The organism is Sulfitobacter sp. SH22, from assembly GCF_965641905.1.
Classification (GTDB): domain Bacteria; phylum Pseudomonadota; class Alphaproteobacteria; order Rhodobacterales; family Rhodobacteraceae; genus Sulfitobacter.
In genome coordinates this window covers 1-98013 of the sequence record NZ_CBFFKI010000001.1, presented here as the reverse complement: position 1 = coordinate 98013, position 98013 = coordinate 1, and the positions used below count along the sequence as shown (strand labels likewise).

60 protein-coding genes and 2 pseudogenes are annotated in these 98013 nt (G+C 56.7%); 35 read left to right on the top strand and 27 right to left on the bottom strand.

The genetic code is table 11. The annotated features are described in order from the left end of the window. On the top strand, positions 1-287 hold a 287-nt coding region (locus ACSQ13_RS00310), incomplete at its 5' end, for a hypothetical protein (protein WP_435988050.1). Further along, entirely contained in the window at positions 284-1834 is a 1551-nt protein-coding gene (locus tag ACSQ13_RS00305; RefSeq protein ID WP_295510093.1) for a PAS domain S-box protein, read from the top strand. The genes ACSQ13_RS00310 and ACSQ13_RS00305, both read left to right, overlap by 4 nt. Here the strand turns inward: ACSQ13_RS00305 and ACSQ13_RS00300 are convergent. After that, on the bottom strand, positions 1801-2667 hold the full coding sequence (locus tag ACSQ13_RS00300) for a response regulator (RefSeq protein WP_435988049.1): 867 nt from the start codon (positions 2665-2667) through the stop codon (positions 1801-1803). The genes ACSQ13_RS00305 and ACSQ13_RS00300 overlap by 34 nt on opposite strands. An 87-nt stretch (positions 2668-2754) precedes the next feature. Here ACSQ13_RS00300 and ACSQ13_RS00295 point away from each other — a divergent pair, with 87 nt between their 5' ends. Beyond that, entirely contained in the window at positions 2755-3429 is a 675-nt protein-coding gene (locus ACSQ13_RS00295; protein WP_295510088.1) for a helix-turn-helix domain-containing protein, read from the top strand. 72 nt (positions 3430-3501) lie between these two features. Here ACSQ13_RS00295 and ACSQ13_RS00290 read toward each other — a convergent pair whose 3' ends face one another. Both ACSQ13_RS00290 and ACSQ13_RS00285 read right to left on the bottom strand, forming a co-directional pair. After that, positions 3502-3933 carry a DUF2267 domain-containing protein gene (locus ACSQ13_RS00290; RefSeq protein ID WP_295510085.1) on the bottom strand — a complete coding sequence of 144 codons (432 nt, stop codon included), beginning with the start codon at positions 3931-3933 and terminating at the stop codon, positions 3502-3504. Positions 3934-3953: 20 nt separating this feature from the next. Beyond that, on the bottom strand, positions 3954-5135 hold the full coding sequence (locus tag ACSQ13_RS00285) for a hypothetical protein (protein ID WP_295510083.1): 1182 nt from the start codon (positions 5133-5135) through the stop codon (positions 3954-3956). Positions 5136-5279: 144 nt separating this feature from the next. Here ACSQ13_RS00285 and ACSQ13_RS00280 point away from each other — a divergent pair, with 144 nt between their 5' ends. The 5 genes from ACSQ13_RS00280 to arcC all read left to right on the top strand — a co-directional run bounded on the left by ACSQ13_RS00280 (position 5280) and on the right by arcC (position 10750). Beyond that, the gene (locus ACSQ13_RS00280) at positions 5280-6119 is read left to right on the top strand and encodes a universal stress protein (RefSeq protein WP_295510081.1); all 840 of its coding nucleotides are present in this window, start codon (positions 5280-5282) and stop codon (positions 6117-6119) included. A 72-nt stretch (positions 6120-6191) separates the two neighbouring features. Then, the gene (locus ACSQ13_RS00275) at positions 6192-7637 is read left to right on the top strand and encodes a YfcC family protein (RefSeq protein WP_295510078.1); all 1446 of its coding nucleotides are present in this window, start codon (positions 6192-6194) and stop codon (positions 7635-7637) included. Beyond that, a complete protein-coding gene (gene arcA, locus ACSQ13_RS00270) occupies positions 7634-8857 on the top strand; it encodes an arginine deiminase (protein ID WP_295510076.1) in 1224 nt (407 codons plus the stop codon). Before ACSQ13_RS00275 ends, arcA begins: the two co-directional genes overlap by 4 nt. A 3-nt stretch (positions 8858-8860) precedes the next feature. After that, positions 8861-9862 (top strand): ornithine carbamoyltransferase, encoded by a 1002-nt coding sequence (gene argF, locus ACSQ13_RS00265; protein WP_295510073.1) that lies wholly within the window; start codon positions 8861-8863, stop codon positions 9860-9862. Next, positions 9863-10750: a carbamate kinase gene (gene arcC, locus ACSQ13_RS00260; protein WP_295510071.1), complete on the top strand. Its 888-nt coding sequence runs from the start codon at positions 9863-9865 to the stop codon at positions 10748-10750. It abuts the gene before it with no gap. A gap of 46 nt (positions 10751-10796) precedes the next feature. Here arcC and ACSQ13_RS00255 read toward each other — a convergent pair whose 3' ends face one another. Together ACSQ13_RS00255 and ACSQ13_RS00250 are read right to left on the bottom strand one after the other, a co-directional pair. After that, the gene (locus ACSQ13_RS00255; protein WP_295510069.1) at positions 10797-11096 is read right to left on the bottom strand and encodes a chaperone modulator CbpM; all 300 of its coding nucleotides are present in this window, start codon (positions 11094-11096) and stop codon (positions 10797-10799) included. Then, entirely contained in the window at positions 11093-12040 is a 948-nt protein-coding gene (locus tag ACSQ13_RS00250; RefSeq protein ID WP_295510065.1) for a DnaJ C-terminal domain-containing protein, read from the bottom strand. The genes ACSQ13_RS00255 and ACSQ13_RS00250 overlap by 4 nt, the downstream gene beginning before the upstream one ends. A gap of 155 nt (positions 12041-12195) precedes the next feature. Here ACSQ13_RS00250 and ACSQ13_RS00245 point away from each other — a divergent pair, with 155 nt between their 5' ends. Beyond that, positions 12196-13041 (top strand): universal stress protein, encoded by an 846-nt coding sequence (locus tag ACSQ13_RS00245; protein WP_295510063.1) that lies wholly within the window; start codon positions 12196-12198, stop codon positions 13039-13041. Positions 13042-13201: 160 nt separating this feature from the next. Here the strand turns inward: ACSQ13_RS00245 and ACSQ13_RS00240 are convergent, their stop codons facing one another. From ACSQ13_RS00240 to ACSQ13_RS00230, 3 genes are all read right to left on the bottom strand, one after another. Beyond that, positions 13202-14086: an MBL fold metallo-hydrolase gene (locus ACSQ13_RS00240; RefSeq protein ID WP_295510061.1), complete on the bottom strand. Its 885-nt coding sequence runs from the start codon at positions 14084-14086 to the stop codon at positions 13202-13204. A 94-nt stretch (positions 14087-14180) separates the two neighbouring features. After that, on the bottom strand, positions 14181-14378 hold the full coding sequence (locus ACSQ13_RS00235; protein WP_295510059.1) for a hypothetical protein: 198 nt from the start codon (positions 14376-14378) through the stop codon (positions 14181-14183). Between the two features lie 115 nt (positions 14379-14493). After that, positions 14494-14928, bottom strand: coding sequence for a thioredoxin domain-containing protein (locus tag ACSQ13_RS00230; RefSeq protein ID WP_295510057.1), 435 nt, complete (start codon positions 14926-14928; stop codon positions 14494-14496). A 333-nt stretch (positions 14929-15261) separates the two neighbouring features. On the opposite strand from ACSQ13_RS00230, the gene ACSQ13_RS00225 reads away from it, so the two are divergent. The 7 genes from ACSQ13_RS00225 to ACSQ13_RS00195 all read left to right on the top strand — a co-directional run bounded on the left by ACSQ13_RS00225 (position 15262) and on the right by ACSQ13_RS00195 (position 23628). Beyond that, positions 15262-17724, top strand: coding sequence for a Lon protease family protein (locus ACSQ13_RS00225; RefSeq protein WP_295510054.1), 2463 nt, complete (start codon positions 15262-15264; stop codon positions 17722-17724). Beyond that, positions 17721-18515, top strand: a complete 795-nt coding sequence (locus ACSQ13_RS00220; protein ID WP_295510052.1) for a hypothetical protein — start codon at positions 17721-17723, stop codon at positions 18513-18515. The genes ACSQ13_RS00225 and ACSQ13_RS00220 overlap by 4 nt, the downstream gene beginning before the upstream one ends. Then, positions 18505-19755: an APC family permease gene (locus tag ACSQ13_RS00215; RefSeq protein WP_295510049.1), complete on the top strand. Its 1251-nt coding sequence runs from the start codon at positions 18505-18507 to the stop codon at positions 19753-19755. The genes ACSQ13_RS00220 and ACSQ13_RS00215 overlap by 11 nt, the downstream gene beginning before the upstream one ends. 103 nt (positions 19756-19858) lie before the next feature. Continuing rightward, a complete protein-coding gene (locus ACSQ13_RS00210) occupies positions 19859-20725 on the top strand; it encodes a helix-hairpin-helix domain-containing protein (protein WP_295510047.1) in 867 nt (288 codons plus the stop codon). A 16-nt stretch (positions 20726-20741) separates the two neighbouring features. Then, positions 20742-21452 (top strand): L,D-transpeptidase family protein, encoded by a 711-nt coding sequence (locus ACSQ13_RS00205; protein WP_295510044.1) that lies wholly within the window; start codon positions 20742-20744, stop codon positions 21450-21452. 76 nt (positions 21453-21528) lie between these two features. Further along, positions 21529-22926 carry an MBL fold metallo-hydrolase RNA specificity domain-containing protein gene (locus tag ACSQ13_RS00200; protein WP_295510040.1) on the top strand — a complete coding sequence of 466 codons (1398 nt, stop codon included), beginning with the start codon at positions 21529-21531 and terminating at the stop codon, positions 22924-22926. 219 nt (positions 22927-23145) lie between these two features. Continuing rightward, on the top strand, positions 23146-23628 hold the full coding sequence (locus ACSQ13_RS00195; RefSeq protein WP_295510037.1) for an Hsp20/alpha crystallin family protein: 483 nt from the start codon (positions 23146-23148) through the stop codon (positions 23626-23628). An 84-nt stretch (positions 23629-23712) separates the two neighbouring features. Here ACSQ13_RS00195 and ACSQ13_RS00190 read toward each other — a convergent pair whose 3' ends face one another. Continuing rightward, positions 23713-24285, bottom strand: a complete 573-nt coding sequence (locus tag ACSQ13_RS00190; protein ID WP_295510036.1) for an HdeD family acid-resistance protein — start codon at positions 24283-24285, stop codon at positions 23713-23715. A 406-nt stretch (positions 24286-24691) separates the two neighbouring features. Here ACSQ13_RS00190 and ACSQ13_RS00185 point away from each other — a divergent pair, with 406 nt between their 5' ends. Continuing rightward, the gene (locus tag ACSQ13_RS00185; protein ID WP_295510034.1) at positions 24692-25105 is read left to right on the top strand and encodes an antitoxin Xre-like helix-turn-helix domain-containing protein; all 414 of its coding nucleotides are present in this window, start codon (positions 24692-24694) and stop codon (positions 25103-25105) included. Next, positions 25099-25806 carry an RES family NAD+ phosphorylase gene (locus tag ACSQ13_RS00180; RefSeq protein WP_295510031.1) on the top strand — a complete coding sequence of 236 codons (708 nt, stop codon included), beginning with the start codon at positions 25099-25101 and terminating at the stop codon, positions 25804-25806. Before ACSQ13_RS00185 ends, ACSQ13_RS00180 begins: the two co-directional genes overlap by 7 nt. A 63-nt stretch (positions 25807-25869) precedes the next feature. Here the strand turns inward: ACSQ13_RS00180 and ACSQ13_RS00175 are convergent, their stop codons facing one another. The 3 genes from ACSQ13_RS00175 to ACSQ13_RS00165 all read right to left on the bottom strand — a co-directional run bounded on the left by ACSQ13_RS00175 (position 25870) and on the right by ACSQ13_RS00165 (position 28789). Beyond that, positions 25870-26931 (bottom strand): replication initiator protein A, encoded by a 1062-nt coding sequence (locus ACSQ13_RS00175; protein ID WP_295510029.1) that lies wholly within the window; start codon positions 26929-26931, stop codon positions 25870-25872. A 495-nt stretch (positions 26932-27426) separates the two neighbouring features. Then, positions 27427-28014 (bottom strand): hypothetical protein, encoded by a 588-nt coding sequence (locus ACSQ13_RS00170; RefSeq protein ID WP_435988048.1) that lies wholly within the window; start codon positions 28012-28014, stop codon positions 27427-27429. A gap of 10 nt (positions 28015-28024) precedes the next feature. Continuing rightward, the gene (locus ACSQ13_RS00165) at positions 28025-28789 is read right to left on the bottom strand and encodes a ParA family protein (protein ID WP_295510024.1); all 765 of its coding nucleotides are present in this window, start codon (positions 28787-28789) and stop codon (positions 28025-28027) included. Between the two features lie 1202 nt (positions 28790-29991). On the opposite strand from ACSQ13_RS00165, the gene ACSQ13_RS00160 reads away from it, so the two are divergent. From ACSQ13_RS00160 to ACSQ13_RS00130, 7 genes are all read left to right on the top strand, one after another. Continuing rightward, the gene (locus tag ACSQ13_RS00160) at positions 29992-65538 is read left to right on the top strand and encodes an LEPR-XLL domain-containing protein (RefSeq protein WP_295510023.1); all 35547 of its coding nucleotides are present in this window, start codon (positions 29992-29994) and stop codon (positions 65536-65538) included. A 184-nt stretch (positions 65539-65722) separates the two neighbouring features. Continuing rightward, on the top strand, positions 65723-67513 hold the full coding sequence (locus tag ACSQ13_RS00155; protein WP_295510020.1) for an HlyD family efflux transporter periplasmic adaptor subunit: 1791 nt from the start codon (positions 65723-65725) through the stop codon (positions 67511-67513). 73 nt (positions 67514-67586) lie between these two features. Next, a complete protein-coding gene (locus ACSQ13_RS00150; RefSeq protein WP_295510018.1) occupies positions 67587-69668 on the top strand; it encodes a peptidase M50 in 2082 nt (693 codons plus the stop codon). Next, entirely contained in the window at positions 69661-71655 is a 1995-nt protein-coding gene (locus tag ACSQ13_RS00145; RefSeq protein WP_295510015.1) for a preprotein translocase subunit SecA, read from the top strand. The genes ACSQ13_RS00150 and ACSQ13_RS00145 overlap by 8 nt, the downstream gene beginning before the upstream one ends. Positions 71656-71663: 8 nt before the next feature. Beyond that, entirely contained in the window at positions 71664-72467 is an 804-nt protein-coding gene (locus ACSQ13_RS00140) for an efflux RND transporter periplasmic adaptor subunit (protein WP_435988047.1), read from the top strand. Between the two features lie 141 nt (positions 72468-72608). Further along, entirely contained in the window at positions 72609-73601 is a 993-nt protein-coding gene (locus tag ACSQ13_RS00135) for an IS30 family transposase (protein ID WP_295510153.1), read from the top strand. Positions 73602-73766: 165 nt separating this feature from the next. After that, positions 73767-74153: a DUF302 domain-containing protein gene (locus tag ACSQ13_RS00130; protein WP_295510151.1), complete on the top strand. Its 387-nt coding sequence runs from the start codon at positions 73767-73769 to the stop codon at positions 74151-74153. A gap of 4 nt (positions 74154-74157) precedes the next feature. Here the strand turns inward: ACSQ13_RS00130 and corA are convergent, their stop codons facing one another. Beyond that, the gene (gene corA, locus ACSQ13_RS00125) at positions 74158-75144 is read right to left on the bottom strand and encodes a magnesium/cobalt transporter CorA (RefSeq protein WP_295510148.1); all 987 of its coding nucleotides are present in this window, start codon (positions 75142-75144) and stop codon (positions 74158-74160) included. Between the two features lie 479 nt (positions 75145-75623). Here corA and ACSQ13_RS00120 point away from each other — a divergent pair, with 479 nt between their 5' ends. Then, positions 75624-77021 (top strand): bifunctional enoyl-CoA hydratase/phosphate acetyltransferase, encoded by a 1398-nt coding sequence (locus ACSQ13_RS00120; protein ID WP_295510145.1) that lies wholly within the window; start codon positions 75624-75626, stop codon positions 77019-77021. A 27-nt stretch (positions 77022-77048) separates the two neighbouring features. Here ACSQ13_RS00120 and ACSQ13_RS00115 read toward each other — a convergent pair. From ACSQ13_RS00115 to ACSQ13_RS00095, 5 genes and pseudogenes are all read right to left on the bottom strand, one after another. Continuing rightward, positions 77049-77309: pseudogene (locus tag ACSQ13_RS00115) on the bottom strand (Tn3 family transposase); the annotation flags it as partial. Beyond that, a complete protein-coding gene (locus ACSQ13_RS00110) occupies positions 77282-77422 on the bottom strand; it encodes a DUF4158 domain-containing protein (protein WP_295510143.1) in 141 nt (46 codons plus the stop codon). The gene ACSQ13_RS00110 and the pseudogene ACSQ13_RS00115, both read right to left, overlap by 28 nt. Before the next feature lie 37 nt (positions 77423-77459). Beyond that, positions 77460-77558, bottom strand: a pseudogene (locus tag ACSQ13_RS00105) (LysE family translocator); the annotation flags it as partial. Positions 77559-77611: 53 nt separating this feature from the next. After that, positions 77612-77974, bottom strand: a complete 363-nt coding sequence (locus tag ACSQ13_RS00100) for an antibiotic biosynthesis monooxygenase family protein (RefSeq protein ID WP_295510140.1) — start codon at positions 77972-77974, stop codon at positions 77612-77614. Then, positions 77971-78294: an NIPSNAP family protein gene (locus ACSQ13_RS00095; RefSeq protein ID WP_295510138.1), complete on the bottom strand. Its 324-nt coding sequence runs from the start codon at positions 78292-78294 to the stop codon at positions 77971-77973. Before ACSQ13_RS00095 ends, ACSQ13_RS00100 begins: the two co-directional genes overlap by 4 nt. 73 nt (positions 78295-78367) lie before the next feature. Here ACSQ13_RS00095 and ACSQ13_RS00090 point away from each other — a divergent pair, with 73 nt between their 5' ends. Both ACSQ13_RS00090 and ACSQ13_RS00085 read left to right on the top strand, forming a co-directional pair. Next, the gene (locus ACSQ13_RS00090) at positions 78368-79048 is read left to right on the top strand and encodes an ArsR/SmtB family transcription factor (RefSeq protein WP_295510137.1); all 681 of its coding nucleotides are present in this window, start codon (positions 78368-78370) and stop codon (positions 79046-79048) included. A 230-nt stretch (positions 79049-79278) separates the two neighbouring features. After that, complete coding sequence (locus ACSQ13_RS00085) at positions 79279-79611, top strand: phasin family protein (protein ID WP_295510135.1); 333 nt, start codon at positions 79279-79281, stop codon at positions 79609-79611. Positions 79612-79710: 99 nt separating this feature from the next. On the opposite strand, the gene ACSQ13_RS00080 is transcribed toward ACSQ13_RS00085, so the two are convergent. Genes ACSQ13_RS00080 through ACSQ13_RS00065 form a run of 4 tightly spaced genes read right to left on the bottom strand, consistent with a single transcriptional unit; the run spans position 79711 to position 83966 of the window. After that, the gene (locus ACSQ13_RS00080; RefSeq protein ID WP_295510133.1) at positions 79711-80322 is read right to left on the bottom strand and encodes an ABC-type transport auxiliary lipoprotein family protein; all 612 of its coding nucleotides are present in this window, start codon (positions 80320-80322) and stop codon (positions 79711-79713) included. Positions 80323-80326: 4 nt separating this feature from the next. Further along, positions 80327-82042, bottom strand: a complete 1716-nt coding sequence (locus tag ACSQ13_RS00075; RefSeq protein WP_295510130.1) for an MlaD family protein — start codon at positions 82040-82042, stop codon at positions 80327-80329. Further along, the gene (locus ACSQ13_RS00070) at positions 82042-82833 is read right to left on the bottom strand and encodes an ABC transporter ATP-binding protein (protein WP_295510128.1); all 792 of its coding nucleotides are present in this window, start codon (positions 82831-82833) and stop codon (positions 82042-82044) included. Before ACSQ13_RS00070 ends, ACSQ13_RS00075 begins: the two co-directional genes overlap by 1 nt. Further along, entirely contained in the window at positions 82833-83966 is a 1134-nt protein-coding gene (locus tag ACSQ13_RS00065) for an ABC transporter permease (RefSeq protein WP_373028116.1), read from the bottom strand. Before ACSQ13_RS00065 ends, ACSQ13_RS00070 begins: the two co-directional genes overlap by 1 nt. A gap of 200 nt (positions 83967-84166) precedes the next feature. On the opposite strand from ACSQ13_RS00065, the gene ACSQ13_RS00060 reads away from it, so the two are divergent. Next, positions 84167-84580 (top strand): c-type cytochrome, encoded by a 414-nt coding sequence (locus ACSQ13_RS00060; protein WP_295510126.1) that lies wholly within the window; start codon positions 84167-84169, stop codon positions 84578-84580. Between the two features lie 41 nt (positions 84581-84621). On the opposite strand, the gene ACSQ13_RS00055 is transcribed toward ACSQ13_RS00060, so the two are convergent. The 4 genes from ACSQ13_RS00055 to ACSQ13_RS00040 form a co-directional block, all read right to left on the bottom strand. Then, positions 84622-84945: a TraR/DksA family transcriptional regulator gene (locus tag ACSQ13_RS00055; protein ID WP_295510124.1), complete on the bottom strand. Its 324-nt coding sequence runs from the start codon at positions 84943-84945 to the stop codon at positions 84622-84624. Between the two features lie 157 nt (positions 84946-85102). After that, positions 85103-85318 (bottom strand): YgaP family membrane protein, encoded by a 216-nt coding sequence (locus tag ACSQ13_RS00050; RefSeq protein ID WP_295510121.1) that lies wholly within the window; start codon positions 85316-85318, stop codon positions 85103-85105. A gap of 22 nt (positions 85319-85340) precedes the next feature. Beyond that, complete coding sequence (locus tag ACSQ13_RS00045) at positions 85341-86042, bottom strand: Crp/Fnr family transcriptional regulator (RefSeq protein ID WP_295510118.1); 702 nt, start codon at positions 86040-86042, stop codon at positions 85341-85343. Between the two features lie 88 nt (positions 86043-86130). Further along, the gene (locus ACSQ13_RS00040) at positions 86131-86982 is read right to left on the bottom strand and encodes an NAD(P)H-hydrate dehydratase (protein ID WP_295510115.1); all 852 of its coding nucleotides are present in this window, start codon (positions 86980-86982) and stop codon (positions 86131-86133) included. A gap of 93 nt (positions 86983-87075) precedes the next feature. Between ACSQ13_RS00040 and ACSQ13_RS00035 the strand changes: the two genes are divergently transcribed. The 5 genes from ACSQ13_RS00035 (at position 87076) to ACSQ13_RS00015 (ending at position 95747) form a co-directional block, all read left to right on the top strand. Beyond that, complete coding sequence (locus ACSQ13_RS00035; RefSeq protein WP_373028114.1) at positions 87076-87822, top strand: ABC transporter ATP-binding protein; 747 nt, start codon at positions 87076-87078, stop codon at positions 87820-87822. A 5-nt stretch (positions 87823-87827) separates the two neighbouring features. After that, complete coding sequence (locus ACSQ13_RS00030; RefSeq protein ID WP_295510110.1) at positions 87828-90191, top strand: ABC transporter permease; 2364 nt, start codon at positions 87828-87830, stop codon at positions 90189-90191. Between the two features lie 4 nt (positions 90192-90195). Continuing rightward, positions 90196-91407 (top strand): efflux RND transporter periplasmic adaptor subunit, encoded by a 1212-nt coding sequence (locus tag ACSQ13_RS00025; protein WP_295510107.1) that lies wholly within the window; start codon positions 90196-90198, stop codon positions 91405-91407. Then, entirely contained in the window at positions 91404-93056 is a 1653-nt protein-coding gene (locus tag ACSQ13_RS00020; RefSeq protein ID WP_295510105.1) for a PHA/PHB synthase family protein, read from the top strand. The genes ACSQ13_RS00025 and ACSQ13_RS00020 overlap by 4 nt, the downstream gene beginning before the upstream one ends. Positions 93057-93170: 114 nt before the next feature. Next, positions 93171-95747 (top strand): cation-translocating P-type ATPase, encoded by a 2577-nt coding sequence (locus tag ACSQ13_RS00015; protein ID WP_295510102.1) that lies wholly within the window; start codon positions 93171-93173, stop codon positions 95745-95747. Here ACSQ13_RS00015 and ACSQ13_RS00010 read toward each other — a convergent pair. Beyond that, positions 95735-96772 (bottom strand): sodium:calcium antiporter, encoded by a 1038-nt coding sequence (locus tag ACSQ13_RS00010; protein ID WP_295510098.1) that lies wholly within the window; start codon positions 96770-96772, stop codon positions 95735-95737. The two genes, ACSQ13_RS00015 and ACSQ13_RS00010, sit on opposite strands and share 13 nt — an antisense overlap. A 149-nt stretch (positions 96773-96921) precedes the next feature. On the opposite strand from ACSQ13_RS00010, the gene ACSQ13_RS00005 reads away from it, so the two are divergent. Then, a partial coding sequence (locus ACSQ13_RS00005; RefSeq protein ID WP_435988046.1) for a site-2 protease family protein occupies positions 96922-98013 on the top strand: 1092 nt, incomplete at its 3' end.

Sequence of the window (98013 nt, the reverse complement as noted above, 5' to 3'; positions counted from 1 at the left end):
TTGTTCCTGGGTCGCACCGAAATGGCCCACAACAACCGATGATCAAAGAAACAAGGCCGCGTATTTCGTCGGGCAGTTGGGGCACGGTGCCCTTGCCAGACAGAACCCTAATGGTTCTCGCATTCGCCAAAACAACCCATGTGATAATTGGTTTCATTCGTGCCTCTGCAATTGCATTCGACACGGGTTTCACAGATCGCGGGCACGTAAAGGTGATAAAGGTCAATTGTGCCTTGCTCATGCCTGACTGTATTTGGCAGGGTAGCCAAAAGGAACATCATTCATGAACAATTCCGACGAAGACAGCGCCGTATTACACGCGATCCTTGAGGCTGCGGTGGATGCTATCATCGTGGCGGACCAGAAAGGCAGGATCCTGCGGGCCAATCCGGCGGCGGCCAAAATGTTCAAATATGAAGCTTCCGAAATGGTCGGGCAAAGTCTGAACATGCTGATGCCAGAGGCGGTGGCTGATCTTCATGACGGTTATATGTCCCACCATATCGAGACTGGCGAAAAGCGGATCATCGGAATCGGCCGTGATGTCGAGGGGCTGCGCAAAGACAAATCTGTATTTCCGCTGCATCTGTCGGTCGGTCATTCAAAGGTTGGCAACAAACCTATATTCATCGGTATCCTGCACGATCTGACACGCCGCAAGGCGACCGAAGACGCGCTTGCGCGGTCACAGCGGCTGGATGCGATCGGCCAGATGACAGGCGGTATTTCCCACGATTTCAACAACCTTCTGACGGTCATTATTGGCAATCTTGAACTGCTTGGAATGCGTGGCGCAAATGCGCGGCAGCTCCCCTTAATCACGGACGCGCTTGAGGCGGCGGAATTGGGCTCGGATTTGACGTCGCGGTTGATGATCTTTGCGCGCAAAAGCAATTTGCAGCCACAAAGGGCGGACCTGCGCGAAATCTGCTCGGACACGCTCGCGCTGCTTCAGCGGACAGTGGGAGCGACCATTGATATCAAAACCGACTTTGCCGAACATCTGGATGCGGTCATGGTTGACGCCGCGCAACTGCAATCCGCGCTGGTGAACCTTGCCCTGAACGCACGCGACGCGATGGGCACAGGTGGTAAATTGCTTGTCTCCATCCGGAACGTGACGATTGACGACGCCTATATGGCACAAGAAGCCGATATGGAGCCCGGTGATTATGTACGTTTGAGTGTCAGCGATGATGGCACCGGTATGAGCATGGAAGCGCAGCGCCGCGCGTTCGAGCCGTTCTATACGACCAAATCGGATAATGGCGGCACAGGTCTGGGTCTGGCGATGGTGTACGGGTTTGTACGGCAATCGGGCGGTCATGTGACGCTATATAGCGAATTGGATCTGGGAACCAGTTTCGGTCTCTACTTTCCTGCCGTGAAACAGCCCGATGTGCATCATACGTTCGGCGCATCTGCCTATCACAAGCCAAAGCCAAAAAACGGCACCGGGCAGACCATTCTTATCGTCGAGGACAACCCCAAAGTGCGCAAGCTGTCGATCGAGCGCATTCGCGACCTTGGGTACATGGTACGAGAGGCAGATTGCGGCGATCAGGCCTATGAGATGCTGAAAACGGATGCCCGGGTTGATCTTGTGTTCTCGGATATCGTGATGCCGGGCACCTTGAACGGGTTTGATCTTGCGGCCAAGATTTCAGTCGAATTCCCAAAGCTCAAGGTGCTGTTAACCTCTGGCTATGCCAGTGATGTGATCAGTGCCGGTTTGGCACATCAAACAATCTTTGAAATCCTTCAAAAGCCATACCGGCAATCTGCATTGGCGCAAAGGCTTCAGGCGCTTCTGACAGATGTATCAGCCGCCTGAATGACTTTCACTTCGCACGCGAATGTATAACCAAATCCGCGCACCGTTTTGATCAGTTTCGGATCTGCAGGGTCGCGCTCGATTTTCTTGCGCAGCCGTGCAATCTGGTTGTCGATGGCGCGGTCCATCGGGTTCCACTCTGTGCCCCCGGTCAGGTCCATCAATAGATCGCGCGACAATACACGCTTGGGTCTGTTCAGAAAAACATCAAGCAGTTTGAAATCACCGCTGGTCAAGCCGCACTCGACGCCGGAGCGGTCCAACAATTTCATCTGGTCCGGGACAGCGACCATGCCATCAAAGGAAAAACAGACGCTATCAGGAATTTGCGGCTTCGCATTTTTCGGCACGTCAGCGGCTTCAGTAGAAGCGGCCATGCCCCTCTCGGCGCGGCGCAACACGCTTCTGATCCGCGCCAGCACTTCGCGGACATGGAACGGTTTGGTGATGTAATCATCTGCACCGACCTCAAGGCCAACAACACGGTCGATCACATCCTCTTTGCCCGTCACCATAATAATCGGAACCTGAGATGTCCGTCTGATCTGACGGGCCACATCAACGCCGTTTTCCGAGCCAAGGTTAATATCCAATGTAATGAGGCTGATAGGTTGGGTCTCAAGAGCCTGTATTACTTCGGCTCCGGTCTCAGCCTCGGACACACTAAAGCCGTCATCCTCCAGCACATTACGTAAAAGGGATCTGATCTTAGGATCGTCATCAACGATAAGGATAGTTTGATCCGTCACAAGGACACCACACTTTCTATCTTGCTGGCGATATAAAAATCTATTTATCAAAAAACAACCGGAACATCGACGGGTCTGATACAAAATGTTACAAAATCCCGCTTCAATAGAATAAATCAGATTACATACACTTGGCAAGGTCCCCTCAATTCACATTAGAGGTCCACTGCCATGTACGTCACGATCCCAAATATTAACGCTACCAAATCCGCATTTTTACCACTTGAAACAACCTTGCCGCAGATTTCGGAAACGCGCCTGAAATCCGGAGCCTATCTGTATTATGAAGGGGACAATGCGGAACGCGTTTACCAGGTCATCAGCGGCGTATTGCGCCTGACACGCCTTCTGGCCGATGGTCGCCGTCAAGTTATCGCTTTCGGTTACCCCGGTGATATCGTTGGCTTTTCTCCGTCAGATATTCACCTTACCGATTGTGAAGCTTTAAACGAGGTCCGTTTGCAGCCTTACCGGCGCTCCGCACTGGAGAACGGCGACAGCGACCCCAAGCTGCACCATGCCCTGTTGCAAGCCGCCTTGCGTGAAATCAGCGGGATGCAGGACCACTTCATGATGCTGGGGCGTAAATCGGCCAGCGAGAAGCTGGCGTCGTTCCTGTGCGTGCTGGCCGAACGGGTCGGGACCGATCTAGGGGCCTACCGCAGTGTAACACTGCCGATGAGTCGGTCTGACATCGCGGATTTTCTGGGTCTGACCACTGAAACCGTTAGCCGGACGTTTACGCAACTGCGCAAAAGCAAGATCATCGCCATCGACAACATTCACACGATCATTATCGAGCGGCCAACCGCATTGTTGGGGCTGTCACTGGGTGATCGCGACTAAGATCACCCCACAGACATCGCAGTGATATTCAAACGCCACGAGGATTTTACCCTCGTGGCGTTTTCTTTGATCTTATGGTTGCGGCCACAGGTCGCGGATTTTTACGGACAGCGTGGCGCGAATATCTTCGACTTCACCAATGCTAAGACGGTTGTTCAACACGTCAAAGACGCATTTGATATCCTCGCGGCCCCAGAACTCGGCTGTTTCGCTCATCTCGGCTGCGATGAAAGCAACGAATTCTTCGGCACTGCGTTCTTTGATCGGGGTTTTCTTTGGTATCCAGCCTTCAAAAAAGAACCCGCGGATCAGCACCGGCAATTGCGCAGACATCTGTGCCATCTCGTCCACCACGAGATGATCGCGCAAGTGGTGCAGTGTGACCCGCAAAAGCCGCAGCACACTGCGTTTCGAATGCCAGTCCAGGCGATCCGCCAGTTCATTGATCCATTCGTGTGTCACATGGACACTGTTGTCGATTACTTCCAAACCTTGGGCCGTCATTTGTTTTCTCCTAATTTAGGTCAGTCATTGATAGGTTTCTGATCGACATCCAGTGCAGCGCCGGATTTGCCGAGCAATGAGTGCAAAGCCGGGCGCGCCATTGCCCCGATGCCGAGGAGAACCAGCGTGAAATTTGCCACCCAGCCGATGAAGGGAATGAAGTTCAGCAGGCCAACAAAGAGCAGCGCAGCCGCAAAAACCAGCAGGCGCGCAATATTACTGGGGTCGGTTGCACCACCCAAACCCATCCAAAGCCGCATTGCGACGCTATAGGTGCCCAACGCATAGCCCAGCGTCCAGACGACGATGATCGCCAAAATCACGACCGGAACAAAGGGAATGCCGACGATGGTCATGGCCGTGATCGGCACCATGCCGAACAGCACCGACAAGCCGACCACCCCCAGAAGAAAGATTTTGCCGGGGGACTCGGTCACGCTGCGGCGCATTTTCGACAGCCGTTTGGGCATAAAGCCCAATGCCAAGGCACCAAGCACCAGAAAGAACAGGATCGAGACCACGAAGGCAAAAATGACGGACATGAAGGTGGGGAAAGCGGGCATGTCTTTGCCCATGTCCTGCCATTCCTCCCAGACACGTCCGTTCAAGATCTTTTCATATGTCACGCGCTCAGCAGCGGCGACCCGATCGGGAATGGTGATCTTTTCCTTGGTGCTATAGGTCAGCGTGCCAGAGATCACTGCATCAGGTCCGAACGACAGCGTTTGCGCCAGAATTCGGGCATCGCCATTGATCGCAGCGTTCAAGATGACGTCGCTCCCTATCACGGATAACGCACCCTCCACCGGTCCCTCGATCGTAACCGTATTGCCCAAAAGCCGGGCATTCCCCTTGGTCAAAGAGCTGCTTTCGGTGCGCAAGGAAAACCCGGCCGCTGTCAGATCTTCGGCGATGGTACTGCGGATCACCACGGCACCGCCCAAGGCATAAAGATCCTCAAACACTTCTGTGCCTACCGAAACATCAAACCCCGCGATATGCAGGTCACCCTGCGAGGCCCCGTTCACATTGACCGCACGTGCCGCCATGAAGGTGTCGCCCACCGTATCCACCGCTTGGCTTAGCTGGGACCCGGCAAAGAATGTATCGTCACCGTTTCTGGTAGAAACCGTTTCCGCCAAACAGGCAGAAGAAAGGCCAAGTGCGGTAATCGCGGCCAATGCATTTGTGAAAGTGAACATGAAAAAGTTCCTTCAAAGGGTTCTAATTACCCCTTTGGATAATCGGAAACCCGAACAGCCGATTGACTGGGATCAATTCAACCTGTCGAAGCCCCGCTAAACTTTATTCAAGGATAGATTTTTCAGATAAAAAGGAGCGAACGCATGGGACTGAAGACAATATTGGTCTGTCTGACCACCCTGGAAAACACCGAAACACTGTTGAAGGTCGCTGTCCCTTTGGCGCGCAAACACAACGCCCATCTGATCGGATTGCACACGGTCGAAGCGTTGTTGGTGTACCCAGGCATCGCCATGCATATCCCCGAACCTGCATTTGCCGCCTTCAACGCAAGTCAGAAAAAAGAATCCGAAGCGATAAAAAAGGTCTTTACCAAATACACCGCGCCAGAGGATTTCGTGAGCGAGTTCCGGTTGGTCCGCGCTGAATCCGTGTCTGCCGGCGAACGGATGGTTGAATGTGCCCGTGCGGCTGATCTGGTGATCATGGCGCATGAAGACAAGGACCATGATCGATATGACCAGCGACATGTCCAGACCCAGGTGATCCGCGAAAGCGGCCGCCCCGTTGTGATTGTTCCGTTGAATTACGATGGCCCCGAGATCGGGAAAAACCTGCTGTTGGGCTGGAGCGACACCAGAGAAGCGGCCCGCGCCGCCCATGATTTGCTGGGGCTAGCGGAACCCGGTGCGCAGCTGACCGTGCTGCGCGTGGGCAAAGCCCCCAAAGACCCTTTGAAGGATGCAGACGCCATCGACATCGTCGAAATGTTCGCCCGTCATGGCCTGAAACCCACGCTGGAGCATCGCGAACCATCGGGCAGCAGCGTTGCCGATGTCCTGAGCAAGGCCGCTTTTGAAAGCGGTGCAGACCTTATTGTGACCGGTGCGTTTGGCCACTCCCGAACCTATGATTTTGTGATTGGGGCAACCACCTATGCGCTGCTGCGTGATCAAAAAGTGCCGATCATGTTCAGCAAGTAGCCGCGAGAGAACCTTTTGTCGGGCCACGTTGATACTTGGCCCGATGCCACCACTCCAAGCGAGGACTTTTCGATGGTTATGACACCCCATTACGGCAAAACGTCGGAAGCACCGCCCAAGGGCTGGTTCCCGACCGCTTACACGATCCTGTTTGTCCTTATTATCGCAATGGCAGCCCTGACGTGGATCGTACCAGCAGGGGAATATGAACGCGTGGCCAATAGCGCAATTGGCAAGGACGTTCCTGTTCCGGGCACCTATGCAACGGTCGATCCTGCCCCACAGGGCTTGTTCGACATCCTGATGGCCCCGATCGCGGGCTTTTACGATCCGTCGTCCTATACGGCCAATGCCATTGATGTGTCGCTGTTCGTTCTTGTGGTCGGTGGTTTTCTGGGCGTTGTCACCGCCACAGGTGCGATCAATACTGGCGTGGCCCAGGCGATGCGGCGGCTGAAGGGGCGGGAAAAATGGATGATCCCGATCATGATGGCGCTTTTTGCCGCCGGGGGAACAACCTATGGCATGGCCGAGGAAACGCTGGCGTTCTACGTTTTACTGATCCCGATCATGATCGCGGCGGGGTATGATGCGCTGACCGGGGTCGCGATTATCATGCTGGGCGCTGGCGTTGGTGTTATCGGATCAACCATCAATCCGTTTTCCACCGCGATAGCCTCGAATGCGGCGGGAATCGCCTTTACCCAAGGGATGACGCTGCGGTTTGTGATCCTTGGCCTGTCATGGTTTGCAGCCGTTGCCTTTGTGATGCGCTATGCTGAACGGGTGCGCCGCGACCCGAGCCAATCGCTCGTTGCGCATCTCAAAGAGTCAAACGAAGCGCATTTCCTGCAAAAACATGCACCAGAGGAAAGCGCCCGACTGACCGGCCTGCAAGTCGTGATCCTGATCCTGTTTGCCACAACTTTCGTCGTCATGGTCTGGGGCGTATCCAGTCAGGGATGGTGGATGGCCGAGATGTCGGCGCTGTTTTTGGGCGCTGCCATCGTCATCGGCACATTGGGCTGGCTGGGGGAAAAGGTATTCACCACCGCCTTTGTCGAAGGAGCCCGCGATCTGCTGGGCGTCGCCCTTGTGATCGGTCTGGCGCGTGGCATCGTCATCATCATGGATCAAGGCCGGATCACCGACACCTTCCTGCATACGTTTGAGGGTTGGATTGCCGGCATGTCCCAAGTCGCCTTTGTGAACGCGCTTTTTGGCATCGAGGCATTGATGAGCTTTCTTGTGCCCTCCACCTCGGGCCTTGCGGTTTTGTCGATGCCTATCATGGCACCGCTGTCAGACTTTGCAGGTGTAAGCCGTGATCTGGCGGTTACCGCGTTTCAAACCGCCATCGGTATCACCAACCTTGTTGCACCTACCTATGCGGTGGTCGTCGGCGGCTTGGCCATCGGGCGGGTTCCCTACAACACATGGCTGCGCTTTGTCTGGCCTTTGCTGCTGGTCCTTTCGGTGATCGCGATGGCCCTGCTCAGTGCGGCGGTGATGCTATGACCGCCCCGCTTGGTGTCCATTCAGAGGTTGGGAAACTGCGCACCGTCATGGTGTCGCGCCCCGGTCTTGCCCACGAACGACTGACCCCTGGCAACTGCGATGCGTTGTTGTTTGATGATGTGTTCTGGGTCGACGAGGCCCGCAAAGACCATTTTGCATTCTGCGACAAGATGCGGGATCGGGGGATCGAAGTGCTGGAACAGCATGACCTTCTGACCGATATCCTTGACCAGCCCCAGGCCCGTCAATGGCTGTTGGACCGTAAGATCACCGAAGACCATGTCGGTGTCGGCATGATGGACGAACTGCTTGATTGGCTGAACACCATGCCCTCTGCCGCACTGACGCGGTTTTTGACCGGCGGGATCACCGTCAGGGACCTGCCCTTTAAGCCGCACAGCATGTTTGGCCGTTTTCTGGGGCCGGACGGTTTTGTTTTGCCGCCGCTGCCCAATCTGCTCTTTACCCGCGACACAAGTTGCTGGATTTACGGCGGTGTCACGCTGAACCCCATGCATTGGCCCGCACGTCAACAAGAGACCCTGATCACTGCCGCCATCTACCGTTTTCACCCGCGCTTTGCCGGCAAGGTGAATATCTGGTGGGGCAACCCAGACCAGGATTTCGGCCCCGCAACGCTGGAGGGCGGCGATGTGATGCCCATTGGCAACGGCTGCGTTCTGGTGGGGATGGGAGAACGGACCACACCACAAGCTGTCGGGCAATTGGCCGTCGCCCTGTTTGAACAGGGTGCTGCCGAACAGGTGATCGCGTGCCAGATGCCCGCCTCTCGTGCTGCGATGCATCTGGATACGGTGTTTTCGTTTTGCGACCGTGATGTCGTGACCAGCTTTACCCAGGTTGCGGATAAAATCAGGTGCTATTCCCTGTACCCCGACGACAAACATGCCTTGCGGGTCGTCGAAGACCCCGGCCACATCTTTGACGTTGTCCAGCAGGCACTGAACATCCCGCGCTTGCGGATCATCGGCACGGGGGGCGACCATTTTGAACAGGAACGCGAACAATGGGACGATGGCAATAATGTCATCGCCTTAGAGCCGGGCGTGGTGCTGGCCTATGACCGCAACGTCCACACCAACACGCAACTGCGCAAGGCAGGGATCGAGGTGATCACCATCCGCGGGGCCGAATTGGGTCGCGGGCGCGGTGGTGGCCACTGCATGACCTGCCCCATTTCGCGCGATCCGGTGGAGTAATTTATGGCGTTCAATCTCAAAAACCGCTCGTTCCTGAGCCTGCGCGACTTTGCCGCCGCAGAAATCAGGTTCTTGCTGAAACTCGCTGCCGACCTGAAGTCTGCGAAATATGCAGGCACGGAACAGCAAACCCTGAAGGGCCGCGAAATCGCGTTGATCTTTGAAAAGGATTCAACCCGCACCCGGGTCGGATTCGAAGTGGCCGCCCATGATCAGGGTGCACATGTCACCTATCTGGGCCCCTCAGGCAGTCACATCGGCAAAAAGGAAAGCATCAAGGACACCGCGCGCGTGCTGGGGCGGGTTTACGACGCCATCGAATATCGCGGCTTTGGTCAGGACGTGGTCAAGACGCTGGCAAAATGGTCAGGCGTGCCTGTCTATAACGGGTTGACCGATGAATTTCACCCGACGCAAATTCTGGCGGACATGCTGACCATGACGGAGCATGTGAACAAACCGCTGGGCCAGATCGCGTTCTGCTTTCTGGGCGATGTCGGCAACAACATGGGCGACAGCCTGCTGATAGGTGCCGCCAAACTGGGCATGGATGTGCGGCTGTGCGGGCCCCAATCGCTTTGGCCGGACAAGACGATCGTGAACGCCGCCCAGGCAGAAGCCAAAACCACAGGCGCGCGTATCTTGCTGACCGAAGACGTACAGCAAGCGGTGTCAGGCTGTGATGTCGTCTATACCGATGTCTGGGTTTCCATGGGCGAACCCGACAGCGTGTGGGCCGAACGGATCAAGCTGTTGATGCCCTATCAAGTCAACAGCGAGGTCATGGCGATGACGGGCAATCCGAATGTCAAATTCATGCATTGCCTGCCCGCATTTCATAACACCGAAACCGAAGTCGGCAGACATATCCACAACAGTTTTGGACTGGACGCGATGGAGGTGACCGAAGAGGTGTTCGAGGGGCCCAATTCCATCGTCTTTGATCAGGCGGAAAACCGGATGCACACCATCAAGGCCATATTGGTCGCGACCTTGGGGTCCTGAATGCGCATCGTTATCGCCTTGGGCGGAAACGCAATTTCAAAACGGGGTGAAACCTTTAGCGCAGCGGGTCAACGTGCCAGCATCCGTGTTGCTGCCCAATCGCTGGCTGCCGTGCTGGCGGCCGGTCACGAGGTGGTCATCACCCACGGCAACGGGCCGCAGGTCGGATACCTTGCCTTGCAGGGCGGTGCCTTTCCATTGGATGTATTGGGTGCTGAAACAGACGGCATGATCGGCTATGTGCTGCAACAAGAGCTGGACAATGCCTATGCCCCGCAGGTGAATTTTGCGACGTTGCTGACCCAGATCGAAGTTGACCCCAAAGACCCCGCATTTAAAAACCCGACCAAGTTTATCGGCCCTGTCTATACCCAGGCAGAGGCCGCAAAGCTGAGCGCCGACAGAGGGTGGAGCATCGGGCAAGACGGTGCCCATTTGCGAAGGACAGTGCCCAGCCCGCGCCCAAAACGCATTCTTGAGCTTGAGGTGATAAAACTGCTGCTGGATCAAAAGGTGATTGTCATCTGTGCTGGGGGCGGTGGTATTCCTGTCGTCCAGAAACCGGATGGCACCATGATCGGGGTCGAGGCCGTGATCGACAAGGACCACGCCAGCGGCCTTCTGGCCCAAGAGATCAAGGCAGATGCCTTTTTGATGTTAACGGATGTCGAAGGTGTCTTTGCACATTGGGGAACATCCGACGAAACACTGATCGGGCAAACCACCCCCGACATCATCGAACTGATGTCGTTTCCAGCCGGGTCCATGGGACCAAAGGTCGAGGCCGCCTGTGATTTTGTGCGTGCGACCGGCGGCTATGCCGCGATCGGACGGCTTGCCGATTGCATGGGGCTGATCGCCGGAACAACCGGCACGCGGATTCAATAGCGGCTATCAAAAACCCGAGCATTGGCAGAGGGCTCTCAAACCCGCTTCAGTGTATCTCGTTCTGAGCCAGACGGCGCAACAGGGCATCACGTTCTTCCAACAGGTCCAGAACAAGCGCGACGCCGGCGGTGTTGATGCCCAGATCACGGTTCAGCCTGCGGGCTTTCTTGGCCCGCACGATGCTGGTGCCGACAAATTTCCAATTCCCGCTCTTGCTGCCAATGGGTTCCAGCACACCATGCTCTACCAGCTCGATCACCCAAGTCTCATCCGCCTGACAGAACCGGCACAAATCCGGCAATGACAGCGCCTCGACGATATCGCTTTGCAATGTGGCAACTTTCATCTTTTAGTTCCTCCAAGATTGGCGCGCGGATCGAATGGCATTTCCTTTGCCATCTTTTCAAACAACGCACGTGCTTCGTCTGTTTCGACCTTCGGGTTTACGATCTTTAGGGTCGCTATGATATCGCCGGCAGGGGTGCCGGGCAGACCTTTGCCTTTCAGGCGCATTTTCTGACCGGTGCGGGCATTTTTGGGGATGCGCAGATCCACTTTGCCATCCGGCGTTGGCATAATGATATGCCCCCCCAAGGCGGCTTCCCAAGGGGTGATTGGCAGATCCATGTGCAAATTCTTTCCCTCGGGCCGGTAAACCGGATGGGCGGCAAAAGCGACCTCAAGAAACAGGTCCCCCGCCTTGCCACCGCCAAGACCGGGGCTGCCTTTGCCTGCCAGCCGGATATGCTGACCCTCGGCGATGCCTTTGGGTACCCGAACCGCAATCGTGCGGTCCTGCATGGTGACACCACCGTTGGGGCTGACCACCGGCGACCGGATGCTCAGCTTGCGCTCTGCACCGCGATACGCGTCTTCAATTGTAATCTCTATGCGCCCGTGAACATCCGACCCCTGCCCCGTACCCGCGCCCATGCCTCTTGTAGGCCCGGCACCGCGACGGAAAAGGGTTTCGAAGAAATCACTAAAGGCTTCGTCGTGTTCTGCGCCGCCCGACGAAAATTCATATCCGCTGTCCCAGCCGGGCGGTGGCTGATAGCGCCCCTGGGCCTGCGGTGGCTCTTGGCCCAACTGATCATAGGCAGCGCGGCGTTCGGGGTCCTTGAGAACCTCATATGCTTCGTTCACGTCCTTGAATTTTGCTTCGGCGTCTGCGCCTGTGTTGATGTCGGGATGGTATTTTCGCGCCGCTTTCCGGAACGCTTTCTTTATCTCGTCGGCACTTGCATCACTGCTGACGCCCAACGTCTTGTAGTAGTCTTTGAAATCCATCTGGTGATCATCCGTACATCTATTTGATTTTAAATTTACCACGGGATTCTCAGCGAAACTTGATCTTTGTCATTTGGGTACTCACGGTGCCGTGTCAGGTTGTTGCCAGCCGCCCCTGCACAACAAGCGGGCGCATCCTCAGAATGGAGAATACGATGAACCGCCAGACGATACTTTTTGTGATGAATGCGGCCACCACCGACGCAGAGATCAACGAAGTTGCCGAAGCCGCAGCTGTGGCCGACAATCACCTCATTTGTCTTGTGCTGGGGCCCGCGCCGGCCTTGCCGATCTACGCTTACGGCGTTTCCCCCTATGGCGGCATGAACATCCCCGACAATTGGGCCGAACTGGTTGCCGAGGCACAGCAGCAGCAACAAGAACGTGTGCAAGAAGTCGAGGCCTTGTTGGTCAAGCACAATACATCCGGCGATGTTCAATCTGCGCTCTGCGTCACTGCCGATATCAAACATAATGTCGCCCAGGTCGCGCGCGTCAGCGACGAGGCGTATTTTTCTGCAAGCTTGCGGGACAGCCCTGAAATGCTGCGCGAGGCAGCATCGGGTATCTTGTTCCATTCACCGATCGGTTTCCGGATAAACGGTGCCATGTCAAAAGGTGCAAAAAAGGTCTTTTTGGCGTGGGACAGCAGCGAGGCGGCATCAAGTGCTGCACATACTGCCCTGCCCTATTTGAAGGAAGCCGACGAAGTCGTGATCGGGTGCATTGATCCGGTCATGACCCCCGAACGGGACGGCCAGGACCCCGGCACCGATGTCGCGGCATGGCTCAGCCATCACGGCTGCAAGGTAACCCTATCGCAATTCCCAAGCGGCGGGCGCGAAGTCGGCCAGTGCATTCAGGACCGTGCCCGCGAAGTTGGTGCCGATCTTGTCGTCATGGGGGCTTACGGCCATGCGCGGATGGTTCAAACCGTGCTGGGTGGCACAACGCGTTCGATGATGAAACAGTCTGACCTGCCGCTGTTTTTGGCACATTAACCTATAAAGACTGCGGGAAGGGCAGCGTTCCTTCCCGCAAATTTCTGGACTGTTGGTGTCTTAGTATCTCTCCAGAAAAACACGCCTTAAACTGAGGACCGCGCAAAGCGATCCCCAGTTATGTTCACATTTGACTGTAGTTTGTGCAGGTACCCTGCGATCAGATCACGTTGATCGGCACCTTGAGCATTGGCTTGCCATCGTTTGTCTTGGGCACCTCACCCGCGCGCATGTTCACTTGTAGCGACGGCAAAATCAACTTGGGAACATCAAGCGTTGCATCGCGGGCCTCGCGGAATTTGATGAACTCTTCGCGGGTTTTGCCCTGGCCGACATGGATGTTGCTTTCCTTTTCCTCGGCGACTGTGGTTTCCCACATGAATTCGCGCCCGTCAGGGCCGTAATCATGGCACATGAACAGCCGCATATCGTCAGGCAGGGACAGCACTTTTTGAATGGAATCGTACAGTTGCCCCGCATCCCCACCGGGGAAATCTGCCCGGGCCGATCCGCCATCCGGCATGAAAAGAGTATCCCCCACAAAGGCAGCATCGCCAATCACATGCACCATGCACGCGGGTGTGTGTCCCGGCGTGTGAATTGCAAATGCGGCCATGCCGCCGATCTCGTAGGTGTCGCCATCCTTGAACAGGTGATCAAACTGCGACCCGTCACGCTGGAATTCGGTGCCTTCGTTAAACACCTTGCCAAATGTATCCTGAACCACGGTGATCTTTTCCCCGATCCCGATCTTTCCGCCCAGTTTGGATTGAATATAGGGTGCCGCCGACAAGTGATCCGCATGTACATGCGTTTCAATCAACCATTCCAGCTTTAGCTTGTGCTTTTCGATATAGGCGATGATTTCATCGGCATGTTCATAGGTGATCCGGCCCGCAGGATAGTCGATGTCCATCACGGAATCGATCACGGCACAGGACGTCGACCCGGGATCCATCACGATATAGCTGATCGTGTTCGTCTGGGGGTCGAAGAACGATTCGACCTCTGGATGAACATGCATGTTTGTTGGAAACCGTGACATCTTTTTCTCCATTCTGTGCTTTGGTCAAAAGCGGGGGGATATCTGGATTATGATAGGCTGAAACTGCCCGCGCATGTTGCGATTTATCATCCCGCTAGACCGGGAAGTTCCCGTCATCAAACGGGTCATACGGCGGGTCTTCGGGGGTATTGGCAGGCTCTGGGACTTCCGGCGAAACAGGGGGCGTTTCCGGGTCCTCAGGCTGCGGGTTTTCCGGCATGTCGGGGTCCCGTTTTGGATCGACTGGCATCGGGGCTTCTTTTGGCGGATCGTCTGGTGCTGAATGAGCCATGGCTTGTCCTTTGCTTGGGGTCACGCCTGTGTACCCTAACTGGCAGGAAACCGAATTGATCGGCGTCAATGGCAGCGGCCTTTGACACCGAAACATGCAGGCACCAAAGATCGGCCTAAAGATGTTGGCGCACAAATCCTTCGATATCTGCGGCCGGACGTGCGCCGGACAGCCGCGCGATTTCCTTGCCCTTGGCATACAGGATCAAAAGCGGAATACCTCTGATCTGCAACCGTTGCGAAATTGCCGGAAATTGCTCGGTGTCGATTTTGGCAAAGCGGGTCTTGAACCGTAGCGCCTTTGCCGCTTTGGCAAATTCGGGGGCCATAGTCCGGCAAGGGCCGCACCACGGTGCCCAATAATCGACAATTAGGGGCAGATCATCGGTCTGCGTCGCCTTGTCATGCTGCTTGATACCGATCTCGGCCACGTCGCCACCAGCCAGCACCGCGCCACATTTCGCGCATTTTGGGCCGGCCTCAAGCTTTGCTTTGGGAAAGCGGTTGGCCTGCCCACAGGACAGGCAGTTGAGTTTCAGTGCGTCTTCCATCTTTGCGCTTCCTTTTTCAGCTTCTCGCAAGGTGACCAAGCCGTGCGGGCATTGCTATCACAATTAGCACCGGAGCCCAGACTCGCGCCTCGTGGCTCCGCGTACTCCGGCGCATTTTTCCATCTGAATTCACAACCTAATTGATACGCATCAATCAACGACGGTTCCAAAGCTGCAAAAATAAAGGAAGAAGAGCGACAGGAGTACCGCCATGATACATATTTTTCCCATGATCCTGCTCTTACTGCTGCCTTTGGCCTTGGGCAGCGCGGTTTCACAAAGCGCCTGCTGCGCTCGCCTTCCCCGTCATGCAGCGACCTAAGGGCATTTAACGTGACAGCAAAAACACCTAAGAACTCAGCCATTCCACGCGGCCTGTCCTACGACCGCTTGCGCGTGGAGTGCGACCCCAAAACGCTTGGGTTTACCACCACTGCATCTTTGAAACCGGCGCGCGGGCTTGTTGGCCAGAACCGCGCAATCGACGCGATCAAGCTGTCAGCGGGCATCGACCATAGGGATTTCAATCTGTACGTTCTGGGTCTTGAAGGGACAGGGCGACACACGGCAGTTGCACAATTGCTGTCCAAAGCGGCGGCGGCGCGGCCGCTCCCTTGCGACTGGGTGTACGTCAACAACTTTGGCGCGCCCCACAAACCCCATGCGATGAAGCTGGCCGCCGGAACGGCGGCAACCTTGAAACTGGCGATGCAACGTCTTGTCGATGATCTGGCCAATGACATACCCGCGTTGTTTGAATCCGAAGAATACCAAACCCAACGCCGCGCAATCGAAGAAGAGCTTGGCCAGAAACACGAAGAACCGATCGCTGAATTTTCAGAACGTGCGCATGCGCAAAATGTTGCCCTGCTCAGAACCCCGATGGGCTTCATGCTGTCGGCCCTGGTGGATGGCAAACCAATCAAGCCAGAGGTCTATGAGGCCTTGCCGCCAGACCAACGCCAAGAGGTCGACGCCAAAATTGATGACTTGCAAGAGCAGTTGGCAGAAATTCTCAAGCAGGGTCCGCAGCTGGAAAAGGAACATCGGGAGAAAGTCGAAGACCTGCATGCCTCGATGGCGGAACAGGCCGTGTCGATGCGGATCAAGGAAGTCGAAACGCAGTTTTCCGAGGCTGAAAACGTGCTTGCCTATCTTGAGACTGTGCGCGTCGACATGATTTCGAACGCAGAGCTTTTCTTGATGTCTGCGACTGAAGACAATGATGGTCCGTTCCCCGATGTCATACGCAAGTATCATCAGGACCCGCAATTTGACAGATACGCGGTCAATATCATGGTTTCACACGATGCAGGCCCCCCCGCCGCGCCGATTGTGACAGAAGATATGCCGTCGCTTGGGCATCTGACCGGACGCATCGAACATATTTCGGAAATGGGCACACTTTCGACCAACTTTACGCTGATTAAACCCGGTGCCCTGCACCGCGCAAACGGCGGATATCTGGTTATGGATGCCACCCGGATTCTGTCCGAACCCTATGCGTGGGATACGCTCAAGCGGTGTTTGCAAAGCCAGTCCATATCCATAACATCGCTTGCAGAACGCATGAGCCTGTCCTCGACAGTCACGCTCGAGCCCGACCCCATTCCACTGGACATCCGGATCATTCTGGTGGGTGACAGGCGGCTTCATATGTTGCTGCTGAAACTGGACCCTGAATTTGGCAAACTGTTCAAATTGCAGGCCGATTTCGAAGACGAACTGCCCCGCACCGTCAAAAACACCCGTGCGCTGGCGCGGATTGTGGCGGGCTATGCCACCAAGGAAAACCTGAAACCGCTGACCGCCGCTGCTGTGGCCGCCTTGCTTGACCAAGCTGTGCGTCTTGCCGGCGACAACACGAAACTTACCCTCGAGCTGGCCAAGCTGACTGACGTCATGCGCGAGGCGGATTATTACGCCGCTGGCCATAAACGCGACCAGATTTCCGAGGATGACATCGAACAGGCTATCCAGGAGTCCATCCGCCGCGGGTCGCGCATCAAGGAACTTATGCAAGAGGCTGTTGCGCGCAAAACCATCCTGATTGACACAAAAGGCGAGACGATAGGCCAGATAAACGGGCTGGCTGTTGCCGAGGTCGGCAATGATTATTTCGGACGTCCATCGCGGATTACAGCCCGCGTGCGCATGGGGTCTGGCGAACTGGTCGATATCGAACGCGAAGTCGAACTCGGGGGGCCGCTCCATTCAAAGGGTGTGCTTATTCTGGGCAGCTATCTTGCCTCGCATTACGCGCTGGATGTCCCCATGTCATTGCATGCAAATCTGGTGTTCGAACAAAGCTATGGTGGCATCGAAGGGGACAGCGCGTCGTCAGCCGAGCTTTACGCCCTGCTGTCGGCGATATCCGGCGTACCAATTCGGCAGAGCATTGCGGTGACCGGATCGGTGAACCAAAACGGCGAAGTCCAGGCGATCGGCGGTGTGAACGAAAAAATCGAAGGGTTCTTTGACACCTGCATGGCGCAAGGGCTGACGGGCGATCAGGGCGTTCTTATTCCAGCGTCAAATGTTGAACATCTGATGTTGCGGCGGGACGTTGTCGAGGCCGCCAAATCGGGGGCCTTCCGCGTCATTCCGGTTAAAACAATAAACCAGGGCATTGAGGTGCTGACGGGGGTATCTGCGGGGCGTCGTGGCCGGAGCGGGCGGTTTCCGGCAAACAGCATCAACGGGAAGGTCGAAGCCCAGCTGCGCGCCTATGCCGAAACCCTCCGCAAGTTCGGGGCACCAATCAGCGAAGGCCCAGACAAAGGCACAAAACAATGAACAGCCGCTCTCCCCCCGGCCTGCGCATTCTTATCGGTGCCGGTTCTTTTGCCGATGCCGCGGCGGGTTTCGGTATCATCAAGCAATTGCCAATCGGTTTTTGTGCAGGGCTTGGGGGGATTTTGGTCGAAGAGCTGGATTTGCTTGCAACCACTGGAATCCCTGACCGCCGCGTTATTCTATCCAGCGGCAAGACAACAACAGCACCCACCCAGTCGCAGCTTCGTATGCTCTGGAAGGCCGATGCGCGGGCCTTTCGGGAGCTTCTGGCGCATGTGTCCGGCCCCTACGGCACCCAGTCGGTTTTCATGCAGGACAAAGGTGACCTTGTCAGAACCGCACTGCGCGCCGCTGTGGGCTGGGATGTTCTGGTTCTGGGGTACCGGCAAATCCACCGGATTCCGGGCAAGGTTATTCACCTTAAAATGTCCGGCACCGTAGGCGATCAACAAGGCGCATCCGACCGCTTTTCCCATCTGCTGTCCCCCGAACCCGTCGTATTTTCGATCAACGAAAGCCCCGATGAACCTCTTGGGGCGGACCCCTCAACACCCTTCAAGTTCAGATCGCTTGATGACGCGCTTGCCGCCCTTGCGCGCATGAATGCAAAAGCCGTGCTGGTGGATTTCGGGCGCGGACCCATTCGGGGGCAGGATGATCTGTTGCGCCTTCTTGAAGCCGCCCGATGCCCTGTCATTGTGTTTGATGCGTCACGGCCACCCGCGTTGCTAGAACATAGCACGCAGTTTCCGCCCGCCCCTGCAAATGGAGGCCCGCAGAATGCAGGCTGAAGGCACGCCTTTGCAAAACACTGCGCAACCGGTCCTGCGGCGCGCGATTACGCTGCCGCTTTTGATATTCTACGGATTGGGCGTCACGATCGGTGCCGGTATCTATGTGCTGGTTGGCGCGACGGCAGCGCAGGCAGGCATCTATGCGCCCGCATCATTTCTGGTGGCCGCAGTGGTCATGCTCTTTAGCGCAGGCAGTTTCAGCGAACTTTCAGGGCGCTTTCCCCTCAGCGCCGGAGAAGCCGCCTATGTCGAAGCTGCGTTCAAAAGACCATCGCTGACCATTATGACTGGGGCCTTGTTACTTCTTGCGGGAACGGTTTCGGCGGCGGCCATTGCGATTGGCTGCGCCGGATATATTGCGACGCTCCTGCCGCTGCCACTGTGGATGATCATCGCGCTGTCCGTCGCCATTTCAGGGATGCTGGCCGCATGGGGGATTCTTGAATCAGTGAGATTTGCCGCCGTTCTGACCTTGGTCGAAATCCTGGGGCTGGTCATTGTCGTAGCCGCGGGCATCTGGCACCAACCAACGATCATCTTTGCCCTGCCTTCTGTGTTTCCCGAACCGTCAGATACTGCGGCACTGGGTGCAATCGCCCTGACCAGCCTCATTGCATTTTTTGCCTTCATCGGGTTCGACGGGATGGTAAACATCGTCGAAGAAACCGAGAATCCTGCCCGCAATATGCCACTGGGCATCTTCATCACCTTGATGATTTCGACCTTGCTCTACTTTTCCGTTGCGGCAGTCGCTGTCTTGCTTCTCCCTCTGGAAGACCTTGGCACGTCAACAGCGCCGATCAGCCTCCTGTTCGAAAGGCTCACAGGCATTTCGCCTTTGGGCATCACCTTTATCGCTATTGCCGCCACGTTTAACGGCATCGTCATCCAGACCATTCTTTCCGCCCGTATCATATACGGCATGGCAAGGGTCGGCCGCTTGCCCAAAGGTCTGGCACAGCTGCATGTCCGGACACGCACGCCTTTGATTGCAACGGCGCTGGTGACCGCTTCCATCCTGATTTTCGCCTTGTTTTTCCCGATCGGCATTCTGGCAGAACGCACTTCTCAGCTGGTGCTTGTGGTGTTCATCCTGATCAACCTGTCGCTGCTGCGGATCAAATGGCGCGGCGATCCTGCACCCGACGGAATATTCATCGTACCTGTTGTTGTTCCTATTGTCGGTTTGATCACCTGTATCGCCATGTTTGCAGGCCCCTTCATCGCCATCTTTTGAAATTTTCGGTTGACCTGTTTTGACAAGGATCAAATCGGGGGTGCCCTGACGCACCTATGGTGTCGGTAACATGTTGACATGCCATGCAGATAAGGACGCCCCCATGACAGAGCTGAAAAACCCCGAGGTCCGGTTGTACGAGAACCTGTTTATCGCGGAAAAGCTGAGCGAGGTTGCAGATTTTCTTGAACGGCAAGGTGCAACACAATTTCGCGTTTCGGCCTATCGCGATGCCGCCACTTATGTTGCAGGCCTGTCCGAACCGATCCGCTTTATCTACCGCAACAGCGGCAAGCGCGGGCTGGAAGCCCTGCCGACGATCGGTGTGTCCATAGCTGCAGCTATCGCCGAACTGCTGGACACTGATGCCTTGGCCATTCTGGACCGCCTGCGCGGGTCGTCCGACCCTGAAAAAATTTTTCAGACCGTACCGATGATTGGCCCGTCTTTGGCACATGAAATCCATGAAGCCCTGCATATCGAAACCCTTGAGGCGCTTGAGCAAGCAGCAATTGACGGCCGGCTTGCTCAGGTCAAAGGGATCGGCAAACGTCGCATCGAAAGCATCAGCCATTCGTTGAACGATATGCTCGCGCGGCGCAGGCCATCGCCTGTGCGCAGTCCGGTGCCCGAACCGCCCGTCTCCGATATTCTGGCGGTCGATAAGTTATATCGCGACAGTGCTGACAGCCTGCCCACCGTCAAACCACGCCGTTTTAACGAGACCGGAGAGCGCCGCATTCCCATTTTGCATACAGAACGTGGACCCTGGCAGTTTACCGCGCTTTATTCAAACTCGGCTGCGGCAAATAAATACGGCAGAACCCACGACTGGGTGGTGATATATTATGAAAAGGAAGGGCAGCCTGACGGGCAGTCCACGGTCGTGACACAACATGGCGGGCCGCTTGACGGCTATCGCATTATTCGCGGGCAGGAAAGCGCCTGTGCCCAGCATTATGGGCTTTAGGAAAGGACCAAAATCAATGCTGACACCCCTTTTCCCCAAGAGTCTGAGGTTCTTGTTTATTGTTTTGGTCCTGCTGTCCGGTCACGCAGCAAGCGCCTGGCCCTGGGATTTTCAGGCGCGTCTGGATCGGGCCGGAATTGCCTATCAGGTGCCAAAGTCAGGCAAGGCGATACTGGTAAACATTCCCGCTTTCGAACTGATCGCGTTTCAAGACGGAACCCCGGTCTTGCGCAGCCGCATTATCGTTGGTGCCCCGTGGCACCGGACCCCGCGCAAACAAACATATGTAACAACGGTTCGGTTTCGCCCGACATGGCGGCCTACGCCCTCGATGATTGCCAGCGGCGAATACAGCGACAGGGTCAGACCGCCGGGAATTAACAACCCCCTAGGGCTGGCCGCTGTCCGGTTGGCCCCGGGCATGTTGGTCTATTTACACGATACCAACCGGCGCGAGCTGTTCGCAAACGAGAACCGCGCACTGTCGCATGGCTGTGTGCGCGTGCAACGCTGGGACGAACTGGTGGCTTTTGTGCTGGATATGGACATCGCCCGCGTTCACGAACTCGCAAATGGCCGCCGCACATTTGATGCCCCTGCCCCACCTATTCCCGTCACATTGGGGTATTTCACACGGTTCCCCGACGCGAAGGGGCAAATCATGACCCATCCCGACATCTATAATCTCGTTGCTTCCTCCGCTTTGTCAGGCAAAGCCGGCAATTGACCGGTGTCAAACTCGGAAAACCACAAGACGGTAGCATCAGCAGTGAAGCGTCACTTTCGATTGAGGAACCAACCCTATGAAACTTTCATTCCACGGTGCTGCCCAAGGTGTCACCGGCTCGTGCCATCTGCTCGAGGCGGGTGGCTTGCGGATACTCATTGATTGCGGGATGTTCCAAGGGGCACGGCATGCCGACGAAGAGAACGCGGGCGATTTCGGATTTGAGCCCTCGGAAATCGATTTCCTGCTTTTGACCCATGCGCATCTTGATCATTGCGGGCGCATCCCCTTGTTGGTCAAGCGCGGATTCGCCGGAACGATCATCACAACAGCCGCGACGCGCGAACTGTCAAAGCTGATTATGATGGATTCAGCCCATATTCAGGAAGAAGACGCCGCGCGCGCCTCGCGTCATAAACGGCGCGGCGGCAAGGACGATATCCGCCCACTTTATGACCAGATCGACGTGCTGTTCGCCCTGGATTTCTTTGGCCGCAATGTCAGCTATGACAAAGACGTTGCATTGAACGAAGCTGTCAAAATCCGCTTTATCAACGCGGGTCATATCCTAGGTTCTGCTTCCGTGATTATCGAAGCAACCGAAAACGAAACCACCCGGCGGATTGTCTTTTCGGGTGATCTGGGCAGCCCCGGTCATGCGATCTTGTCGAATTCGACCCCGCCGCCGGAATGCGATTATGTTGTCATGGAAACGACCTATGGCGGCAGGATGCACAAGGATCGTGAAACCTCGAACGCCGAACTGAACGAGGTGATTGCAAATACCCTGGCCCGGGGTGGCAATGTCGTGATCCCGACCTTTGCGATGGAACGCACACAAGAGATCCTGTTTCACCTCAAGAACGCGATCAACAGCAAAGACCTTCCGGGATCACTGACGATTTTTCTGGACAGCCCAATGGCGATTTCTGCGACAGAGATTTTCAAACGTCACGCGAACGGTTTCAGCCCAGAGGTCCGCGACGCCATGTTGTCGGGCAAAGATCCTTTTCATCCGCGGGGCTTGCGTTTTACCCGTCAGGTCGAAGAATCCAAGGCGATCAACCGCATAAGGGGCGGCGCTGTGATCATGGCCGGATCAGGCATGTGTACAGGCGGGCGCGTGCGCCAACATTTAAAGCATAATATCTGGCGGCCGGATTGCAGTATCGTTTTCGTGGGCTTTGCTGCCGAAGGAACGCTGGCGCGTCAGATCGTTGACGGGGCAAAGCACATCAAGATTGCTGGTGAAGACATTCAGGTCAAAGCCAGTATTCACACGATCAACGGGTTTTCCGCCCACGCAGACCAAAGAGAGCTGCTGTATTGGGTGTCTCACACAGGGCGGCCCAAAACCGTCTTCCTTGTTCATGGTGACTTTGACAGGGGGATGTCTGACATGAAAGCCGAGTTGGAGAAAAAGGGCTTAAACGTCGAATGCCCGACGCTGCATTCTGCCGTCGAACTTGACTGATTGAGGCCCCTATCGCGCCAGTTCTTCAGCGCCAAAATTGCGTTGCGAAGGATGACTTTGGCGGGGCTTTGTGGGGATGTAGTTAATGCCGTCATTCGCGGTGTCCGGGTGCCGCTTTCCGATAATCGTATCGTGATCGCAAAAATTGATCTGCCTCAGTCGCGTCTCGCATCGGCATTTTAAGCTGATCTTGGGAATCATAGACATAAGGAGATGAAAATGGCTTACCAAGATTGGCTTCCAACGGCATGGAAACGGCCTGCGGACGAGGCAACACCCTTTGGAGCACTGCGTAAACAGATCGACAGCATGTTCGAAGAATTTGACGGCAATTTGTTTGACCGCGAAAACGCCTTTAAACTGCGTTCGAACCTGAGCGAAACGGATAGCGAGATACGGGTGACTGCTGAGCTCCCCGGATTGACAGACAAGGATGTCGATGTGTCCGTCAGCGGCGACCAAATCACGATCAAAGGTGAAAAGAAGTCGGAGAAAGAAGAGAAGAAGGAAGAAAAAGGCCGCGAGTTCCACCGTGTGGAACGCATGTCCGGTTCTTTCCATCGTTCGATGCGGCTGCCGTTTGAGATCGACGCAGACAAGGTCAACGCGGAGGTGAAGAATGGTGTGCTGACCGTAACCATTCCAAAGCCGGCAGAAAATGTCACAAAGACCAAAAAGATCGAAGTGAAACATTCCAGTTAAGAACAAGCCATGGCGCGGGCCCGCTTGTCTGCGCCACGGCCCTCATGGCAGGCGATCACGCAAACATGCCGCCGCGATAGCCTGTCACCAGTCTGAAATATCCGGCATCGCGGTGGAAATCAGTAAGACCGCCAGACCCGTTGAGACAAGATCAATTCCCAGGAAAATTCCCAGCAGGACACGTGACGCTTGCGGCAAGGCCACAAGGATGAAGACGCCAAGCACAGTGCTGATCAGCGCAGATACCAGCGCCCATTCCCACTTTCGGCTTTTGCGCATCTCAAGGGCGAACAGCGCCTGTGACACGCCCATGACCAGCAGTACGATCGCGACAAATGCTGTCAACGCAACCAGTCCGGCGGCAGGAAAGAACAGCAGATAAAGCCCGATACAAAGCGGGAAAAGACCGCTGATCATCGCCCAGATAAACAGCCCTGTGCTACGCAGTGATAGGGCAAAAAAGAAGCCCACCAACCCCGCAAGGGTCAGAATGCCGCCGATCATAAAATTCACCGCCAATGAACTGGCCACCGGCAGAATGATCGCGAGCACCCCTAACAGAATCATCAGCATCGCGGCTTTTGAGAGCCCGTCGCGATACTGCCGCAGCGCGCTGGTTACTGGGATTTCGGGCATGGGGGGATGGTGATTGCTCATCTGTTTTCCAATACAAACTTGGCGCTATTCGCTTTGGCCATGGAACGGGGTTTCATGCCCAGAATGGCTTTTCATGATCTTTACGGCGCGATCTTCATCTGCCTTATTACGGGTGCGGACCGACATCAGAATGCCGCCTGCTGTGCCTGAAGCGGGTCGTTAACGCCCAAGGGTTCTGGGAAATCAGGAAACGTTACTCTGCTCGTTTTCGTAGTCGGAACTGGCTCAGGCATTCCACGCTCCCAAAAATGTGAATCGATGCCTTAAATATGCACAGGTTTAACGTTCTCCGATTGAGGTACATCAGTCGGACAGGATTACCTTGATTTTGAGGCAAAGGCATAGGGCCAGATTGCCAAACGGCATTTAATGCTATATATAAGCCATACGCCAAAAGGATTCCAACATGCTTGCAGAAGTCAAAATCACCCCGTCCTCACCAAACGGCCCAGACCTGACGGTTGACGAAGCTTTGGCATCCGCCAGAGCGATCGTGAATTTGTTCAACAAATGGGATATCTCGGACGAGCAAGCGCGCCAGATCCTTGGCGGGATGACGCAACGGACTTGGGCGCGCTGGAAACAGGGTGATATTGGCCGTATCGACCGGGATTTGGCGACCAGACTTTCGCTGCTTTTGGGTATTCATAAAGGCAGCCGCTATCTTTTTGGCCGGGACATTCAAAGGGCTTACAAATGGATCAAGGCCCCGAATGAGGTTTTTGGGGGCCGTTCTGCTTTGGATGTGTTGCTGGGCGGTCAGATTATCGACCTTTACGGTGTTCGCCGTTATCTGGATGCGGAGCGGTCTGGATGGTAGGCAATCCAAGCGGCGCAATCGCGAAGCTTGAGAGGGTTCAGTGGCCAAAAAGTTACCGCATAATCCGGTCGATCTATCCGGCTGTCGATCTTTTCGAAGACATCTCTGACCCTGCCGACTGGGAAGCGCTTGCGTCAGCAGAATCGAAAACGAACCCCAGAGTATGGGACCAGATCGGAAACATGGCGCTGGTTCCACCGGAACGCCGTGTTGGCGGTGAAGGGGCGTCCCTGCTCATGGCACCGTTCTTCCATTGCTCCATCCACCGACCAGGACGGTTTTCGGATGGGAGTTTTGGTGTTTACTATGCGGCGAATGATGAAGAGGCCGCGATCCGTGAAGTTGCGTATCATCATGGAACCGCGATGGCTGCGACGTCTGAGCCCGAGGGATGGACATCGCAATTCAGGGTGCTTGTAGGATCGGTTGATGCAGAGCTTCATAATGTATCACATGTGCCGGATGTCCTTGACCCAGCGGATTACGCCGCTGCGCAAAAGATCGGGCACGCGCTACGCGCGCAAGGATCGAACGGCGTTCTATACCCAAGTGTCAGGGCATCCTCGGGGCTGTGCGTCGGGGTGTTCTGGCCGGATGTCCTGCCTATTCCGGTCCAAGGCGATCACTATGATTTCCATTGGGACGGCACGGCAGTTGACCGGGTCCGCAACATAACTTCAAAGAAGATTTTCGCGCTCTAGGTTTGTGCGGGCACCTTTACCCTCCCGATTGATACCTAAGGCCCTCACGGCGGCACGGGTTTTCTAGGGACGCCCACGCTTTTCAAACCATTTACGGCTGAAGCCGACAAAGGCCTTGTCCGGAATCTTTGGCGCATCCAGGCCACCGTCTTCCATCCACGTCCGCCATTCCTGCTCCAGATGATAGACATCCCATCCGGGGGCCGCCTCGCGCGCGGCTTCATATGCTTGGGACGACAGCTTGATGCTGCTAATCTCGTCGTTGACGGGAGCTTCCTTGACCATTGTCCCGCGGTTTTGGAAAACCATGAAGTTCCCGTCCAGACGCACCGAATAGTCCGGCATGTGGTCGTGGCTTTCGTCTTGGGCGACAATGCTGCCGACCAGACGCTTGAATTCGCGACTGGTGGAGGTAGACCCACATTTGCGCTGGAGCACTTCCAAGGACACACGCCAAGATTTCTGACGCCCGCAATGCTTTCGCGCAATTTCATATATGCGCCGCTCGAGCGGTTTTCTCAGGCGGAAGTAGTTCCGGTGGAGCGTCAGGACTTCTTGGGCCTGGATCGCGTTGAAAACCCAATCGGACAGTTGGACTTCGATCTCTTGCATGCGACCATCGCGTGTCTGGCGCACGATACGTGCGCGGTCGATGATACTGAAAAGGTCCATCTGTTCGGTACCGCCGGTGACGATATTCGTCTCAATCTGGGTACCCTGCAACCTTGTGAGCGCGCTTTTCAACGCATCATACCCACGGCCATCGGTGACACGGTTGGTGGCTTTCAGAAGGTCAAAGGCCCGCAGACGCACGGTGCGTGACACCTGCCTGCCCTCGTTAAGCGCTGCCATGATCTGGCTGATACAATAGATCAAAACGTCCCGGTCATGGATGGTTGCCACACCTTCGCTGGAGGGCTTTACCTCAAGATAGTTCTTGCCGGTTTCATCTTCGTAGCGGCGCACGCGGTGATCAGGTTTTGTAGAGAGCGAAAAAATAGGATGCGCCATCGACGCCATGTCACCCTTCGGAGCAGCATCAAAAATATCGCAAACGAAAAAGTCACCTTGTTCCTGCCGGTCAGGCAACAACGGCGATCTGATGTCTTTCGTGATTTCACCCACACTATGTCCCTTTTCGTGTTTTTACACACAGACCCCTACCTGTTCGTGATTTCACACACACCCTTTTAAGAATCGTGTTATCCACAGATCGAGACGAATCGAGTGTCAGAATTCGTGATTTCACACACAGCGTCAAGTCGTTTCGTGATTTCACCCACACAACATGTACCTCGTGACTCCGCACACAAAGTTTTGTGAGTTCACACACATATGATTGTGAGTTCACACACGGGGCCCTTGGAAGAGCGAAGTAAGATCAGTGGCTTACAGATCTTTTGAGACCTCTAACACCATTTATAACACAAATATAACACTCTAAACATTACGGGTACTGACCCAGAAAAATGCTGCTTTCACCATTGAATGGATAGGCAGGTTTTATTGCCAGACAGTTCCAAATCGACGTTCACCCGAACATCCAGGCCGGTTTCCTTAGAATAAAGGCTAAGAAACAACTGCCCATTGGACGTTTCAAGCAAGTGAACAAAGGCTGACCTACTCAGCCTCCGCTGCATCACAGATCGCTTTAACTTCAGCGCGCAAAGATGCTGTCATCAGGGGCGACACAACCTTGGTTGCCAACCCGATATCAAGCGGATCATACCAGCCGCGCAGCCTATCCATCTCTTCCAGAGAAAGGGATACGGCGACACGCAAGGTTTCGCCGCCTTTTTCGAATTCAGGCACAATCGGTTTCTTTGTGGTCCCGATGCGATGGCGAAAATTCGTGATCGTCTTTTTCCGGGCGGCATAAAGCAGGTCATCGACGGGCACGCCAAATTTCTCCGCGGTATCGTGCAACCGCTTTGTCAGCGGCACCCCGAGGTGAATGATCCGACTGACCACTTCCCCTTTCGAGGTTTCCTCATCCGCTTCTACTTTGAAGCTCGGCTTTTTTTTGGGGGTCTTGGCTGGGCTGGACCGCTTTACAGGCGGCGCTTTTACGGTTGGCTCGGGTTTTACCGGCTCCACCGTTTCGACAGGCCGTTCGGCCACGGACTCCCTGCCCTTTTCAACATCCTCGGGCTGGCCGGTAATCTCTTTAGTGCGAAAATATTGCTCGTCGGTGCCCTTGAGCTGCAAGGGAACGCGTTTACGCTTTACCATTTTTCTCCTCCGCGACTGTCAGACAAAGATCGAGAAATTCTCTCATCTCATCCAAGGCATCCTGCAGATGTTTGGGGTTCTTGAAGTATCTCTCCTTGCGGTTCTTTTCGGAGGCGATCATGCGGTCCAGCAACCCTTCTTCATCCATCCGGCGATAGGCGTCGCGCTGTTGAACGTAGCGTGGGATAAACCTCAACTTCTCAACCGGGCTGGATTTACCATCCCCGACCAGCTTGTTGGCGCGTGCATGCAACATCACCCCTGATTCAGTCTTTGTAGGTTTTGAGCCAACCCGGTTAATCGCTGTGCGGAATGCGGGCAGATCCGAGGGGTCTTCGACACGGGCGCGCATCCGGTACATCCAGTTGGCGGTTCCTATCGCTGTCGAAAGATCGCTGGTCGACGGCTGTATCGGGCACAGAATCAGATCGGATACCGTCGCGAGTTGATCGTGCAGTTCGGTGGCATCGCCGGGGGTGTCGACGATAAACAGGTCCAGCTCGCCCTCTTCCTCCAGATCCAGAACCATTTCGCGGGCTTCTTGAGGGTTCAGGGTTTTGAAAGCCTGCACCTTATCGCTCCAGTTGCCGGCCGCTGTCCCGCGTCCTGCCCATTGCACCAGATTTTCAGTTTTATCCGTGTCCAGAAATCCGCAGGAAATATCGGCCGCGCTTGCGGCGCTGAGCAGACCACGCGCGATGGTCGATTTTCCTGCGCCGCCTTTTTGATTGATCAGGGTGATGACCAGCATTTTTTTGATGCCTCATGTAAAAATGTAAAACTGCTAGAATGCCTTTCTGTAGATAAGAAGGCTTGTAACCATGCATACTTGCAGGACTGTAAAAAATCAATAGTCAAATATGTCGAAATGTAAGCATGTACAAAAGTTGATATGTATTTTGTCGGGCTGTAAACCCAGTGAAATGTAGAAACGTATCATGCCAATTTGTAGGGATGCATTTGTGAAATATGTAATAGTGTAATAATGTTGAACTGTAAAAATGTGTATATGCAATAAAATATTTGATCAGATTTCGCCATTCCCACCCAGGCCGTGTGTGCCTGTTGATATGGCTGGCTCGCCATTTAGATCGCGCCTTAGGGCCTCCTGTGGTGCCCTGTATGGCGATCATGCGGCGACGCTTTGAGGAATCTGGCGATCTAAGGGGCTTGCGGCCGTCGTAGGCGCAACAAGGTATATGATCGGTAATCCCAAGGGCAGTCTAGCCTGAAATACCCTAAGGAGCCAGTGCTGCGTTTATCCCGACACAGATAATTTGCCCGAAATGGCTTGCCGATTTCAGACGCCCTTGGCGGCGATGGAGAGAATTGACGTCATTCGAATGGTGCTTCTGACGTCACAAGCAGGTTTCAGAAGCGGCCCGTTTGGAGGGCCCTAATGTGGAAACCACCGTTCATCACGCGGCGTGGTCAAGAGGGTAGGGTGCTTTCTATCACGCAAGCTGTCCCGCCTGGCTCTCAAGGAAATGCAAAAAAAACCGCCGTACTATATATAATGTACGCCCTTGGCTGGGCGCACATCGGTAGGAGCCGGAAGGCAGGGGGCGCGCGCGCAAGGTCCTTACCTCCGCATGAGCTTCGGGTTTGCGGATTGACGCTTTGTTCGAGGGTTGGAAACAATGGCCTCATCTGCGCAAAGATTGCTGAAAATTACACAACGCCAGCCCCTGGGGGGTGCTCAGAATAGTAAGAAGACCCTGAGAAAGAGCTATGAATCATCACTAAAATTATGCATGATCATAAGGTCTAGCTACTTTGATCTATTATTTTTACGCGCCAATTATTTCAAGGCGCACGCTGTTTCTAATTGCGCCGCTGCGCCGCTGCCACGGTATTCGGGAATTATTAATGTTTGGTCTATCGCTGCTAAAGAGAATGTTCCGGGGGGAAGGCGCACGCGCTAACCCTTCGCGATTCCATTCTCAAGGCATCATGCGTGACCCCACTGATGATAGCCTCAACCGCGAGGAATCCTTTCGCGTAGAAGCGCTCGAGCCCCGTATCCTTTTGTCTGCTGATCCCGTCTTGGGAGAGATGGCCCGCATCGCCGACAAAGCGGGGTGGGATGATCCGATGGCCAACACGGCCGCGATCGTTGAAGTGATCGACGCTGTTGCCGGTCAAGATGCCAGAGTTGCAGAGATCGAAACGCTTGATCCTGTGGATGTCGAAGTCGAGTGGCCAGAGGCTTGGGCAGTCCAGCCTGCACTGGATGTGTCCGAAAGTGATGCGCCGGTCATCGAGGCACCCACGATCACATCCTCGCTCGATTTTGTCGCAACCCCGGTCACGCTGGAAAGCAACCCGTCCACGGGGCCACCTGCACAGCTGCATGGTTCGATTGAAGTTCTTTCCGCAGATGATGCACATGCAACATTTGCTTTGGGCGTTTCTGACGTCCACAACCTGACACTTGATGGCCCTATTACTGGTGTCGCAACACCCATCACCTTGAATGCTCAGGCGCAAGCAACTTTCGATAGCGCAGTTGCCCTTTGGACTGCGGCCGGAAGCACAGTGCCAGCCGGTCTTGATTTTGTTATCGGCGATCTGGCAGCCGGAACTTTGGCCAGCTATTCCGCAGCGACAAACACCATTACACTTGATGGCGATGCAGCCGGGGCAGGGTGGTTCATTGATACCACGCCAACCGCGAATACCGAATTCACAACTCTTAACGGTTATCGTCTGGAAGCGGCCGGTAACGATGCCGCCGTAGGCGTCGATCTGCTGACCGTGATCCTGCACGAGATCGGCCATGCATCCGGTCTGGATCATACGAGCGGGCTGGCCTTGATGGGCGAAGCACTGGCCGAGGGCGAGCGCCTGCTTTTGCCGGGTGACATCTCAATCATTCCTGCCGCGCTGAGTGGGCAATTATACTATCAGGTTTCGGCGACCGGCGGGATCACGGCATATAGCGATGCTGGTCTGACCGAGCAGGTTCTCACGACTGGAAGTGAGATAACCGCTTTGATCGGTCTGGATGGCGGTGCTGACGCGTTGGTTGGTGCCGATGATCTGTTTGGCGGCTTGTCCCCGGAAGGCACCTTTACCATTGCAGGCCTCGACAGCGGCACGCTGAGTTTTGCAACAGATGCCACAACAACATTTACGCTGGCCTATTCCAATATCGGGTTGCTGCGCGGCGGCAACAATACCGACACCGCGCTGTACGTGATCGAAGGCCAGGACGTCGACAGTGTTTGGGATATCGTTTCGGTTAACGCGGGCACGCTGACTTCCGAAAACGGGATCACCCAGTTTGAGAATATCGGCAAGCTGGTGGGCGGCACCCAGGATGACGCGATCATCTATGCCACGGGCGGTTTGCTGACCCACGGATTTGACAACAGCAAGCAAGACACCGCAGCTGATGCCTCCAATGTCTATGAAATGACCGTGGGTGATTTTGTGACCCTGTCGCTGGGCGCGGGCACAACCACTGTTAACACCACCATTCTTCAAAACCAGACCGTCAACGGGTTTGCGATTGGAGGCGGTGCGGTTGAGCTGGCAAACGTTGATATCGTCACCCTATCCGTTACCGCCGCCACTCTGTTTGCGGGTTCCGACGTCGAATTGTATTTCTCGAATAAAGCGAACGACCTTGAAAACCTCGCAACCGGTGTTGAGGGCGAGAACTTCAATTTCGACCTCCGGTTCTACCGTCAGGCCTATACCGTCGCGGATGTCTCGGGCTATCATGTATGGACGTCGCTTTCTGCGTCCATCGACCAGCTGACGCTGATCAATGCGGACGCAATCAAAGGGTCCATCGGTCAGGCGGAAATTCTGCTGAACGTTGCCTCTGAAGGGGCGGTCGTTTCAGGGGTCGACATCCCCGACGCGGTGGTGCTGCGCGAAGCACCGGCCTTTGCAGCGGCCACGGCCGAATTTGCATCGGTCACCGGTACCGCCGCGCTGATCTTCCAAGAAAAGTCCGAGCGTATCGCAGGGTCGGGCGTCTTTACCTACACGGATGTTGCTTATTTTGCGGGTGGGCTGACGCTGACCAAAACCACCGCCGATGTTACGCTGCCGTCGACCGATACGGTGTTTGGCGATCTGCTGGTATTCGAACTGCAAAACGCGTCTGCCTTTATCGGCGTCGGGGTTGAACTGCCGAGTGTTCTGATCGCGCCGGCGGACATAGAGTTTGACATTACGAACGCCGAAGGTGTGCTTGCTACCGATTTCAACTTCACCTTGGGCCTGTTCAAAACACAGGCCACTGCAACCGATGCATCCGTGGTTTACGGTGGGGTCAGCTTTACCACGGCGGCGCAGGCATTTGGTCTGCCGCAGACCGAACTGATCGCGCGCGAATTGTCGGTGAAACTGAATGCCGCTTCCGATCTCAGCACCGCCTTGGACTGGACCCAGGTCGCGCTTCAGAACCCTGCGGGTGCATCCTATCTTGACCTCAGCTTTGACGGTATCGAGCTGCTGGCGAACGTCGAGATCGCGATTGCCGACACCGTATCGATTGCCGGCACGATGGAACTGTCGGTCAAGACGCAGACCATTGATGACGGCGCGATCACGGCAGTGGATGCAACCGTCGTGACCTTCAAGCTGAGCGACGGGTTCTTTGCCGCCGGTACCACCGCCTATGTCTTTGACGTTGATGGCACCCTGATTTCAGAACCGTTTACACGTGACACAGTTGATGGTCCGCCAACGGGCGTGACCGCCGCTTTCCAGGGCTTCTATGCATCAGGTGTCGGATATGAACTTGCGATCATCGCGCGCAACAGCGCGGATCTGGCAGGGCCGGAAACATGGCTGGGGTTCCGAGCGACGGTTGGGGCGATCGACGTGGTTGGTCTTGGCGCGCCGGGTAGCATCAATATTGACGGGCGCGACTTTCTGGTCACCGGAAACTTTGCATCGACCGCGTTGACGCCGACGATCATGAACTGGAAGAACCTTGCGGATGATCTGACAGGGCCACAGCTGGACCTGACCGATGCAACGCTTGGCCTGAACGGGCTAGAACAGTTCAAGATCGGCGGCACATTGACGCTGGAAGTTCCTGGCGCTGCCTATCTGACCTCAACGTTTACAATGGCCGTGGTCGCAGATGCCGAGGCAACCGCCGTAGGGGCAGTAACCGGCGACCTGCTGTTGCTGACGTTAAGTGAAACCACGTTCTTTGGCGGGTCCGGCGCGCAATTTGGCGACGATGCATTCGGGAACCGCGTGATTGAACGGGGCAATGCTGCCGGCGTCTATGTTGAGAACGCAGGTTTGGCCTTTGGGGTCTTGATTGATCAAGGCAGCGACCCTGCCGTGGTCGATGACGATATAACCTATATCGGTCTGACCGGCGGCTTTGATCTGGCGCAGATCTTGGGCCTCGATAATGTCGAAGCGCAGGCAAATGATGTCAGCCTGAAAGTCAATATTGCATTGGATGCGCTCGGTAACGAAGTTGCAAAGCTGGATTGGAGCACGATCAATTATCTGGATGCTTCTACGGCGCTCGGTGATCTAGATAGCGGCATTGATTTCGCCCTTGGCGGATCGCTCTATTACGGTGACGGTTTTGTCTATCTCGGTGGTGGGTTCACCATCGCGACGGGTGGGTACACTGTTTCGGGTGGTGGAACCACGGCTGACTTTATCGCGAATGTCACAACATTCACCGTTTCGGATGCCGCACTGTTTGCCGGTGTGGGCGGCGGGTTCACCTATGATGCGGCCAACCCGACAGTCATTACCGGCCTGATCGCTTTGGCTGATCTGGAAGGTGCGACAGGGTTTGATGCCAGCGGTGTTTCCGCCGAGCTTGCCTTTGTGATCGAAGAAGCGGGCAGCTTGCGCAGCTGGTCAGCGGTTGATGTCAGTGTGGCGACCGCCGATCTGGCGGGCCTGCCAGATGGCTTTGTGGCCAGTGCCTCCAACCTGAGCTTCCGCACCAATGTGACGGATGTGGTATCCGGGACCAAGCTGGATTGGACCACCCTGACGCTGGACGCCACCGCGTTTGATGTTGTGACCGGACTGACCCAAGTGGGCGCAATCGACACTACATTGAATGTCGCCTTTGGCGGGTCTTTCCGAGGCGAGATTGACAATTCGGTTCTACTGGCCGGAACCCTGTCGGGCGAGATCGTCACGCTCGATACACTTGATGCCTTGCCCGGCGATGTCGCTGCTGGCGAGAACGTCAATGTCATGCGCTTCTCTGTGAATTCGGGCTATATCTTTGCCGGGGTCGGCGGCAGCTTTACCGAAACCGACGGGGTTGTTGACGGTATTGCGGCGGGCGGTACCGGGTTCGCTGGCCAAAATCTGTACCTCGACCTGTTGTCGATCAGTCAGGGCCAGTCAGATCCGACCATTCAGGCGACAACGCAAAACTGGACCGCGCTTAGGGCCGGGGCCGCACAACTGGATGTTCGCGGGATCAACGGCATTAACCTCAAGGCCTACGATCTGGAAATCCTCTTGAATTCTGCCGTCACGAGTGATGCGGCTGGCACTGCGGTCAAGCTGGACTGGACAACCCTTGATGCCACGGATGCACCCATCTTTGATGCAAATCCGATCACGGATGCGACCGATGGCATTACATCCGATCTGGACTTTAGTGTGAAAGGTGCCGTTGAGGTCCGTATCGAAGACAATGTGCTTTTGTTCGGTGCCTTCGGGGTCAGCGCCAAGACCAAAACGATCAATGATGGCAATGGCACCGAAGTGGCGGATGCGTCTGTTCTGTCGCTGACGATCAGCGGTGCCACGCTGTTTGCCGGGGCCGGGGGCGCGTTTATCTATGACGGCACGGGCCGTGCGACAGGTCTGGAAGACACAGGCACGGGCATTGCGGTCCAAGACGCGAACCTTGAGCTTGGGATTATCAGCCAGCCGTCGACAGAAACAACGCCGCTTAGCTGGGTGGCCGTTGCGGGCCGGATCGGGCAGGCGGATCTGCGCGGCATCGATGGTATCGTGGCCATCGCGCGTGATGTCACCTTCCGCTTTAACGGGGCCGCAACCGACACCACCAAACTGGACTGGACCGGTATCGCTGATTTCGACGGCACGCGCATCGGCACGATCGATCAGACGCTTGATCTGTCCTTTGGTGGCGAGATCGAGCTGAATATCCAAAACAACGTGATCGTTGCGGCAGGTTTCTCGGGCTCTGTTCAAACGGTCGCAGGTGTCACCGACGGGGCCATCACGATTGCAAATGCGCAGCTCGTCCAGTTCAACCTTTCCAGCGCCTATATGTTTATTGGCGACGGTGGCGCGTTTACGCGGGTTGACGGTCTTGCCGATGGCACTGTTACCGGTGTGGCCCAGCAGGGTACCGGCTTTGCCGTCACCAATGCGGCGCTTGACCTTTATGTTGTCAATGAAACCCCGGCGACTGTTGGTGGGGCTGCACGCAGCTGGACCGGACTATATGCGACCGCTGCACAGGTCGCACCGCGCGGGATGCCAGAAGGCTTTGAAATCACGGTAAGCGACATCGCCGTCATCTTTAACAAGGCGACCAATGCAGACACCACCGCCGGCACCAAGCTGGACTGGATTAACGTTGCCCAGTTCACTGCGGTCCCTGATGTATTTGATGCGGGCACCGATCTGAAAGTGTCAGGTACCCTCATGCTGGATGCCTTCGGCTTTGTCGATCTTGGTGCAACCTTCGATCTGCAAGTGGTATCCGGCGTGACCGCGCAGCTTGATAGCGATGCCGCGGTTGAGGACGCCAGGCTGCTGTTGCTCGGCATGACCCTGACTGATCCTCTGTTTATCGGCCAGCCGGGTGGGGTCGGCATTTCAATCGGCAACGGTAATGTGGCTGTGGCCCTGTTGTCTGCCGTTCCCGACGCTGTTCCAACCGCAACAGTTACCACGATCCCGAGCGCGACCGCGATCACCGCAAGCCTTGGTGATGCCACGATCACCGGTCTGCCGTCCGAGATTGATTTCGTGATTACGTCAGTCACGCTGGATTACTATTCCCACGTGCCGCTCACCGCATCTGATCCGGGCTTTGACTGGACAACTGTTGTAGTGCCCGACGAAGCGATCACGGGCGAGGGCGTGTTTTTTGACTACGGCCCGCTTGGCGCGCCTTTGACAGCGCAGTTCAACGCGACAGCAGACCGAACGCTCGTGACTGGCGCTGTCACCTTTAGCGCGTTCGACTTTATCGCTGCAGATGCCACGTTCAGCTTTGCGCAGGATATTGTCGATGTCGACATCAACAGCGACCAAAGCTTTGATCTGGCGACAGACATGAACAATACTGTCTTGACCCGCATCAGCCTTGGCGTCGTCGGAACTCAAGCAGATCCGGGCCTTACGATTGGCAACCGCGACGGACCGGGTGTGTCGGTTGCCAATGCGGAGCTGGTTTTTGCCAGCATTACGTCTTCCAATCCTGCTCTGGATGCCCGCGGCTATTTCGGCCTCAAGGCGAACATCGATACCGCGACCCTAGAAGGGGTGGACGTAATCGAGGCGACGCTGAACAGCGGCACGCTTGAACTGAACTCTGCCGCAACCAAAGGCAGCCTTGCACCTCTTGCCGTCCTTGACTGGACCCAGGCCGTTAACCTCGATTCAACCGAGTGGTCAGACGGCATAACCATCACTCCCGCCAGCTATGACATTCTTTCGGCCACCAATACCAATGGTGTCGTGGAGCCCGATACAGTCACCGTTCTGGACATGACCCGTGATGCCATCGCCCTTTATGCAGATGCGACGATTGTGGTCGGCGACTTTGTCCATGTCCGCGGCGAAGCCAGCCTAGTTTCGGAGCAAAACGTCGCCGCACGGACACTGGATAACGCCACGCCCTTCAACACATCGGTTCTGCGCCTTGGCCTTGCCAATGTTGTTGTCTTTGCCGGAAACGGAACACCTGAGTATCTGACAGATGCAACAGGGCGTGCCACCGCCGTTGACCCTGCCAGCGATGTTGTCGGTGTCGCCCTGACCGTCGATAGCCTTGGCATCTTGCTGGTATCCGAAACGCCGGCATCCCCGACATCTACCGCGCCGCTAAAGTCCTGGTATGCGATCAAGGCCAGCGGCACCGCGGCATTGCTGGGCATCGAGGGTTTGGTCCTAAGCGGTACCTTGAACGTTGCGATAAACGGCACGTCTACCCCGACCCTTGGTGCCAGCACACTTGATTTTAGCGATACCACGATCTGGAATGTGGCTGTCGGCTCCAACCCTGCGATCACCTTTGACGACCTGACCGAAGGACTGCTGGAAGTGCGCGGTTCGATCGTGTTGGGCGTTGAGGAATATGTGTTCATCTCTGGCGAATTTGCCTTCCGGCAGGGTGACGCGTTGCTGGATGTGGTTTTGGCCGATGGTCAGGCCAGAAAGATGAGCCTGATCACCGTCGGTGCGCGGGACGTTAATATTTTTGTCGGCACGGGTTATGACCTGAGCAAGACATTCGCGGCGCAGACTGATCTGGTAGGGTTGCAAATTTCAAACGGCTTTGTCGCGATGGCACTGCTCCAGTCTGTTGATCCGGTATCGGAACTGCCGATCGCCGCCGGTCAACCGAATGCCGGGTCCTATACTGCGCTGAACGCGGGTGGCGATGTGGCGCTTGTCGGGGTCGATGGTCTGACCCTTGGCGGCTATGATTTTGAGGTGTTCTATAACGCTGCATCGGTCGGTCGGGCGATCAACTTTGATATGAACAACCTGGCCATTCCCACAGGTCTGAACCCCGCAGATGATGTCACGCTGTCGATGGCGGCCGAAATTTTTGAGGTGACAGGTTTTGCCGTCATCGGGATTGACCAATATGTCTTCCTGTCTGGGAATGTGACATTCTCCAAGGGTCTGGTGCTGGCTGCGTCTGCCAATCCGACGAACAAGAATTTCGCGGTTACCCAGATTAGCGGCAGCAACATCAACGCATTTGTTGGTGCTGGCGGGCCGTATTTTGTGCTTGATACCGATGCACGCACGTCGGCCGCCCCGGCTGTTGCTGGCAATGCGGTTGGTGTTGCCATCGAAGGCATGTCATTTGATCTGGCGCTGTTGTCGCAGGTCGATGAGGTCACCACCGTAACCAACACGTCTTACGTCGCGACCTTGAACGGCGACCGTTATACCGCGCTGTACGCCGAGGTCGCGGGCGTTGATCTGGTGGGTGTCGGCGGCGTTGCACTGGAAGCCAACAACATCAAGATCAAGGTCAACCAAGGCCGGGCTGGCGCGCCAACGGGCCCCCAAGTTGTTCTGCCTGCATTCGACTTTACCACGGTTACCGGCCTGTCACCGGGGGCAACGACCCCAGAGATAATTGAACCAGATTTCCTTTATGTATTCCAAGAACAGGGCTTTACGGACACTGTCATCGGGTTCGAAGCCATCGGGACCACCGCCGGAACCGGCGCATCGCTCCTTATCAATACCTCAGGTGTAAAACCGACCAGTGTTGCAAATGCAGACTTTGCCCTTCAGGCCGACATCACCTTCGAGAAGACAACGCTCCGCAACGGGTCCGTCGTCACCAAAATTTCCGCGACCAATGTCACAGCCAGCATGGGCACCATCGACTTTGCCGTGACCGGCAACGCGCTGATCCTGATTACACCTGCAGGTCTTTCGGCCAATATCGATGTCACACTGCCCGCCAAATCCTTTGCCGATGACCGCACGACATTCGCCTTTGATTCCCCCACCTTCCGGCTTGAACTGAACACCGCAACAGTCGCCATCAATGAAGAGTTCAATGTTGCCACCTACCTCGACAAGAACGGGGTCGAACAGACGACACGGACCCTTGATCTGCCTGCAGGCAAATTCATCCGCATCACGGGTGAAGATCTGCGTCTGAGGATTGATCTGGATAACGCGACCGGCATCATCGAGGCGACTGATACACCCGAGCTTGAGTTTGGCGGCACGATCTCGATCTCGTCCTTCTCTGACGTGACGGACCCGTTCAACGTCAAGAAGCGCACGATCTTTGTGTTCAGCGAAGTGACAGGGACGTATACCGACCCGGACTCTGATCCTGCCAACCCTGACGTTTACGGCCTGACCGATGGCAAGGGTGTGATCATCTATTACGCTGGTGAAACCGATCCGACGCGGAATGGTCTGGCCGGGCAGATCGAGCTGACAGCCCAAGGTGGCACGGGTGACTTTGCTGCTGCGGGCACCGGCATCCTGCGTTTCAACACCACGGCGCGCACCATCGATCAGACCGTTGATATCGGTGACGCCGTCTACCGCCTGACCTTTACCGCAGCCCAGACCGCGACGCCGGCCAAGCCGTTCTTCATCCAGCTTGGCATTGCCGATCTGACGCTGACCTATGACCCCTATCTGACAATCACGGGATCGGTGAACACGCTCAACATCGGCGATTACGCAACCTTCACGGCGGCGGGTGTGACCAATGGTATTTCGGGGCGCAACATCAGCATCTTCCTTGGCGACAAGGGTGCCGATCTGGAAAGCACATCCGACGACGTCGGTTTGCTGATCACCAACACCCAGCTTGTCGTGCTTGAATTCGTGAACAGCGGCCTGCGTACCTTTGCGATCTATGCCAAGGGTGACGCGTCGGTCGTGGGCATTGATGGCCTGCGCATTCAGGGATCGGTCGAGGTCTGGATCAACAACTCCGGCCAGACGATCGAGACCACGCAGGTTCTTGATATTCCACGTCTTGACAGCGATGACATGCTGCCGAGCCTCGCCGTCAAATTCGTTTCCGGCACGATGGAAACGGTCCTGGGCGGCACCGGCGACCAGAAGCTGACCATCGGTATCGGCGCGACATCTGCCGAAGATGTTGTGGTGATCACGTCTGACAGCGTTCAGTTCACCCGCACGCCGCTTGGCGTGATCGAGGTTTTCGCCCCCGATACGCGGATTACGGTAAACCCCGAAGGTGACCCAAACCGCGCCATCGGCCTTGGCGGTGCTGCGCGGTTCAGCTTTGGTGGCGGAAACGGCTTCCAACTGTCCGACATCCGCCTGACCAGCTATACGATCAACGGCCAGACCGGCACCGTGAATTCGCGGCCCCGCGATCTGGTACAGCTGAGCGCCGATCTTGCAGCGCCGTTGCAGAACCAGATCGTGCGCCTGGACGAGCTGACCTACATCGATGTGATCTATAACAACAACAACTACCTGAGCACGCCCGAGAACCCCAACGGGATCGTGGACAGCTCGATCACTGATGACGAGCAGGAATTCATCATCCGTGCAGTGAACCAGTCCGGTACGGAATTTGTAATCGAAGTGTCCGGTGCGGCAACGCTTGTTGAAGGCACGGCCAAACCGACCTTCCGCTACGAAATCCTGAGTAAACCTGACAGCATCCCGACAGACAGCCCGATCACCTATGAGGTCGAGTTCCTTGCGAATTCCTGGAAGGACAGCGCGAATTCCCTGGGTGCCCGCGAGATTGAACGCTTCAGCGTATTGCGCGCCCTTGGTGCCGGCTTTGGCGCGGCCGAATTTGAACTGGCCCGTCTTGAGGCTGCGCAGGCCGCGTCAATTTCGCTGGCCAAGCCGTTCTCGGGCGCGACGGTTGATGCGTCGCAGTTGAACGCTGCCGGGTTTATCGACGTGACCTATCGCACGACCGTCGGGCAGCGGTTGAACGTTGATACAATCGACGGCAACGAAATCCGTATTTCCGCTGTTGAAGGCGCTGCGAATGTCGGCGGTGTCATCGGGGTTGCGCAGGTTTCCGCGACGACATGGCGCTATTTCATCGCGGCCAAGCCACCTGCGCCCGTTGTGGGTGTGCCGACAAGCCCAGTTGGTGCCGCCGCGAATACCCGGTCCAATGCCGCGTTCAGTGTCGGTGATGTGAAAGTCGACTTTATCGCGGGCACCTGGTCTTATGAGCAGGACCGGACGGGTCTGCCGACGACAACCGTCCTGTTTGGTGCCGCGGATGGTGTTGCCATTACCGACCGCACTGACATCACCACGGCCCCTGCCGCCACCTCTGCCGATCCACTTCGGGTTCAGTATTCTTCGGTGTTTACTGTCGCTGACATTCCCGAAGCGCAGACCAGTGGTCTCACGTTCAATATTGGCCCAGTCACGATTGAATCGCCCTCTGTCGGCCTTGATAAGCTGGCGTTCAAGGATGGCCGCCTGATCCTGACCATCGCAATCGGTGCCGACCGTGCGGCCCTTGCGTTTGGCAGCACCACGTCCAATAGCGGCGGCACAAGCGTTGTGATCAACGGTCTGCTGGTCAAGTTTGACGTGGGCATTGATGTCTTGGCAACGGTCAATGGCGACGACCCCGACATCGGGTTTACCGGCAAGTGGCAGGTCACGGCGGATAGCCTGATCGGCACCATTCCCGAAGTCCTGACCTTTGAAGCGTTCAACATCAAGATCGGCTATGACCCCGATTATGATGCATCGAAGGATCTCTTGAACACATTGGCCGGTGCAGGCCAGAAGCTGGTCGAGATTGGCACCGTTCGGGTGACCTTCCCAAGCTTCGGCCTGACGGGTCTGATCACCGGTACTGCCCTGACGCCGGGTCTGATCGTCTATGAGAACGGGTTCAGCCTGAAGACGGCACAGCTGATTTATGGCGGACTGACCAGCAACCCGTCGGCAGCCACGGCAACGCGCACGGACAGCCAGACCGGCCCAATCCGGTTCGGCAGCCTGCTCGAGTTCGAAGACCTGCGCATCGGCGTCACCGACTTTAGCGTCGTGTTCGGTCAGGCTGTGACCTTCAACGGGTCGATCTTCTTTGCCTCCGGCGGCGCGAAATTCGCACCCGGTAAACCGATTTCTGCTGATATTCGCGACCGCGCCGGTCCAGAGCTGACCGATACCGTGGGGGCGCCGGATACCGAGGCGATCCGCCTTGGCCTGACCTTTACTGACGGGCGCGTTGACGGCTTTATCTGGCGGATGGACACGTTCCGTATCACGCTTGGGCCGAACCTTGTTCTGACCGGCGTTGATCTGAACCTTGATACCGGTGCAGCCAACGACGAAGAGCTGATCAGCTTTGCCGCGATCGGTGCCGAGCTGACCGTCGGCTCCGTAACCCTGATCGGCGAGGCGCGGCAGTTCGCGTTCCTTGGCGATGGCAGCTTTATCACCAAGCGCGGCTTTGGCGTGTTTATCGGTGTCGGGTCTGCCACCGGTGCCACCTTTAAGTGGCCAGCTTGGTTGCCAATCCGCATCACTGAAATTGGCGTGCAATGGGCCGACATTCAAAACGCACCCGAAAAGTTTGTGCTGACACTTTCCGCGACAATTACGGGTCTGCAGGGTAATCCGGGCCTCACCTTCGAAGGTACGGTCAAGGGCATCAAGATTGATGTCGGTCTGCTGCTGGATGGCAAGAACCCGATCATCGGTATCGAAGCATTGGGCGTATCGATTTCGGGCAATCTGTTTGGCGGCCAGATCGAAGGCACGCTGATCGGCGGCATCATCAATGTGGATGCTACCGGCAACGAAATTCCGACGTTGGACACTGAAACCGTGGTTGCCGACCGCGTGTTCTTTATCGGGGTCGAAGCCGGATATGCCTTTGCCGGTCTGTCGGGCTTTACCATCCGCTTTGCAATGAGCGAGCTTGGCCCGTTGGGTGTTCTTGTGACCGCACAGATCCCCGGGGGTATCCTGCTCGAGCCGTTCTCGGGTCTGACGATCAACAACTTCACCGGCGGCGTGGATTTCTTTACCAGCTTGCCTGACATCACCACACCGGGCGAACTGACCGGTCCCGCGTTCCAGCTGCCCGCAAACGTGAGCGTTGACGGGTGGTTGGATATGGTACGCGGTCAGGTGTTGACCCAGTACCGGCTGGTTCAGGCAAACCCATCGCAAAGCGGCTTTGCTGCTGCTTTCCAGGCACCGATGGTCATCACCGGCAGTGCCAAGCTCTATTCGATTTATACATCAGAGCTGACCTTTAACGGGCAGGTCACGATCAAGATCTCGACCGACGGCAAAATCCTTGTGATCGGTCAGTTGAACTTTGCTGCCGATAACCTGTCACTGTCCGCGCGTCTTTACGCCAACCTTAGCAAGATCGCCGCTGGCGAGGCGACGATCCTGTTCCTAGCGAAAGTCCCGGATCAGATTGATTTGATCACCATCGAAGGCAGCTTACGCTTTGGCTTCCAGACGCTGCTTGGCGATGATGTTGCGATTGCCATCGTTCAGGATCGCGCGGCCAATCCGACCCAGGAACTGGCAGGCCCCGGTGCCGGCACTGAAATCGGTGCCTCGGCGATCAACGGCGCAGGGTATATCGATGTCACTTTCGAAGACCTGAATGCCGCCAACCCCGATGTTGTTCTGAACCAAGCGTCGATCCTGGATCTTGCACCTGAATTGATCCTCGCGCCGGGCAGTGTCGTCCTTGATGACACGCTGGCACCCGTACATCTTGGGGGCACGACCTATCGTTTCTGGGTCATCGGCACGGCCACAGGGCCAATAAGCTATGAATATGTAAACCAGGGCTGGTCATATCTGAACGAACAAACCGGCGAGGAGCTGTTCAGCTCTGTTGTGGATGCGGATTCATCGGATACAGGGACGGCAACAGTTGTAACCGGGCCTTGGATCGATATCCGGTTTATCCCTGAAATCGACGGCGAATTGACCTCAGCTAACATCCAAGCGATTGCCGCTGGTGGGGTGCCGTTCGTTCTGCGCAATCAAGACGACATTGAGATAGCGTTGAAATCCACCGGACCTGACAACGCCAAGCGCGTGATCGTTGGCAAGGATGTGATCCGGTATTTCCTTGCAGATACCAGCCTGCCTTTGGGCAAGTACACCGTGACCTTTACACCAGGCGCTTGGAGCCGTGACGGATTGGCCAATATCGCCACCCCCGCGCAAAGCTTTGACATCGTGAGCCCGACTGCATCTGTCGTCGGGCCATTTGCAAAGACCGCTACCGGATACACCGCTGACGTGACTGCACTGAACGGCACCGATAAGCAGTTGATCATCTCCTTCCGTGCGCCATCGGGTAATGCGCTGGATTATGCATCTATTTTCGATACGGATGCGGAATTCACGCTGACGCTCAATGGTTCCAACATTACGGTTGGCGCGCCTGAGGCTGTGCGCCAAGGCTTTATCGATGATGCGTCCAGCGATGAAAACGGCAAGGTCATCTATACCGCTGTGACAGTGCCCGCCGATCTTGCATCGCAGAATGTGACGCTTGAGGAGTATCTTGCTTCCGAAGGTATCACCCAGTTCAGATATTCGCTGCCAAGCGATCTGGTGTATGCGCCCGGCGTCTACGAGCTTCGCTTTGGCGCGGATGCGTTCCGCGATGCCGACGGCAACCAGTCTATCGCGACACCCACCAACGAACCCATCACATTGGTTGTCGAAGGGGCCACCGCAACATTGCTCAATCCCGGCGAGGGGACTTCGATTGATGTGAACCGCCTTGGCGCACGCAGCTATATCGACATTCAATTCCCAACGCTTCCCGCCGGGTTTGCCGGCTATGATCTTGCGTCGATTACCGATCTTGCCCCTGAATTCACGCTGTCAGGTGCCGGTCTGAACACGATTGCATTGGATACCGCCCAAGCGCCGACCCGGATCGAAAGTGCCACGGTACTGACCTATCGCTATTGGCTGACCGGCGATTTTGCGGATGCGGCAGAAACCACGAGCGTCACAGTGACGGCGGTTACGGGTTCCTGGGCCTACACCAAAGCTGCGGCTGATATTGTTAGAACGGGTACTGTCACAGACGGTGTTCTTCAAATTGGTGAAGCCGGCGCAATCACCGGCGCTACAAACCCGCTCACCTTGACCAGCATCTTTGGCGCAGCACCGACCGGATATACCTATGATGTCGCGTCGCTTCTGGATGCTGCGGCTGAATTCACAGTCGGGGTGCCAAGCAGCGCGACTTATAAGGCGACCTTGGTCACAACGGCGGACACAGTGCGCGCTGATGACGGGACAGGCAGCAATAGCGCGGTCCAGTATCAATATGCCGTGCTGTTGTCGGGAACGACCAACGCTTCGGAACCGGTAAGCCTGACGTTCAAGGCAGACCAGATTTCCTATAAGGCCACGGCTGCCGAGACACTGACGCTTGTTGCTGCCAATGGCGGCACCGGTACGGCGATCAGCAACGATGCAAGCTATATCGATATTCTCATTACGCCGGCGACCGGTGACCTCGCGCCGAATTTTGCCACCACGGGCGATCTGACAAAGCTGACACTGACCGTCAACGGTAACGCGGGCCTCGCTGTTACTTCGCTGCTTGATATGGGCAATGGCGTGACGCGCGTGTTCTTTGATGGGGCCGTGTCGATCGGTGATGCCGAGCTGATCATCGCCAAAAACGCATTTGGCAGCACAGACGCGCAGAACCGCGGGTTGAGATTGAGTTTCTACATCGCCGGGGCGCAGGCTTCGATCCAGAACCCGGGTTCTGGCGGCGCAATCGGCATCGGCACGCTGAACGGCCGCGGCTATGTCGATCTGAGCTTTGCGCGTCCTGCCGGTGGGTTGCGGATCGGGTCGATTACCGACCTTGCACCGGAGTTTGAATTCGTCGGCAGCAACGTGACCATCGCCTTTGATGACACGCAGGCACCGGAGTGGCTGAACCCTGATGATCCAACGGTCAATCCGGCCACACTCACCCAAGCCTATCAATTCCGCTATTGGACCACGGGCACCTTCACCACCGGCACCACGATCCAGCGCATTGCCAGCATTGACGGCGAAACCACTGTTCTGCGCAACGATGGCACTGCGGCCGATAATTCCGGCACCGCCAGCTTTGTCGCGGCAACGCTGGATACGTCGTGGATTGATGTGCGGTTCACTCCGACATTCGGTGACATCATCGACTTTGGGACCACCCTTGGCGACGAGATTACTGTGACCGGTGCAACGCTGTCCGGTACCGCCATGCAGATCGGCGATGGCCTGACAGTCCGTTACTTCCTGACCGGTAATGTTGCCGCGGGCCGCGTTGGTGTGACCGTTGTGGCGGATACGTTCAGCTCCGGTGTTAACGCAGGCGAAGGCACCGCCGAGGCGTTCTTCCAGGTTCTGCAACTGTCCGGCAGCTTGGCCGACCCTGTGGATGGCGGCGTGATTGGTCAGGCTGATCTGAACAATCGCGGCTATATCGACGTGCGCTTTGCCAAGCCGACCTATGCCTTCGGGATTGATGTCGCATCGGTCACCGATCTGGCACCCGAGGTCATCTTTAGCGCCACAAGCGGTACGATTGTTGCGGATGATACGCAGGCACCCAAATATCTTGGGATGGACGGAGACGATGCCGTCTTCCGCGTCTGGTACATTGGCAGCTTCCAAGGGACGGAAGCCGCAAATAACGTAACGGTCGAATTTATCGGCGGCAGCTTTAACTGGCTGGACACAAGCGGCAATACCATTGATGCGGTCGCCCCAACCAACAGTGTCGAGCTTCAGGTCCAATCCGAAACCACTGACGTTTACTTCCTGACCTTGCAGCTTGGCACCAGCGAACTGCTGGATACCGACAGCATTCTTAACAGTGCCTTTACCCTTAACCGTGCCGATGGATCGAGCCTGACTGTCACAGGGAATACAGCCCGCGCACCCCCGGGCCGGATCGAATTGACAATTACTGGCGGCACCACCGCCAACCCGCTTGCGGCAGGCGAATTCGTAACGCTCAGCTATGGTACAGACGCTTGGAGCTATGAAAGCAGCACCGCGATCGAGGCTCAGACCCCGCAGACGCTCAGCATCACAAGTGCCCTGACGAACGGCTATATCGACGTTACTTTCGACACCCTCGGCGACCCGGCAACGAACCCACTGTTCGCGTTGGACACCGCAACCCTGAATGGTGATGAATTTACTCTCGGCGGTGCCGGATCTTCCGTTAATATCCTTGCAATCGCGCCCGATGATATGGGCAACGGCACATACCGCTATTACACCACCGGCGCATTCACCGCAGGCACCGTGTTGGTAACTTTCAACGAGGGCAGCTGGACCGACCTTGCCGGAAATACCGGCGCGCAAAGCCTCGAAAGCTTTAAGGTCGTTGACCGCCTTGCAGATGGTGCGTCCCCGGCTGATGGCGATACGTCATCGCGTCTCTTCTACATCGAAATTGCCGGCGGCATCCGCTACAACGTTCCCGGCATCACCGACCCCTTGCTGGAAGAACGCGGGATGGCACGCCTGACCTTTGGCACCTATGCCGATCCGGTGCGTGGCGATGTCTTCCGCTTTACACTCAAGTTCTCGGGCACGGCTGAAATCTACAAGCTTGGCAATGTCGGTTCCATCGCGGGTTCCTTTACCATCGAAGACGGCGGCGACACCGGGCGTCCTCAGTTCTGGGGTGTTGCGGCGGTCCAGACGAACTTTGGCGCATTGGCCCCCCTTGGGCTGCATGTCAACGGCAGCGCGGTTCTGCGGATCAACCTTTCCAGCGAAGACCGTATCGAGACGATTGCCCTGGAAGGTATTCCCGGCGACAAACTCGGTCTTGAGATTACAGGAAACAACATCAATTCGATCGGCCTTGACCGCACCGCAACGATGTTCGCCGAAGTCGATGTCGACCAAGCGTTGCGGACGGCATTTGCTGTAACAGGGCGTGATGTAACCCTTGCCGAAAACGCGACCGTTGCGCTGACCAAGAAGCTGGCAAACGGTGTGTATCAGTGGCGCATTACCAGCGGTGCGGATACGTATTTTGCAGACCAGCGCGATGGAAAGGTCACCCTGACCTCCGAAGCGCGTGAATTTGATCTGCTCGCCGGTTCGTTTGCCTTCGAAATTCTAGGCTCCGTCATTTTGACCGTGCCGGGCGGTGATCCGGTCGCGAACCCGCTGGCTGAGCTGAACGGTGGTTTCTTCCTGTCGATCAACGCCGAGCGGATCGAGATTTTTGCAACTGCAAGCGCGACCATCTTTGGTGCAAGCCGTGATCTGGTTCTGATCGAAGGCCGCGCACAAGGGCTGTTTATCGTTGATCTGGTGGCTGATGCGGGCGGCCGTGCCGGCATCGCAGGCAGCCTGTCGCTGGAGCGTACAGGCGGCAGCCAAAGCACTGACGGCGAGCAGGATACAGGCGACTTTGGCGGTATCTCGGCTGATCTGTTCAAGCTGGACGTCACAGTGTCGCTTCTTTTCAACACCACCAAAGTCGATCAGGAATTCATTGTTCCAACCAGCTTCTTGCCACTTTTGCCTGCGGATGCCCCTGCCAAGATCGTGATCTCGGCGATCCCGCCGGGCCAGACCGAAGTCGCTGATTACTACTTTGTTGCGCTGTTGGAAGGGTCCGTCATTCTGGCGAATGCGGTCACGCTTACCGGGTCTTTGACGCTGACGACTGTTGGCACGGGAGATCAGAATATCACCCGCCTGACCGGCAACGTGAGCGGATCGATCAAATATGTCGGCGTTGTCAGCGGTCTGCTTGATCTGGAAATCCGCATTGACGGGGCCAACAGTGGTGTGGTCGGTCGCGCGATGCTGACCCTCGACAGCGGCCTTGCAATTCCGGGCGTCGACATCGAGGCGAATGCGACCCTCAGCCTCGAGATCAACACCTTTGGTACGGTTCAGGAGTTCGAGACGTTCCTGTACAAGAACCCGCTTGGTGGCGGTAATGATGAATATAGCAAAGTCGGCATCAGTGAACACTATCTGCGCTTTGTGGACGAGACCGGCGGCAGGCAAATCATAGATGTGTCGGGCAACCGTAAGGGCGTCATCAAGATTGAGAACCTGCTGACGCTTTATATCGAAGCAAAGCTTGTGATTGCGCCGATTGTTGAACTGTCCGGCGCGTTCAAATTCGAGATTTCAAATGGCGGCGAAACGGTTAGCGCCGAAATCAACGTCAAAGCATCGCTGATCGGGATTCTTTCGAACCTGACGCTGGATGGCAAGATTGTCATCTCGGACGGCGGGATGGTCATCTTTGGCCGCATCAACGTTCAGGCCGGTATCAACGGCGTGTTGACTTTTGATGCCATGGCGTCGTTCGAGCTGAACACCTTCTCTTCTGCACGTGATATCGTGGTGAACGGAACCACCCGTTCTGTCGGGTCGGGCGTCAAGCTGGTGATCCAGGGCAGTGTCGAATTTGTTGGCTTTTCAAGGGCCAATGGTACGACAACAATCGCAATCCTGAGCGACCGGACAGAGATGACATTCGACATCGTCTTTGGTCTGGGTGGTCTTAATGTCCGCGCAGCGGGTGCGGCTGGCCTGTATTACTCCGGCGTTAACATCACCGGTGTTGCCATCGCGCTGAACGTGTCGATTGATGCGAACATCGCCCGCGTCATTGATATCAGCGCCAGCGGCAAGCTGACCCTGAACACCACAAACCAGATCAGAAAGATCGGCAGCTTTACCCTTGCGGCCAACAGCTTCAGCCTCGCGCTGGCTGGCGATGTCCAGTTCCTGAAGACGATCAAGTTCAACGCCTCGTTTGATGTGAACGTTATCAACGACGCCTGGACGGTGAACTTTACCGCCAGCATCAACTTCTTTGGTATCGCCACAATGTCTGCGAACGGCGTTTTCCGCAGCGACGGTACGTTTGACGTTTCCTTGCGCGGTGGCGTTTTGCTGGGTAGCCGCAGCTTTGGTATGGAGGGCAGCTTCTCCTTCAGAGTTTACTACGATTATCAAACCCGTCCCACTGACGGCACCGCGCCGTCAAATCTCTCCATTGGCTTCTCGGGCAGTGCGTCCGTCAGCCTGTATGGTCTGGGGATCAACTGGGGCGGTGCCAGCATCGGGTTTGGCGCGAAAATCGAAAACGTAGAGGCCGGGGGCCGCGTTCCGATCAACGTCAAAGCTTATGCCAGCGTCAAAATCCTGTTCGTTCGTATCAAGCTGAACCTGAACTTTACCATCGGCTATCTGGAACTGCCCAAGCCGATCAAGCTGGCTGAAATGAGCGGTGCCGATCTGGTGCTGAATATGGGCGACGGAAATGGTGATCGCGGCGTCGGTGCAGGCGCTACCGATGAAACCTATATCATCGAACAAATCGCACCCGGCACGATCAAGGTTATCTATTCCGGTCGCGAACAGATCTTTACCGGTGTGGACCGGATCGTCGGCTACGGCGGTGACGGCGATGATGTCATCCTTGTGCGCGAAGGCGTGGATGCGGATCTGCTGTTTGATGGCGGCAATGGCATTGATGTTGTCGACTATCAAGGCAGCGGCAAGGTCACGATCAACAAGACAGACGGCACCTCCGACTTTGGCGATCAGATCACCATTGGGCGCTTTGCAGAAGCCGGTTCAGAGGTTTACGGTGCCAATGTCACCCGCGCCCTTGCCGAAGGTGAGACCGCGAGCCTGTTGGGCGACCGGATCGTTTCAAGCAGCAACAGCCAAATCTATATTTACGGTATGGGCGGCGATGACTTTATCCAGCAATTGGGTACAGGGAATGCGACCATTAACGGTGGCAACGGCGCTGACATCATCTTTGGCGGTGCGGGGAATGACATCATTGATGGCGGCAACGGCGCTGACGAGATCGACTCGGGTGCTGGTACTGACACTGTTACAGGTGGTGCCGATGCCGACCGGATATTCCGTACATTGGCCGCAGCCGGAATTCTGACCGTTAACGGTTCGGGTTCGCAGGATACGCTTTATGTAACCGGCTCGTCCGCGGCCGATACAGCGCGTCTGTCACGCGGTTCCGTTGTCATCCGCAACGTCGACAATACAACCGGTGCGACGATCAACGGCGGTGTCGGTACGGTTCAGATCCAACTGCTTGGCGGGTCTGACACGGTGATCATCGATGATATTTCGGGCCAGGGCGTCAACCGTGTGGTCATCGAAGACGATCTGGCCGTCGAAGGGCCCGGCTTTATCGGCGATACGGCTGCACGCGAAGGCACCACAGACAATAACGCGGATACCGTGATCATCAACGGGACTGGTGCCGATGATACGTTCACACTGATCCAAGATACTGTTGACGCCAGCGACATCAAGGTTGACGCGCTTTGGGGCAACACCGGCGTTGCCGTTGCCATTGTCCTGAATGATTTCCGCCGTGCTGCGGGTGACAAGCTGATCATCAATGCGGGTGCTTTGAACGATACCATCAACGCCGAAGCCTTGACCCAGAACACTGTCGCGCTTGAGTTTAATGGCGACGGCGGCAATGACCGCATTATCGGCTCGCCGTTTGATGACGTCATTGATGGCGGCACCGGCGATGACAACCTGACCGGTGGCGAAGGTTTTGACATCTTCAAGGATGGCGGCAATGGCACTGTCGGCGACACTCTTACGGAAACCTTTGCCACTTATGACTTTGGCCTGTTCGAAGACCGCTTTGTTGTTGGGACGTTGTCAGGCACATCGGGCGATGTCTGGTCTGTGGCCACAGTTGAAAATATCAACGGTATCTTTGAAAACGTGGTGCTGACCGGTGGCGACAGTGCTGCCAACCGCATGGTCGTTAACGATCTGAACCGTCAAATTCGCGTCGCTGGCACTGTTATCTCTGTCGCGGCCTTTGACGGGAACGTCACGCTTGATGCCAAGTCGAACGGAACGCCGGAAACCTACCATATCAACGCCCCCAAAGGGTCGAACTTTGATGTCACCATCAATGACACCGGCAGCGGTTTTGCGACTGTGCGCTTTGACGGTTCTGATGACGCCGACCTGATTGTCGTGAATGATGACACCCTTGCCGTGACCGGTGCTGCAACCGTGGCGATCACGCACATCGGTACGAACGAAGTTGTTCTGAATACGGCTGGCGGTGGCGATGAGATCACGGTTCAAAGCACCGATATCCCGCTTTATATCCGCTCTGGTTTGGGGGATGACACGATCCGCATCGGCAACGCCGGTTCCCTGACCGAGATTGACGCGCTTGTTGATGTCGATGCCTTTGATGTCTTTGGTGCGGGGACATCCCCGATTGACCGGGGCAGCGACACGCTGCTGATCGACGGGCGCAATGACGCGAACACATCGACAGGGACGATTGGCCTGCGCGATCTGGCGCTTCTTGAAGGGTGGATGGACGTTACCGGCTTTAACCTGTCAGGTGCCGGCATCAGCTACATCGCGGTGGAGAATATCGAGATTGATCTGGGCGAAGGGTCGAATACGGCCACGATCACCTCGACAGGTCTGGCTGACAGGACAACACTGCGCACCCGCGGTGGTGTCGATACCGTGAACCTTTATGCGATAAATGGCCCGACCTTTATCGAGACCGGCACGGGCGTTGACAGTGTTGTGGTCGGCAGACCGATTACGCCGACATCCGTCAATGAATTCACTGTAAATGACATCCTGTTCGGACAGCTGATCATCAACGGCGGGTCCGAAGCGACCGGCACTGTCGAAGGCAACGATACCCTGCGCGTCAGCGACAACGGTGACACGGCCGCAGATCAAGGCAACCGTCTGACCCCGACCGAAATCATCGGCCTCGGGATGACGGTTGGCATCAAATACCTTGGCTTCGAAAGCTTGGTGCTTGAGACCAGCAACGGCAACAACAAGCTGCATGTCGATGGCACCCACGCGGGCTTTACCAAGATTGATATGGGCGATGAACCCGTGTCACCGACTGACGATTCCAGCAATGACGTGCTGAATATCGAACGCTTGGGCGGCGCGACTGAAATCAAGCTGGGTCAGGGTAATGACATCGTGCGCGTCAACTATGACGAATACGGCCAGCAGACATTCAAGAACGGCCTGCAAAGCGGCAGCCTTGAGACCACTTATGTTCTTGAAATCGACGGCGAGCAGGGGTCCGATTTCTATCAGATCGGTCTGGCTGGCGAAGGCACTGCCCTGATCCGTCTGCTGGACAGCGGCTTGCCAGGACAAGGTGCCGATAGCGCCGAGATCAACGGCACCAACCGTGCCGACCTGTTCCTGTTCCGCGCCAATCTGGACCCGGCGGTTGCCACCGGTGTGGTTGCTGCGCTGCAACTTGACGCCGAGGGCGATCAGATCGAGGGCATTCTTGAACGCGTCGAATATAACGGTGCCCTTGAAGGCGACATTCAGGTCAATGGCCGCGATGGCGACGATATCTTTGTTCTTGATGACACATTGGCGACGTTCAACATCTTTGGCGATGCGGGTAATGATACCTTCCAGGTCGGCCAGCTGTTCGCCTCTGCGCGTGATGCGTCCAACCCCTATAACGGTCTGGACGGCATTGATTACTATGCGACAACGCAGGTCACGCTCGGCTTCCTGTCCAACGGCATCAGCAAGAACGCAACGCTCAGCGGCGGCACAGGTCAGGACAACTTTACCGTCTATTCCAACAAGGCCGAATTGTTCCTGTTCGGCAACGAAGACGATGACAGCTTCCTTGTCCGGTCCTTTGTCCGCGTCGACCCTGACGATCCCGCCGCGCCATATACCAATATCAATGGCGGGCAGGGTGCCGACTTTGTTTCCTATAACATCAATGCGCCTGTGCGGATCGATGGTGGCGACGGCTTTGACACGCTGACCATCGTGGGCAGCGAGTTCGGCGATGACTATGTGATTACCGAAAACGGTGTCTTTGGTGGCGGTCTGTTCGTCAGCTTTGTCGGGATCGAGCGGCTGGTCGTTGATGCGCTGCAAGGCAACGACACCTTCTTTATCGAAAGCACCAATGAAAACGTGCAGGTCGAAATCGTTGGCGGCATCGGCAGCGACAACATCAACATCGCCGGTTCCGATCTGAGTGCCGTGACCGAAGGCGGGGCGATCACTGTCGTCTCGAACAGCCTGAACGGTCATAACGGTCTGATCCAGACCATCGTGAGCAGCAACGACGCCCGCTATAACGCGATCTTTGCCAAGGATGTCGTGACCAACATCGCTGACAATGACGAAGCCGGTATCATCGTCTTTAACGATTACGATGCATTGCGCGTGTTCGAAGATGCGCTGGCGTCGCCGCTGTTGATCCACAACACCTATGGCATCGCCCTGTCCCGCGCACCCGAAGACATCGTGACCATCACCATCACCCCGACACGTGGCACCGAAAGCAGCCAGGCAGCGGGCGGTAAGGGTGTCATGGTCAACGGATCCGAGACCTTTACCAGCCTGACATTCGATGCGTCCAACTGGGACGAGGTCCAATATGTAACGGTCACGGGCGTAAACGATGCGTTGGCCGAAGGCCGCCAGATCATCAACCTGCGTCACACCGCCGTTGAAGGCACCCTGAGCACAGACGAGCAGCCCTATGACGGTGTGGTTGTCGCCGATGTACTGGTCGAGGTGATCGACAATGACAGCGCCGAGGTTCTTGTATTCTCCAAGCTGGAAACCGGGTCGAGCGTTGACACCATCGGTGCCGATGTTGCGGGCGAAAACGTTCTTCTGACGGCCAATGGTGACAGTGTATATGTCGCACTGTCGCGCGCGCCCACCGGCCCTGTCACGGTAACATTCAACGTCAACGAGGGTGCCACAGTTTCGTTTAGCGGCCCATCGGGGACGCAATCGGGCAACTCGGTCACCGTGGGCTTTGACAGCACCAACTGGAACACGCCACGTCTGCTGCGCCTTGCCGCAAACGACGATACCGCGCCCGAAGGTGTCCACTATGCCCGCGTCACACCGGTTATAACGGCCGGTCAGGATGCCTTCCTTGGGTTGGGTCAGGGCGATGTGGCACGTGGTCTGGCGGCGAATATCAACGCCGATATCTCGCAAACCCGGACCGCCGCTGCGCTTTACCGGTCGGCAGATATCCAGATTTTCCGTGGCACGACCGGATCCACCATCACCGAAGTATGGACCGTCACCATCAACGGCGAAGAATATCGTGCGACCTTCGGCTTTGGGGCCGACAGCCTTGCCGTTGCTCAGGGTCTGCGCGATGCAATCCGTAGCGATAGCCGCAAGCCGATCGGTCTGACCGCCGAAGTTATCGGCGGTGTCCTGCGGATTGAAGACACGAGCGGCTTCACCCTGAATGCAAAAGCGCAAACACCATTCTACAACAACGGGTTCGAGATCGAAGCGACCGCGAACAGCACCATGCGCGTGTTTATCGACGGTCAGGCATTCGAACTGGAAACCCTTGCCCCGGCGGGCGCGACACTGCCCGTATCCGGACAGCGCGCCCTTGAAGTTGCGGTTGTGTCGCTGACCTCGTCCATCTTGGACGGCACGCGCAATCTGGCTGGTGGTGTGGTTATCGGGTCGACATGGAATATCGTGCTGGATGACCTGACTGTGTCGGCAACCGCTGTCACCGGCGACACATTGCAAAGCATCGTCCGCCGCCTGATCGGCAAGCTTGCCGGCAGCGATTACGCGGCATCCGAACTGTATCGCTCGGCCACGCTCGTTCCATCTGCTGTTGGCGGGATCGCTGCGGATGCGACCTGGAACATCCTGTTGGATGGCCAGCTTGTTACATACACATCTGTTGCGTCTGATGTGCCAAACGGCATCTATGGGATCGGCGAAAAGATTGCAGAGCAGATCACCGCATTGAACCAGGGCTATGTTGTTTCGGTGCGTACCGGTGGGGCCATCAATGTGTCGCGCCCTGCTGGCAACCCGTTCTCCATTGTGATGCTGGCGTCCGGTGGGGTTACTGATCTGGTTGCCGCAGGTGCGAACAGCATCGCGCCGCCACTGGTTATTGAAAATGCCATCGTGATCTTCAAACGCCCCGATGCCGCTGGCGTGCCGCCGTTCGGCTTGCAGGTCGAGCGTCTGCCAAACCCTGCTTCGCCAACCAGCCAGAACGGCGCTGTGACCAACCCGCTGCGCGTCCTGAGCAGCAGCTATTGGGATTTCGCCTCCATTTCGATTGCGCCTATCGCTGGCGTTATTGCCGAAGGCACCACATGGGCTCTGCGCCTGAGTGCGGCTGACATCGCCCAAGGTGCCGATGCCGCCCTTCTTGAGAATTATGATTACGTCGCAGGCCAGAACAAAGAACAGACCGCACCATCGGCCTTTGATCTGAAGCTTTTGGACGATGACGCCCCAACGGTCGAAATCATCGAGAGCGGCAATTCCACCGATCTGGCCGAACGCGGTGAAGACGACAACCGCGTCACCGATAGCTTTGATATCGTGCTGACCGGCGCGCTGATCGGCGACAAGTGGGTTACCGTTGATGTGACCCCGCTCAAGACTCGTACCTACAATGGTGATCTGGCGTTTGATGCGGCTGCCAACTTTGGCGAAGCCAACCGCGTTCAGGTTCGCGTTGCAGCCCCGATTGCCGAATTGTCCTTTACCGGGTCGGTTGTCGAGGGCGAGGTATGGTCTGTCGCGCTGTATGACGACGTTACCTACCAGACAAACACGCTGAGGGCGGATTACATTGTTCAGGGGGATGACCAACTTTCCGACATCCGCGATGGACTGATCACCCAGATCAACGCCCTGACTGGCTACGAGGCCGTCCTGGCCGGTGACGCGATCAAGATCACGCGGGCCGCTGATGCGACACCACGTTTCTTTATCGAAGCAACAATCACGCCCGATACCCGCGGCACGATCCTGACGCGCACGGTACCTGACTTTAACTTCGACAATGTGCTCGAGATCGAATTCGCAGGCATCCCCGCCGTTGGCGAGACATGGGATGTTACCTTTGTCGGCAAGCTTTACAGCCAGACCGTTGTAGAAGGTGACAGCCTTGCAACGCTCGCGGCGAAACTGGCGGCTGATATTCAGGCCGATGACGATGCGCGCATCACGAACGGCGGGGCACGTCTGTATGATGTCAGCGTCAACGGGACAGTGGTCGCTGTTCAGGTGTTGGCCAACAAGCGTACAATTCTGGCCGCCTCTGCTGAAATTACGCCAGTTGGCAGCGCGATTGTGGACAGCGATGGTGCCATGAGATTGCGCCAGTATGTCCGCTTTGATGCAGGCAACTGGAACACGGCCCAGACAATCACGGTTCTGGCGATTGATGATGAAATCATTGACGGTGGCGATGCCAAGGTATTTGCGGCCTTTGACGAGCGTGTGAATTCCATCCGTGGTCCGATCAGCGTTATTGGTGGCCTGTCGCCGACAGCCATCGAATTGAACAACCCGATCCTGCTGCCCGGTGAAAGCAACGAAAAGCTGCCAAGCGGCACGGCCGACAGCATCGAGACCATCGATGGCGTGACCACAATCACCGATCTGGCGCTGACCCATGTGAACAAGCTTTATGGCGAACGTCCCGGCTTTGACCCGCGCATCAACGGCACGGCGACCATCTATGATGTGGCAACGCTGGGGACGACCGGCACCAGCGAACGGGTCGATATTATCAGCGCGTCCCAAGACATCCTGTCCTTTGCCAGTGGTACCAAGATTGGTGAAGGCACAGCGTTCAGCGTCAATTTGACCGTTGGCACCGGTGACGCAACTTTGATTGGTGCCGCCGAAGTCTTTGGGACACCGGATCAAAGCGCGGCGGTTCTGGGGATGCTTGACTGGCTTGAAGCAACCATCGACCTGACCGCTGGTGCAACGACCGGCGTCTACCAGATCACACTCTCGCCGGTACCGGGTTCGACGGCTGGTCAGGAAGTGTTCAGCTATACCTCGACCGAGGGTCAAAACTATTCCGGCACGATCGCGCTGGAATTGGCCAAAGCAATCAACGCGGCCAGCACTCAGTTCAAGGCGCGCGCAGTCGTGAACCTTGTCGGAGAGACACGCCTGCGCATCGTTGAAACCGGGGACGCGACCGGCGGCTTTGATATTGATGTTGCGACACCGACAGACGCGACTGTGATCATCGGCGGGACGCCGGTTGCCGGACAATATGCGCAAGCCGGCGTAAAATGGACAATGGCAGCGATCCGTGTGCTTGACCCGACCGCCAATGCGGTTTGGACATTGAGCATAGATGGTGCCGCACGCAGCGCGACGTCGGACGGCGATGCAGCGTCAATCACCCAGACATTGGCCAACAAGCTGCCCGGCATTCTGCGCCCCGTCGTTTCGGGCAGCTTTGCAACGATTGCGGCAGCCCTGCCTGTCGATTTCGCGACTGGCACCGACCAGCTGTATTCCTATGCACCCGTCAACGCGAACCTGCGGGTGGACGAGGTCGAACAGATCGATACGCTGACCATCTTTAACGGCCAAAGCCCTGCGGCTGACGTCGGTGTGCTGACCTCGACCCGTCTGAGCGGTCTTGGAATGGGCGACGACGTTGTCATCGCCGGTCAGCGCATCCCCGGTGGCATCACCTATAGCGGTATCGAGGTGCTGGACATCCGTCTGGGCCGCAACGGTGACACGCTAACCGTTGAATCAACACACGAAGGCAAGACCCGTATTGATACGGGCACCGGCTTTGATGCGGTGACCAGCAGTGACACGGTCAACGTCAAGTCGATCTCGGGCCACACCTTCATTACCACGGGCAATGGCGACGACATCGTGAATGTTGGTTCTGATCGCGGTATCCTTGACCAGATCACCGGCATGCTGGTGATCGATATGGGCGATGATGCGGGCGACCAGTTGAACCTGAACGACAGCCTTGATGTGAATGCCAACGTCATGACCCTGACCGGCGACCGTCTGACCGGGCTGGACATGCCATCGGTTGCTGAAATCCAGCAGGTCAACATTCGCGCCATTGGCGGCAGCTTTACCTTGGGCTTTACCGGAACATCGGCACTCGCAACGCTGACTGCGTTTGATTTTGATGCTACATCGGTGTCGGATATTGCAGCAGCAGCGCTAAGTGCGCGTGATCAGATCGCCGCGCTGACCGGCTATGACGTCACCGTCGACATCATCGAGACCAAGGATGGCATCGCCTATCTGGTCGAGTTTGGCGGCCTGGCAGGCGGTCTGGACGTCGACATGCTGGTTGTCGCAGGCACTGATTTGCAGGCGGCACCTGACACAACGACCGATGTCAGCATCACCGAGCTGCGCACCGGCACCACAGCGCCAAACCGCAACAATGTCGAAGTGCTGCGCCTGTCCGCCGATAGCGGCACCTTCACGCTTAGTTTCCTTGTCCCTGATGTGAACGGCATTGTCCGTCTGCAAACAACCGAAGCCATCGCTTGGGATGCTTCCGTGGTGCATATCCTTGCGGCACTTGATCCGATCCTGAACCCGAACAACGGTTATGACTTCCTGCCCTACACGCATAATGTCGGCGTCGACCGGTTGGGCGATGCAATCTATCTCACGTTCCAGGGTGCGCTTGCCGATACGCGGATCGCCAGCATCGACACACGTGGCTTGGGTGGCGACTATACCCAGACCGATATCAGCATAGCCGAACCTGTCGCCGGTCAAACCTGGACCGTCACCGTTTCGGATCTGGTCACGCCGACACAGATCATCGGCCTGAGCGCAGCGCAGTCGGTGTTCAGCTATACTGCGGTTGTTGGCGATACCGCACAGACAGTGGCCCGCGTGTTGGCCGACAAGATCGCCGCAGCACAGGGCCCACATCTGGTTACCGATGCGATTGACGGCATTCTGACGGTCACCAGCCGGTCGGCGCACCCGATCACGGCCGTCGTCACAGGCGCGCTTGCCGCCGCTGGTCAGCAGACCGATCGCATCGCCACCACGCTGCAAACCGACGGCATTGGCTATCACGCGGTTGAGTTCCTTGACCTATCGTTGGGCAGCAATGACGACGTTCTGAACATCCAAGGCACCACTGCGCGGACCACGCTGCATCTGGGCGAGGGCGATGAGCGCATCTATGTGTCCTCCGAAGCGGCCGAAAACCTGACAACAGACACGCGGTTCCTGACAGGTCACCTGAACGCCATCACCGGATTGCTGAACATCGACGCGGGCACAGGCCGCCACCAGCTGATGATCTCGGACGAGGCCGCAATTCTGGGCGATGGCACAGCCGCTCAGCCTGTGTTGATCACCGACAACCGTGCGAACGCGCAGGCTGCCGCAATCGCACGCGGCATCGACGAGACCTTTAGTGATGTGACAGATATCTATGTGGTGGGCATCGCGCCTGCGGTCATCGGCTATACCGCAGATGCACAGGGCAACTTCCTGGGTGGTGTGACCTATTGGACCGGCTTTGGCGATGATACGATCTTTATCGACGCGGCCCATATCCGCGATATCGCAGGCGCGCAGACAGTTACCTCGCTGAACACCGGTTTGGGGAATGACACGGTCACCATCACGATGGACGCTGGCGATGACTTCTTTGCGCTGAACACCCAGGGTGCCTACAATCAATACGCCGATGTGCGCGATGCCGATACGGTCACAGCGCCCGATACCACGCGTCCGCTGGTCGTCTTTGGTGGTCAGGATGACGACAATATCGATACCGGTTCGGTTGACGATATCGTCTTTGGTGATCGTGGTGTGCTTGAGTATCTGGACGAAAACGGTGCTGTCAGCCTGCGTCTTGGTACCGGCGGCCTGACAGATGTGACCGATGGCGTGGCGCGCGCGCCGACGTCGTTCAAGTCGACCTTCCTCGATGTGGGCGGTGTGGACACCATCAACACCTTCACCGGCACAGACATCATCATCGGTGGTCAGGCGGGTGATGTGATTAACGCCGGTCAGGGTGACAACATCGTCATCGGTGACAATGGCGAAGTCCTGCTGGCGACCGAGGCTCCGAATTTTGGCACATTCCGTTATGCGCTGGTCAGTGCCTTTACCGTTGATGCGACCACCGGTGGCGACGATATCATCCGCACCGGCTATGGTGCCGATCTGATCTTGGGCGGCTTTGGCAATGACACGATCATCGCAAATGTCGGAGAGACAGCAACGCAAACCGATGCGGTCAACCTGATCTTGGGCGACTTTGGCGCGGCCTTCTGGAATGACGACGGCATCTTGGCGACCCTTGATCGTGTGGTGTCGACCGATACCTTTGTTGGCGGCAACGATACGATCCGTACGGGCCGCTCCAGCGATATCATCATCGGTGGTGATGCAAATGACGACATTGATGCTAGCCAGGGTGCGAACCTTGTTATTGGTGACAGCGGCGAGATCCTGTCGGGTGCCGTGGCGACGAACATCCCTGCCTTCGGGCTGGCGCTGCAGACCATCCGCACCATCGAAGATACACGCGGTGGCGTAGATATTATCCGGACCGGCGACGACACAGACATCATTCTGGGCGGTCAGGCCGGTGACGACATTGACGCGGCACAGGGCAACAACATCGTTCTGGGCGACAACGGCTATGTGATCTTCGAGACAGCGGCCCCGAACTTTGGCAACCTCGCCATCGCCTTGGTCGAGATTTCGACCACATCGCCCGCCACCGGCGGCAATGATATCATCCTCACAGGGTATGGTGCCGATCTGATCCTTGGTGGAGGTGCTAATGACACCATCACCGCCAATGTCGGAGAGACGGCAACACAATCCGATGCGATCAACATGATCTTTGGCGACTTTGGTGCGGCCTTCTGGAACATCGACGGCAATCTGGCGACGCTTGATCTGGTGACCTCCATTGATACCGGGTTTGGTGGTCGGGACGTGATCAACACCGGTCGCGGTGATGACATCGTCCTGGGCGGCTACGAGCAAGACGAGATCTATGCATCTGAGGGGTCCAACATCGTGCTGGGTGACAGCGGCTTGCTGGAATCGGGCGCGATCGAAACCAACGTCCCAAGCTTTGGTCTGGCCCTGCGCACGTTGAAATCAATCGCGGACGAGCTGGGCGATGATGACAAGATCGCCACCGGTGCCAGCACCGACTTGATCTTTGGCGGCAACGGCAATGACCTGATTGATGCGGGTCAGGGCGATAACATCGTTCTGGGTGACAACGGCATCGCGCTGTTCGACAGCACTGTGACCAACTTTGGCAACCTGCCCATCGCAATCTTAAGCGTGACCACACAAAGCCCCGCCATTGGTGGCAACGACATGATCACCACGGGTCTGGGCAATGACATCGTATTTGGCGGTGCAAAAGACGACACGATCGTGACCGACTTTGCCGGTGATTTTGAAGGCACCGACGGTCAGGATATTGTGCTGGGTGACCATGGGTTTATTAACTTTGTGAACCCTGAAACCGGTGCCTATACCTTCCTGCGCGATGTGGTGTCGATTGATCCGGCCTTTGGCGGCAATGATCTGATCAGCACCGGCCTGTCCACAGACATCATCTTTGGCGGGAACGGCGACGATACCATCAATGCCGGCACGGTTGATAATGTGACCGACATCGTCTTTGGCGATAACGCCAAGATCACGGTGAATGAAACAGGCGTCTTCACCGGTGCCACTGCCGCTGATCCAAGCGGTCAGGAATTTGGCGTCATCAGCTTTAACTTTGGCAATGACCATTACCGCAATGACACGACTGTTGACGGTGTTGCGGGCTCGGGTGTGTCCGCCTCTGACAAGCCGGCACCGCGCGCAGATGGCTGGAACGAGCTGAACGAGGATGCCGGAACCTTTGGGGATGACGCGGCAGAATTCGTCCGCGACGAAAGCGGCGGGATCATGTCCGGTGTCACCATCGACTGGAACGTACGTGATTACAAAGGCAACATCCGTGAAGCGAATGACGATACCCATAGCGATATCCGTTACCCTGCCACCGCCGATGACCGCCTGTTCGAAGGGTACCTCTATTCCGGTCACACCGACACGCTGGTCCTGACGCTGAGCGGCCTTGATCGCCACTACGAGACATTCGACATCTATGTCTATCTTGATGGCGATGACGGCAAGACAAGCAGCCGCTATGGCACCGTGCGGCAGGTCACCCTCGGGGCCGAGACCTATTTCGTCAGCGATCCGGATAACGTCAACTTTGACGGCACCCTGATCCGTGTAACCTCGCAGGATCTGAATGCGCCGGGCCTGGGTAACTATCTCGCCGCGACCGGCCTGTCCGGTGGCGAGATCACAATCGAAATCTCGATCCCGTCGAACCAGCGCTATGGCTATCCGGTTATCTCTGGCCTGCAAATTGTCGGTCAGTCCTATAAGATCGACACATTCGAAACGGTTGCCGACAGCATCGGCGGCAACGACGTGATCCTGACCGGCGGCGGCGAAGACATCATTCTTGGTGGTGCTGGTGGTGATATGATCAACAGCGCTGGCGATGCCGACATGGGCCGCTTTGATGCCGACACGGTCATCGGTGACGGCGGTAACCTTACCTTCCTGCGCACCGGGCCCGTTGGCCCGGCAGAATTTGGCGAATTGCGTGAAATCGTCAGCCGCAACGGCGATGCCAGCCAGAATTACAATGACACGATCCTGACCGGCAACGGCACAGATCGCGTGATTGGCGGGCAGGGTGATGACACCATCAACACCGGCGATATCTTTGCGCATAACGGTGTGGATGATGCGACATCAGGGACAGACGTGATTGCATGGGGCATCAACTTTGGTGCGCAGGTCAACGAAGGCTGGGTTGACGGGGATGCAGGTTACGTGGCCGGTGGCAACTGGTTGAACTTTGTCGATCAGGGGGACTTCACGAAAACCTATACCGAGACCCACGGTTGGGGCCGCCATGCGCATGCTCATTCCTATCACAAGCCAACCGCTTCGATGCTGACCGACGAGGGTGTTCGCATCACCGTTGGCCAAGACCTTGAATCGAAACATGGCCGCGACGCCTATGTCGAGGATCACGACCAGATCAATGCAGACACGCAGAACGGGCACCTGTTCAACGGATACATCTACGCAAAATCCAAATCCGAACTGGGTGTGGATGTCTCAGGGCTCAGCAATATCTACGGCACGGGCAGCTACGACGTATATCTGTACATCGACGCAGAAGACCGCGATGCAGCGCGCAATGGCGGCTACCGTCTGGTGTCCACCAATGGCGACGAAATCAGCCTGAACGATCCACGCGGTGCCAATTTTGACGGAGAGTTCATCGAATATGATCCGGCGAACCCGAGCCTGCCTGCCAATGTTGTGATCTTCCGCAATGTAAGCGGTGATGCCTTCGAACTGCGGATCAACTCCGGCGGTTATCTCAAGAACGGCAAGTGGTACCTGTTCGATCACGACACGCCAAGCATTGCCGGCTTCCAGATTGTGGGCGGCGCTGACAGGGATAACGTGGTTCAGCAGGGTGATCTGGAGACCGATCTGGTTCTGGGCGATCAGGGCTTCATGCGGGTCTTTGACAACACCGTCTTTGAATTTGCATCCGTAACCGGCGCGCCGGGCACTGCGAATGATACAATTCTGGGCGGCGACGATGGCGATGTATTGATCGGTGGCGATGGCAATGACACGATCCGCGGCGAAGACGGCGACGACCGTATCGTTGGTGACAACGCCCATGTCATCATCATCCGTGGCAAGATTGTCGGCCTCGACCGTTTCTATGACAACGGCAAGAAAGAATATTATCACGACGTGCTGGACAAGCTGGACCCCTATACCATCATCGGCTTGCAGTTGATCGACGTCACCACAGGTGGCAACGACGTGATTGAAGGCGGCCGTGACAATGACTGGGCATGGGGCGGCTCCGGCGATGATACTTATGTCTTCGCGGGCACCGATCTGGGTATCGACCGCCTTGTCGAAAGCGATGTGATCGAGGGCGCACACAAGTCGAACCACCATCACACTGACACAACGCCCGAAGGTCTTTGGAACGACACCGGTGACGCGCTTGACTTTAGCGGCTTCAACGGCCCGATCGACTTGGATCTTGGCACCGACAAGCGTCAGGTCATCCGCGAAGGCGACAAATACGGCAGAAGCTACAAAGGCGGCGCTGTAACCCTGTCCATCAAACTGTCTTCCGCAGGTGGTTTCGAGGATGTGTCCGGTTCTGCCTTTGACGACGAAATCAAAGGCAATGATCGCAACAACGCAATCGCCGGCAATGACGGGAACGACGACATCGACGGCGTTTCGGGGTCAAACTTCCTCGACGGTGGTGCAGGCGATGACCATATCGACGGTGGATCGGGCAAGTTCGAAGACAGACGCGAACTGCGCTATGGGTCGCTTGCCAGTCAAGTCATCATGGGCGGGTCGGGCGATGATTATATTCGCGGCACCCGTGGCAATGATATGATCGATGGCGAAGACGGGGATGACGTTATCTCCAGCTATGGCGGTGCGGACATTGTGTTTGGCGGTGCCGGAAATGACCGGCTGTCCGTGTCCGGCTATAACAACATCATTGTTGGTGGCGCGGGCGATGACGACATCTCGGGTCATCGCAAGTCTTACGACTATTTCGCCTTTGGTGATCGCCAGGGCCGCTACAGCCCTGATGGTCTGGGTTATGGCCATCTTGGCAATTATTCCCAGTGGTCCAGCCGGTCGAACACATATGTGCATGGCGATCTGGACGAAGAGTTGCGGACACTGGTGACAGAGCAGTTCCTGACCAGTTTCGCCCATGATTTCGCCCGCGCCGATTTGACCTTTGATGTTGCGGGAACCAGCTCTTTGCGGTTTGCGCTGGCCCCCTTCATCCTGTCGATTTCAGCACCTTGAAATCTGGCGCGACACGCGTCTAAGATACCAATATTATTAGAAAATTTCTTATGAAGAAAATTGGTCACAATTTTCTCTCATTGTTACGTTATAAAGTTCGGGACGACACGCCCCGATTACAAGGAATTCGACCTTGACTGAACACAGCTCGGCAGCAGGGGCCTCCTCCTCAGAGGAGCCCTTTTTGAACGCAGAAACCCTGGAAAAGCTGCGCACAGGCACGGATATGGCGCAGGTTGCTGCGGCATGGTTGCAGGCCTTTGCAAAGCAAACCACGGGCATACAGCAGGGGCTTGTCATTATGGCAGGCACCGGCAAGGCAAAGTTCGAACCCGTTGCCATGTGGCCGGACGGGGCCAGCCCTGCACCTGAATTGATGCGCGCGGTTGATGGAAGCCTGAAGGGCAAGCGGATGCTTGTCGAAACAGGCGCACAGGACAACGCGGCGATTGCTGTTCCCTTGCTGATCGGGGGGCAGTTGCGCGGTGTATTGGCTGTGCTGGCCGATAATTCGGCGCAAACCGATCTGCGTCACGTCGTTGAACAGTTGCAATGGGCCTCCGGCTGGATCGAGGCCGTGGTCCGGCGCCAGCGGCTCAGCGGGAATGACAACCTTGTTACGGTGATCGAACTGCTGGCGACCAGCCTGCACCACACACGTTTTTCCGAAGCCGCAACAGCAGTTGCCACCGAACTGGCCGGTGCGCTTGGGTGTGAACTGGTGGGGATTGGCATGATGCGCGGCAAGCATGTGCGCCTGCGGGCCCTATCGAACAGCGCCACATTCGGCAAACGCGCCACCCTTGTCCGGCTGATCGAAGCCGCGATGGACGAGGCTGTCGACCAGCAGGCGGTGATTGCGCATCCGCCACTGGAAGGGTCGCCCGCGCGGGTGCGGCGTGCCCATGCCGCGCTGGCAGATCATGAAGGCGGGACCGGTCTGTGCACCGTGCCGCTGACAGAGCAGGGTAAAACAATTGGTGCCATGTTGCTTCAGCGCAGCACGGATCAGGGGTTCGATGCCGGAGGTATTCAAATCGCTGAACAGGCAGCCGTTCTGATCGGCCCTGTTCTGGATATCAAACGCCGCGAAGACCGCTGGATTCCCGTTAAAATCTGGGAGTCCATCACGAACTTTTTCAAGATGTTGTTCGGTCCACGTCATGCGCTTTTGAAACTGGGTGTGATTGCCGCGATCGGCATCGCGGCCTTTTGTTGGTATGCGACGGGAACCTACAGGATCACCGCAACGACCGTTGTGCAAGGTAAAATCCAACGGGTCGTGACGGCTCCGATTGCCGGCTATCTGGTCCAAGCCGAGGCCCGCGCCGGTGATTTGGTATCCGGGGGCCAGATCATGGCGCGCCTGGAAGATCGGGACATTCGCCTTGAGCGTCTGAAATGGTTGGGCGACCGCACCAAACAGCAGCAGGAATACAGTCAGGCCATCGCGCAGCGCGAACGTACAAAGGCGCGGATTCTGGCGTCGCAGATCGAACAGTCAGACGCCCAGATCGCATTACTGGACCAACAGCTTGAACGTATGACCATCCGCGCGCCTTTTGACGGGCTTGTCGTATCGGGTGATCTGAGCCAAGCGCTTGGTGCGCCGCTGGAACGCGGCGATGTTCTGTTTCAGGTGGCACCGTTGAACGAATACCGCGTCACCATGCGGGTCGATGAACGCGATATCCGCGACATTGCTGCGGGCGACAGCGGCCCGCTGGTTCTAAGCTCGTTGCCGGATACGCCGTACCGGGTTGCGGTGCAGCGGATCACCCCGATTTCCAGCCCCTTGAACGGTGCCAATGTTTTCGAGGTCGAAGCGTCCATCGAAGACGGGCCGATCGAGGCGCTGCGCCCCGGCATGGAAGGCGTGGCCAAGATCGAGGTTGATGAACGCCGGCTTGTGACCATCTGGACCCGCAGGCTGGTGCTTTGGGCGCGGATGACCTTCTGGTCGTGGAAGCCTTGAGCCCATGGCCGGGTCGCTTTTCTCACCTTCTTGGTATCGGGTAAAAGACCTGAAGCCGCGGCTCCGCAGACATGTGAACATCTATCGCCACGATTATCGCGGCCGCATCTGGTTTATCCTGCAGGATCTGGCCACCGGACGGTCGCACAGGTTTTCACCTGCCGCGTACCGCATGGTGGGTCTGCTGGACGGCAAGCGCAGCCTGGGCGAAGTCTGGGAGATCGCGAACGAACAGCTTGGAGACCGCGCCCCGACCCAGGACGAAGCGATCCGGCTGCTGGGGCAGTTGCATTCGGCCGATGCGCTGGTTGCCGATGTGTCGCCCGACAGTCGCGAACTTTTCCGCCGGCATCAGCGCCACAAGCGGATGGAGATCAAGCAAAAGATCTGGTCCCCGCTGGCCGTGCGCATCCCGATTTGGGACCCTGACCGTTTCCTGACCGCAACGTTGCCCTTGGCGCGTCCGTTTCTGACGAAAACCTTTGCTGTGATCTGGCTGCTGCTGGTGCTGACGGCGGGGGTGTTTGCCGCGATGAACATCGGTGCATTGACGTCGAACATCGGCGACCGTGTTCTGAACCCCGGCAACCTGGCCGTGCTTTGGCTGGTGTATCCGGTGGTAAAGGCCTTTCACGAATTAGGACACGGCTATGCCGTCAAGAAATTCGGAGGAGAAGTGCACGAAATCGGGATCATGTTTCTGGTGTTGATCCCTGTGCCCTATGTGGATGCCTCTGCTGCGTCGGCTTTCAGGGACAAGCGGAAACGCATGTTGGTGGGTGGCATCGGCATCATGATCGAATTGCTGCTGGCCTCTATCGCGTTGTTCGTCTGGCTGAATGCTGAATCCGGCGCGGTGCATGCGGTTGCCTTTAACGTGATGCTCATCGGGGGCATTTCGACCTTGCTGTTCAACGGGAACCCGCTTTTGCGTTTTGACGGCTATTACGTACTGGCGGATTGGATCGAAATTCCCAACCTCAGCGGACGATCCACCAACTACCTGACCTATCTGATACAACGCTATCTATACGGGATGCGCGAGGCGGATCAGATCACCTCGCTTTGGTCTGAACGCATCTGGTTCGTCTGCTACGGTGTTGCGGCGTTCATCTATCGCATGTTCATCATGTTTGCGATCATCGCCTATATCGCAGGGCGCTTTTTTATCATCGGGGTGGTGCTTGCCATCTGGGCTGCAACCACACAGCTTTTGCTGCCCATCGGAAAAGGGATCAATTTTTTGTCTGGAAGTCCAAAGCTCCGCAGCAACCGACCCCGCGCAATTTTAACGACCGTCAGCATTCTTGCGGCTGTCCTGGCCGCGTTTTTCCTGATGCCGTTCCCGTCTTATAGCATCGTCGATGGCGTGGTCTGGCCCAGCCAGCAAGCGCAGGTGCGCGCAGGCACCAACGGGTTTGTCACCAAGGTGGCAACTTCTACAGATCAGCCAGTCGAACCGGGTGATTTGATGTTGCAGCTGGATGATCCGTTCATGCGGGCCCGGCTTGACCTGATTGACGCGCAATTGGCCGGGCTGGAAATCCAGCGCAGTTCGCTTATCCGCAGTGACCGTGTGCAATCGGCCCTGATTGCCGAAGAAATCGACGTGGTGTTGAACGACCGCGCCCGTCTGGTTGAAGAGATTGAAGCGCTTGATATCAGGGCCCCGCGGTCAGGCATGGCCGTGCTGCCCAACGCTGCCGATCTTGAGGGCACGTTTATCGCAAAAGGTAGTGTCGTGGGCTATGTCGTATCGCCCCGCGACACCCAGACCGTGCGGGTGATGGTCAGCCAGAACAACGTTGATCTGGTGCGCAATGACACCAATTCGGTCAGCGTGATCCCGGTGGAATGGAACCCCGAACCCCTGCGCGCGGAAATCCTTCGCGAGGTTCCCGGTGCCACGCAGCAATTGCCGACACCTGCGTTAGGCACCGCTGGCGGGGGCAAGGTTCCGGTTGATCCCGGTGATCCCAATGGGGTGAAGACGCTGGGGCGGTTTTTTGAAATCGAAATCCTGATGCAATCGCCTTCGGAGGATATCTTGTTGGGGCGCCGCGTGAGGGTACGATTCGATCACGGCTATATGCCGCTTGGATTCCAAGCTTACCGTTCCTTGCGGCAATTGTTCCTGAGGCTGTATAATGTCTGACCGGATGATCTTGCGGCCCGGTCTGTTGGGCGGGTTCTACCCCGAACGCAGCGATGAAAGGCTCAGCACGCCGGACCGGATCATGGCGAATGCCTATGGCCGTTTGCAGCAGCTTTTTGCCCGCCGTCCGGTCTCAAAACGGCTGTTCCTGATGCGGGTGATACGGGCAGGGCGCAAGTTGCAGACCCTTAGCAATTCGGAACTTGCTGAAATGCGGGTCGCTTTGGCCGAAGATTTGCAGGTCAACGGCTTGGGCCGCCACAGCACGGCCGAGGCGTTTGCCTTGGTGCGCGAGGCATCGGGCCGCGTGCTTGGGATGCGGCATTTCGATGTTCAGCTTGTTGGCGGGTTGATCATGCTGCAAGGGCAGATCGCCGAGATGGCGACGGGCGAAGGAAAGACGCTGACCGCCACATTGACCGCCGCCGTCATGGCGCTGTCCGGGGTGCCGGTGCATGTGGTCACGGTCAATGATTTTCTGGCCAGCCGCGATGCGGAATGGATGAAACCGTTGTTCAGCTTTTTGGGGCTCAGCGTCGGTGTTATCCTTGAAGACATGGATGTCGACGAACGCCGCGCCGCCTATGCCTGCGACATCACCTATTGCACCAACAAACAGCTCGCGTTCGACTATCTAAAGGACCGTCTGATCCTCGAGGCCGAGACGCGCCCGCTGCATATGGCGCTTGAAGGGTTGTTGCAGGGCCGCGCCCGCCGCGAACAGGTCATGATGCGTGGATTGTGTTTTGCCATCGTTGACGAAGCGGATTCCGTCTTGGTTGATGAAGCACGCACGCCCCTGATCATCGCGCAAAAAGGCGACACATCCGAGATGGAAACGATCTATCGCCAAGCCATCAACACCGCCCGCACCATGCAAACACCGCGCGATTTCACCATGTCGGAACGCGATTTCCGGATTGATTTCACCGACCTTGGCAAGGCCCAGCTCAGACGGTCGACGCAGCAATTGGGCGGGGTCTGGGCCACCGAAACTCACCGCGAGGAATTGGGCCGTCAGGCATTATCGGCCCTGTGGCTGTACAAGCGAGACAAACATTATCTGGTTCAGGACGAAAGCATTCAGATCGTGGATGAATACACGGGCCGTGTCATGGCAGACCGGTCGTGGGAACGTGGTTTGCACCAGATGATCGAGGTAAAGGAAGGCGTTGATATTTCGATGCGTCAGGAAACCCTGATCCGCATCAGCTATCAAAAATTCTTTCGACGCTACATCCGTCTGTCGGGTATGACCGGCACTGCGCAGGAAGTCGCGGGCGAGCTAAGTTCGGTCTACCGGCTGCGCACGCGCAGGGTACCCACCAACAAGCGGTCGCGGCGGTGGGATAAGGGCGAATATTGCTATGCCACAAGCGATCACAAGTGGCAGGCGGTTCTGCGGGAAATCGTCCGGCGGCACAAAAAGGGACGGCCGATATTGATCGGTACCCAATCGGTGGAGGCGTCTGAGCATTTAAGCGGGCTTTTGACCCAGAAAGGGCTGCACCACCGTGTGCTGAACGCCCGCCAGAATGAAGCTGAATCAGAGATCATCGCCCAAGCGGGCCTGTCGGGTCGTATCACTGTGGCGACAAACATGGCGGGCAGGGGCACTGATATTGCGCTGGATGACACCACCCGCGCTGCTGGGGGGCTGCATGTTATTGCGACCGGGCGCCATGATGCAGCGCGGATTGACCGGCAGCTTTATGGCCGTGCCGCCCGTCAGGGTGATCCCGGCAGCCATATCACCTTTGTATCCTTGCAAGATGATCTGCTGCGGGTGTTCTATGGGCGCAAGCTAAAGCCGCTGATCGCGCTGACCGCGTGGGGCAGGGGGTGGGTGCCCGGTTTTATCGCGCGCCCGTCGGTCAATCTGGCACAATGGGCCAGCGAAAAACGCAACAGCGGTATTCGCCAAAACTTGCTCAAGGCGGATGATAGCCTTGATGAATTGCTTGCGTTCAGCGGGCGCGGAGAATGATGGAGACGATGATGAAGACTTTTGCACTGACATCCGCACTGGCGATCGCGCTTGGCACTTCTGGGGCTTGGGCAGGAGAGTACGACTGCCTGATGGACCCGTCCCTTGTTGTCGAGATCGGCAGCGCCGAGGCGGGAATTATCCAGAGCGTTTCGGTTCAACGTGGCGATCTGGTGACCGAAGGGCAGCTTGTCGCCAAACTGGAATCTGGTGCCGAACAGGTCGCTTTGGACTATGCCCGTGCCCGCGCGACCGACACGTCGCCCCTTGAAATTGCCCAAAGCCGGATTGATCTTTTGGCGAACGAGGCGCAGCGTGCAAAAGATCTGGGGGCGAAAAACCTGTTGGCCAAATCCGTTGTTGAATCAGCTGTCAGCCAGCACCAGCAAGCCATCCTCGAATTGCGTCAGGCGGAATTTGAAAAGCGCCTTGCCGCGCTGGATGAAACCCGCGTCGCCGCACAGCTGGCAAGGCGCGACATTCACGCGCCCGTCGATGGCATCGTCATCACCCGCATGATCGGGCCCGGCGAATACGTCTTTGCCCAAGCGCCCATTATCCAGATCGCCCGTATCAACCCGCTGCATATCGAGGTGTTTTTGCCCACCGACGTTTTCAACAACGTAAAGCTGGGCCAAATCGCCAAAGTCAAACCCGCCGCCCCGATTGGTGGCGAGTACGATGCCGAGGTGATCGTGATCGACCGCGTTTTTGACGCGGCGAGTGACACGTTCGGGGTTCGCCTGAAGCTGGATAACCCCGACGGCAAACTGGTCGCGGGCATTGATTGCAAGATCGACATTGGCGGGTAAGCAAACGGCTCTGTTGCAAGTCGGCATTTGCTGACTATTAACATAATTAACCTTATCAGATTTTTTCGTTCCTATGGGGGCACATTCTATACTGGGTTGCGAAATTTCCCCTATCTTGCTGGAAAGCAAGGAGAATGAAAGATGGCCCATACAGAGCTAAACCTGCGTGAACGGCGCACGATCGAGGATATGTTGAATGTTAAAATGTCAGTCGGTGAAATCGCGGCTGAGATTGGCAGGCATAGATCCACAGTCTACCGCGAGATCAAGCGCAACTATTACAACGATGAAGATATCCCTTATCTGAATGGGTATTATGGAGTTAACGCGCAGGACTATGCCACGGATCGACGCGCGCGCCGTCGCAAACTGGTACGCCTGGATGGGTTGCGCAAAGCTGTGATCAAACAGCTCAAAGAAGGTTGGTCACCCGAACAGATCGCAGGCCGATTGTACTTCGAGGGTCAGACCGTGCGCGTGAGCCATGAGACGATCTATGCCTACGTTTACGGCCCCGATGGCCAATCCAGAGAACTTGCCCGCTACCTGCCAAACCGCCGCAAGAAACGAAGACCGCATCATTCGCGTAAGCCACGTGGCCTTGTGTTTCCACCGGATCGATCCATCCATGAACGACCAGACTACGTTGATACCCGCGAGACGTTTGGCGAATGGGAGGGTGATCTGATGATCTTCGAGCGTGCTCAAGGCAAGATGAACGTCGCCTCATTGGTCGAACGCAAGACGCGCTTTGCCGTCCTGTTCCGCAACAACGACCGCAGCACGACGCATCTGATGAACCGGCTCATGGGCGTGATGGAACCCCTTCCCCAGCCAGCCCGTAAATCCATCACCTTTGATCGTGGGATTGAGTTCAGGAACTGGCGTGAACTCAAGCCAGTGATCGGAACAGAGGCCTGGTTTTGTGATCCACAATCACCTTGGCAAAAGGGTTCAGTGGAAAACCTGAACAAGCGAGCGCGTCGATATCTGCCACGTGACGCGCCCGTGGCCACGCTAACAAATCGGGACATGAAGTCGATTTGTGATCGCTTGAACGGCACCCCCAGAAAGTGTCTAGGATGGCGCACCCCAACCGAAGCCTTCAGAGAAGAACTGATGAAACTGAGATAGCGGAAACCGTCGCAACGACCCTTGAGAATCCAGGGCAGATAGTGATCTAGGTCAAAGTAATCATCCGTGCCGCTGGTATTCTGTCCGAAACTGTCAAATCCGCTTGTCCGGTTTTTGTACCGCTTTGACGGGCTCTGAGGCAGTAAAAACAGCAAGGAAAAATTCATGAGCTATACGATCAACAGACTGTTTGAAGATGCCCCTTTTCAGGATATCGAGGCGCGCACCCGATCGGCGCTTTTGGCAAAGGGCTTTGGCGTGCTGACCGAAATCGATGTCGCGGCAACAATGAAAAACAAACTCGGGGCCGAGATGCCAGCCTATCTTATCCTTGGGGCCTGTAACCCCAAACTGGCTTACGGTGCCATCAAGATCGAGCCACGGGTCGGTGCCATGCTGCCGTGCAACGTGATCCTGCGTGACGTGCCGGGTGGCGTTGAGGTCAGCGCGGTCGACCCTGTTGCATCCATGCAGGCCATCGACAACCCCGAGCTTCAGGAGGTTGCAGGTCAGGTGCGCGCCCTGTTGTCCGAGGCGATCACGGCGATTTGACGGCTCACTTCAGCCAGCCTTTCTTCCAGATGTACCAAAACAGACCGCTGGCTGACGCGACCATCAAAGACACGGCAAAGACATATCCGAAATACCACCCCAGTTCGGGCATGTTCCAAGGGGACGTCGTGCGGTCAAAATTCATGCCATACAGGCTTGCGATAAACCCCAGCGGCATGAACAAGGTGGCGACGATGGTCAGAACCTTCATGACCTCGTTCAGCTTTACGCTGATGCTTGAGATATACACGTCGACCAGCCCCGAGGCGATTTCACGATAGGTTTCCACAATATCCATCAACTGGATTGTGTGGTCATAGCAGTCGCGCAGAAATGGCGTCGTCTGGGCAGAAATCAGCGGGTGTTCGTCGCGGATCAGAGTGTTCAACATTTCCCGCTGTGGCCAGATCGCCCGCCGTAGCATCAGCAGGCTCCGCTTCATATCATGCAACTCGGCCACATTCCCCGGATCAGGTTTGCTTACCACGCGATCTTCCAGATCTTCCAGGGTTTCACCCAAGTGTTCGAGCGCGGGGAAAAAACCGTCAACGATCGTATCCAGCAACGCATAGCAAAGGTAGTCGGAGCCTGCGCCCCTGATCCGCCCCTTGCCCTGCAAAATCCGGTCGCGGACACGGCTGAAGCAATCACCGGACCGTTCTTGAAAGGTAATCAGGTACCCGTCGCCAAGGAAGAATGACACCTGTTCGGTCTCGTCATTCTCGTGTTCATTCAGCATGAGGGCGATGATGAAAAGATGGTCGTGATATTCTTCGACTTTGGGGCGCTGGTGGGTATTAACGACGTCTTCAAGCGCGAGCTTGTGCAGCCCGAATGCATCCCCGAGGCCTGACAGGAGCGTTGCATCACCGGACAAGACAACGTCGACCCAGATCACAGGAAAGGTTTCACGCAGCTTTGCAATTGTCGAAATGTCTGCGTCCGGGTCTTCGTGCACGCTGTCAGGGCCATAGGCAAATATCCCGATCACTGGAACGCCCGAACTTTGGGGGATGTGGATCGGCCCTGGTTCGGACCCCGGCGGCAGGTGCCGTGGTGATCTTTTGGCTAATCTTTTGCGTTTCAAAATATCATCGGCCTTTCCGGAATGCGCGTTTCACCACAGCCGTTTCTGGGTGCGCCTGGCATCAGTGATCAGTAAAACCACGGCTTCGTCAACACTGCCCCAACGCTTTTGGCTCTTGCGCGCATGGCCGCGGATGCCTCTGGCAAGAGGTGCCCCCATCCTGTCAGACAGCCCACCTCAGAAAATGATTTGCATCAACTTGGGCGCTGCCCGTTGCGACAATATGCCGATGATTAGATTGGTTTTATCAGCAGCGTCAGGTAAATGCGGATCGCCGGTTTTCCTGACGTTTTCGCTTGCGGCGGTGCTGCGAAAATTACCATGCTCCTAGTTACCCATACCTGACCGACGCTTGAACCGATCCAGACGCAAGGCAAAATTCTATGCAATATATCGAGAACAGAACCTTCGATGAAATCAAAGTCGGAGACAGCGCCGAGCTGACGCGCATCTTGAAGCAAAACGATATCGAGCTTTTCGCGGTCATGTCGGGGGATGTGAACCCGGCGCATGTCGACGCGGATTTTGCTAACTCAGATATGTTTCACAAGGTGATCGTGCATGGCATGTGGGGCGGCGCGCTGATTTCTGCCGTGCTTGGCACCGAACTGCCCGGCCCCGGAACGATCTACCAAAGCCAGAACCTGAACTTCCGGCAGGCCGTGGGTTTGGGCGATAAGATCACCGTATGCGTCACTGTGACGGATAAAAGTGCTGACGATCATCACGTGACCCTTCGCTGCATTTGCACAAATCAGAACAACGAAATCGTCATCGAGGGTCAGGCGGTGGTAGTGGCCCCGACCCAAAAGGTGCGCCGCCCCCGCGCCCTGCTGCCAGAGGTACATTTGCACGAACGGGGTGCCCGTTTTGACGAGCTGATGAAAAAGACGGAACCCCTCGCGCCGGTGCGTACCGCTGTCGTTCACCCCTGCGATGCGCTTTCGATTGAGGGAGCCCTGCTGGCGGCTGAAAAGGGCATGATCATTCCGGTTCTTGTTGGCCCGAAAGCAAAGATCGAAGCCGCAGCGGCCGAGGCCGGGCTTGATCTTGAGGGGATCGAGATTGTGGACGTGCCGCACAGTCATGCGGCGGCTGAGCGGGCTGTCGCACTGGCCCGCGAAGGCAAGGTTGCCATGCTGATGAAAGGCAAGATCCACACCGACGAATTGTTGAAACCGATCGTAAACAAAGAGACGGGCCTGCGGACAGAAAGACGGATGACCCATGTTTTCGCGCTAGATGTCCCCAATTACGCGAAGCCCCTGTTCATCAGCGATGCGGCCATAAACATCTTTCCCGACCTGTCGGCTAAACGCGATATTGTGCAGAATGCGATAGACCTTGCGCTGGCCCTTGGAATTTCTGTGCCAAAGGTCGCCCTGCTGTCCGCAGTTGAAACCGTGACCCCCAGTATCCCGTCTACCGTTGATGCTGCTGCGTTATGCAAGATGGCCGAGCGCGGGCAAATTTCCGGTGGTGTGCTGGATGGACCATTGGCCTTTGACAACGCCGTCTCCAAAACCGCCGCCGAGACAAAAGGCATCCGGTCCGAGGTCGCAGGCGACGCCGATATTCTGATCGTGCCGGATATGGAAGCGGGCAATATGATCGCCAAGCAACTGATCTATCTGGCCGGGGCTGATGCGGCGGGGATCGTTCTGGGTGCCCGCATTCCCATCGTTCTGACCAGCCGCGCAGACGGTGTTTTGTCACGGCTGGCGTCTGCGGCGATGGCCCAGGTGTTTGTCCATTACCAATCCAGCCGCGTTGCCAGATGAGCGGCGTTATTCTGACGCTTAATGCGGGGCCATCTTGCTCAGGCCCAGATACAGCCCCTCCGCCAGCAGAACATTCTGCAGCCCAATCCTGTCGTTACAAGGCGCAGCGGTTCGCAGATGGGTAAAAGCGTCTGTGAATCCGGTGGCCTCATCCACTTCCAGAAGCAGATCGGTGATGCGGATATCTGGAAGTTGCCGATAGAGATCAAGGACAAGCTCTTCCGCGTCGTCAGGGACGGCGGTTGTCAGTCGCTCGATCTTCAACGTGCTGTTTTCGCTTCCCGTACCAACCATGTTTTCAGATCACGTGCCCCCTGATCCGAGAACATCTTGTAGCCGTAAATCTCTCGCAGATCGGCAAGGTGTTCCTGGCGGGTTTCGGCCCGGTGCGCGTACTCCATCAGCGATCTGGCCGAGGTTTTTCAGTGTCCAGCCAAATTCTCCAAGCGCGATGCCAAAGGCAACCAGCAAGGCCGACCTCCTCCCCGAACCAAGGCTGCGTGAGGCGACGGCGACCATGTTGGGACCCGGAGACATTGCAGCGGCGGCGAGTGCGGTCCATGCCGCAAAGATTATGTACATTGCTTCATTCATTTTTCCGCCCCTTCAATAGTGTGATGTTGCACGGAATCCGCAGGAGCCTGACTGCGCTCGAACAGGCCGTAGTCGCGAGAAACTTCAGCAATCCGCAATCGATAGTTCTGAAACACCCCTGAGCGCCCTTCCGATTGTGCAAAGCGGTGCTGTTCCAGCCTTCGCCACTCAGCAATCGCTGCTTCGTCGCGCCAGAAGGACAGTGACAAAATCCGCCCTTCATGGGTTAAGGATTGAAACCGTTCGATAGAGATGAAACCGTCGATTTCATCCAGAAGCGGGCGCAACTCGGCTGCAATATCAAGGTACCTCTGCCGCTGCCCTGGTGCGGGCTCCACTTCGAATATGACGGCGATCATTTCAGCGCCCCGTGCGGGGCAGAAGCCAATTTGAGAAACACCCTGTCTTCGCGCAGCAGAAACTTCTCTTTCTGAGCAAATTCATAGTTTTCCTTGCCAAGTGGATCACTTGCCAACCGTTCTCGATAAGCTTCGTATTCGGCCAGTGAGGGGATGTTGTAGATCCCATAAGCCAGCGTGCTCGACCCCTCATGCGGTGCGTAATACCCAACCAAATCAGCGCCACAGCGCGGGATAGCTTGGCCCCAGTTGCGGGCATATTGCGCAAACTGTTCTTTCTTCGTCGGGTCAATGTGATAGCGGATGATACAGGTCAGCATGGCGGTCCTCTTTTATGATTTGTCTCAGGTCTAACGCATTGCCACACTGAAATGCTTCGACTACGGTCGAACTATGAAATATGGCCCAGACATAGCCCACATTGCCGCGCTGATCGGTGATCCCGCACGCGCCAACATGCTGACAGCCTTGATGAGCGGCAAAGCTTTGACTGCGACTGAATTGTCTCAGGAAGCAGGAATTACCCTGCAAACCGCCAGCTCGCATCTGGCGAAACTGGATGAAGGCGGCCTGGTGATTCCGCGCAAACAAGGGCGTCACAAGTACTTTTCTCTTACGAATGAAGAAGTGGCCCATGTGCTCGAAGCCCTGATGGGGTTGGCTGCTGGTTCAGGACACTTACGAACCCGAACTGGGCCACGCGATGAGGAACTTCGGAAGGCGCGCGTGTGCTACAAGCACCTCGCAGGCAATATGGGCATACAGATGTATGACAGTTTTGTGCGGCAAGGGTTTCTCGACATTGGTGCCAATGGGCTTACGTTAACGAAGGCGGGAGCGAGCTTTGCTCGCAACTTCGGAATTGATCTGGATAGCCTGCGGGCGAAAAAATCCCCCCTTTGCCGGGAATGCCTGGACTGGAGCGAGCGCCGGACGCATCTTGCAGGTAGTCTTGGTCGTGCGCTGCTGACCCATATGGAAAATCTGGGCTGGGCAACACGCATCCCAGAGACCCGGATTGTGCGCTTCACGGCGTCCGGACAGACAATGTTCGACGCAACATTCCAGAAATAGAATGCCAAACAAATTATCGGCAAAGCTTTGCATACGATCCTGCCCCCTACCGGAACAGACCTCTAATGCCCTGAACTGCCAGTTCTTGAAATCGCGGTTTGCGCCCAAACATATCTGTGCCCCGGCCAAAGCCGAAACCCGCCGATTGGTCGGAACCAATTGATGTTCGTCAATTGTCGAATCCGGTTTTGCGCAATTCTAATGGCTTCCACAAACCGCGAGGATTGAAAATGACGACCAAAGACAAAAGCAAAGACACAGTCTCACCCATGAACGTCCTCATTGATGCGATGCAAAACGCCAGCACGGCGCTGATGCCGGGATTTGGACCAGAATGGCTCGAAGCCATGAGCAAGGTTGGTCATGAAATGCTGACTTTCATGTCAGAGCGCGTCAAAGAGGATATTCAAACCCAACAGGCCCTTTTGCAGGCCAAAGGCATCGCTGAAATCCAGCAAATTCAAGCGGACTTCCTTAAGAGAGCACAAGAGGATTACGCCGTGGAAATGGCCAAGCTTGTGGAATTGGGGACGAACCACCACAAACACGCCACACCGGTCTAAAGACGGCCAATTTCAGTTGCGGTCGATCTGCTTTGGCGCAGTGCATCGCCGTAACTGACCCCCGCTAGCACCCCTAAGGGGGTTTTTGGCCGTTCCGGGCTAAATCCGTTCGATTGCCCAATCCGATATTGCTGGCAACAGCACGTTCAGGGCTTCCTGAAAGACCGCCACAATCGCCTTGGCGCTATCATTGGCCACCGGTTGTGATTGTGAAAAGCGGCGCGAGGCAACAACGCGCTGATCCTTGTCATTGATGATGGTCAGATCGAAATCAAGCTGAGCCTCAAACGTACCATCGGCCAATGCATTGACCTCGAATGCGTCTATCCGCACCAGCAGGGCCTTGTCCGGGATCGGGCCTGCATCGCTGCGCCCGACATATGCAACGCGGCCAGTTTCGGAGATACTACGGATCAGCAAGGATTGCACCACAGCCGGGATTTCATCGCTCCAGCGGGCATCGGGCAGGTATGTGATAGACGCGGCATCAGGTTTCACCATGATCCGGTCCGTGGCCAGTGCGGCGGGGGCCTGCGGACGCGCAACCAGCAATGTGCGCGATGTGCGGCGGCCCTTTGCCGATCCGGCAGCGGGGCGCAGATCATAGGTATCCAGCGGTTTGGTCGCGGCATTGATCGACGTGATGGCACTGCAACCGCTCAGGGCAAAAAGCGTACCCAGCAAGGCCGTGCGGCGGGTCAAGTTGGACATCTATCTATCTCCTGTATTCGGGAACGCGACCGTCCAGAATAAACCGCGCGGGATCGCGTTCAATCCGGCGTGTCAAATCGCCAAGGGTCTTCACAAGTGTACGCGCCTCGGCTGCGAGCCGCGTCAGTTCGGGCAGACCCCTGCTGGCAAAATCACCGATGCCGGGTGTGCTTTGGGCGACTGCCGACTGGATCTGGCGGGCGACATTATCGCTTCGGGCGATCAGGGCGCGTAATTCGGATGTGATGGCGGGCATGTCTTTGGTGACCTCGCTGACGGCCTGGCTGATCTGCCCCGAAGCCGTGCGAATATCCGACATCATCGGGGCAACATCCGTGTTCAGCACCCTTGTCGCCGCGTCGAATGTGGTTTGGGATGATCCCAACGCACTTTCGGCAGCGATGAGCGTCGAGTCGATCACGGTCAAACTGCTTTGCGCCCTGATGAACAATGCATTTGCCGATGCAATGGCCTGCTGGGCTTCTTGTACCACCGGGTCAAACCGGTCGGTCAGGCCCGTCAGGTTGGTAGCCACGTCATCGACGGCCTTGCGGGCGGTCGCAACGCCTGAACGGATGTCTGTCATGATCGCCGGCACATCGGTGACAACAACGGTCTGGATCGAGGCAATGGCCGTTCTGGCATCGGCCAGAACCACGCGGGCTTCTGACACCAGTGATGTTCCACTACCGTCTATCAGGTGGTCAAAGCTGTCTGATGCTTCGGTCACGGCATTAAAGGCGGTACTGGCGTCTTTCAGCGATCCCTCAAGCTCGGTCAGGCGGGCGTTCAAAAGGCCGGCGGTTTGGGCAAACCCGTCCAGCGTGGCACCGGACCGTGTCTGTAAATCGGCAATGGCCGCATTGGTCAGGGATGCGGCCTCGGACACCTGAGCGAGAATGCCCGGCACCTGATCCCGCAGGATAAGCTTTGCCTGGTCAAAGGTCTCTCCGGCGCTTTGGATCGCACCGACCGAACCCGCGAAAGCCTTGTCTGCTGTTTTGAATGCATCAGTTGCAGCCGCCAAAGTGCCGTCCGCCTGCTCAAGCGTTGTGGCAACAGAGGCACCGATCGTGTCCAGACGGTCTGTAAACAACGTGATTTGCGCGGTCGCGTCCCGGACGGTGCCGGAAATCTCGGAAAAATCGCTCAGCGCCCGATCCAGCCGCCCCGAAGACGCTTCGAGATTGGACAGAATGTTGGCGACATGGGTCTGGTTTTCCGGGCCGGTCAACGTTTGAAACTGCTTCAACAGTTTGGTCGCCTCTATCAGCAGGTCGGGGGCGTCGTGCACAAGCGTCTGCACCGTCGAGCGACGCGACGGAATGATCATCCAGCCCTCCTCATTTGCAACCAACGGTGGTGCCGTAGGGGTGCCCCCCGACAGCGAAATATAAGCAACGCCTGTCACGCCTTGGGATTGCAGCTGCGCAACGGTATCTGACCGCACCGGCGTGTCCGCTTCGATTTCGATGGTTGTGAAAACCTTTGAGGGGTCTTCTTGCGCGATGCGCAGGCCGATAACCCGCCCGACCGTGATGCCGTTAAAGGACACTTCCCCCGAAGGATCGAGCCCCGACACGTCTTCGAACAAGATACCATAGCTTTGGTATTGCTTGTTCACCTGAAAGCTGGCCAGCCAGATAAAGAAAGCCAGCGTTCCCAGAATGGACAGCAGCGTAAAGATACCGATCAGGATATAATTGGCGCGGGTTTCCATCAATGTGCCCCCTCTTGTCGCGCAGATGAAAGCGCTGCGCGCGCACGCGGCCCGTGGAAATATTCGTGCACCCAAGGATGATCCACGCGAAGCATTTCGTCCATAGTCCCCACGGCCAATACTTTTTGATCGGCCAGAACCGCAATGCGATCGCAAATGGCGTGCAAACTGTCCAGATCATGGGTCACCAGAAAAACAGTCAGTCCCAACGAGGCCTGTAGCTGTTTGATCAGAATATCAAAGGCGGCAGCACCGATGGGATCAAGCCCGGCAGTCGGTTCGTCAAGAAAGACAATTTCGGGGTCCATCGCGATGGCGCGTGCAAATCCGGCGCGTTTGCGCATCCCGCCCGACAGTTCGGACGGATATTTGGCCATCGCATCTTCCGGCAAGCCGACCATACGCACCTTAATGCCCGCCAGCGTTTCGCGTATGCTGTCGTCCAGCGTCAACTGCTCGCGCATCGGCGCTTCGACGTTCTGGCGCACGGTTAGCGACGAGAAAAGCGCGCCGTCCTGAAACATCACACCCCAACGGCGCCGCAAGCTGCGGAACTGCTCGTCAGATGTAGACCGCACGCTTTGGCCAAAGACTTCGATCTGACCTTCATTCGGGTCCAGCAAGCCCACGATTGCGCGCAACAGCACGGATTTGCCCGTGCCTGAACCGCCGACAACGCCAATAATTTCGCCGCGGCGCACATCCAGATCCAGCCCGTCGTGTACGGTATGGGTACCGAAACGCGTGACCAGCCCCCGCACCCGGATGATAGGATCGTCGATTGTTTCCATCACACCCCCACCACCGCAAAAAAGATCGAGAAAACCGCGTCTACCACGATCACCATGAAAATGGACAATACCACGGATGCAGAGGTCAACCGACCCAGAGATTCCGCATTCCCGCCAACATTCATGCCTTCGTAACACCCGATAATGCCGATGATCAGGGCAAAAAACGGTGCCTTGATCATACCAACCCCAAAGTGCCAGACATCTGTGTTGCTGACCAGCCGGGTTTGAAACACCATTGGCGAAACGCCAAGGTCGATCCATGACATCAGCGCGCCCCCCACCAGACCCGAGATGTCTGCGATCAGCCCAAGGGCGGGCAGCATCAGCATCAGGGCAAGCACCCGTGGCACGACGAGGATGGTCACCGGATCAAGGCCAAGCGTGCGCATGGCGTCGATCTCTTCGCGCATTTTCATTGAACCGATTGAGGCTGTGAACGCCGACCCGGACCGGCCCGCGACAATGATCGCTGTGAGCAGGATACCCAGTTCGCGCAGGATCGAGATGGCGATCAGATCGACCACAAAGACTTCGGCCCCGAACTGCCGCAATTGAGCGGACCCCTGAAACGCAAGAACCACGCCGATCAGAAACGACATCAAGGCGACGATCGGCACCGCACTCACCCCGATTTCCTGACAGTGGTGCACCACCGACGTCAGACGCAAACGGCTGGGATGCCTGACGATCCCGCCCAATGTCGCCATCACCTGACCCAGAAACGAGACAAGTTCGACCGTCATGCGAAACCCGCGTGTGATCTTTTTCCCGAAAATCTCGAGCCGGTCGGCAATGCCGGGCCGTGCAACGGGCAGCGGATTTTCGGGCGGCATGTTCTGTTCAACCGTCTTGATCAGCTGCGCCTGCGCAAATGTGGCCCCTTCGATGCAAAGCGTGCCTCCGCGACGCCTGGACTGGACCTGCTGATCGACTAGGTACCACGCACCGGCCGTATCCATATGGGACAAGGCGGAAATATCGATCGCTGTTATTCCATCTGGAATGGGGGCTATCCCGTTGCCCTTTAGCTGCATCAACGTGTCGATCAGCAACTGGCCGGACAAGACCGCTTTGCCTTCGGCGACTGAAATGCTGATGGTCTTTTCGGACGACGCAACAGGTTCGGTCATGCCGTGCCGAAAAGGTTAACAAAAATCATGTATTATCCCCCGGTCCAGAATTACCGATACTTTAAACGGTCTAGGCAACACGCTGATAGCTGTATTGACGCATATCAATAGATACACCCTAGCTTTGTAAGAGTGTAGTCGAAAGAGCTTTGGCCCTTGATCCCCGATACGCCCTGCAATCAAAGGAAACTTTCCCGCGTATGCCCTCTTACTCATTCATTCTGTCCGGCGTTTGCGTAGCAGTCCTGTCGGCCTGTACCCCCACATCCTCCGGTCCCTCCCATGCGGGAAAACGGGGGCAGCTTGTCTATGCCAAAGAATGTTCCCAATGCCACGGCGCAAAGGGAGAAGGTGGCGGCCCCGCGTCTTTGGGCTTGGGTGTGGTGCCCCCTGATCTGGCAGGCCTCAAGCAGCGCAACGACGGCTATTTCCCACGTGAGTTCGTCAGGCGTTTCGTTATGGGGACATTAGAAAAGGATGACCCCTATTCCGCCATGCCCGAGTTTGCATCTGTCGGATTGCAGCATGTTTATCCACGTGGTGGAGCCAGCAACGCAGTGCTTCAGGCGGATTTCGAAGCGTTGCTGGATTACCTTGAGGCGATCCAGGACTAAACGCGGGCACGTCAGCGCCCGCGGGGTCTGCAAGGCCGCCGTTAAACGCCTGCCGCGCAGCTTTTGCACAAAGGCGCGTACAGCACGGCATTCAGCCGTTCCTCGGAAATCGGCTCCTCGCATTTTTTACAGATGCCATAGGTACCGTCTTTGATCCGCCCCATGGCAAGATTAAGCAGCGCCATTTCCTTTTGCGCCGCCATGCCAAGGCTTTCCAATACCTCGTCATCTTCGATGTCGATGGATTGGTCATTCAAATCGCGCGGCTTTGGCTCGCCCAGATCATGGTCGACATCGTGTATCCGCGTATCAAGCTCTTGCAGGCGCGCGGAAATCAGCTGTTCATAGTGGTTTAGGTCCGGCATTTTATATCCTTGATTATCGTATGTGAGAATAGATACCACCAAAGCGGGCCCAGAGAATTGACGCGGATCAAAGACGGGGAAAACAGGGTAAAGAAATTCACCCTGCACTTTCGCATTCAAATCATTGGCAGGTTTGCCGATCCGGATGCAGTTTCCGTCAGCCGATCTTGCACGTGGAGAGGCCGAGAAGCCGGTATAGGGGGCAAAACCGAACGAGCGCTGTTAGAACAAGAACCAGCCCCACAGCCATGCTGCCATAAGCAGCGTAACTGCTGGACCAGATCGCCGGCATGTTCAAAAGCGGTGCGATAATAAGTATGATACCCAAGATGGCACGGATAAGACGGTCGGCATTTCCAACATTTGCAGTCATGGTATATTCCTTTTCAGATTGGTTATGGTCTTAGATGCCCCATGCGTGGGCTTGCTGATGACACTGCAGCGCTGATTGGCAACCATGGCGGTTGGGCCAACCGTTCAAGTGCCGCAATATCACGCAACTCGATCTGGCCCTGATTGAATCTTATCCAACCACGGCGTTCAAATTCATTGATCTGGCGCAAGATTACTTCTCGGGTTGTTCCCAATTCAATTGCGAGCGCTTTGTCAGGGTTGCGCAGGCCGGGCTGCATGTCTTCGGCGTCAAGCAGTTTTTGGGCGACATGAATATCCATCCGTTCAGTAAAAACGTCTTCGATCACGAGGAACAGATCGGTGATCTGTTTCGAATATTCCTCGAAAACAAAGGCGCGAAACTTTTGGGATATGGACATCAGGGTGTCAAAGACCTCGCGTGGGATCTTGATGGCTTCGACATCCGTTTCGGCAATGGCTTCGGCGGCGCAGCTTTCGGAGGCCAACAGACAGGCGGCTGTCAGAACGCAATTTTCGCCAGCATGCATCCGGTTCAGTACAATTTTGCGGCCATCTTGGGACTGCCGCTGCACCCGGACTGACCCCGACACCAACAGTATAAGGTCTGTCGCGGGATTATCCGGCCCAAAAACCAACGCCCCTTCTTGCAGGACTGTCCGACTTGCCCGTTTGTCCAGAAGATCGGACACTTCTGCAGAGATATCTGCCAAGCGGGGAAACATACTCCGCCATGAATTACTCATCAACATAAGGCTTCACCTGTTTTTTCGCTCTGATTACCACATGGCGGGCCCGTCAGGTTGATCTAGATCAACCCAAGACTTTGGGCAGCATTTCGGGGATGTCTTCGGCGATCAGGCCGGGGCCAAAGGCATCTGCGCAGCGAAAGTGCAGATCAGCGGCGATCGATGCCGCATCAATCCCGCAAAATCCGCGTGCCAGAAGCCCCGTGATGAAACCTGCCAGCACATCCCCAGATCCTGCTGTTGCAAGCCAACTGGTGTGTCGAAACGGTTTTGACGAAACCATGACGGGTGTCCGATCCGGTGCCGCAATGACGGTTTCAGGGCCTTTGAACAAAACAACGCACCCGGCCTTTGCCGCAGCCGCTTGCGCAAGGGACACGCGGCAGGAGGTTGTGGCAAATACCTCGGGGATGAAACGGCGCAATTCACCCTCGTGCGGTGTCATGACGCTTTGCGGATTTGCGACGGGGGGCAGGTTCAAAGATTTGTCAGCGATCAATGTGATCGCGTCCGCATCCAAACATGTCGGCAGTCCCGAGGATAGAACGGCGCATAGCAGGGTTTGGCTGGCCGCCCCCAAACCCAGGTTTGGCCCGATACATACCGCTTGCGGTTTGATTTTGGCCAGATGGTCCCCAAAGCTGGCAACCGAAACGTAAGGCTTGACCATGATCGCATTCAGCTGCGCGGCATGTTCGGCAAGCGCGTCAGGGCTGCAAACCACGCTGACCACGCCAGCACCGATGCGCAACGCGCCGCGTGCGGCCAGCCGCGCAGCGCCGCCCTGCCCCACCGGACCAGACACAACAGCCGCGTGCCCGTAGCGATGTTTATGCGCCTCGCCTGACTTTGCCAGCCTCTGCCAATGGCCCTCCGTCATCTCAAAGACCGCGGTTTCAGGTTTTGAAGTGGTCATTTTCAGCTCCCTCTTTGCCGTGCGAGGCAAGATTTCTGATACCCAACGATTTTGGCCATTGAATTGAGATCAATCAATCCGGTTCCAGCACAGATGTCTATTGTCTATCAAGGACCTACCCAGGAGGTGCGTGTGGCAGAAGTCGTTTTCAAAACTAAAGGTGTTACCAAGGTTTACAAAACCGGAGAGGTAGAGGTTTACGCCTTGGGTGGCGTCGATCTTGAACTGTTCAAAGGTGAACTGACGGTTCTGCTTGGCCCTTCGGGCAGCGGTAAATCAACGCTTTTGAACATTCTGGGCGGGCTGGATCATGCAACGGACGGGCAGGTCTGGTTCGGCAACACCGAATTGACCGACATGTCGGATCGCGACCTGACAAAATACAGGCGTGATCATGTGGGGTTCGTATTCCAGTTCTACAATCTGGTTGCCAGCCTGACAGCGCGCGAGAACGTGCAACTGGTCACCGATGTTTCCCCCGACCCCATGCCCGCCGAAGAAGCCCTGACGCTGGTCGGTCTGGGCAAGCGCATGGACCATTTTCCGTCCGAGATGTCGGGGGGCGAGCAGCAACGTGTCGCCATTGCGCGCGCCATCGCAAAGCGCCCGCAGATCCTGCTATGTGACGAACCCACAGGGGCGCTGGACAGCACCACAGGTGTGCAAGTGCTCGAGGTTTTGCGCGACATCAACGAACGTTTTGGCACCACGACAGTTGTCATCACCCATAACGCCGAAATCCAGCGCATGGCGCATCGTGTGATCTTTTTCCAGGACGGTAAAATCAGCGAAACGCGGGTCAACAAGACGCGGATCGCCCCCTCAGAAATCGTCTGGTAGGTCCGATGCATGCATTAGATATCAAATTACTGCGTGATTTCAAACGCCTCTGGGTGCAGGCCGTTGCGATAGCAATGGTGTTGGCCTGCGGCGTGGCGATCCTTTTGACGTCTGTCGGGATGTACAATGCCCTGTCTGAAACGCGCACCGCCTATTATGAACGCAACCGCTTTGCCGATATCTTTGCCCAGGCCAAACGCGCGCCTTTGTCACTGCTGGCCGAAATTTCCCGCATCGACGGCGTGATGAGCGTGGAGGCGCGGATTACCGGTGCCGCAACGTTGGATATTCCCGGACGGACCAGAACGGCTGTTGGAAGAATTCTCTCATATCCCGAAGATTCCGACCCGCTTTTGAACCTTCCTTTTCTGGTGAAGGGGCGTTTTCCCAACCCCATCAGCACCAAAGAAATCGTGGTGAATGAACCCTTCGCTATCGCGAACGGCTTCAAGCTGGGTGACAGCTTTAGCGCCAACCTCAGAGGGCAGAAACGCAGCCTGACGATTGTTGGCACCGCTTTGTCGCCTGAATTTGTCTATACCATCGGTCCCGGTGCCCTGATGCCCGACAACGAGTCCTTTGGCATCATCTGGATGCCTGAACGCGCAGCGGCCGCGGCGTTTGACATGACAGGTGCGTTTAACGATGTCGCGATTGCGGTGGCATCCGGGATGACGACCGCGCCCGTGATTGATGCGCTTGATACGCTGCTAGAGCCGTTCGGCGGGCTGGGGGCCTATGACCGCACGGCCCAGCAGTCTGACGCGTTTCTCGATGCCGAGCTCAAGCAGCTGAAAGGAATGGCCGCGATCTTGCCGCCGATCTTTTTCCTGATTTCGGGGTTTCTGGTCAGCATGGTCATGAGCCGGATCATCACGCTGGAGCGCAGCGAGATCGGCTTGCTCAAGGCCATCGGTTACTCGGACATCGAAATCTGCCTGCACTATCTGATGCTCGCCGCCTTGATTGCTGTGGTGGGCGTGGGTGTCGGATGGGTGGCAGGAACCGTGCTGGCGCAGTCACTTGCCGGGCAATACGCACGGTTCTTCGACTTTCCGTTCTTGATTTTTCGCGTGTCTTATTGGGTTTATGCAGCGGCAGGATTGGCGGCTTTGCTGACCACCAGCCTTGGGGCCACGCAAGCAGCCCTAAAGGCCGCAAGACTGGCCCCCGCCATCGCAATGCAACCGCCCGCCCCGCCGCGGTTCAAGCGGTCGTTCATTGACGACGCATTGGCGCGTATGCGGCTGTCGCAATCCACGGTCATGATCTTGCGCTCGCTCTTGCGCTGGCCGTTGCGCAGTTTTTTGACATCACTGGGTCTTGCGCTGGCTGTTGCATCGGTCGTCTCGTCGACCTTTATCAACGATGCCCTGACCGAGATCATCGATATGGCGTTTTATCAAACCAACCGGCAAGATGCGATGCTGCTGTTTACCGATGACCTGCCCGAAGCGGTTCTGGAAGACGTGCGCCATCTGCCGGGCGTATTGCAGGCAGAAAGCCAGCAGTTCCACGCCGCGATTTTGCACAACGGCCATCTGACCAAACGTGTGGCGGTTGAATCGCGGCGCCCCGGCAATGACCTGAGCAGGGTGCTGGATGCAGACGGCAAGCCGCTGGATGTCCCCGCCAACGGCGTTGTCTTGTCAAAACGGCTTGCAACCCAGCTTGATCTGAGACCCGGTGAAAAGGTCGATATCGAATTCCTGACCGGGCGGCGCGAGACGTTTAGCGTCACGGTCACGGCACTGGTCGAACAGCATTTCGGTCTGGGGGCGTATATGAACCTCGAGAATCTGAACGCGCTTTTCAGGCAGGCCCCACGTGTTTCGACGGTGAACATCACGCTGGACACGGATCAATCGGACGCGCTCCATGTTGCGGTGAAAAACACGCCGCACATCGCCGGCATCATAGAGATGAACGAAAACCGCCGGTCATTCGAGCACACGATCGAGGAAAACATCGTTGTCATGAACACGATCTACATCGTGGTGGCCATGCTGATCACGATCGGCGTGACCTATAATGCGGCGCGCATCCAGCTGTCGGAACGCGCGCGCGAACTGGCCAGCCTGCGCATCCTTGGCTTCGGGCGCGGCGAGGTATCGTATATTCTGGTCGGTGAAATGATGCTTATCGCATTGGTGGCACAGCCCTTTGGCTGGCTGATTGGTGCGGGAATTGCCCAGTTGATGACCAGTGCCTTTACCAGCGACCTTTATGCGATTCCGCTGGTTCTGAAGCCGGCGACATTCGCATTTGCCAGTCTTGTCGTGTTGGGCGCCGCGTTTGCGTCCGTGATGATCGTACGCCGTCGACTGGACCGGCTTGATCTGGTTTCTGTCATGAAAACGAGGGAATAAACAAATGGCCCATTCAACACGCACAATTGTACTGATCGGCATAGGGGTCACGCTTGTGGCCGGGCTGTCCTATTTCAGTTTCCGTACCGATCCGGTTGCCGTCGATCTGGCAACGGTCACCCGAGGGCCGCTTGAGGTGACCATAAATGCGGATGGCAAGACGCAGGTCCGCGATCTGTTCGAGGTCGCCTCGCCGATCGCGGGGACCGCGATGCGCTCACCCGTCGACGAGGGGGATATTGTGCGCAAGGGCGAAACTGTCGTTGCGGTTGTAAGGCCGTCTTCGGCCGGATTGCTGGATGCACGGGCACAGCTTCAGGCAGAGGCCGCGCTGCAAGAAGCAACAGCCGCACGGCTTGTCGCCCAAGCCGATCTGAAACAGGCCGAGGAAACAGCGCATTTTGCACAGTCACAATTTGAAAGAACGCAGGCGCTGGTGACACGCGGCGTCGTCTCTGTCACCCAGTTGGAAGACGCCACGCAAAGTCTGGCCGTTGCGAATGCCACGATTGAGGCCGCTCAAGCGCGGATCGAGATGGCGGATGGTGCCATTGAACGGGCGCGCGCCAGCCTGTTGCCACCGGATGACAGAGACGCCACCCCCGATAGCTGCTGTGTTCAGTTGACGGCCCCTGCGGACGGGGTTGTCTTATCGGTTGCTGCCATCAGCGAACGGCCCGTGTCTATCGGGACGCCCCTGGTTGGCATCGGCGATCCGGGTCAGCTTGAACTGGTGGCCGATATTTTGTCCAATGATGCCGTACGTCTGAAACCCGGTGCCTTGGCCTATGTCGAACGTTGGGGCGGCGACGAGGTGCTAGAGGCAAAGCTTGACCGGATCGACCCCAAAGCGCGCACCAAGATTTCGGCGCTTGGCATCGAGGAACAGCGCGTTGATGCCTATTTCGAACTGGTCAGCCCCATCGAAAACCGGCCCAGCCTTGGCGACGGTTTTTCGGTCTTTCTGCGGATTGTTGAATGGCGGGCCGAGGATGTGTTGCAAATTCCGCTAAGCGCCGCCTTTAGAAATGATACCGGCTGGGCAGTGTTTGTGGCCTTGGACGGGGTCGCTGAAAAGCGCGCCGTTACATTGGGCCGGCGCAACGACCGCATGGTCGAGGTGATACAGGGGCTGGAGTTCTCGGAACATGTTGTCACGCACCCCAGCGACGCGATTGCCGCAGGTGTGGCGCTGGTGGAAAGGTCGCAGCTGTGATCGGCGACCAGGACAACCCGCGCGGGCTTGATGCATATTGGCATGCCACACTTGGCCAGTTTACGGGCGGGCTGTCCCCTGCCGCGCTGACCACGGCCTATGTGGATTGGTGGATGCATATGGCCGGGTCGCCCGAGAAGCGGTTTCAACTGGCCAGACAAGCCATGGCGAACGAGGTGCCGGTAGAAGTGAAAACCGATCCGCGGTTCGCTGACCCGGCGTGGGACCGTTTCCCCTTCAACGTCTATGCACAGCAGTTTCTGGCCCTGCAAAACTGGTGGGGCCTTGCGACGACGAACGTCCCTGGTCTTGAGGCCAAACATGCGCAGATTGTCAATTTTGCCGCGCGGCAGTGGATTGATATGATGTCGCCCTCGAACTTTGCCCTAACGAACCCGCAGGTGCAGGTGCGCACGCGGGACGAGCTTGGGCAGAACCTGCTGCGCGGTGCCCGCTACTGGATCGAGGATTTCAACCGGTTGCTGACCAGACAGCCGCGCAAAACCAGTGAATATACGGTCGGCAAAGACCTTGCTGCGACCCCCGGCGATGTGATTTTTCGAAACGAACTGATCGAATTGATCCGGTACCGGCCAACAACTGCCAAATTGCGCCCCGAACCGATCCTGATCGTTCCTGCCTGGATCATGAAATATTACGTGCTGGATTTGACCGCGCAGCAGTCGCTGGTGGCATATCTGCGCGATCAGGGTTTCGAAGTCTTCATCATATCATGGAAGAACCCCGATAAAGGCGACGCGGAATTGTCGATGCAGGACTATGTCGATCTAGGAGTGCGTGCCGCCATCACCAAGATCAAGCAACTGGGGCATGACCGTCTTCATGCAACAGGCTATTGTCTGGGCGGTACCCTTTTGTCCATCGTCGCGGCTGCAATGGCGCGGGATCACGATGACAGTTTTGCAAGCATCAGCCTGCTTGCTGCCCAAGTCGATTTTTCCGAACCCGGCGAGTTGGGGTTGTTCATCAACGAAAGCCAGGTGACCTTTCTGGAAGACATGATGGCGACACGCGGGTATCTCAAGGCGGACCAGATGGCCGGGGCATTCCAGTTGCTGCGCTCCAACGACCTGATCTGGAGCCGGGTCATCCGCCATTACCTGCTGGGCGAACGCACACATGCCAACCCGCTGATGGCATGGAACGCTGACGCCACCCGAATGCCCGCCCGGATGCATTCGCAATACCTGCGGCATTTGTTTCTGGGAAACGAGCTGGCCAAGGGGCAGTTCAAAGTGGACGGCACCGCCATCGCGCTCAGTGACATCCGCGCCAAGATATATTGCTTGGCCACCGAGACCGATCACGTATCGCCGTGGCACTCTGTTTACCGTTTGTCATTGCTGACAGACACGGATGTGACGTTCGTTTTGACAAACGGCGGGCATAACGGTGGCATCCTGTCAGAACCCGGCCATGCAGGGCGGCATTTCCGTTGCGGGCACAAGGCCGAAGGCAATGCACATACCGCTGCATCCGACTGGTTTGAAAAACACCGCCCCCGTGATGGATCATGGTGGCCCCATTGGGTGCAATGGCTCAATAAACGCAGCAGCCCGGCGAGACTTCCTCAGGCAGCGGATTTTGAGGTATTGGATGCCGCACCCGGACGCTATGTCATGGGCTGAGGTCAGCTGCGTCACACCATCCTAGACGTCTACTGTGGGTTTGATAGTGTCCAGTCGTCCAAAAGACCCCTGCCCGATACCAGCCCCCCAAACCCTAATAGTCGAGGCACACCAGTGACCGAAATTGCACGGCAGACCGGTTTAACAACGCAAGAGGCCCTTGCTGCGCAGAAACTCCATGGCTGGAACGAACTACCCGTGGTGGCGCGGTCGGGCCCGTTGCGGGTTTGGTTGCGCCAGTTCTCCAGCTTCCTTGTGTTGATCCTGATCGTCGCCGCCGCCATCGCCCTTGCCTTGGGTGAAAAGGTTGACGCGATCACAATCGGACTTGTGGTCATGTTGAACGCCGCTTTGGGGTTTGTTCAGGAATGGAAGGCCGAAACCGCCCTCGCGTCCTTGCGAAAGATGCTGTCACCCCAGGCAATGGTGCTGCGCGATGGTCAGGAACAGATGATCCCGGCGCGCGATATTGTGCCCGGCGATATCCTTGTGCTCTCCCCCGGCGCCAAGGTGGCAGCAGACGGGATCGTGGTTCGGGCGGCTGAACTTCAGGTCGATGAAAGTGTCCTGACCGGTGAATCCGTGCCCGTCGCCAAAGATGGCGGAAAAAGCGGGCGGAACGTGTTTGCCGGGACATCTGTCATCGCCGGGCGGGCCGAAGCCCGGGTTACAGCCACAGGGGCGAAGACCGAATTCGGCAAGATTGCACATCTCACAGGATCGGTTGGGCCAAAGACAACAAACCTGCAAAACAAGCTTGGCCAACTCGCCCGCCAACTGGGCACCGCCGCGCTGCTTGTTGCAGCCGCGGTCACAGGGCTGGGCCTGTTGCTGGGGCGTGATCTGGCCGAAATGGTGATGACGGGGCTTTCTTTGTCCGTCGCAATGGTGCCCGAAGGTTTGCCCGCCGTGGTCACGATCACACTTGCGCTTGGGGCGGCAGCGATGGTGCGCCAGAACGCTTTGGCGCGTCGTTTGCAGGCTGTCGAAACCCTGGGGGCCGCTTCGGTCATTTGCGCAGACAAGACCGGCACGCTGACCGAAAACAAGATGACCGCAACACAGGTCTGGACGATGGACCGCAGCTATGACGTGACCGGAACCGGCTATGATCCCGCAGGACATATTGCAGTTGACGGGGCACGCATACGCGCGGCGGATGATCCTGTGCTGGCAGCGCTTTTGCAGGTTGGGCTATATTGCAGCCATGCCCGCTTGAACCGCGAGGGGGATCACTGGCAGATGACTGGCGCGCCAACCGAAGGGGCGCTGATTACCCTTGGCTACAAAGGGTGGTGCGACCTGCCCAATGAACGCGGCTTGCTTGCTGAAATTCCGTTCAGCAGCGCGCGCAAGCGGATGTCGGTGCTGTATCAATCTGAGAACGAGACATCGGTATTGACCAAAGGCGCGCCCGAGCAAGTGCTCGAAGTTTGTACTCAGGTCATGACCCAAACAGGTGTCCGTGCGCTGTTACCTGTGGACCATGACGCCATTTTGCAAGCCTTTCACGATCTTGCGGGCCAAGGGTTGCGGGTCATCGGCCTTGCCCGCCGCACGGCCGATGACAAACAGATGACCGAAGAAGCGCTAACATTTCTGGGTTTGGTGGGCCTGATCGACCCGCCAAGATCCGAAGTGCGCGACGCCATTTCGCTCGCCAGGGCGGCGGGGATCAAAGTGATCATGATCACCGGCGACAGCCCCATCACGGCCGGTGCCATCGCAAACCAACTGTCGTTGAACGTGACGCAGCACCTGACCGGTGCTGATCTTGATAAACTGGATGATGCTGCCCTTGATGATCTGCTGCAAGGCGACGTTCTGTTTGCACGGACCAAACCCGAACAGAAAATGCGCATCGTTTCCGCGCTGCAAGCACAGGGTCAGATCGTTGCAATGACGGGCGACGGGGTGAACGACGCCCCTGCCCTCAAACAGGCCGACATTGGCGTGTCGATGGGGATCAGAGGCACGGATGTGGCCCGCGATGCCTCTGATCTGGTGCTGCTGGATGATAATTTCGCAACCATCGTCCGCGCCATCGGCGAGGGTCGGCGCCAGTTTGCCAATGTCCAGAAATTCGTCCGCTATCTATTGTCATCCAACGCCGGCGAAGTCATCGCCTTGGTGGTTAACATTGCCATTGGCGGCCCGCTTGTCTTCCTTGCCACGCAAATTCTGTGGATGAACCTTGTCACCGACGGCGTGACAGCGGTGGCACTGGGGTTGGAAAAATCGGAACCCGACCAGATGCGTCAAAAACCGCGTCGCAAAGACACGCCGATCCTTGGCGTCAGCGGGGTCGTGACCATCCTTGTGTTCGGAACCTATACCGGCCTGTCGAGCCTTTGGGTCTTTTTTCATTTGATGGATCTTGGTGTCGAACTGGCCCGCACGACAGCGTTCACCGCCATGGTGGTTTTTGAAAAGGTCAGCGTTTTTGCCTTCCGTTCCCTGCGCCTGCCAAGCTGGAAAATAGGGTGGTTCAGCAATCCGTTTTTGCTGCTGGCGTTGGCCGTAACACTGACTGCCCAGATGCTGGCCATCTATTGGCCGCCCTTGCAGACCCTTTTACACACCGTCCCCATGGGCCGCGACGAATGGGCTTTGATTGCGCTGTTTGCGCTTCCTATCTTTGTGGTACCCGAAGTGCTCAAGGCTTTGGGGCTCAGGCTTCAGCGCACGTAATAATAGGCAGCAAGGCTTGCGAGGAACGTGATCAGCACAAGGATTGAATCCAGCCCGAACACGCCAATCCACGGCTTGCGCCGGACGATCAAACCGATCAGGTAAATCGCTGTCACAGTCAGGCCGAACCCTAACGAAAGGCTGACAATCCGCGATGTATTCTGCAATATCGGCCCCGCACGAAACAGGATATCGGCAGGGAAAACCAGAACCAACATGATCAGATTGCTGCCAAATATGTTCGAGATGGCCAAAGTATAGGCCCCGATACGTACCGCCGCGATGCTGGTGCTGAGTTCGGGCAGCGATGTCGCCGCAGCCAGTATCGTGACCCCGATAAAGCCAGTGCCAAGACCGGATTGATCGGCAATGCGTTCGGCAAACAACACCAGCAACAGACCGAAAACCAAAATCGCGACACAGGAAGCAAGAGCTTGCCAGATCAGGCTTTTGTTTGCTGTCTGTGCCAGACCTGTGGGGGCGGGAAAGGCAAGCGGATCAGGGTCGGGCAGATCAACCGGAACCCAGTCGCTGTTGTCATCATAGCGGCGCAACAACCAGATCGCGCCGACATAGATCACTGCAATCGCAATGCTCCCAAAGCCTACGCCCGCAATGACAAATGTCTCGCCCAGATTGGTGATGACCAATGTCACGGACAGCAGCAACACCAGCAATGTGGCCTCCAGCGCGTGATTTGCCTTGCGCGGATAATTTGTGATCGGCCCGCGTGCCCAGAAATCTGCCATCGCCAGGATCGCCGTCTGTAGCGCGATACCGCCGAAAAGGTTGTTTAGAACCAGATCGCGCGATTGTTGTACCGCAGCGGACAGCGTCGTCGCAACCTCGGGCAGGGATGTCGCCAGCGACAAAAGCAACAGCCCGACAATAGATTTGGCCAGCTTGAACCGGTCTGACAGGGCATCTGCCAGATACGCCAGTCGCGCACCCGCAATCCAAACGCAGCCCGCGCTTAGGGTGAATAAAATCAAGGTTTGTATCAGGGACGTGACAGGGATTTGCATCACTGCAATCTAGCAAATTATCGCGCATCTGCTTTGACATGGCTCAATCTTACCAAGGCGTGGGCGCGCATTCTTGATGGTCCGATTTGAGCGATGTCAATTCGCCCGCGCACTTTCACGTTAGGCTCAACGCAAATCAGGAGCCTGCCATGTTCTCAAATGCCGTGAAGCTGTTTTCCATCAACGGGTTCGACATCAAGGTCGATCCAAGCTGGCTAATTATCGCGTCATTGATAACCTGGAGCCTGTCGCAGCAATATTTCCCTGAAGTTTGGCCCGACGCATCCACCACCACTTATTGGACGATGGGGCTGGTCGGGATGATCGGGTTTTTTGCGTCATTACTATTGCATGAACTGGGTCATTCCGCCGTGGCGCGCAATCTGGGTGTCCCGATCAAAAGCATTACATTGTTCATTTTCGGCGGGATGGCCGAACTGGGTACAGAGCCGACATCGGCGCGCGATGAATTCTGGATTGCGCTGGCAGGTCCGGTCACGTCGCTTGCGCTGGCGCTCGGGTTTTGGACCCTCGCCCAAGCCGCATGGCTGACCGCAAGCTCTGCCGCCTTTGTCGAAGTGGCGTCCTATCTGGCGCTGATCAATCTGGTATTGGCGCTGTTTAACATGATGCCCGCGTTCCCGATGGATGGCGGGCGGGTGCTGCGGGCCTATCTGTGGCACCGCAACGGAGATGTGCTGGCTGCCACGCAGATCGCTGCAAGATCGGGCACGTTTTTCGCATATGTCCTTATGGGGCTGGGGGTTTTGGCGCTGTTTCAGGGCCTATATGTCACAGGCATGTGGCAGTTGATGATCGGCGGGTTTGTTCTGATTGCAGCACGATCAAGCTATACCTCGAAACTGGCGCAGACGGTGTTCGAGCACAAGACCGTAGGTGCCTTGATGGCCCGTGATCCGGTCACTGTCGGGCCCGACATGACCTTGTCGGCATTCGTGAACCAAATCATGCTGCGCCATGGTGTAAGTTTCGTGCCGGTTCTGGAAAACAACATTCTTTTGGGGCACATGGACCAGTCTGTTCTGGCCGGTATTGATCGTGAACATTGGGCCAATACCCGTGTCGGCGATGTGTTTGTCGGGTTGGAAGAAGACACGATGGTTGCCCCGGACATGCCCGTTCTTGAACTTCTGGACGTCATTTCAAAGACAGGGCATCGCAAATTTATGGTCGTGGCAGATCACCAGTTGCGCGGCGTGATCACATTGGCTGACCTGACA

Bases quoted from the DNA above. Each gene is read 5' to 3' on its own strand.
- ACSQ13_RS00205 (WP_295510044.1), top strand. From the start codon at position 20,742: ATGCTGACACCCCTTTTCCCCAAGAGTCTGAGGTTCTTGTTTATTGTT.
- ACSQ13_RS00295 (WP_295510088.1), top strand. From the start codon at position 2,755: ATGTACGTCACGATCCCAAATATTAACGCTACCAAATCCGCATTTTTA.
- arcC (WP_295510071.1), top strand. From the start codon at position 9,863: ATGCGCATCGTTATCGCCTTGGGCGGAAACGCAATTTCAAAACGGGGT.
- ACSQ13_RS00290 (WP_295510085.1), bottom strand. From the start codon at position 3,933: ATGACGGCCCAAGGTTTGGAAGTAATCGACAACAGTGTCCATGTGACA.
- ACSQ13_RS00070 (WP_295510128.1), bottom strand. From the start codon at position 82,833: ATGGAAACAATCGACGATCCTATCATCCGGGTGCGGGGGCTGGTCACG.
- ACSQ13_RS00065 (WP_373028116.1), bottom strand. From the start codon at position 83,966: ATGACCGAACCTGTTGCGTCGTCCGAAAAGACCATCAGCATTTCAGTC.
- ACSQ13_RS00210 (WP_295510047.1), top strand. From the start codon at position 19,859: ATGACAGAGCTGAAAAACCCCGAGGTCCGGTTGTACGAGAACCTGTTT.
- ACSQ13_RS00285 (WP_295510083.1), bottom strand. From the start codon at position 5,135: ATGTTCACTTTCACAAATGCATTGGCCGCGATTACCGCACTTGGCCTT.
- ACSQ13_RS00010 (WP_295510098.1), bottom strand. From the start codon at position 96,772: ATGCAAATCCCTGTCACGTCCCTGATACAAACCTTGATTTTATTCACC.
- ACSQ13_RS00240 (WP_295510061.1), bottom strand. From the start codon at position 14,086: ATGTCACGGTTTCCAACAAACATGCATGTTCATCCAGAGGTCGAATCG.
- ACSQ13_RS00165 (WP_295510024.1), bottom strand. From the start codon at position 28,789: ATGCTGGTCATCACCCTGATCAATCAAAAAGGCGGCGCAGGAAAATCG.
- ACSQ13_RS00255 (WP_295510069.1), bottom strand. From the start codon at position 11,096: ATGAAAGTTGCCACATTGCAAAGCGATATCGTCGAGGCGCTGTCATTG.
- ACSQ13_RS00160 (WP_295510023.1), top strand. From the start codon at position 29,992: ATGCGTGACCCCACTGATGATAGCCTCAACCGCGAGGAATCCTTTCGC.
- ACSQ13_RS00220 (WP_295510052.1), top strand. From the start codon at position 17,721: ATGAACAGCCGCTCTCCCCCCGGCCTGCGCATTCTTATCGGTGCCGGT.
- ACSQ13_RS00110 (WP_295510143.1), bottom strand. From the start codon at position 77,422: ATGGAGTACGCGCACCGGGCCGAAACCCGCCAGGAACACCTTGCCGAT.
- ACSQ13_RS00080 (WP_295510133.1), bottom strand. From the start codon at position 80,322: ATGTCCAACTTGACCCGCCGCACGGCCTTGCTGGGTACGCTTTTTGCC.
- ACSQ13_RS00200 (WP_295510040.1), top strand. From the start codon at position 21,529: ATGAAACTTTCATTCCACGGTGCTGCCCAAGGTGTCACCGGCTCGTGC.
- ACSQ13_RS00060 (WP_295510126.1), top strand. From the start codon at position 84,167: ATGCCCTCTTACTCATTCATTCTGTCCGGCGTTTGCGTAGCAGTCCTG.
- ACSQ13_RS00215 (WP_295510049.1), top strand. From the start codon at position 18,505: ATGCAGGCTGAAGGCACGCCTTTGCAAAACACTGCGCAACCGGTCCTG.
- ACSQ13_RS00180 (WP_295510031.1), top strand. From the start codon at position 25,099: ATGGTAGGCAATCCAAGCGGCGCAATCGCGAAGCTTGAGAGGGTTCAG.
- ACSQ13_RS00305 (WP_295510093.1), top strand. From the start codon at position 284: ATGAACAATTCCGACGAAGACAGCGCCGTATTACACGCGATCCTTGAG.
- ACSQ13_RS00095 (WP_295510138.1), bottom strand. From the start codon at position 78,294: ATGCTGACCTGTATCATCCGCTATCACATTGACCCGACGAAGAAAGAA.
- ACSQ13_RS00055 (WP_295510124.1), bottom strand. From the start codon at position 84,945: ATGCCGGACCTAAACCACTATGAACAGCTGATTTCCGCGCGCCTGCAA.
- ACSQ13_RS00235 (WP_295510059.1), bottom strand. From the start codon at position 14,378: ATGGCTCATTCAGCACCAGACGATCCGCCAAAAGAAGCCCCGATGCCA.
- ACSQ13_RS00050 (WP_295510121.1), bottom strand. From the start codon at position 85,318: ATGACTGCAAATGTTGGAAATGCCGACCGTCTTATCCGTGCCATCTTG.
- ACSQ13_RS00085 (WP_295510135.1), top strand. From the start codon at position 79,279: ATGACGACCAAAGACAAAAGCAAAGACACAGTCTCACCCATGAACGTC.
- ACSQ13_RS00140 (WP_435988047.1), top strand. From the start codon at position 71,664: ATGATGAAGACTTTTGCACTGACATCCGCACTGGCGATCGCGCTTGGC.
- ACSQ13_RS00190 (WP_295510036.1), bottom strand. From the start codon at position 24,285: ATGAGCAATCACCATCCCCCCATGCCCGAAATCCCAGTAACCAGCGCG.
- ACSQ13_RS00130 (WP_295510151.1), top strand. From the start codon at position 73,767: ATGAGCTATACGATCAACAGACTGTTTGAAGATGCCCCTTTTCAGGAT.
- ACSQ13_RS00120 (WP_295510145.1), top strand. From the start codon at position 75,624: ATGCAATATATCGAGAACAGAACCTTCGATGAAATCAAAGTCGGAGAC.
- ACSQ13_RS00135 (WP_295510153.1), top strand. From the start codon at position 72,609: ATGGCCCATACAGAGCTAAACCTGCGTGAACGGCGCACGATCGAGGAT.
- ACSQ13_RS00195 (WP_295510037.1), top strand. From the start codon at position 23,146: ATGGCTTACCAAGATTGGCTTCCAACGGCATGGAAACGGCCTGCGGAC.
- ACSQ13_RS00045 (WP_295510118.1), bottom strand. From the start codon at position 86,042: ATGTTTCCCCGCTTGGCAGATATCTCTGCAGAAGTGTCCGATCTTCTG.
- ACSQ13_RS00030 (WP_295510110.1), top strand. From the start codon at position 87,828: ATGCATGCATTAGATATCAAATTACTGCGTGATTTCAAACGCCTCTGG.
- ACSQ13_RS00025 (WP_295510107.1), top strand. From the start codon at position 90,196: ATGGCCCATTCAACACGCACAATTGTACTGATCGGCATAGGGGTCACG.
- ACSQ13_RS00145 (WP_295510015.1), top strand. From the start codon at position 69,661: ATGTCTGACCGGATGATCTTGCGGCCCGGTCTGTTGGGCGGGTTCTAC.
- ACSQ13_RS00230 (WP_295510057.1), bottom strand. From the start codon at position 14,928: ATGGAAGACGCACTGAAACTCAACTGCCTGTCCTGTGGGCAGGCCAAC.
- ACSQ13_RS00090 (WP_295510137.1), top strand. From the start codon at position 78,368: ATGAAATATGGCCCAGACATAGCCCACATTGCCGCGCTGATCGGTGAT.
- ACSQ13_RS00280 (WP_295510081.1), top strand. From the start codon at position 5,280: ATGGGACTGAAGACAATATTGGTCTGTCTGACCACCCTGGAAAACACC.
- argF (WP_295510073.1), top strand. From the start codon at position 8,861: ATGGCGTTCAATCTCAAAAACCGCTCGTTCCTGAGCCTGCGCGACTTT.
- ACSQ13_RS00185 (WP_295510034.1), top strand. From the start codon at position 24,692: ATGCTTGCAGAAGTCAAAATCACCCCGTCCTCACCAAACGGCCCAGAC.
- ACSQ13_RS00250 (WP_295510065.1), bottom strand. From the start codon at position 12,040: ATGGATTTCAAAGACTACTACAAGACGTTGGGCGTCAGCAGTGATGCA.
- ACSQ13_RS00075 (WP_295510130.1), bottom strand. From the start codon at position 82,042: ATGGAAACCCGCGCCAATTATATCCTGATCGGTATCTTTACGCTGCTG.
- arcA (WP_295510076.1), top strand. From the start codon at position 7,634: ATGACCGCCCCGCTTGGTGTCCATTCAGAGGTTGGGAAACTGCGCACC.
- ACSQ13_RS00035 (WP_373028114.1), top strand. From the start codon at position 87,076: ATGTCTATTGTCTATCAAGGACCTACCCAGGAGGTGCGTGTGGCAGAA.
- ACSQ13_RS00245 (WP_295510063.1), top strand. From the start codon at position 12,196: ATGAACCGCCAGACGATACTTTTTGTGATGAATGCGGCCACCACCGAC.
- ACSQ13_RS00040 (WP_295510115.1), bottom strand. From the start codon at position 86,982: ATGACCACTTCAAAACCTGAAACCGCGGTCTTTGAGATGACGGAGGGC.
- ACSQ13_RS00275 (WP_295510078.1), top strand. From the start codon at position 6,192: ATGGTTATGACACCCCATTACGGCAAAACGTCGGAAGCACCGCCCAAG.
- ACSQ13_RS00100 (WP_295510140.1), bottom strand. From the start codon at position 77,974: ATGATCGCCGTCATATTCGAAGTGGAGCCCGCACCAGGGCAGCGGCAG.